Source organism: Burkholderia sp. BE17 (assembly GCF_009362305.1).
GTDB classification, from domain to species: Bacteria; Pseudomonadota; Gammaproteobacteria; order Burkholderiales; family Burkholderiaceae; genus Burkholderia; species Burkholderia pyrrocinia_C.
The window spans coordinates 57,487-169,161 of record NZ_WHNU01000003.1; the positions used below are offsets into that span (position 1 = coordinate 57,487).

At 64.9% G+C, this 111,675-nt stretch carries 109 protein-coding genes and 3 pseudogenes (1 of these 112 only partly in view); 64 read left to right on the forward strand and 48 right to left on the reverse strand.

Translation table 11 applies throughout. The features are described from left to right. Positions 1 to 36: 36 nt before the first annotated feature. The gene (locus GD429_RS04170; protein WP_152855809.1) at positions 37 to 978 is read left to right on the forward strand and encodes a LysR substrate-binding domain-containing protein; all 942 of its coding nucleotides are present in this window, start codon (positions 37 to 39) and stop codon (positions 976 to 978) included. A gap of 180 nt (positions 979 to 1,158) precedes the next feature. Here the strand turns inward: GD429_RS04170 and GD429_RS04175 are convergent, their stop codons facing one another. The 4 genes and pseudogenes from GD429_RS04175 to glcC all read right to left on the reverse strand — a co-directional run bounded on the left by GD429_RS04175 (position 1,159) and on the right by glcC (position 3,560). Further along, complete coding sequence (locus GD429_RS04175; protein ID WP_152855810.1) at positions 1,159 to 1,542, reverse strand: ATP-dependent protease; 384 nt, start codon at positions 1,540 to 1,542, stop codon at positions 1,159 to 1,161. A 172-nt stretch (positions 1,543 to 1,714) separates the two neighbouring features. Then, positions 1,715 to 1,986: pseudogene (locus tag GD429_RS41980) on the reverse strand (ATP-dependent helicase); the annotation flags it as partial. A gap of 116 nt (positions 1,987 to 2,102) precedes the next feature. Further along, positions 2,103 to 2,663 (reverse strand): annotated as a pseudogene (locus GD429_RS04190) (DUF6306 domain-containing protein); the annotation flags it as partial. Positions 2,664 to 2,789: 126 nt separating this feature from the next. After that, complete coding sequence (gene glcC / locus GD429_RS04195; RefSeq protein WP_152855812.1) at positions 2,790 to 3,560, reverse strand: transcriptional regulator GlcC; 771 nt, start codon at positions 3,558 to 3,560, stop codon at positions 2,790 to 2,792. Between the two features lie 224 nt (positions 3,561 to 3,784). On the opposite strand from glcC, the gene glcD reads away from it, so the two are divergent. The 11 genes from glcD to GD429_RS04250 all read left to right on the forward strand — a co-directional run bounded on the left by glcD (position 3,785) and on the right by GD429_RS04250 (position 16,327). Next, positions 3,785 to 5,284, forward strand: a complete 1,500-nt coding sequence (glcD, locus tag GD429_RS04200; RefSeq protein ID WP_152855813.1) for a glycolate oxidase subunit GlcD — start codon at positions 3,785 to 3,787, stop codon at positions 5,282 to 5,284. After that, entirely contained in the window at positions 5,284 to 6,360 is a 1,077-nt protein-coding gene (gene glcE, locus GD429_RS04205) for a glycolate oxidase subunit GlcE (protein ID WP_152855814.1), read from the forward strand. The genes glcD and glcE overlap by 1 nt, the downstream gene beginning before the upstream one ends. Before the next feature lie 19 nt (positions 6,361 to 6,379). After that, complete coding sequence (gene glcF / locus GD429_RS04210; RefSeq protein ID WP_152855815.1) at positions 6,380 to 7,600, forward strand: glycolate oxidase subunit GlcF; 1,221 nt, start codon at positions 6,380 to 6,382, stop codon at positions 7,598 to 7,600. 20 nt (positions 7,601 to 7,620) lie between these two features. Then, positions 7,621 to 8,025 (forward strand): GlcG/HbpS family heme-binding protein, encoded by a 405-nt coding sequence (locus GD429_RS04215; RefSeq protein WP_152855816.1) that lies wholly within the window; start codon positions 7,621 to 7,623, stop codon positions 8,023 to 8,025. A gap of 44 nt (positions 8,026 to 8,069) precedes the next feature. Beyond that, positions 8,070 to 10,244: a malate synthase G gene (locus tag GD429_RS04220; RefSeq protein ID WP_152855817.1), complete on the forward strand. Its 2,175-nt coding sequence runs from the start codon at positions 8,070 to 8,072 to the stop codon at positions 10,242 to 10,244. 609 nt (positions 10,245 to 10,853) lie between these two features. Beyond that, positions 10,854 to 12,419: a sensor domain-containing diguanylate cyclase gene (locus GD429_RS04225; RefSeq protein ID WP_152855818.1), complete on the forward strand. Its 1,566-nt coding sequence runs from the start codon at positions 10,854 to 10,856 to the stop codon at positions 12,417 to 12,419. A gap of 152 nt (positions 12,420 to 12,571) precedes the next feature. Further along, complete coding sequence (locus GD429_RS04230; protein ID WP_152855819.1) at positions 12,572 to 13,954, forward strand: cache domain-containing protein; 1,383 nt, start codon at positions 12,572 to 12,574, stop codon at positions 13,952 to 13,954. A gap of 32 nt (positions 13,955 to 13,986) precedes the next feature. After that, positions 13,987 to 14,631: a response regulator gene (locus GD429_RS04235; RefSeq protein ID WP_152855820.1), complete on the forward strand. Its 645-nt coding sequence runs from the start codon at positions 13,987 to 13,989 to the stop codon at positions 14,629 to 14,631. Positions 14,632 to 14,805: 174 nt separating this feature from the next. Then, positions 14,806 to 15,369 (forward strand): PAAR domain-containing protein, encoded by a 564-nt coding sequence (locus tag GD429_RS04240; protein WP_152855821.1) that lies wholly within the window; start codon positions 14,806 to 14,808, stop codon positions 15,367 to 15,369. A 20-nt stretch (positions 15,370 to 15,389) separates the two neighbouring features. Next, complete coding sequence (locus GD429_RS04245) at positions 15,390 to 15,995, forward strand: type VI secretion system amidase effector protein Tae4 (RefSeq protein ID WP_321574398.1); 606 nt, start codon at positions 15,390 to 15,392, stop codon at positions 15,993 to 15,995. After that, complete coding sequence (locus GD429_RS04250; protein WP_152855822.1) at positions 15,992 to 16,327, forward strand: hypothetical protein; 336 nt, start codon at positions 15,992 to 15,994, stop codon at positions 16,325 to 16,327. Before GD429_RS04245 ends, GD429_RS04250 begins: the two co-directional genes overlap by 4 nt. Before the next feature lie 485 nt (positions 16,328 to 16,812). Here the strand turns inward: GD429_RS04250 and GD429_RS04255 are convergent, their stop codons facing one another. Continuing rightward, positions 16,813 to 17,409, reverse strand: a complete 597-nt coding sequence (locus GD429_RS04255; protein ID WP_152855823.1) for a phospholipid-binding protein MlaC — start codon at positions 17,407 to 17,409, stop codon at positions 16,813 to 16,815. Positions 17,410 to 17,736: 327 nt separating this feature from the next. On the opposite strand from GD429_RS04255, the gene GD429_RS04260 reads away from it, so the two are divergent. Next, entirely contained in the window at positions 17,737 to 20,370 is a 2,634-nt protein-coding gene (locus tag GD429_RS04260; RefSeq protein ID WP_152855824.1) for an MMPL family transporter, read from the forward strand. After that, entirely contained in the window at positions 20,363 to 21,358 is a 996-nt protein-coding gene (locus GD429_RS04265; RefSeq protein ID WP_152855825.1) for a VacJ family lipoprotein, read from the forward strand. The genes GD429_RS04260 and GD429_RS04265 overlap by 8 nt, the downstream gene beginning before the upstream one ends. A 117-nt stretch (positions 21,359 to 21,475) precedes the next feature. Here GD429_RS04265 and GD429_RS04270 read toward each other — a convergent pair whose 3' ends face one another. From GD429_RS04270 to GD429_RS04295, 5 genes are all read right to left on the reverse strand, one after another. After that, positions 21,476 to 22,132 (reverse strand): phosphorylase, encoded by a 657-nt coding sequence (locus GD429_RS04270; RefSeq protein WP_152855995.1) that lies wholly within the window; start codon positions 22,130 to 22,132, stop codon positions 21,476 to 21,478. A gap of 54 nt (positions 22,133 to 22,186) precedes the next feature. After that, a complete protein-coding gene (gene shc, locus GD429_RS04275) occupies positions 22,187 to 24,160 on the reverse strand; it encodes a squalene--hopene cyclase (RefSeq protein ID WP_152855826.1) in 1,974 nt (657 codons plus the stop codon). Positions 24,161 to 24,170: 10 nt separating this feature from the next. Next, the gene (gene hpnE, locus GD429_RS04280; protein ID WP_152855827.1) at positions 24,171 to 25,424 is read right to left on the reverse strand and encodes a hydroxysqualene dehydroxylase HpnE; all 1,254 of its coding nucleotides are present in this window, start codon (positions 25,422 to 25,424) and stop codon (positions 24,171 to 24,173) included. 13 nt (positions 25,425 to 25,437) lie between these two features. After that, positions 25,438 to 26,286, reverse strand: a complete 849-nt coding sequence (hpnD, locus tag GD429_RS04285) for a presqualene diphosphate synthase HpnD (protein ID WP_152855828.1) — start codon at positions 26,284 to 26,286, stop codon at positions 25,438 to 25,440. Positions 26,287 to 26,564: 278 nt separating this feature from the next. Then, the gene (locus GD429_RS04295; protein ID WP_034181517.1) at positions 26,565 to 26,897 is read right to left on the reverse strand and encodes a hypothetical protein; all 333 of its coding nucleotides are present in this window, start codon (positions 26,895 to 26,897) and stop codon (positions 26,565 to 26,567) included. A gap of 191 nt (positions 26,898 to 27,088) precedes the next feature. On the opposite strand from GD429_RS04295, the gene GD429_RS04300 reads away from it, so the two are divergent. Beyond that, positions 27,089 to 27,973, forward strand: a complete 885-nt coding sequence (locus GD429_RS04300; RefSeq protein WP_152855829.1) for an alpha/beta fold hydrolase — start codon at positions 27,089 to 27,091, stop codon at positions 27,971 to 27,973. A gap of 51 nt (positions 27,974 to 28,024) precedes the next feature. On the opposite strand, the gene GD429_RS04305 is transcribed toward GD429_RS04300, so the two are convergent. The 3 genes from GD429_RS04305 to GD429_RS04315 are packed head-to-tail and all read right to left on the reverse strand — an operon-like array spanning position 28,025 to position 29,947. Beyond that, on the reverse strand, positions 28,025 to 28,963 hold the full coding sequence (locus GD429_RS04305) for a diguanylate cyclase (RefSeq protein WP_152855830.1): 939 nt from the start codon (positions 28,961 to 28,963) through the stop codon (positions 28,025 to 28,027). Further along, positions 28,960 to 29,586, reverse strand: a complete 627-nt coding sequence (locus GD429_RS04310; protein WP_034181514.1) for a chemotaxis protein CheC — start codon at positions 29,584 to 29,586, stop codon at positions 28,960 to 28,962. Before GD429_RS04310 ends, GD429_RS04305 begins: the two co-directional genes overlap by 4 nt. Beyond that, positions 29,579 to 29,947, reverse strand: coding sequence for a response regulator (locus GD429_RS04315; RefSeq protein ID WP_011548759.1), 369 nt, complete (start codon positions 29,945 to 29,947; stop codon positions 29,579 to 29,581). Before GD429_RS04315 ends, GD429_RS04310 begins: the two co-directional genes overlap by 8 nt. Before the next feature lie 68 nt (positions 29,948 to 30,015). Between GD429_RS04315 and GD429_RS04320 the strand changes: the two genes are divergently transcribed. Together GD429_RS04320 and GD429_RS04325 are read left to right on the forward strand one after the other, a co-directional pair. Continuing rightward, the gene (locus GD429_RS04320) at positions 30,016 to 30,309 is read left to right on the forward strand and encodes a hypothetical protein (protein WP_152855831.1); all 294 of its coding nucleotides are present in this window, start codon (positions 30,016 to 30,018) and stop codon (positions 30,307 to 30,309) included. A 107-nt stretch (positions 30,310 to 30,416) separates the two neighbouring features. Beyond that, positions 30,417 to 32,657 carry a hybrid sensor histidine kinase/response regulator gene (locus GD429_RS04325; protein ID WP_152855832.1) on the forward strand — a complete coding sequence of 747 codons (2,241 nt, stop codon included), beginning with the start codon at positions 30,417 to 30,419 and terminating at the stop codon, positions 32,655 to 32,657. Between the two features lie 63 nt (positions 32,658 to 32,720). On the opposite strand, the gene GD429_RS04330 is transcribed toward GD429_RS04325, so the two are convergent. Further along, complete coding sequence (locus GD429_RS04330) at positions 32,721 to 33,275, reverse strand: NADPH-dependent FMN reductase (RefSeq protein WP_152855833.1); 555 nt, start codon at positions 33,273 to 33,275, stop codon at positions 32,721 to 32,723. Positions 33,276 to 33,642: 367 nt separating this feature from the next. On the opposite strand from GD429_RS04330, the gene GD429_RS04335 reads away from it, so the two are divergent. Beyond that, the gene (locus GD429_RS04335) at positions 33,643 to 34,242 is read left to right on the forward strand and encodes an RNA polymerase factor sigma-70 (protein WP_152855834.1); all 600 of its coding nucleotides are present in this window, start codon (positions 33,643 to 33,645) and stop codon (positions 34,240 to 34,242) included. Continuing rightward, entirely contained in the window at positions 34,220 to 34,435 is a 216-nt protein-coding gene (locus GD429_RS04340) for a zf-HC2 domain-containing protein (RefSeq protein ID WP_152855835.1), read from the forward strand. The genes GD429_RS04335 and GD429_RS04340 overlap by 23 nt, the downstream gene beginning before the upstream one ends. A 123-nt stretch (positions 34,436 to 34,558) precedes the next feature. Here GD429_RS04340 and arsC read toward each other — a convergent pair whose 3' ends face one another. Beyond that, positions 34,559 to 34,918, reverse strand: a complete 360-nt coding sequence (arsC, locus tag GD429_RS04345) for an arsenate reductase (glutaredoxin) (protein ID WP_152855836.1) — start codon at positions 34,916 to 34,918, stop codon at positions 34,559 to 34,561. Between the two features lie 203 nt (positions 34,919 to 35,121). On the opposite strand from arsC, the gene GD429_RS04350 reads away from it, so the two are divergent. The 3 genes from GD429_RS04350 to GD429_RS04360 all read left to right on the forward strand — a co-directional run bounded on the left by GD429_RS04350 (position 35,122) and on the right by GD429_RS04360 (position 37,643). Further along, a complete protein-coding gene (locus tag GD429_RS04350; protein WP_152855837.1) occupies positions 35,122 to 35,427 on the forward strand; it encodes a hypothetical protein in 306 nt (101 codons plus the stop codon). Positions 35,428 to 35,895: 468 nt separating this feature from the next. Further along, positions 35,896 to 36,558, forward strand: coding sequence for a ParA family partition ATPase (gene parA / locus GD429_RS04355; RefSeq protein ID WP_034181507.1), 663 nt, complete (start codon positions 35,896 to 35,898; stop codon positions 36,556 to 36,558). Between the two features lie 23 nt (positions 36,559 to 36,581). Beyond that, complete coding sequence (locus GD429_RS04360) at positions 36,582 to 37,643, forward strand: ParB/RepB/Spo0J family partition protein (RefSeq protein ID WP_152855838.1); 1,062 nt, start codon at positions 36,582 to 36,584, stop codon at positions 37,641 to 37,643. A gap of 91 nt (positions 37,644 to 37,734) precedes the next feature. On the opposite strand, the gene GD429_RS04365 is transcribed toward GD429_RS04360, so the two are convergent. Then, on the reverse strand, positions 37,735 to 39,102 hold the full coding sequence (locus tag GD429_RS04365; RefSeq protein ID WP_072444964.1) for a replication initiation protein: 1,368 nt from the start codon (positions 39,100 to 39,102) through the stop codon (positions 37,735 to 37,737). Positions 39,103 to 40,924: 1,822 nt separating this feature from the next. Between GD429_RS04365 and GD429_RS04370 the strand changes: the two genes are divergently transcribed. Next, positions 40,925 to 42,106 carry a DNA-binding protein gene (locus tag GD429_RS04370; protein WP_152855839.1) on the forward strand — a complete coding sequence of 394 codons (1,182 nt, stop codon included), beginning with the start codon at positions 40,925 to 40,927 and terminating at the stop codon, positions 42,104 to 42,106. A 137-nt stretch (positions 42,107 to 42,243) separates the two neighbouring features. On the opposite strand, the gene GD429_RS04375 is transcribed toward GD429_RS04370, so the two are convergent. The 3 genes from GD429_RS04375 to GD429_RS04385 form a co-directional block, all read right to left on the reverse strand. Further along, entirely contained in the window at positions 42,244 to 43,263 is a 1,020-nt protein-coding gene (locus GD429_RS04375; RefSeq protein WP_152855840.1) for a tyrosine-type recombinase/integrase, read from the reverse strand. A 101-nt stretch (positions 43,264 to 43,364) separates the two neighbouring features. Then, a complete protein-coding gene (locus GD429_RS04380) occupies positions 43,365 to 43,742 on the reverse strand; it encodes a DUF2471 family protein (protein ID WP_152855841.1) in 378 nt (125 codons plus the stop codon). A 130-nt stretch (positions 43,743 to 43,872) separates the two neighbouring features. Further along, on the reverse strand, positions 43,873 to 44,484 hold the full coding sequence (locus GD429_RS04385) for a helix-turn-helix domain-containing protein (RefSeq protein WP_047902095.1): 612 nt from the start codon (positions 44,482 to 44,484) through the stop codon (positions 43,873 to 43,875). 161 nt (positions 44,485 to 44,645) lie between these two features. Here GD429_RS04385 and GD429_RS04390 point away from each other — a divergent pair, with 161 nt between their 5' ends. Together GD429_RS04390 and tdh are read left to right on the forward strand one after the other, a co-directional pair. Then, positions 44,646 to 45,845 carry a glycine C-acetyltransferase gene (locus tag GD429_RS04390; RefSeq protein ID WP_152855842.1) on the forward strand — a complete coding sequence of 400 codons (1,200 nt, stop codon included), beginning with the start codon at positions 44,646 to 44,648 and terminating at the stop codon, positions 45,843 to 45,845. A 13-nt stretch (positions 45,846 to 45,858) separates the two neighbouring features. Next, positions 45,859 to 46,887, forward strand: coding sequence for an L-threonine 3-dehydrogenase (tdh, locus tag GD429_RS04395; protein WP_096475501.1), 1,029 nt, complete (start codon positions 45,859 to 45,861; stop codon positions 46,885 to 46,887). A 388-nt stretch (positions 46,888 to 47,275) separates the two neighbouring features. Here the strand turns inward: tdh and GD429_RS04400 are convergent, their stop codons facing one another. Both GD429_RS04400 and GD429_RS04405 read right to left on the reverse strand, forming a co-directional pair. Next, positions 47,276 to 47,692 (reverse strand): hypothetical protein, encoded by a 417-nt coding sequence (locus GD429_RS04400; RefSeq protein WP_152855843.1) that lies wholly within the window; start codon positions 47,690 to 47,692, stop codon positions 47,276 to 47,278. Then, positions 47,689 to 48,327 carry a GNAT family N-acetyltransferase gene (locus GD429_RS04405; RefSeq protein WP_152855844.1) on the reverse strand — a complete coding sequence of 213 codons (639 nt, stop codon included), beginning with the start codon at positions 48,325 to 48,327 and terminating at the stop codon, positions 47,689 to 47,691. The genes GD429_RS04400 and GD429_RS04405 overlap by 4 nt, the downstream gene beginning before the upstream one ends. Positions 48,328 to 48,491: 164 nt before the next feature. Between GD429_RS04405 and GD429_RS04410 the strand changes: the two genes are divergently transcribed. Together GD429_RS04410 and GD429_RS04415 are read left to right on the forward strand one after the other, a co-directional pair. Next, entirely contained in the window at positions 48,492 to 49,097 is a 606-nt protein-coding gene (locus tag GD429_RS04410) for a TetR/AcrR family transcriptional regulator (protein ID WP_152855845.1), read from the forward strand. A gap of 63 nt (positions 49,098 to 49,160) precedes the next feature. Next, the gene (locus GD429_RS04415) at positions 49,161 to 49,640 is read left to right on the forward strand and encodes a DUF1348 family protein (RefSeq protein ID WP_152855846.1); all 480 of its coding nucleotides are present in this window, start codon (positions 49,161 to 49,163) and stop codon (positions 49,638 to 49,640) included. A gap of 493 nt (positions 49,641 to 50,133) precedes the next feature. Here the strand turns inward: GD429_RS04415 and GD429_RS04425 are convergent, their stop codons facing one another. Further along, positions 50,134 to 51,219 carry a tartrate dehydrogenase gene (locus GD429_RS04425; RefSeq protein ID WP_152855847.1) on the reverse strand — a complete coding sequence of 362 codons (1,086 nt, stop codon included), beginning with the start codon at positions 51,217 to 51,219 and terminating at the stop codon, positions 50,134 to 50,136. A gap of 116 nt (positions 51,220 to 51,335) precedes the next feature. Between GD429_RS04425 and GD429_RS04430 the strand changes: the two genes are divergently transcribed. Beyond that, on the forward strand, positions 51,336 to 52,259 hold the full coding sequence (locus GD429_RS04430) for a LysR substrate-binding domain-containing protein (protein ID WP_321574400.1): 924 nt from the start codon (positions 51,336 to 51,338) through the stop codon (positions 52,257 to 52,259). Between the two features lie 149 nt (positions 52,260 to 52,408). On the opposite strand, the gene GD429_RS04435 is transcribed toward GD429_RS04430, so the two are convergent. Together GD429_RS04435 and GD429_RS04440 are read right to left on the reverse strand one after the other, a co-directional pair. Further along, a complete protein-coding gene (locus GD429_RS04435; RefSeq protein WP_152855849.1) occupies positions 52,409 to 52,873 on the reverse strand; it encodes a hypothetical protein in 465 nt (154 codons plus the stop codon). A gap of 67 nt (positions 52,874 to 52,940) precedes the next feature. Further along, complete coding sequence (locus tag GD429_RS04440; protein ID WP_193727052.1) at positions 52,941 to 54,155, reverse strand: patatin-like phospholipase family protein; 1,215 nt, start codon at positions 54,153 to 54,155, stop codon at positions 52,941 to 52,943. An 86-nt stretch (positions 54,156 to 54,241) separates the two neighbouring features. Here GD429_RS04440 and GD429_RS40905 point away from each other — a divergent pair. Beyond that, a pseudogene (locus tag GD429_RS40905) lies at positions 54,242 to 54,382 on the forward strand (RNA-guided endonuclease TnpB family protein); the annotation flags it as partial. Between the two features lie 49 nt (positions 54,383 to 54,431). Here the strand turns inward: GD429_RS40905 and GD429_RS04450 are convergent. After that, a complete protein-coding gene (locus tag GD429_RS04450) occupies positions 54,432 to 55,217 on the reverse strand; it encodes a 3-hydroxybutyrate dehydrogenase (RefSeq protein WP_152855850.1) in 786 nt (261 codons plus the stop codon). Positions 55,218 to 55,268: 51 nt separating this feature from the next. Then, complete coding sequence (locus tag GD429_RS04455; RefSeq protein ID WP_152855851.1) at positions 55,269 to 56,009, reverse strand: acetoacetate decarboxylase; 741 nt, start codon at positions 56,007 to 56,009, stop codon at positions 55,269 to 55,271. Positions 56,010 to 56,448: 439 nt separating this feature from the next. Between GD429_RS04455 and GD429_RS04465 the strand changes: the two genes are divergently transcribed. Beyond that, positions 56,449 to 57,030: an undecaprenyl-diphosphatase gene (locus tag GD429_RS04465; protein WP_152855852.1), complete on the forward strand. Its 582-nt coding sequence runs from the start codon at positions 56,449 to 56,451 to the stop codon at positions 57,028 to 57,030. Positions 57,031 to 57,056: 26 nt separating this feature from the next. Here GD429_RS04465 and GD429_RS04470 read toward each other — a convergent pair whose 3' ends face one another. The 3 genes from GD429_RS04470 to GD429_RS04480 form a co-directional block, all read right to left on the reverse strand. Beyond that, on the reverse strand, positions 57,057 to 57,290 hold the full coding sequence (locus GD429_RS04470) for a hypothetical protein (RefSeq protein WP_034181811.1): 234 nt from the start codon (positions 57,288 to 57,290) through the stop codon (positions 57,057 to 57,059). 167 nt (positions 57,291 to 57,457) lie between these two features. After that, positions 57,458 to 58,279, reverse strand: coding sequence for a siderophore-interacting protein (locus GD429_RS04475; protein WP_152855853.1), 822 nt, complete (start codon positions 58,277 to 58,279; stop codon positions 57,458 to 57,460). A gap of 38 nt (positions 58,280 to 58,317) precedes the next feature. Beyond that, positions 58,318 to 59,028, reverse strand: coding sequence for a PadR family transcriptional regulator (locus tag GD429_RS04480; RefSeq protein ID WP_152855854.1), 711 nt, complete (start codon positions 59,026 to 59,028; stop codon positions 58,318 to 58,320). A gap of 808 nt (positions 59,029 to 59,836) precedes the next feature. On the opposite strand from GD429_RS04480, the gene GD429_RS04485 reads away from it, so the two are divergent. The 5 genes from GD429_RS04485 (at position 59,837) to GD429_RS04505 (ending at position 67,973) form a co-directional block, all read left to right on the forward strand. Next, positions 59,837 to 60,838: an FHA domain-containing protein gene (locus tag GD429_RS04485; RefSeq protein WP_152855855.1), complete on the forward strand. Its 1,002-nt coding sequence runs from the start codon at positions 59,837 to 59,839 to the stop codon at positions 60,836 to 60,838. Further along, positions 60,835 to 64,887, forward strand: coding sequence for a TOMM system kinase/cyclase fusion protein (locus GD429_RS04490; RefSeq protein WP_321574401.1), 4,053 nt, complete (start codon positions 60,835 to 60,837; stop codon positions 64,885 to 64,887). Before GD429_RS04485 ends, GD429_RS04490 begins: the two co-directional genes overlap by 4 nt. A gap of 33 nt (positions 64,888 to 64,920) precedes the next feature. Further along, entirely contained in the window at positions 64,921 to 65,265 is a 345-nt protein-coding gene (locus GD429_RS04495; protein ID WP_152855857.1) for a BMA_0021/BMA_0022 family TOMM bacteriocin, read from the forward strand. A gap of 16 nt (positions 65,266 to 65,281) precedes the next feature. After that, the gene (locus GD429_RS04500; protein ID WP_152855858.1) at positions 65,282 to 65,644 is read left to right on the forward strand and encodes a BMA_0021/BMA_0022 family TOMM bacteriocin; all 363 of its coding nucleotides are present in this window, start codon (positions 65,282 to 65,284) and stop codon (positions 65,642 to 65,644) included. A 91-nt stretch (positions 65,645 to 65,735) separates the two neighbouring features. Continuing rightward, positions 65,736 to 67,973: a TOMM precursor leader peptide-binding protein gene (locus tag GD429_RS04505; protein ID WP_152855859.1), complete on the forward strand. Its 2,238-nt coding sequence runs from the start codon at positions 65,736 to 65,738 to the stop codon at positions 67,971 to 67,973. A gap of 137 nt (positions 67,974 to 68,110) precedes the next feature. Here GD429_RS04505 and GD429_RS04510 read toward each other — a convergent pair whose 3' ends face one another. The 4 genes from GD429_RS04510 to GD429_RS04520 all read right to left on the reverse strand — a co-directional run bounded on the left by GD429_RS04510 (position 68,111) and on the right by GD429_RS04520 (position 71,441). Beyond that, positions 68,111 to 68,683 carry an AidA/PixA family protein gene (locus GD429_RS04510; protein WP_152855860.1) on the reverse strand — a complete coding sequence of 191 codons (573 nt, stop codon included), beginning with the start codon at positions 68,681 to 68,683 and terminating at the stop codon, positions 68,111 to 68,113. Between the two features lie 546 nt (positions 68,684 to 69,229). Further along, positions 69,230 to 69,367 carry a hypothetical protein gene (locus tag GD429_RS40275; RefSeq protein WP_193727058.1) on the reverse strand — a complete coding sequence of 46 codons (138 nt, stop codon included), beginning with the start codon at positions 69,365 to 69,367 and terminating at the stop codon, positions 69,230 to 69,232. A 125-nt stretch (positions 69,368 to 69,492) separates the two neighbouring features. Next, positions 69,493 to 70,440 carry an aldo/keto reductase gene (locus GD429_RS04515; protein WP_152855861.1) on the reverse strand — a complete coding sequence of 316 codons (948 nt, stop codon included), beginning with the start codon at positions 70,438 to 70,440 and terminating at the stop codon, positions 69,493 to 69,495. A gap of 380 nt (positions 70,441 to 70,820) precedes the next feature. Then, entirely contained in the window at positions 70,821 to 71,441 is a 621-nt protein-coding gene (locus GD429_RS04520; protein WP_152855862.1) for a LysE/ArgO family amino acid transporter, read from the reverse strand. 109 nt (positions 71,442 to 71,550) lie between these two features. Between GD429_RS04520 and GD429_RS04525 the strand changes: the two genes are divergently transcribed. Next, entirely contained in the window at positions 71,551 to 72,444 is an 894-nt protein-coding gene (locus GD429_RS04525; protein WP_105391326.1) for a LysR family transcriptional regulator ArgP, read from the forward strand. A gap of 48 nt (positions 72,445 to 72,492) precedes the next feature. Here GD429_RS04525 and fnr read toward each other — a convergent pair whose 3' ends face one another. From fnr to GD429_RS04540, 3 genes are all read right to left on the reverse strand, one after another. Next, complete coding sequence (fnr, locus tag GD429_RS04530; protein ID WP_152855863.1) at positions 72,493 to 73,239, reverse strand: fumarate/nitrate reduction transcriptional regulator Fnr; 747 nt, start codon at positions 73,237 to 73,239, stop codon at positions 72,493 to 72,495. A 103-nt stretch (positions 73,240 to 73,342) separates the two neighbouring features. Next, positions 73,343 to 73,810 (reverse strand): universal stress protein, encoded by a 468-nt coding sequence (locus GD429_RS04535; RefSeq protein WP_152855864.1) that lies wholly within the window; start codon positions 73,808 to 73,810, stop codon positions 73,343 to 73,345. A gap of 598 nt (positions 73,811 to 74,408) precedes the next feature. Beyond that, positions 74,409 to 74,819, reverse strand: a complete 411-nt coding sequence (locus GD429_RS04540) for a DUF3005 domain-containing protein (protein ID WP_152855865.1) — start codon at positions 74,817 to 74,819, stop codon at positions 74,409 to 74,411. A gap of 279 nt (positions 74,820 to 75,098) precedes the next feature. Between GD429_RS04540 and GD429_RS04545 the strand changes: the two genes are divergently transcribed. Continuing rightward, a complete protein-coding gene (locus tag GD429_RS04545) occupies positions 75,099 to 75,332 on the forward strand; it encodes a hypothetical protein (RefSeq protein WP_034181465.1) in 234 nt (77 codons plus the stop codon). A gap of 138 nt (positions 75,333 to 75,470) precedes the next feature. After that, on the forward strand, positions 75,471 to 76,391 hold the full coding sequence (gene epsC / locus GD429_RS04550; RefSeq protein WP_152855866.1) for a serine O-acetyltransferase EpsC: 921 nt from the start codon (positions 75,471 to 75,473) through the stop codon (positions 76,389 to 76,391). A 36-nt stretch (positions 76,392 to 76,427) separates the two neighbouring features. Here epsC and GD429_RS04555 read toward each other — a convergent pair whose 3' ends face one another. The 3 genes from GD429_RS04555 to GD429_RS04565 form a co-directional block, all read right to left on the reverse strand. Continuing rightward, positions 76,428 to 77,231 (reverse strand): SDR family oxidoreductase, encoded by an 804-nt coding sequence (locus tag GD429_RS04555; RefSeq protein WP_152855867.1) that lies wholly within the window; start codon positions 77,229 to 77,231, stop codon positions 76,428 to 76,430. Then, on the reverse strand, positions 77,231 to 77,860 hold the full coding sequence (folE, locus tag GD429_RS04560) for a GTP cyclohydrolase I FolE (RefSeq protein ID WP_152855868.1): 630 nt from the start codon (positions 77,858 to 77,860) through the stop codon (positions 77,231 to 77,233). The genes GD429_RS04555 and folE overlap by 1 nt, the downstream gene beginning before the upstream one ends. Positions 77,861 to 77,938: 78 nt before the next feature. After that, positions 77,939 to 78,865, reverse strand: coding sequence for a LysR family transcriptional regulator (locus GD429_RS04565; protein ID WP_152855869.1), 927 nt, complete (start codon positions 78,863 to 78,865; stop codon positions 77,939 to 77,941). Positions 78,866 to 78,982: 117 nt separating this feature from the next. Here GD429_RS04565 and pobA point away from each other — a divergent pair, with 117 nt between their 5' ends. The 7 genes from pobA (at position 78,983) to GD429_RS04600 (ending at position 85,998) form a co-directional block, all read left to right on the forward strand. Then, positions 78,983 to 80,215, forward strand: coding sequence for a 4-hydroxybenzoate 3-monooxygenase (pobA, locus tag GD429_RS04570; RefSeq protein ID WP_152855870.1), 1,233 nt, complete (start codon positions 78,983 to 78,985; stop codon positions 80,213 to 80,215). A 142-nt stretch (positions 80,216 to 80,357) separates the two neighbouring features. Beyond that, positions 80,358 to 81,077, forward strand: a complete 720-nt coding sequence (locus tag GD429_RS04575) for a 3-oxoacid CoA-transferase subunit A (RefSeq protein ID WP_152855871.1) — start codon at positions 80,358 to 80,360, stop codon at positions 81,075 to 81,077. Between the two features lie 10 nt (positions 81,078 to 81,087). Further along, positions 81,088 to 81,744 (forward strand): 3-oxoacid CoA-transferase subunit B, encoded by a 657-nt coding sequence (locus tag GD429_RS04580; protein WP_034181806.1) that lies wholly within the window; start codon positions 81,088 to 81,090, stop codon positions 81,742 to 81,744. 88 nt (positions 81,745 to 81,832) lie between these two features. Beyond that, positions 81,833 to 83,206, forward strand: a complete 1,374-nt coding sequence (locus GD429_RS04585; RefSeq protein WP_152855872.1) for a 3-carboxy-cis,cis-muconate cycloisomerase — start codon at positions 81,833 to 81,835, stop codon at positions 83,204 to 83,206. Then, positions 83,206 to 83,991 carry a 3-oxoadipate enol-lactonase gene (gene pcaD, locus GD429_RS04590; RefSeq protein ID WP_152855873.1) on the forward strand — a complete coding sequence of 262 codons (786 nt, stop codon included), beginning with the start codon at positions 83,206 to 83,208 and terminating at the stop codon, positions 83,989 to 83,991. Before GD429_RS04585 ends, pcaD begins: the two co-directional genes overlap by 1 nt. A 10-nt stretch (positions 83,992 to 84,001) precedes the next feature. Further along, entirely contained in the window at positions 84,002 to 84,388 is a 387-nt protein-coding gene (pcaC, locus tag GD429_RS04595) for a 4-carboxymuconolactone decarboxylase (RefSeq protein WP_059523513.1), read from the forward strand. Positions 84,389 to 84,639: 251 nt separating this feature from the next. Beyond that, entirely contained in the window at positions 84,640 to 85,998 is a 1,359-nt protein-coding gene (locus GD429_RS04600) for an MFS transporter (protein ID WP_152855874.1), read from the forward strand. Positions 85,999 to 86,055: 57 nt separating this feature from the next. Here the strand turns inward: GD429_RS04600 and GD429_RS04605 are convergent, their stop codons facing one another. From GD429_RS04605 to GD429_RS04615, 3 genes are all read right to left on the reverse strand, one after another. Further along, positions 86,056 to 86,304, reverse strand: coding sequence for a hypothetical protein (locus GD429_RS04605; RefSeq protein ID WP_034181454.1), 249 nt, complete (start codon positions 86,302 to 86,304; stop codon positions 86,056 to 86,058). Between the two features lie 106 nt (positions 86,305 to 86,410). Further along, positions 86,411 to 87,028, reverse strand: coding sequence for a LysE family translocator (locus tag GD429_RS04610; RefSeq protein ID WP_152855875.1), 618 nt, complete (start codon positions 87,026 to 87,028; stop codon positions 86,411 to 86,413). Positions 87,029 to 87,224: 196 nt separating this feature from the next. After that, entirely contained in the window at positions 87,225 to 87,551 is a 327-nt protein-coding gene (locus tag GD429_RS04615) for a hypothetical protein (RefSeq protein ID WP_152855876.1), read from the reverse strand. 616 nt (positions 87,552 to 88,167) lie between these two features. Here GD429_RS04615 and GD429_RS04620 point away from each other — a divergent pair. Next, positions 88,168 to 88,650, forward strand: coding sequence for a molybdopterin-dependent oxidoreductase (locus GD429_RS04620; protein ID WP_152855877.1), 483 nt, complete (start codon positions 88,168 to 88,170; stop codon positions 88,648 to 88,650). Next, on the forward strand, positions 88,647 to 90,485 hold the full coding sequence (locus GD429_RS04625) for a hybrid sensor histidine kinase/response regulator (RefSeq protein WP_152855878.1): 1,839 nt from the start codon (positions 88,647 to 88,649) through the stop codon (positions 90,483 to 90,485). The genes GD429_RS04620 and GD429_RS04625 overlap by 4 nt, the downstream gene beginning before the upstream one ends. Here the strand turns inward: GD429_RS04625 and GD429_RS04630 are convergent. Next, positions 90,475 to 91,326 carry a helix-turn-helix domain-containing protein gene (locus GD429_RS04630; RefSeq protein WP_152855879.1) on the reverse strand — a complete coding sequence of 284 codons (852 nt, stop codon included), beginning with the start codon at positions 91,324 to 91,326 and terminating at the stop codon, positions 90,475 to 90,477. The two genes, GD429_RS04625 and GD429_RS04630, sit on opposite strands and share 11 nt — an antisense overlap. A 503-nt stretch (positions 91,327 to 91,829) precedes the next feature. On the opposite strand from GD429_RS04630, the gene GD429_RS04635 reads away from it, so the two are divergent. From GD429_RS04635 to GD429_RS04660, 6 genes are all read left to right on the forward strand, one after another. After that, positions 91,830 to 92,423, forward strand: a complete 594-nt coding sequence (locus GD429_RS04635; protein ID WP_152855880.1) for a TIGR00730 family Rossman fold protein — start codon at positions 91,830 to 91,832, stop codon at positions 92,421 to 92,423. A 62-nt stretch (positions 92,424 to 92,485) separates the two neighbouring features. After that, positions 92,486 to 93,352, forward strand: coding sequence for a thymidylate synthase (locus GD429_RS04640; protein WP_152855881.1), 867 nt, complete (start codon positions 92,486 to 92,488; stop codon positions 93,350 to 93,352). Then, positions 93,342 to 93,905: an inosine/xanthosine triphosphatase gene (locus tag GD429_RS04645; protein WP_152855882.1), complete on the forward strand. Its 564-nt coding sequence runs from the start codon at positions 93,342 to 93,344 to the stop codon at positions 93,903 to 93,905. Before GD429_RS04640 ends, GD429_RS04645 begins: the two co-directional genes overlap by 11 nt. Then, positions 93,902 to 95,194 (forward strand): amidohydrolase family protein, encoded by a 1,293-nt coding sequence (locus GD429_RS04650; RefSeq protein WP_152855883.1) that lies wholly within the window; start codon positions 93,902 to 93,904, stop codon positions 95,192 to 95,194. Before GD429_RS04645 ends, GD429_RS04650 begins: the two co-directional genes overlap by 4 nt. Next, positions 95,191 to 95,796 carry a phosphoribosylglycinamide formyltransferase gene (gene purN / locus GD429_RS04655; protein WP_152855884.1) on the forward strand — a complete coding sequence of 202 codons (606 nt, stop codon included), beginning with the start codon at positions 95,191 to 95,193 and terminating at the stop codon, positions 95,794 to 95,796. The genes GD429_RS04650 and purN overlap by 4 nt, the downstream gene beginning before the upstream one ends. After that, positions 95,793 to 96,989, forward strand: a complete 1,197-nt coding sequence (locus GD429_RS04660; RefSeq protein ID WP_152855885.1) for an MFS transporter — start codon at positions 95,793 to 95,795, stop codon at positions 96,987 to 96,989. Before purN ends, GD429_RS04660 begins: the two co-directional genes overlap by 4 nt. A gap of 186 nt (positions 96,990 to 97,175) precedes the next feature. On the opposite strand, the gene GD429_RS41985 is transcribed toward GD429_RS04660, so the two are convergent. After that, entirely contained in the window at positions 97,176 to 97,418 is a 243-nt protein-coding gene (locus GD429_RS41985) for a hypothetical protein (protein WP_415748925.1), read from the reverse strand. A 355-nt stretch (positions 97,419 to 97,773) separates the two neighbouring features. Further along, positions 97,774 to 98,163 (reverse strand): hypothetical protein, encoded by a 390-nt coding sequence (locus tag GD429_RS04670; RefSeq protein ID WP_152855886.1) that lies wholly within the window; start codon positions 98,161 to 98,163, stop codon positions 97,774 to 97,776. 315 nt (positions 98,164 to 98,478) lie between these two features. Here GD429_RS04670 and GD429_RS04680 point away from each other — a divergent pair, with 315 nt between their 5' ends. Then, positions 98,479 to 99,435, forward strand: coding sequence for a cation diffusion facilitator family transporter (locus GD429_RS04680; protein ID WP_415748926.1), 957 nt, complete (start codon positions 98,479 to 98,481; stop codon positions 99,433 to 99,435). 108 nt (positions 99,436 to 99,543) lie between these two features. On the opposite strand, the gene GD429_RS04685 is transcribed toward GD429_RS04680, so the two are convergent. Beyond that, positions 99,544 to 100,161: a hypothetical protein gene (locus GD429_RS04685; RefSeq protein WP_321574404.1), complete on the reverse strand. Its 618-nt coding sequence runs from the start codon at positions 100,159 to 100,161 to the stop codon at positions 99,544 to 99,546. Positions 100,162 to 100,389: 228 nt separating this feature from the next. Between GD429_RS04685 and GD429_RS04690 the strand changes: the two genes are divergently transcribed. Then, entirely contained in the window at positions 100,390 to 102,681 is a 2,292-nt protein-coding gene (locus GD429_RS04690) for a heavy metal translocating P-type ATPase (RefSeq protein ID WP_152855888.1), read from the forward strand. An 11-nt stretch (positions 102,682 to 102,692) separates the two neighbouring features. On the opposite strand, the gene GD429_RS04695 is transcribed toward GD429_RS04690, so the two are convergent. After that, the gene (locus tag GD429_RS04695; protein ID WP_152855889.1) at positions 102,693 to 103,643 is read right to left on the reverse strand and encodes a universal stress protein; all 951 of its coding nucleotides are present in this window, start codon (positions 103,641 to 103,643) and stop codon (positions 102,693 to 102,695) included. Between the two features lie 123 nt (positions 103,644 to 103,766). Further along, positions 103,767 to 104,378 carry a TetR/AcrR family transcriptional regulator gene (locus GD429_RS04700; RefSeq protein ID WP_321574405.1) on the reverse strand — a complete coding sequence of 204 codons (612 nt, stop codon included), beginning with the start codon at positions 104,376 to 104,378 and terminating at the stop codon, positions 103,767 to 103,769. A gap of 177 nt (positions 104,379 to 104,555) precedes the next feature. Between GD429_RS04700 and GD429_RS40280 the strand changes: the two genes are divergently transcribed. From GD429_RS40280 to GD429_RS04740, 9 genes are all read left to right on the forward strand, one after another. Further along, a complete protein-coding gene (locus GD429_RS40280) occupies positions 104,556 to 104,729 on the forward strand; it encodes a hypothetical protein (protein ID WP_193727053.1) in 174 nt (57 codons plus the stop codon). Between the two features lie 126 nt (positions 104,730 to 104,855). Further along, on the forward strand, positions 104,856 to 105,443 hold the full coding sequence (locus GD429_RS04705) for a tetratricopeptide repeat protein (RefSeq protein ID WP_152855890.1): 588 nt from the start codon (positions 104,856 to 104,858) through the stop codon (positions 105,441 to 105,443). A gap of 120 nt (positions 105,444 to 105,563) precedes the next feature. Further along, positions 105,564 to 106,391, forward strand: coding sequence for a hypothetical protein (locus GD429_RS04710; protein ID WP_152855891.1), 828 nt, complete (start codon positions 105,564 to 105,566; stop codon positions 106,389 to 106,391). Between the two features lie 114 nt (positions 106,392 to 106,505). After that, entirely contained in the window at positions 106,506 to 107,504 is a 999-nt protein-coding gene (locus GD429_RS04715) for a hypothetical protein (RefSeq protein WP_152855892.1), read from the forward strand. A gap of 361 nt (positions 107,505 to 107,865) precedes the next feature. Next, on the forward strand, positions 107,866 to 108,021 hold the full coding sequence (locus GD429_RS40285; RefSeq protein WP_193727054.1) for a hypothetical protein: 156 nt from the start codon (positions 107,866 to 107,868) through the stop codon (positions 108,019 to 108,021). Positions 108,022 to 108,551: 530 nt separating this feature from the next. Next, positions 108,552 to 108,737 carry a hypothetical protein gene (locus tag GD429_RS04720; protein WP_152855893.1) on the forward strand — a complete coding sequence of 62 codons (186 nt, stop codon included), beginning with the start codon at positions 108,552 to 108,554 and terminating at the stop codon, positions 108,735 to 108,737. Further along, positions 108,738 to 109,004: a DUF1488 domain-containing protein gene (locus tag GD429_RS04725; RefSeq protein WP_152855894.1), complete on the forward strand. Its 267-nt coding sequence runs from the start codon at positions 108,738 to 108,740 to the stop codon at positions 109,002 to 109,004. Positions 109,005 to 109,320: 316 nt separating this feature from the next. Beyond that, positions 109,321 to 110,919 carry a SagB/ThcOx family dehydrogenase gene (locus GD429_RS04730; protein WP_152855895.1) on the forward strand — a complete coding sequence of 533 codons (1,599 nt, stop codon included), beginning with the start codon at positions 109,321 to 109,323 and terminating at the stop codon, positions 110,917 to 110,919. A 430-nt stretch (positions 110,920 to 111,349) separates the two neighbouring features. Continuing rightward, positions 111,350 to 111,675 carry the 5' portion of a Crp/Fnr family transcriptional regulator gene (locus GD429_RS04740; RefSeq protein WP_152855896.1) on the forward strand. It continues 394 nt past the right edge of the window, so 326 of the gene's 720 nt are visible here — the first part of the coding sequence; the start codon lies at positions 111,350 to 111,352; its stop codon lies beyond the right edge, outside the window.

Genomic DNA, 111,675 nt, shown 5'->3' on the forward strand with positions numbered 1-111,675 from the left:
CGGGGCATCCGGTAGACGCACGATAGCGACGCACCGATGACCGAACAATCGAAAAATTTGCAATCCGGGTATGCGGCGCATGCATATCCGCTGGCTGACCTGACGCGGCCTCTCCCGCCGTTGGCGGCGATTCAGTCATTCGTCGCTGCGGCGCAGCTCGGCAGCGTCAGCAAGGCCGCGGATCATCTATGCCGGACGCAAGGTGCAGTGAGCCGCCAGATACAGCAGTTGGAAACGCATTATCGATGCGCGCTCTTTGTGCGCCATGTATCGGGCCTGACGTTGACGGCAGAAGGAAATGCACTGCTGACGGTCGCGGTCAACGTGCTCACGCAATTGGCTCAGCACGCGGACTTCCATGCACGGGCGACCTCGGTTCTCACGTTGAAGTTGCCGTCCACGTTCGCCATTCGCTGGTTACTCCCGCGGCTGCCGGACATTCATCGCGCCATGAGCGGGACGGAGCTTCGTATTTCGACGTCCGCGGACGATACGCCGGATTTCACTACGTCCGACGTCGATGCCATCATTGTGCGAGGCACGGGACAGTGGACCGGTATGGAAGCGGTACAGCTGTTTGCCGAGATGCTCACGCCGATGTGCGCGCCCGCATTGGCGACATCGCTGCGATCCGTGGCCGACCTTGCGCATGTCGATTTGCTCCATCCCGGGCCCGGCCATGCAGAGTGGAGATGCTGGCTCGATCACGTTGGGGCACTCCAGATCGATGCGGGACGCGGACTCGTATTCGATACCCTCGAATTGACGCTCGCGGCATCGATGGAAGGTCACGGAATTGCAATCGGCGACCCACGAATGGCGAGAGACCGACTCCGTGCCGGAACTCTGGTGACACCGTTTGAGGATGTGGTTCAAGACGGCCTTTCCTACTTCCTCGTCTATCCGCCCCAACGTGCGGCACAACCGAAAATTCGAGCACTCGCCGACATCTTGCTACGACTTGCGCGAGAAGACTGATTGATAGGCGAGAGTCCGATACCTGGGTGGAGCCGACATTCAAATGCCCCCCAAAGTACAGGCGAATGACAGGATTTGGCCGGATGCCGCCCGACGCGTTCGGCTGTAGCCGACCCATTGCTGCCGGTCGAGCCGTTGTACCTCCGAGGGCGAGTGTCGGAGCACAACGGGCACCAATGGTCAGAGATCTCCGCGCACTTCACCGGTTCCCAGCACGCTCCGCTGCCGGTTGACTTCCGCCCAAAGCTCATCGCTGTCGTCGTCGCGCAGCACGACCATCCAGTCCAGTTGATCGTCGGTCACGCCGAAGTACTCCAGAATTTCCCGCCGAACCGCACCGACGAACTGCGCGTATTCCGGGGTCGCCTGCGCCTGCGCGTGCAGGGCGTCGTATGCTGCATCGTCCGCGCCGCCGCCGTGCTCGTCGATATAGCGCGAGATCCACTGGTCGCGTTCGTGGTCGTAATCGGCCTCGGCGCGCATCGCTTGCACAGCCGTGTAGAAATCCAGTTGGGCAAACCCGGCGATCGCCGCCGTTGTCGCCTCGTCGAATGTCGTCGTCATTCCATCTCTCACTTCAGTCATGGCACATCATCGGTAACGCCGGGAAGCCCCTATCGCGGGCGGTTTCAGGTCGTTAGCGAGAAAACCGGCAGTCCTGTTCCGAACCACCCGTATTCGTTCACTGCATCGGACGGGTCATCGTATCAGGCACTTTGAACGGGAAGGATTCAGGCTACCTGGACGGTTTACCAGGTTTGCCACGACCACCAGCCGATTTGCCTGCCGGCTTCCCCGCCTGCGGCTTGCCGGCCGGTTTGCTGCGCGGCTTCTGCACGCTGAACGGGCTACCGATGGTGTAGTCCGTTCCCGTGCCGACGACTGGCTTCACAGCGCCGCAGACTTGCGCTTGCCTTCACCACCTTGCGTATGCGGCTTCTTGCCCGGCGCTTGCTTGGCGACCGGCGCAGCTTGCGGCACCTTGGGCTTCTTCGGTTTCCTTGGCCTGCACCGGCGTGGCTGTCTGGTAATTGCGGCCCGCAGATTACACAGCAACGGCTCGATCAGGCCAAGCGAGGCAAAAGACATGGACGTGTACCGGGCCAAAACCGCAATTCTAGCGGTTACCGCGCCGGCCAGGCCCCGCCCGTGCCGCCGCGCAAGCGCACATCCACCGCGCCGATATTCTTCTCGTGTGCGACCAGCATCAGCGACAGCGCGTGATGCATATCCCGATCGGCGAGCGTCGGCAGCAACGTCTGCAGCTTGCGCACGACCCAGCGCTGGCCGCGATTCAGGAACGCCATGCGCTCCGCCAGATCGTCGATCGCCATCGCTTTCTCGTAGAACGCGCCGGTGGCGCGCGTTGGAACCGCGTCGAGCGACCGGATCGCGTCGACGAGCACGCCGCACCAGTGTGCTTCGTCCTGACGGATATGTGCGATCAGCCGATGCAGTTCGGGGGCGTCCGTCACCTCGGCCGCCGTCTCGGAAGCGACACGCGCGCCCGCGCGCTCGGCCTCCAGCAGTTCGTCGAGCGCCGCCAGCAGCGCGGTGCGGCGTTCATGCGGAATCTGGACGGCGCGGGCGTCGGGCCCGTCACCACGCGTCGGAATCGACATGCGGCATCCTCCTTTCAGTATCGGCGGCGCGTCACGCTCGACGGCTCGAAACGCGTGTCGCGCGGATGTGCGCAGGTCATGACGAGGCGCACATCCAATAGATCACACTGTGACATATTAGATTGTGGCGCCGCATCGTCAACGCACTTTGCTTGACTCTCATCATCGCGCGAACGATCCGGCGCCCGCTCACGTCCACCCTTCGAGCCGCAACGTCGAACGCACGAGCCGCTGCTCCTCCTGCTCGATCTCGCGCAGATACTCGACGCACTGGCGGATATGTTCGCTCGCGGCCTTGCGCGCCTGCTCGGGCAGCCGCCCCGTGACCGCGTTGTAGAGCCGCGCATGCTGCCGGTCGATCTGCTTCTTCAGCGGCTCGCGGTGATAGAGGTTGTTCACCGACGCGAACACCGAACTGAGCAGCAGGTCGGTCAGCGACTGCAGCGTGTTGACGAGCACGGGGTTGTGCGACGCCTCGCAGATCGCGAGATGGAACGCATGGTCGAGCTTCGCACGCGCGGCGGGATCGAGATCCTGCGCGTCGGCCGCCGTCATTTCGTCGTAGCGGCGCTTGATCAGGATGAAATCGGCCGGCGTGCCGCGCAACGCGGCGAGCCGCGCGGCCTCGGCCTCGAGCATCCCGCGCACCTCGAACAGGTCGTACAGCGTGCGCGGCTGCGAGCCGAGCAGATGCATCATCGGCGTGATTTCGCGCTGCGGGGTCAGGCTCGCGACGAACGAACCCTTGCCGTGCATCGTGTCGATGATCCCGCGCGCGTGCAGCAGCTTCATTCCTTCGCGCACGGCCGTGCGCGACACGCCGAGCTTCTCGGTCAGCCGCCGTTCGGACGGCAGCGCCTGCCCGGCCTTCAGCACGCCGTCGACGATCAGCTTCTCGATCCGCTCGGCGACGACGTCGGCCACGCGCCGCGCCGGCCCTTCTCGATCCTGCATTTCCATACTGGTACGACCACTTTTGACGGATATCGGAGATTTTCGCACGAAGCCTTGTCGTGATTGGGTTTTCTGGTTCTATCCATAGCAGCTTCCAGGTGGCCGCCCAAAAACTGGTATGACCACGCAGAAGACGTCTGGACAGGCGCGCCTGGCCCGCCAAGAATCCCGTCCATCCGGCGTGTCGCGCGTCGCGCGGCCGCCCGCATGGTGGAGACGGAGACAGACCGATGAGTTTCATCTACGACGAACGGATCGACGGCCCGCTGGCGACCGTCGGCCGCGACACGCTCGTCGCCGCGCTGCACGCGGCGGCGCCCGGCCTCGACGTGCTGCACGAACGCGAGGCGCTCAAGCCGTTCGAATGCGACGGCCTCGCCGCCTACCGCACGGTGCCGCTCGCGGTCGTGCTGCCCGACACGGTCGAGCAGGTGCGCGCGGTGCTGCGCGTCGCGGCCGCGCACCGCGTGCCGGTGGTGGCGCGCGGCGCGGGCACAGGGCTGTCGGGCGGCGCGATGCCGCTCGAAAAAGGCATCCTGCTCGTGATGGCGAAGTTCAACCGGATTCTCGACATCGACCCCGACGCCGGCACCGCGCGCGTGCAACCCGGCGTGCGCAACCTCGCGATCTCGCAGGCGGCCGCGCCGCACGGCCTCTACTACGCGCCCGATCCGTCGTCGCAGATCGCATGCTCGATCGGCGGCAACGTCGCCGAAAACGCGGGCGGCGTGCACTGCCTGAAATACGGGCTCACGGTGCACAACATCCTGAAGGTCGAGATCCTGACGATCGACGGCGACACGCTCACGCTCGGCGCCGATTCACTCGATGCGCCCGGCTTCGACCTGCTCGCGCTGTTCACCGGCTCCGAAGGGATGCTCGGCATCGTCACCGAAGTCACCGTGAAGCTGCTGCCGAAACCGCCGTGCGTGAAGGTGCTGATGGCAAGCTTCGACGACGTCGCCGAGGCCGGCGCGGCGGTCGCGCGAATCATCGGCGCGGGCGTGATTCCGGGCGGCCTCGAGATGATGGACAACCTCGCGATCCGCGCGGCCGAGGATTTCATTCACGCGGGCTACCCGGTCGATGCGCAGGCGATCCTGCTGTGCGAACTCGACGGCGCGGCAAGCGACGTCGACGAGGACGCCGAACGCGTCGCCGCGCTGCTGCGCGACGCGGGCGCAACCGAGATCCGCGTCGCACGCGACGAGGCCGAGCGCCAGCGCTTCTGGGCCGGCCGCAAGAATGCGTTCCCCGCGGTCGGCCGCATGTCGCCCGACTACTACTGCATGGACGGCACGATCCCGCGCCGCGAGCTGCCGCGCGTGCTCGAAGGGATCGCCGCGCTGTCCGCCGAATACGGGCTGCCGGTCGCGAACGTGTTCCATGCGGGCGACGGCAACATGCACCCGCTGATCCTGTTCGACGCGAACCGGCCCGGCGAGCTCGACCGCGCGGAAGCGCTCGGCGGCCGGATCCTCGAGCTGTGCGTCGCCGCGGGCGGCAGCATCACCGGCGAGCACGGTGTCGGGCGCGAGAAGATCAACCAGATGTGCGTGCAGTTCAACGCCGACGAAATCACGTTCTTCCACGCGGTGAAGGCCGCGTTCGATCCGCAGGGGCTGCTCAATCCCGGCAAGAACATCCCGACGCTGCACCGCTGCGCCGAATTCGGCGCGATGCACGTCCATCACGGCAAGCTGCCGTTTCCCGAACTGGAGCGCTTCTGATGCGACGCGAAATCGAATCGATCGACGACAGCGCGGCGCTCGTCGCACAGGTCGACGCCGCACTCCGCGACCGCCAGCCGCTGCACGTCCGCGGCGCCGGCACCAAGGCTTTCCTCGGCCGCCCCGTCGAAGGCCGCACGCTCGACGTGCGCACGCATCGCGGCGTCGTCGCGTACGACCCGACCGAGCTCGTCGTCACCGCACGCGCGGGCACGCCGCTCGCCGATCTCGAAGCGATGCTCGACTCGGCCGGCCAGATGCTGCCGTGCGAGCCGCCCGCGTTCGGCGGCGCGGCGACGGTCGGCGGTATGTTCGCGGCGGCGCTGTCGGGGCCGCGCCGCCCCTGGGCCGGCGCGGTGCGCGACTTCGTGCTCGGCTGCCGCGTGATCACCGGCCACGCGAAGCACCTGCGCTTCGGCGGCGAGGTGATGAAGAACGTCGCGGGCTACGACGTATCGCGGCTGCTCGCCGGCAGCTTCGGCTGCCTCGGCGTCGTGACCGAGGTGTCGCTGAAGGTGCTGCCGAAGCCGCGCGCGACGGGCGATCTGGCGTTGCCGCTCGCTGCCGGCGAAGCCGTGCAGCGCGTCGCCGCGTGGCGGCGCGCGGGGCTGCCGCTCGCGGGCGCATGCCACGCCGACGGTGTGCTGCGCGTGCGGATCGAAGGCGGCGAGGGCTCGGTGAAGGCCGCGCGCGACACGATCGGCGGCGACCGGATGGACGACGCCGGCGACGCGTTCTGGGCACGGCTGCGCGATCTCGCGCTGCCGTTCTTCGACGATCCGCGCCCGCTGTGGCGCGTGTCGGTGCCGGCCGCCGCACCGCTCGACGCGTTGCCCAGCGCGCTGCTCGCCGACTGGGGCGGTGCACAGCGCTGGCTGAAGAGCGATGCCGCGCCGGCCGACGTGCAGCGGCTCGCCGCGCAATGGGGCGGCCACGCGACCTGCTTCACGCCGGGCACGACACACGAGCCGTTCCAGCCGCTGCCGAGCGCACTGCTGCGCGTGCACCGGCAGCTCAAGGCGCAGCTCGACCCGCACGCGATTTTCAATCCCGGGCGCCTGTACGCCGACCTCTGACCTTCGAAGCGACCCGCCGATGCAAACCAATCTCAGTGAAGCAAGCAAGGCCCTCGCCCGGGCCGACGAAGCGGAAGCGATCCTGCGCGCGTGCGTGCACTGCGGCTTCTGCAATGCGACCTGCCCGACCTACCAGGTGCTCGGCAACGAGCTCGACGGGCCGCGCGGCCGCATCTACCTGATCAAGCAACTGCTCGAAGGCGAGCCGTGCGGCGAGCGCACGCAGCAGCATCTCGACCGCTGCCTGACCTGCCGCAACTGCGAGACGACCTGCCCGTCCGGCGTGCGCTACCACACGCTGCTCGACATCGGCCGCGCGGAAGCCGAGAAGCGCGCGCAGCGTCCCGCGCGCGAGCGCCTGCTGCGCGCGGGGCTGCGGCACGTCGTGCCGCGCCCGGCGACGTTCGCCGCATTGCTGAAGGCGGGCCGCGCGCTGCGCCCGCTGCTGCCCGGCGCGCTGCAGGACAAGATCCCGGCCGCCGTGCCCGCGGCCGCACCGCGCCCGGCCGTGCGTCACGCGCGGCGCGTGCTGATGCTCGAGGGCTGCGTGCAGCCCGCGCTGTCGCCGAACACCAATGCGGCCGCCGCGCGCGTGCTCGACCGGCTCGGCATCAGCGTGAGCCCGGCGCGCGAGGCCGGCTGCTGCGGTGCGACCGAATATCACCTGAACGCACAGGACGCGGGCCTCGCCCGCGCACGCCGCAACATCGACGCATGGTGGCCCGCGATCGAAGCCGGCGCGGAAGCGATCGTGCTGACGGCGAGCGGCTGCGGCGCATTCGTCAAGGAATACGGCGACCTGCTGCGCTCCGACCCCGTCTATGCGGAGAAGGCGCGGCGCGTCAGCGCACTCGCGCGCGATCTCGCCGAGGTGATCGCGGCCGAGCCGCTCGATGCGCTGGCCGATGCGACGCCACGCCGCGTCGCGGTCCACTGCCCGTGCACGCTGCAACACGCGCAGCGTCTCGGCGGCGCGGTCGAAAGCATCCTGACGCGGCTCGGCTTCGATCTGACGAATGTCGCCGACGGCCATCTGTGCTGCGGCTCGGCCGGCACGTATTCGCTGACGCAGCCCGAACTCGCGACGAAACTGCGCGACAACAAGCTCGACGCGCTGGAAGCCGCGCGGCCGGACCTGATTGTCACGGCCAACGTCGGCTGCCAGACTCACCTGAACGGCGCGGGCCGCACGCCCGTGCGCCACTGGATCGAGCTCGTCGACAACCGGCTCGTCAACTGATCTGGTTCCGGAGGACATCCATGCAGACGAAACCCGAACTCGAACTCGCCGATGCCGACCGCATGCTCGCCGCCGCCCGCACGGAAGCGGAACGCCACGGCTGGGCCGTGTCGATCGCCGTCGTCGACGACGGCGGCCACCTGCTCGCGTTCGCGCGGCTGGACGGCGCATCGCCGGCCAGCGCGACCATCGCGCAGGACAAGGCGCGCGCGGCGGCGCTCGGCCGTCGCGAGACGAAGGCGTATGAGGATATGATCAACGGTGGCCGCACCGCGTTTCTGAGCGCGCCGCTGACGGGGTTGCTCGAAGGCGGCGTGCCGATCACGGTCGACGGCCGGATCGCAGGCGCGATCGGTGTGTCTGGCGTAAAGTCCGAACAGGACGCGCAGATCGCCCGCGCCGGTACACAAAGCGTCGTGGCATAGCCAGCCAACGCGCGCGCGTTTTTCATTCCCCGGGAGGAATCACGATGATCGACCAAGCAGGACTGCAAGTCGCGCCAGCGCTGAGCCAGTTCATTGAAAACGAAGCGCTGCCGGGCACCGGCATCGACAAGGCCGCGTTCTGGAGCGGTTTCTCGGCCCTGGTGCACGATCTGGCGCCGCGCAACCGCGAACTGCTCGCGGAACGCGACCGCCTGCAGCAGGAACTCGACGCGTGGCATCGCGCGCACCCCGGCCCGGTACGCGACCATGCCGCTTATCGCGCGTTCCTCGAAAAAATCGGCTACCTCGTGCCGGTCCCGTCGAACGTCGCGGCAGCCACCGCGAACGTCGACAGCGAGATCGCCACGCAGGCCGGCCCGCAACTCGTCGTGCCGCTGTCGAACGCGCGCTACGCGCTGAACGCCGCGAACGCCCGCTGGGGCAGCCTGTACGACGCGCTGTACGGCACCGACGCGCTGCCCGAGGACGGCGGCGCCGAACGCACCGCGACCTACAACCCGACGCGCGGTCAGCGCGTGATCGACTATGCGCGCGACGTGCTCGACAACGCGGCGCCGCTCGCGAGCGGCTCGCACCGCGATGCGCTGCGCTACCGCGTGCAGGACGGCCAGCTCGCCGTCGAAACCGGGAAGGGTGTCGTGCATCTCGCGCAGCCGACGCAGTTCGTCGGCTACCAGGGCACGGCCGACGCACCGTCAGCGATCCTGCTGAAGCACAACGGCCTGCACATCGAGATCCAGATCGACGCATCGACGCCGATCGGCCGCGCCGATCTCGCGAACGTGAAGGACGTCGTGCTCGAAGCCGCGGTCAGCACGATCATCGACTGCGAGGATTCGGTCGCGGCGGTCGACGCCGACGACAAGGTCCAGCTCTACCGCAACTGGCTCGGCCTGATGCAGGGCACGCTGGTCGAGGAAGTCGCGAAGGGCGGCAAGCGTTTCACGCGCCGCCTGAACGCCGACCGCGAGTACACGACGCCGGCCGGCGGCACGCTGTCGCTGCACGGCCGCTCGCTGCTGTTCGTGCGCAACGTCGGCCACCTGATGACCAACGGCGCGGTGCTCGACCGCGACGGCAACGAGATTCCGGAAGGGATCCTCGACGGCGTCGTCACGACGCTGTGCGCGCTGCACGACCTGAAGGCGAAGCGTAACTCGCGCACGGGCTCGATCTACATCGTGAAGCCGAAGATGCACGGCCCGGTCGAAGTCGCGTTCGCCGATACGCTGTTCGCGCGCATCGAGGATCTGTACGGCCTGCCGCGCAACACGCTGAAGATGGGCATCATGGACGAGGAGCGCCGCACCAGCGTGAACCTCGCCGCGTGCATCGCGGCGGCCGCCGCGCGGGTCGCGTTCATCAACACCGGCTTCCTCGACCGCACCGGCGACGAGATGCACACCGCGATGGAAGCGGGCCCGATGATCCGCAAGGGCGACATGAAGTCGTCGGCCTGGATCACGTCGTACGAGCGTAACAACGTGCTCGCGGGCCTGTCGGCCGGCCTGCGCGGCCGCGCGCAGATCGGCAAGGGCATGTGGGCGATGCCGGACCTGATGCACGCGATGCTCGAGCAGAAGATCGCGCATCCGCGCGCGGGTGCGAACACCGCGTGGGTGCCGTCGCCGACCGCCGCGACGCTGCACGCGCTGCACTACCACCTCGTCGACGTGCAGGCCGTCCAGCAGGCGCTCGAAAAGACGCCGTACGCGAGCGAGCGCGACACGCTGCTCGAAGGCCTGCTGACCGTGCCGGTCGTCGAGCGCGCCGAATGGAGCGAAGACGAGATCCTGCACGAGGTCGAGAACAACGCGCAGGGCATCCTCGGCTACGTCGTGCGCTGGGTCGAACAGGGTGTCGGCTGCTCGAAGGTGCCGGACATCCACGACGTCGGCCTGATGGAAGACCGCGCGACGCTGCGCATTTCGAGCCAGCACATCGCGAACTGGCTGCGCCACGGCGTGATCACCGAGGCCTTCGTGCTCGACGTGTTCAAGCGGATGGCGCGCGTCGTCGACCAGCAGAACGCCGGCGACCCGAACTATCGCCCGATGGCGCCCGGCTACGACCAGTCGACCGCGTTCAAGGCCGCGTGCGCGCTCGCGCTGCAGGGCACGTCGCAGCCGAGCGGCTATACCGAGCCGCTGCTGCACCGGTTCCGGCTCGCGTTCAAGGCGCAACAGCACGGCGCCTGAGCATGCGCATGCGGGGCCCGCCCCGCATGCAGGGGGCCCGTACGCCGGGAATCCGTACACCGGGAGCCCGTATGCCGGCTTCACGAAACGGGCGGCCTTCATGGCCGCCCGTTTTCATTTTTACGGTCGCACGACCGTTGAAACGGTATGTTGAAACCGATAATCGGCGCATATCGCGCGCTTTCACGTTTCGCATGCGCCGGCCGTTAAACTGCCGGAATCGGCGGCCGTGCGCCGCGCACCCGCACCCGCCTCGAAGCAAAGCCTTGCACAGCAACGATCTTCCCGATATTGGCAAGCCCGGGATTTCACCGTAATTTGACCCGGATCAACGGGTCGCAACATTTTCCGCGCACACGAATGCGCGCGTTATACTCCGTTGAATCCGCTCCGCCCGATTCGTCGGATCGTAGAATCGCGGCAGATGCCACCAATGAATTCAGGATTTACCGGTATATCTGGCTGCGATTACCGATAATCGGTGTCCATTTTCTCCGCCGGGAGAGAAAGAGGCGCCGGAAGGGCCGCGCATCGGATCGCTGCCGACACGTCATACGAACAATCGCATCGGCCCGCCGCCTGGCGACGATGCCCATCGATCCACGGACCATGGCAGAAACCGACTACGCAATGCCCAGCGAACCCGGCCGGACAAGCCGTGTCGCCGCTCATTTGCGCCGGTTCCTGCTGCCGCACCTGATCTTCTATACGGGGCTGCTGATCGCGCTGGTCCTGCTGCTCCTGTGCGGGGTCCTGCTGTATGAAGGCCGCATCGACGCGCGCGACCGCTCGCGCACGATGCAGCAAAACCTCGCGCTGATGGCGTCGTGGGACATCGAGCGCAACATCGAAATCTATTCGCTGTCGCTGCAGGCCGTCGTCGAAGGCGCGAACGACCCCGCGGTCATTGCGCTGCCGATGCCGCTGCGCCGCCAGGTGCTGTTCGACCGCGCGACGACGGCCAAGTACCTCGGCGGCATCTACGTGCTCGACGCAAAGGGCGACATCGCGGTCGACGGCATGAGCGACGTGCCGCGCAAGGCCAACTTCGGCGACGAGCCGTATTTCACCATCCACCGCGACCACCCCGACGTCGGCCTGTACGTGAGCAACCCGTACCATTCGCGGCTGCGCGGCGGCTCGCCGAGCATCGCGCTCAGCCGGCGGATCACGAAGCCCGACGGGTCGTTCGGCGGCGTCGCGGTGATGTCGATCCGGCTCGAATATTTCCAGAACCTGTTCTCGCGCCTGTCGCTCGGCGACCGCGGCTCGGTCGCGCTGATCAACACGCGCGGCCTGATGCTCGCGCGCGAACCGTACGACCCGAAGATCGTCGGCCGCGACATCAGCCGCGCCAGCACGTTCCGGCATTTCATGACCGCCAGCGAAGGCAGCTTCGCCGACACCGCGACGATCGACGGCGTACGACGCCTGTACGTGTTCCGGCACCTCGATCACCTGCCGCTCATCGTCATGGTCGCGCGCTCGGAAGCGGACACCTACGCCGCGTGGTACGACCGTGCGATTCCGATCGGCTCCGCGATGGTCGCGCTCGCGATCGGCTTCGTCGGCCTGTCTCTGCTGCTCGACGTGCAGCTGCGCAAGCGCCATCGCGCGGAAACCGAGCTGCAGGCGCTCGCGCGCACCGACGGCCTCACGGGCCTCGACAACCGCCGGATGCTCGACGTCACGCTCGCGCGCGAATGGCGCCGCGCCGCGCGCTCGCAGCATGCGCTGTCGCTGCTGTTCATCGACGTCGATTACTTCAAGCGCTACAACGACACGCAGGGCCACCAGGCCGGCGACGACGCGCTCGCCGCGGTCGGCCATTGCATCAGCGGCTGCCTGCGCCGCCCGGCCGACTATGCGGCGCGCTACGGCGGCGAGGAGTTCGTCGTGGTGCTGCCCGACGTCGACACGGACGGCGCGGTGACGATCGCCGAGACGATCCGCACGGGCGTCCTCGATCTCGGCATCCGGCACGACGCCGGCGCGGCCGGCCGCCTGACGGTCAGCATCGGCGTGACGACGAGCTATCCCGAACTCGACGACGACATGCAGGCCGCGCTGAAGCTCGCCGACGATGCGCTGTATCGCGCGAAGGAAGGCGGCCGCGACCGCATCGTCGTACTGACGCCCGCGTCTCCCGACCATCTCGAGTCGCGGCGGGCCTGAGCGCCCGGCCACCTGAGCCGCGGCGGGGCGGCCGCCCGGTCGCAGCCGCCCGCGTGCAAAATCGCCGACAATGTCGGCTCGATACGCCACCGTGCCGCCGCGCGGCTGACGCGCCCGGCTGGCCGCACCGGCCCGCGCTGCCTCGCACCACCATGAGACTCAAGGCAAAGATCTTCCTTCTGGCCATCGTGCCGTTCCTGCTCGCGATCGCCGGCATCGGCTTCGGCGTGCGCCAGCAGGCGACGTCGCTCGCGCGCACGCAGCACGCGACGATCCAGGCTGCGTACCTGTCGAGCAAGGAAGTCGAGCTGAAGCACTACGTCGAGCTCGCGACGAGCGCGATCATGCCGCTCTACGACGCGAGCGGCCGCAATGCGCGCGACGACGCGCTGCTGCGCACGCAGGCGCTCGCGATGCTGCAGAAGATGGATTTCGGGCCCGACGGCTACTTCTTCGTGTACGACCTACACGGCAATTCGCTGATGCATCCGCGCGAGCCCGAGCGCGTCGGTCACAACTTCTGGTCGATGCGCGATCCGCAGGGCGCGCTGACGATCCAGAAGCTGATCGGCGCGGCGTCGCACGGCGGCGGCTACGTTCGCTACGCATGGCAGCGGCCGTCGACGGGCCGCGTCGCGCCGAAGCTCGGCTACGTCGTCGCGCTCGAACGCTGGGGCTGGATGGTCGGCACGGGCATCTATCTCGACGACGTCGACACCGCGCTGCAGCGCATCGACGCACGCGCGTCCGCGAACATCGAGCGCACGATGAGCTGGCTCACCGCGATCGCGCTCACCGGCGCGGCGGCGATCGCCGTGTGCGCGCTGGTGCTGAACGTCAGCGAGTCGCGCAGCGCCGACGCGAAGCTCAAGCTGCTCGCGCAGCGCGTCGTCGAATCGCAGGAGCAGGAGCGCGCGCGGCTGTCGCGCGAACTGCACGACGGGATCAGCCAGATGATGGTGTCCGCGAAGCTGATGCTCGAATCCGCGCTCGCGCGCTTCGAACGCGGCACGTCGCGCGTGCCCGAGGCGGAGCAGGCGCTCGTGTCGGGCGTCGGGCGGCTCGGCGATACGCTGCGCGAAGTGCGACGCATCTCGCATGCGCTGCGTCCGTCGATGCTCGACGATCTCGGGCTCGCGGCCGCGCTCGAGCAGCTCGTCCGCGAGCTCGGCGCCGAAAGCGGCATCGACATCGGCTATACGCAGGTCGCGCACAGCGGCACGCGGCCGCTGCCCGCGGCCGTCAACACCGCGCTGTTCCGGATCGCGCAGGAAGCGCTCAGCAACATCGTGCATCATGCGCAGGCGACGCGCGCGGCCGTCACGCTCGACGTCGGCGCCCAATCCGTCACGCTGATCATCGCCGACAACGGCTGCGGCTTCGATGCCGAACGTTCGCAGGCCGACGTGCGCCGCGGCATCGGCCTGCGCAACATGCGCGAGCGCCTCGACGCGCTCGGCGGCATGCTGACGATCACGTCGCAGGTCGGCCACACGATCGTCGCCGCGCGCGTGCCGCTGCGCAGCGCCGCGTGAAAACACACCCCATAACAGGAGACCTGTCACGCATGAGCGCCCCCGACACCGCCCGGCCCGCCGCCCGACTGCTGCTCGTCGACGATCACCCGCTCGTGCGCGACGGCTTGCGGATGCGGCTCGAAGCGGCCGACCTGTCCGTGGTCGGCGAGGCCGGCAACGCAGACGAGGCGCTCGCGCTCGCCACGTCGCTCGAACCCGATCTCGCGCTGATGGACGTCGGCATGAACGGGATGAACGGCATCACGCTCGCGGGCGTGTTCCATGAGCGCTTTCCCGGCATCCGCGTGCTGATGCTGTCGATGCACGACAACCTCGAATACGTGACGCAGGCCGTGCGTGCCGGCGCGAGCGGCTACCTGCTGAAGGATTCGCCCGCGAGCGAGATCGTCCGCGCGATCGGCGCCGTGCTGGCCGGCCAGACGTTCTTCAGCGAAGGGCTCGCCGCGCGGATGATTCACGCAAGTGCGACCGCGTCGCCGCTCGATCGCCTGACGCCGCGCGAACGCGACATTCTCGATGCGCTGGCCGAGGGGCTGTCGAGCAAGCAGATCGCGCAGCAGACGGGGCTGTCGGTGCGCACGGTCGAAACGCACCGGCTCAATCTGAAGCGCAAGCTCGAGATCGAAGGGCAGGCCGAGCTGATCAAGTTCGCGGTCGAGCATCGGCGGCGGTAGGGCCGCGCGCCGATGGCGTCGGCGCCTCGCAATTCGTCGTCCAAATTTCATACTCGTCCAATCGACCTCTCCCCGGGTCGATGGAATCCTTTCGCTTGCCACGGCGAGCGACGTGTTCACGCGGCACGCGGTATCGCCAACATGCGTTGGCGACCGGAACCGGGGAGAGAAATCATGATGCGCCGTATCGCGGTTGTCGGTGACGCGCTGGAAACCGGGGGGAGCATTCTTGCCTACGCGGGACCGACATTCGAATTCGGGCATACCGGCCACCAGGTTGCGCTGATCGGCGGGCTCGCGTTCTGCGATGCATGTAAAAGCACCGGGCAAATTGCCAAGGCCGGCGGACCTCGGCGCCTCAATTTCATGGGTGAAACAGCCGCCGACGGAGACATCGTCTTATGCCGCTGCCCGACGCCGCCGCGCATCAAGGCAACGCTCGCTGGCGAGTCATGGTGTGACGACATGGCGGAAACAGCCGGCGTAGTTGCCTCCGGAAAAAATCGGGAAGGGGGCGTTGTGTCCGTAATCGCGAGCACTTACGACGAATCCGTTCACGCCATTGGAAGTGGCGCATCGACAGGCTATCCGTACGTTATCGAAACGTCGGACGGACGCATCCACTCCGGCCAACTCGACGATAACGGGTATTTGCCTCGCATTCATACCGCAAACGAGGATGAATACGTTGTCTACTGGGGCGACGAAGCCCTCGCACGAATGGACGGGGACGCGTAATGCCGAACTAAAAGACAGCCGTGAAGACGACTGCCGTGCCGAAATCGCACAAGGAAGTCGAGTTGAGGTCCGTGACATTTTCCGAGCTCTGGAACAACTATGCTCACGGAAACCCGTACGATGATCCAAACGGACAGTACCGGAACCAATGCGCGATCCGGATGAGCGTGACACTGCACAACGTCGGTATCGAGATGAAGTCGTTTTCGCAGAAGCGGGTTCGACCGATGCCAGGCAAACCGACGCTGGGACGCCTGCTCATCAATGGCAAATCGACAGCCACACGCGCATACGAGTTTGCGGAGTGGTTGAAACTGCGTCCGATGGCAGGACTGCCTGCTCCGGAAAACGTGACGGGTGCCGATTGGGAAAACAAGGTCAGAGGCCGAACCGGTATCATTTTCTTCTTCGGATACTGGCAACAACAGGGAGACGCTGCCAACGACTTAAGCGGCGGACATATCGATCTCTGGAATGGCGCTCGTCTCCCAGTATCCAGTACGAGAGGTCTCTTCGCCTCGATAGGCCGACGAATCGGGATATCCAGCCTACAGATTCCTCTCGCGGACGTCGGCTATTCCGATCTGGCAAAATCGAAAACCATCCTTTTCTGGGAGATCAGGTGAAGCGCACTGGATTCTCGCTCGCATACTGGATCGTAGGCCTGATCACGACTTGGTTCGCACTCTGGATTGGAAGCCGGATCGATTGGCAGATTCACACCGGTTTGCGGCTGCCGTTCGGTCAGGATGACTGCCGTGAAATCGATCTCTGCTCACCTCCGTGGCCGATTACCGTTCTGCTCATCGGGTTTCTGATCGGACCATCGCTTGCATTCGCTTTCGCAGGCTGGAGAATCGGCCGCCGCCACACTACGCCACAAAAAGTGGCGTCTTCCTTGATCACCTTGGCTATCCCAACGATGCTGATCTATATCGCATCATATGTGATTCGATGACTCGATTGCATGAGCGCTGGAAGGCATCCGACATCGCATCATGATCCTCACCCCGCGTCTCCAATTGATGATCGTTGTCGTTATCGCAAGCTCATTTTCAGGCGGCATCTTGGCGACGTTGATCTGTTGGGGGCACTCCACGCTTACGGAACATTCGTACTGCATGGCAAGGGCAATCTCTTCGATACAAGTCCCGAAATCGCGAATGCGTTCTTCGTCGGATGGGGTGGGCTGACTGCCATTCTCTCGGCAATCGCCGCGATTATCGCGATGCGCATGAGGATTGATCGACCACGGCCATTCCGGCCGCGAATGCGCCGCGCACGATCTGCTCCACCGAGTACTGTTTGCGTTTCATCGCCAACCTCCCGCTCGCATTGGGAAAATTGCTCCGAAACACTAACACTCATTTCTGTCCAGGATTTCTATAGCAGTTCAGAAGGCGCCCTTGATGCATCCGGACTGCGGACCGCGCAGCGGCCCCGTCAGTTCGTCCGCGAATTATGCTTCTGCAGATACGCGATCAGCCCGGCGATCCCGCCCGACGCGAGCTGGCTCTTGAACTGGCCCTGGTAGACCTGGATCAGCCACGCGCCCGACATGTCGATGTCGTAGATCTTCCAGTCGTTGCCGACCTTGCCGAGACGATAGCCGACCGACTGGCTGTCGCCCGGCGTCGTCACCGTCGACTGCACGAGCGCGTCGGCGCCCGACGCGCCGCCGGCCTTGAACGAGAACTTCGCGTCCTGGCTGCCCAACTGCGCGAGCGACGCGGCGTAGGTGCGCGTCATCAGCAGCCTGAACTGCTTGTACAGCTCCTGTTGCTGATCCGGCGTCGCCTGCTTCCACGCGTCGCCGACGGCGATGCGGGTCGTGCGCTCGAAGTTGGTCGCGGGCAGGAAGCGCTGCTCGACGACCTGCGTGACCTTCGCCATGTCACCGCCGCGTGCGGCCGGATCGGCCTTCATCGCGGTGACGGTGCCCTCGACCGCGTTGCGGACGATATCGACCGGCGCGCTCTGCGCAAAAGCGGAAACCGACACGGCGGCGGCCGCGACGAAAGCAAACAGATGACGTTTCATACGGATATCGCACTCAATGGGAAAAAACGACCGGCTCTTTGCATCGGCCGGTGGAGCAAAGTATACCGGGCCTGACGCCCGGTTGCCGTGCCGTGACCGACTGTTACCTTTCAGCTTCGTTTGTCACAGGTGCGGGCGGCGGCATAGCGAGGCAGTGCAGCGTCGACTATGTAAATATCCCCTTACAGAACAGCCGGCCACCGGTATCGATTCCGCCGCCGCGAACAAATCTCCTTCCCGCCCCGAAACCCGCAACGTCACGTCCTTCGCCACGCCGCGCCGGTATACTTGGCTACTTTGCCCTAGCCAGCCGCTCCCCACCGCCACATGGTGACATCTCTCATCGTCCGACTCGTTGCGTGGTCGGTGCGCCGTCCCGTCTGGGTCGTCGTCCTGTCGCTCGTCATCGCTGCCCTCAGCGGTGTCTACGTCGCGCAGCATTTCAAGATCAACACCGACATCAGCAAGCTCGTCGATGCGGAACCGCAATGGGCTGCGCTCGGCCAGGCCGTCGATAAAGCGTTCCCGCAACGCAACGGCACGATCCTCGCGGTCGTCGAAGCGCCCGCGCCCGAATTCGCGAATGCCGCCGCGCATGCGCTGACCGAAGCGCTGCAGAAGCAGGCTGAAGCAGGCCGCATCGGCCAGGTCGCCGAGCCCGGCGGCGGGCCGTTCTTCGAGCATAACGGGCTGCTGTTCCTGTCGCCGCAGGAAGTCTCCGATACGACGTCGCAGCTCGCGAGCGCCCGCCCGCTCGTCAACGAACTCGCAAAGAACCCGAGCCTCACCGGGCTCGCGACGACGCTGGCCACCACGCTCGGCCAGCCGCTCCTGACCGGCCAGGTGAAACTGCCCGCGATGGCGAAGCTGCTCGCGCGCAGCGCCGCGACGGTCGACGACGTGCTGGCCGGCAAGCCGGCCGCGTTCTCGTGGCGCGCGCTGGTCGACAGCGATTCGGCGCGGCAGCCCGCGCGCGCGTTCGTCACCGTGCAGCCCGTGGTCAACTACGGCGCGCTGAAGGCCGGCGCGGAAACCAGCCAGGTGATCCGCGACGCCGCCCGTTCGCTCGACCTCGAGAAGCGCTACGGCGCGGCCGTGCGCCTGACCGGCGAACAACCGCTCGCCGACGACGAATTCGCGTCCGTCGAGGACGGCGCGGCGCTCAACGGCGCGCTCACGCTGCTCGCCGTGCTCGTCATCCTGTGGCTTGCGCTGCGCTCGAAGCGGATGATCGGCTCGGTGCTCGTCACGCTGTTCGTCGGCCTCGTCGTGACCGCCGCGCTCGGCCTCGCGATGGTCGGCTCGCTGAACATGATCTCGGTTGCGTTCATGGTGCTGTTCGTCGGCCTCGGCGTCGACTTCTCGATCCAGTACGGCGTGAAGTACCGCGAGGAACGCTTCCGCGATCAGCGCATCGATCACGCGCTGATCGGCGCCGCGCATTCGATGGGCATGCCGCTCGCGCTGGCCACCACGGCGGTCGCGGCAAGCTTCTTCTCGTTCATTCCCACCGCCTATCGCGGCGTGTCCGAGCTCGGCCTGATCGCGGGCGTCGGGATGTTCGTCGCACTGCTGACCACGCTCACGCTGCTGCCCGCGCTGCTGCGCCTGTTCGCGCCGCCGGGCGAATCGAAGACGCCGGGTTTCCCGTGGCTCGCGCCGGTCGACGATTTCCTCGATCGCCATCGCAAGCCGATCCTGATCGGCACGCTCGTGGTCGTGATCGGCGCGCTGCCGCTGCTCGCGTTCCTGCGTTTCGACTTCAACCCGCTGCACCTGAAGGATCCGAACAGCGAATCGATGGCGACGCTGCTCGCGCTGAAGGATTCGCCCGAAGCTGCCGTCAACGACGTCACGCTGCTCGCGCCGTCGCTCGCCGCGGCCGACGCGGCCGCGAAGCGCCTCGACGCGCTGCCCGAGGTCGGACGCACGACCACCCTGTCGACCTTCATCCCCGCCGACCAGCCGGCCAAGCGCGCGGCGATCGCCGCGGCCGCGAGCGAACTGCTGCCCGCGCTGACGCAGCCGGCCGCGCCGCCCGCGACCGACGCGCAGCGCGTCGCCGCGCTCAAGCGCGTGTCGGATCTGCTCGGCTACGCGGCGGAAGATCACCCGGGCCCGGGCGCGGCCGCCGCGCAACACCTGTCCGCGTCGCTCGCGAAGCTCGCCGCCGCCGACAGCGCGACGCGCGACCGCGCCGAACGCGCGTTCTCCGATACGCTGCGCATCGCGCTGAATCAGCTCGCGGCGCTGCTGCAGCCGCAGGACATCACGCGCGAATCGCTGCCGCCGCCGCTCGTGCGCGACTGGGTCGCGCCGGACGGCCACGCGCTCGTGCAGATCTCGCCGAAAGTGCCGAAGGGCGTCGACCCGAACGACGACACGATGCTGCGCCGTTTCGCGCAGACCGTGAAGGCCGCGGAACCGGGCACGACCGGCGGGCCGATCTCGATCCTGCATTCGGCCGACACGATCATCAACGCGTTCCTGCATGCGGCGCTGTGGTCGATCATTTCGATCACGATCCTGCTGTGGATCACGCTGCGCCGCTTCGGCGACGTGCTGCGCACGCTGGTGCCGCTGCTCGTGTCGGGCATCGTGACGCTCGAGATGTGCGTCGTGCTCGGCATGCCGCTGAACTTCGCGAACATCATCGCGCTGCCGCTGATGCTCGGCGTCGGCGTCGCGTTCAAGGTGTATTTCGTGATGGCGTGGCGCGCGGGGCAGACGGGGCTGCTGCAATCGAGCCTCACGCACGCGGTGCTGTTCAGCGCCGCGACGACGGCGACCGCATTCGGCAGCCTGTGGCTGTCGCACCACCCGGGTACGTCGAGCATGGGCAAGCTGCTCGCGCTGGCACTGACCTGCACGCTGATCGGCGCCGTGGTGTTCCAGCCCGTCCTGATGGGCAAACCGCGCGTCAAACGCGCCAAGAACCAATCGCAAGGAATCAATGAATAAGGTGCGAATCATTGCGGCGACCGTCGCCGCCAGCGCGATGCTGACCGGCTGCGCGACGGGGCCGAACCGCAATCCCAACGACCCGTTCGAGCCGATGAACCGGACGATGTACAAGATCAACGACACCGTCGATTCGAACATCGCCGTGCCGATCGCGAAGGGTTACCAGAAGGTCACGCCGACGCCCGTGCGCACCGCGATCAGCAACTTCTTCTCGAACCTCGGCGATCTCGGCAACATGGCGAACAACCTGCTGCAGTTGCGCATCACCGATGCGACGCAGGATCTGATGCGCGTGGCGATGAACTCGCTGTTCGGCGTCGCCGGCCTGATCGACATCGCGACGCCGGCCGGCCTGCCGAAGCATCACCAGGATTTCGGCCTGACGCTCGCGCGCTGGGGCGTGCCGTCCGGCCCGTATCTCGTGCTGCCCGTGTTCGGGCCGAGCACGATCCGCGACGGTGTCGGCCGCGCGGTGGACGTGCGCTTCAACCTGCTCAACTACATCGAGCCGGCCGCGCGCAACCCGATGTACATCGCGCAGTTCATCAGCGCGCGTTCGGACCTGCTCGGCGCGACCGACCTGCTGAAGCAGGCTGCGCTCGATCCGTATTCGTTCGTGCGCGACGCGTACCTGCAGCAGCGCAAGTCGCTGACGTATCGCAGCCAGTCGTCGTCGGCCGCGCTGCCGAACTACAGCGAGCCGGGCGAAGCGGGCGCCGAGCCGGCCGCGACGCCGGCCTTGCCGGGACTGCCGAATTACGAGGATCCGGGCGAGTCGGGCGGTGCATCGGGCACCACGCCGAACAATGCCCCGGCCGCGCCGGGGTTGCCGCAGTATGACGATCCGGGTGCGGACAATGCGATGCCCGCGAGCGCGCCTGCCGCGGCACCGGCAGCGGCATCGTCGGGCCCGGCGACGGTGCCGGCTGCTGACGGTGCACCGGCCGCGCCGGCGATGCCCGCGAGCAGTCCGGCCGCGCAGTAACGCTGCAACGGCGACCGCCGCAAAGACAAAGAGCGCTGCAGTTCACATCTGCAGCGCTCTTTTTTTTGTCCGCGAAAAACGAAGAAAGGAGGGAAAGAGAAACGCGGCGCGTGCCGCTCAGACGATCCGCATCGCACCCGCACGCTCGAACGCGTGCCGCGCCTGGATCAGCGTCGTGCGCGCCGCGCGCGCATCGCTCGCGACCTGCAGCAGCGGGCCGAGCTGCGACGGCTGCTTCAGCAATTCGCGCAGGATCGGCAGGATCGCCGTGCTGCCGTCGTCGCACAGGCCGGCCGTCGCCGCGCGCGGCAGCGTGCGCCACGCCGGATCGACGATCGCGCGGCACGCCACGAACGGCACGCCGCGCGCGGCCGCGAAGGCCGCCGCGATATGCGACTCCATGTCGACGGCGAGCGCGCCCTTCGCGTGGTGCAGCGACGCCTTTTCCTGTGCGCTGACGACCGGCGCACCGACGGCCGCGATCGTGCCGCGCGTGACGCGCGCCCATACCGGCGTGTCGTGCAGCGCCGCGACGAGCCGCGCGCTCCAGCCCGCATCGGTCTCGACGCGGCCGAACGGCCCGTCGATCGCGTTCGCGATCACGAGCGCGCCGGGCGCCAGATCGGGCGCGAGCCCGCCCGCGGTGCCGAAGCTCACGATGCCCGCGCAACCGCGCGCGGTCGCATCGGCCAGCGCACGCTCGAGCCGGTCGGCCCGCGCGGCGAACACCGCCTCGACGCCGTCGCCGCGTGCGATGCGCGCCTCGAACGCCATCCCCGTCACCGCGATGACGGGCAATGCGCCGTTGTGCCGTGATGCGCCCACGCGTTACATCCCGACCGTGACGCGCGTCGCGTTGTCGCGCTTCAGGTTGCGGTAGCGCGCGAGCGCCCACAGCGGGAAGAACTTGCGATAGCCGTGGTAGCGCAGGTAGAACACGCGCGGGAAACCGGTCGCCGTGAAGCGCGTCTCGTCCCACAGACCCTCTTCGTTCTGCTCGGCGATCAGGTAGTCGACGCCGCGCGCAACGGCCGGGTTGTTCACCTCGCCGGCCGCCATCAGGCCGAGCAGCGCCCAGGCCGTCTGCGACGCGGTGCTCGGCGCCTGTTCGAAACCGCGGTAGTTCAGCTTGTAGCTGTCGCCGTCCTCGCCCCAGCCGCCGTCCTTGTTCTGGATCGACAGCAGCCACTGCGCGCCGCGCTTCATGCGCGGATCTTCCGGCCCGAGGCCGGCCGCGTTCAGCGAGCACAGCGCGGTCCACGTGCCGTACACGTAGTTCATCCCCCAGCGGCCGTACCAGCTGCCGTCCGGCTCCTGTTCCTTCAGCATGTAGTCGAGCGCGCGGCGGGCCGGCTCGCTGTTCGCGGCCGTCTCGCCGAGCTGCGACAGCATCGACAGGCAGCGGCCCGACACGTCGGACGTCGGCGGATCGAGCAGCGCGCCGTGATCGGAGAACGGGATGTTGTTCAGGTAGTACTGCGTGTTTTCCGGCTCGAACGCGCCCCAGCCGCCGTCGCTGCTCTGCATGCCGACGACCCATTCGCGTGCGCGCGCCATCGATTCGCGGTACGCATCCGACTGCCTGAGCTTCTGCGCGCGGTCCATCGCCATCACGACCACGGCCGTATCGTCGACGTCCGGGTAGTGCGCGTTCGCGTACTGGAACGCCCAGCCGCCGGGCCGCACGTTCGGGCGGCGCGAGATCCAGTCGCCGCGCACGTCGAGGATCTGCAGCGGGCGCAGCCAGTCGAGGCCGCGCAGCACGGCTTCCTCGGCGCGCGCATCGCCGGTTTCGAGCAGCGCGTGCGCCGCGAGCGACGTGTCCCACACCGGCGACAGGCACGGCTGGCAATATGCTTCGTCCTCCTGCACGACGAGCAGTTTATCGAGCGCCTTGCGCGCGATCGCGCGGTTCGGATGATCTTCCGCGTAGCCGAGCACGTCGTACATCATCACTGCGTTGGCCATCGCTGGATAGATCGCACCGAGGCCGTCCTCGCCGTTCAGGCGCTCGTCGACGAACGACACGGCCTGGCGGATCGCGCGTTCGCGCGTGTAGCTCGGGAACAGGCCGTCGACCGCGCGCAGCGCATGGTCGACCACGCGGAAGAACGCGAACCAGCCGGCGCTCTGGTGGCCCTGGCGCGGCAGCAGCCCGGCGTTGACGGGCGGGTCGATGAACAGCTCGTCGATGCGCACGCCGCGCGGGTTCTTCGCGAGCGGGCGCTTCGCGTTCAGCACGAGCAGCGGCACGATCACGGTGCGCGCCCAGTACGACACCTTCGACAGGTGGAACGGGAACCACTGCGGCAGCAGCATGATCTCGACCGGCATCATCGGCACCGCGCGCCACGGAATCGCACCGTACAGCGCGAGCTGGATGCGCGTGAACACGTTCGACATCTCGGCGCCGCCCATCGCGTGGATCGCACGGCGCGCGCGCTGCATGTGCTCGGCGTTCTCGTCGTCGCCGATCACCTTCAGCGCGAAATACGCCTTCACGCTCGCGCTGATGTTCGGCGCGCCGTCGGTGAACAGCGGCCAGCCGCCGTCCGCCTGCTGGATGCGGCGCAGATAGCGGCCGATCTTCTGTTCGAGCTCGAGGTTCGGCGTCTCGCCGAGATAGTGGACGAGCAGCACGTATTCGGCGGGAATCGTCGAATCGGCTTCGAGTTCGTAGACCCAGTGTCCGTCCGCGTTCTGCGCGGCCAGCAGCGCGTCGGTCGCACGCGCGACGGCCGCGTCGACGCCGGCCGGCGCGATGCCGGCGGACAGGGTAGCCATTTCGGTGAGATCGTTCATCGGTCCCTCTTTATTGTGTCTGGAGCACGTCCGCGGCCAGCTGGCCGGAACGGATCGCGCCCTCGATCGTGGCGGGCAAGCCGGTGGCAATCCAGTCACCCGCCAGCACGAGATTGGTCCAGCGCGTACGCACGGCCGGACGTTTCATTTCCTGCGACGGCACCGCCGCAAAGCCCGCGCGCGGCTCGACGACGAGCTGCCACGCGGGGATGGTTTCCGGGTTCGCGCCGGTCACGCGCGCGACGTCTTCCCAGATCCGCCGCGCGAGCGTGTCGTGCGGCATGTCGAGCCAGCGGCCCGCATCGCGGATCGTCGCCGCGAGCTGGCCGCCGCCGGCGCGCACCGCATCGACGACGCCGTTGACGACGGTCGTCTGCAGCGGGCTGCCGGCCGGCGGCTCGACCGCGAAATACGCGGTCACGACCGCGCTGAACGTATCCGGCGCGGTGAGTTCGGGCACGAGCGGCAGCGCGACCTCGGGCGGCACGGCCAGCACGACCGCGTCGCCGGGCGCGAGATCGACCCGCTCGCCGCCGATCACGGCCGCGTCGACCGCATTGCCGTGCGCGCCGAATTCGAACGCGTCGAGCCGCGAGTTCAGCCGAATCTGCGCGCCGCCGTGCTGCAGCATCCGCAGCGCCGGTTCGACGAATGCGCTGCCGAGCCCGTGGCGCGCAACGAGCGGACGGCAGCCAGGGCCGCCCGCGGCAAACGTGCCGCACAGCACCGCACGCGCGAGCTCGGCACTCGCGTGGCGCGGCTCGACGTTCAGTACCCCAAGCAAATACGGCCGCAGCCAGCGATCCCACAGCACGCCGTCGCATCGCATCGTCTGTGCGAGCGAGCGGCCCGTGCGCGCGAACGCGAGCGGCGCGAGCGCGAGGTAGTCGAGCGGTGTCGTGCCCGGCGCGCGCGATGCGGCATCGAACAGCCACGACGGCCAGCGCCCGTTGCCGAAGCGCAGCGTCCAGCGCTGCTGCGACGCGACGTCGACGACCGGAAATTCAGGCAGCGCGGGCCCGACCAGCTGATCGGCCGCGCCGATCGCACGCAGGTAGCGCTGCGTGGCCGCCTGCCCCGAGAAGACTACGTGCAGCCCGCTGTCGAGCGTCGTGTTCAGCGCCCCGTCGAACCACGAGCGGCAGCGGCCGCCCGCATGCGCGTGCGCATCGTGCAGCACGATGTGCCGCCCGCGGCGTTGCAGCTCGACCGCGGCCGACAGGCCCGCGAGTCCGGCACCGATCACGTGGACGGTTCTGGGCATCGACTCGGTCGGCTCAGAACAGCGCGTAGCGCGCGGCGATCATCAGCATGCGCGCTTTCGGCTTGCGCAGCGGGGCGCGCGGGGCGGCAAAACCGCGTGCCACCGCGGCTTCGAGAATGCAGCGATACGCGCCCGACATGATGCGCGGCGCCTTCACCTGCGCACGCGGGCAGGTATCCATCACCGCGTCGGCCTGGCGGAAGTGCTCGAGCGCGCGCTCGACGAGCGTCGCGCACACGCGCGGCAGCGCCGGATCGCGCACGATCGTCGCAGGATCGGTGATCGCGATGCGTTCGCGCGCAAGCAGCTCGCGCGGCAGGTAGCAACGGTTGATCGCCGCGTCGTCGTCGATGTCGCGCAGGATGTTCGTCAGTTGCAACGCACGGCCGAGGTGGTGCGACAGCTCGATCCCTTCGGCTTCCGGCATCCCGAATATCCTCACCGACAGCCGGCCGGCCGCGCTCGCCACGCGATCGCAAAAGAGGTCGAGCGTCGGCTCGTCGGGCGCGCAGATGTCTTCTACCGCGTCCATCGCCATTCCGTCGATCATCGCGTGGAAATCGTCGCGCTGCAGGTTGAATGCGCGGATCTCGCGATCCAGCGCGGCCAGATGGCGCGGCGGGCGGCCCGCGAAGCACGCGTCGATGTCCGCACGCCAGCGATCGAGGCCCGCGGTGCGCTCGGCGCGCGGCAGGTCGCTGTCGGCGATGTCGTCGACCGCGCGGCAGAACGCGTAGACCTGGAACATCGCATCGCGCTGCACGGCCGGCAGGATGCGCATCGCAAGATAGAAAGAACTGCCCGATGTGACGGCAGCGGCGTCGGTTTCTTGTTCGTCCACGACGGAATTTGAAACGGCCAAGACAAGCTCCACGGAGACACCCACGCGGGGCGATTGAAGAAGCCATGCCCGGCTGGGATGGTCAGGGTGTCAATGCGTGCGAGATATGCGAACGATCGACGCAGACAGGCACAAATTACCGGCCGGAAGCCGGAATTGGGCGAAAGTATAGCAATCTTTGAAGTTCGATGGCGGACACACGCCACGCCCGGCGGGGCGCCGGGAGCCGTTGGCAGGCCGGTGCGGCCGGCCTCGGCAGGAACGGGTGCCGCTCGACACCGGCGGGCGCCGGCGGCCCGTCAGCCGTAAACGATATCGCGTTGCAGGTCGAGCGCAATGAGCCCCATTTCGCGGGTGAGCTGCAGCATCGAGCGGCGTTCGAGGCGCGAGCCCATGAAGCTCGTCACGCGGCCGTCGGGCTCCACGGTGAACTGGAATACCGCGCCGCCCGTGCCGAACCACGCGCCCGGCACGTCGGGCGATTCCTGCCAGTCGATCTGCTCGAACACGCGCGCGATCCCCGCGCGCACCAGGTCGCCCGGGCCGATCGGCGGCGCGATGTCGCCCAGGTCGTCGAGCGAATAGGGGCCGGGTTTGTCCGGCTTCCGGTAGAAGAGATAGTCGACGTTCATGGGGAGCAATCGCGAGCAAAGCAACAAATTAGCGCGCTTCGATTCAAATTCATATCGGATCCGGACGAAATGTGGCCTGCGCGAGACAAGGGACGCGGATCGCGGGCGGTAACGCGATCGTACCGCCCGTTCGCGCTTGGATTCGCACGGGTTCGTCTAAGATGACAGCTTTCTCGAAAAACACGGACACCATGGAGACGAACGTAACCGCCACCCCGCAGGCCGACCATCCCGTGTTCGTGCTCGTGCATGGCGCCTGGCACGGCGCGTGGTGCTACGCGCACGTCGCGGCCGCGCTGGCCGCGCGCGGCTACCTGTCGATCGCGCGCGACCTGCCCGCGCACGGCATCAATGCCCGCTTTCCCGGGTCCTACCTCGAACGGCCGCTCGACAAGGACGCGTTCGGCGCCGAGCCGTCGCCGGTCGCGAACACGACGCTCGACGATTACGCGACGCAGGTGATGCAGGCCGTCGACGACGCGTATGCGCTCGGCCGCGGCAAGGTCGTGCTGGTCGGGCACAGCATGGGCGGCCTCGCGATCACGGCGGCCGCCGAGCGCGCGCCGGAAAAGATCGCGAAGATCGTCTATCTCGCGGCGTTCATGCCCGCGTCGGGCGAGCCGGGCCTCGACTACGTGCGCGCCCCCGAGAACAAGGGCGAGATGCTCGGCCCGCTGATGCTCGCGAGCCCGCGCGTGGCCGGTGCGCTGCGCATCGATCCGCGCAGCGGCGACGCCGCGTATCGCGACACGATGAAGCGCGCACTGTACGACGACGTACCGCAGGCCGACTTCGAGGCCGTCGCGAACCTGATGACCTGCGACGTGCCTGCCGCGCCGTTCGCGACCGCGATCCCGACGACCGCCGCGCGCTGGGGCGCGCTCGACCGTCACTACATCAAGTGCCTGCAGGATCGCGTGATCCTGCCCGCGCTGCAGCAGCGCTTCATCGACGAAGCCGACGCGTTCGCGCCCGGCAACCCGACCCACGTGCACCAGCTCGACAGCAGTCATTCGCCGTTCGTGTCGCAGCCGGCCGTGCTGGCCGGCGTGCTGGCCGACATCGCGAAAAGCTGAGCAAGGCACGCGCGGGGCGAAGCCGCTTCGCGCGATGCGGGGCGGGCGCGCCTATGCGTAGGCGACCGAACGGTCGCGCCCGAGCCGCTTCGCGCGATAGAGCGCGGCGTCGGCCTCGTTGACGAGCACGTCGCAAGTCGGCGCGCCCGTTTTCGCGCACGCGCCGCCGACGCTCGCCGTCACCGGCACGCTGACGCCCTCCGCATCGACCGGCACGCTGCCGATCGCATCGCGCACCTTGTCGGCCACCAGCATCGCCTCGTCGAGATTCGTGCACGGCAGCAGCAGCGCGAATTCCTCGCCGCCGAAACGGCCGAACGTATCCTGCGCACGCACGATCGACGCGACCCGACGCGCCGTCTCGCGCAACACGGCGTCGCCGGCCGCATGCCCGAAGCGGTCGTTGATCGTCTTGAAGTGGTCGAGGTCGAACAGCAGCACCGACATGTCGCCGCCATAGCGCTGCCAGCGAGCGAATTCGTCGCCGAGCCGCGCCTCGAAGAAGCGCCGGTTCGCGATACCGGTCAGGCCGTCGCGATTCGCGTGTTCGCGCAGCTTCGCGACCGCTTCCTCGCGCTCGCGCTGCATCACGCTCACATGCGTGACGTCGGAGATCGTCACGCACACGGCCTCGACCTCGCGGCCGCGCGTGAGCGGCATGAACGTGCAGTCCTGCTGCATGTAGTCGACGCCGCCGGTAATCGGCCGGTCGTGCTCGAAGCGGAACAGGTAGGGCCGCTGCTCCCACGAGCTGAACGCGAAGCTGCCGAGCTGGAACACGCTCTCGAGCTTGCGCGTCAGCCACGCGCGCGGCAGGTCCGGAAAGCAGTCGAACAGGTTGCGGCCGATCACGTCGTCGGCCGGGATGCCGCTGTGGTCCTGCATGAAGCGGTTCCACATCCGCACGGTCATCGCACGGTCGAGCACGAACAGGCCGAAGCCCACCCGCTCGATCACGAGGTCGCTCAGCGACGGCGCGGCGGCCGTCATAGCGCGGACAACAACGCGTCGAGCGCGTCGCCCATCAGCCGGATCGAATCCTCGGCCATCAGCATCACGAAGTGGGCGCGGAACGCGTGATCCTCGAGCCCGAAGTTCACCTCGAGCAGCAGCGCGACGCTCCACGCGAGCTCGGGCGGCTGGAATACGTCGTCGAACGACACGTTCGAACCGAGCAGCCCCGGCGGAAAGAACACGGGCTTGCGGCCGAGCTCGTCGAGGATCGACGCGACGCATGCGCCCATCAGCACGTTCGCGACGTCGAACATGAGCTCGTCCGGCGTCGCCATCCCGCCGTACACGCCGTCGCCGAACGTACGGTCGACGATCGTCATGAGCCGCGCGACGCCCGCGCTGCGGCACAGCACGATCGCCTCGCCCTTGATGTCGGAACGGAAGCCCTGGCGCACGGCGGTCACGTTGTCGTGAATGCCCGTCATCTCGCGCAGCGCGTCGCCCGCGTCGGCCGCTTTCACGACGCGCACGCGCGGCACCGACAGCTCGATGAAGCGCCCGAGCAGCAACGCAAGCCGCGCGGCGGCGCGGCCCATTGCAAGGTTGGCGATCTCCTGCAACGCGTCGCGTTGCTCCGCCGTGAACACCGATTCAGGCATACAACCCATACTCCTTGAGAATGGGCAGCAATGCCTCCGACGTCACGGGCTTGGCAACGAATGCGATCGCGCCCAATTCGCGCACGCGTGCTTGCGCCTGCGGCTGGATATCGGCGGATACCACGATCACGAACGTGTTCAGGTCTTCGTGGCGCAGTGTCTCCAGTACCTGATATCCGCTCATGTCGGGCATCGTCAGGTCCAGAAACATCACGGAAGCTTTGCCGTCACGATAGAGCGCCAAGGCCTCGCGACCATTCGCTGCATACGCGACGTCAACGTCCCAGTCTCCCGGCAGCGCCTTTGTCAGAAGTTTGCGAGCGAGCAGTGAATCGTCGGCAATTACAATCGGCAAAGGCATGGAGCGAAGCGGTATACGGAATGGTCTCTCTCGCGTTAACGACCGCGTGGCGCGCTTCTTGAGGCGCCATGCGTTCGGGCGCGGGCAACCGCCTTGCGGCCGTGCACGGGCGCCGCGACGCAGGTGCGCGCGACGCACCGCGCGGCGAACGCCGGCGGGCGCATATATCTGTCATAGGGAAAGCAAGGCGCGATTCTCTGAGTAAACCGAAGGCGGTGCAACTCGCCATTTTCACCATTTCGAACAGAATCGATCCGATCTCGCGTCATTCCGAAAACAGCCGCGACCATTTTCGAGATAAGTACGCAAAATTTTTCCTTGTGTACGTTTGCGCTGCCGGATTCGTCGCGTTTTCAATCTGACGGTTTCCCCCTGTCTGAATCGACAGGATCGCGCGCGTACGGGCGGCGCGGCGGGCCGTCGCAACTCGTTTATGATGGCAGGCACTCCCGCCTCACCCGCAGCTTCGATGACGTCCGACCGGCCTGCCGACTCCCAAGATCCCGCCTCCACTCCCGCCGACGACTGGCAGGATGACGGCACCTATGCGTCCGGTGCGCCCGAGCACGATTTCGCGGTCCGCCGCGTGACGCTGATCGTGCTGCTCGTCGCGGCGATCGTGCTGCCGTGCATCTACGTGGTCGTGATGGCGTACAACGACCTGAAGGCGCGCGAGGCCGCCGCGAGCGACGTGACGATGCGCACCGTGCGGGTCGCCGAAGAGCACGCGCTCAAGGTGTTCGACCTGAGCGAAACGCTCGATGCGCGCATCGTCGACCTCGTGCAGGACATGGACGACGCGACCGTGCGCAACCGGGAATCCGACATCCACGAAGCACTGAACACGATCGGCGGCGGCTACCCGCAGGTGGCCGCCGTGTCGATCTTCGGCGCGAGCGGGATGCTGCTCGCCAACAGCCTCTATTATCCGGCGCCCTATGCGTCGATCGCGAACCGCGACGACTTCGCCGGCATCCGCGACGGCAAGGTCATCGAACACATCTCGCGACTGATGATGGGGCCGCTCAAGCTCGAGAACATTCCCGTGTTCAACACGGGCGTCGCGCGGCGCCATAGCGACGGTTCGTTCGCCGGGATGGTGTCGATCGCGCTGAAGTCGTCGTATTTCAACGCGTTCTACCGCGACCTGCTCGGCGGCGCGGCCACGCCGATGACGATGGCGCTCGCGCGCTCGGACGGCGCGGTGATCGCGTCGTATCCGCCGCCGCCGTCGCTCGCGCATACCGATCGCACGGCCACGTTCGGCGACGCGCGCAACGATCCGCGCGCGGGCGTCGTGCGCGTTCGCCACGACGGCGCGAGCGAGATCGTCGCGTACCGCCAGGTCGGCAGCTATCCCGTCTACGTGACCTGCGCTTACCGCACGTCGGCGATCTGGCGCGAATGGTACGAACACCTGAGCGTGCTGTTCATCTCGATGTTCGCGCCGTCGATCGCGCTGTGGTCCGTGATCTGGCTGTCGCTCAAGCGGCTGAAGGCGGAAGAGGAGGCGTGGGACCGCTGGCAGGCGGAAGCATCGATGCGGCGCTCGATCGAATCCGCGTACCGGCAGTCGCGCAAGATGCAGGCGCTCGGCAACCTCGTCGGCAGCGTCGCGCACGACTTCAACAACCTGCTGATGATCATCTCGAGCAACGTGCAGATCGCACGGCGGCGCGGCGTCCAGCATCTCGACAAGGAACTCGGCGCGATCGAACGCGCGCTGAAGAACGGGCAGTCGCTCACGCGCCAGCTCCTCGGCGTCGCGCGCAAGCAGCCGCTGCACAACGAGACGATCGACGTCGGGCAATGGGTCGGCACGTGCCGCGAACTGCTGAAGACGTCGCTCGGTTCGAAATCGTCGCTGGTCGTCGCGATCGAGCCCGGCGTCTGGCCGATCCGCGTCGACGTCGCGGAGCTCGAGCTCGCGGTGATCAACCTCGCGGTCAACGCGCGCGACGCGATGGCGACGGGCGGCCGCTTCACGGTCGGCGCGCGCAACGTGACGCTGCGCCGCGAGGACGGTTTTCCGCTGACCGGCGATTTCGTGCAGATCTCGCTCGACGACACGGGCTCGGGCATGGCGCCCGACGTGCTCGCGCGCGCGTTCGAACCGCTGTTCACGACGAAGGCGCAGGGGATGGGGACGGGGCTCGGGCTGCCGCAGGTGTTCGCGTTCTGCGAACGCTCGGGCGGCCTCGCGACGATCGACAGCGCCGTCGGCGCAGGCACGTCGGTGCGCCTCTACCTGCCGCGCGCGCGTGCCGAGGACGTCGTCGCTCGGCCGCAGGCCGTCGTGCACGACACAGGCGCGCTCGCCGGGCTGCACGTGCTGCTCGTCGAGGACAACAGCGAAGTCGCGGCCGGCACCGAAGCGCTGCTTTCGCTGCTCGGGCACCGCGTGACCTATGCGCCCACCGCCGACGACGCGTTGCGCCTGATCGAAGGCGCGGCCGCGAACGACGCGTTCGACCTCGTGATTTCGGATATCCACATGCCGGGCCGCCTGAACGGCATCGACCTCGCCGAAGCGGTCGAGAAGCGGCCGGGGAAGCTGCCCGTGATTCTCGTCACGGGTTACGCGGAGGAGCTCGACCGCACGCGCACCGTCAACGTCCGCGTGCTGTCGAAGCCGTTCGACATCGCGCTGCTCGACGAGATCCTGCTGGGCATCCGCGAAGCGCGCGACGCGCGGCACACCGGCACATGACCCGCTGCGTGCGGGCCGGCGGCGTCGGCGGCATGAACGGCCGCGGCGATCGGGCCGAAGTCGTCAGGCCGACTTCAGCAGGCGCACCCAGCCCGCGTAGCGATCGACGAAGCCCTGCAGGAACTTGCGGGTGTCCTCGCTGACGATCTGGCCCTGCTCGTCGATGCGCGCCGGGTCGTGCTTGATGAACATCTCGGGCTGCCCGAGCGTCTTCACGTCGAGGTACGCGAGCACGTTGCGCAGGTGCTGCTGCGCGAGCGCCGTGCCCGTCGCACCCGGCGACGTGCCGAGCACCGCACCCGGCTTGCCCGACCACGAGTTGGCACCCCACGGGCGCGAGCCCCAGTCGAGCGCATTCTTCAGCACGCCCGGAATCGACCGGTTGTATTCGGGCGTGACGAACAGCAGCGCATCGGCGGCTTCGATCGTCTGCTTGAAGCGCTTCGCGACTTCCGGGAAATCCGCGTCGTAGTCCTGGCTGTACAGCGGCAGTTCGCCGATCTCGACGAACTCGAACGAAAAATCGGCGGGGGCGAGCGAGATCAACGCGTGCGCGAGTGCGCGGTTCGACGAAGCGCGGCGCAGGCTGCCGACGACGACCGCAATACGATAGGACATGACGTTCTCCTTCCGGTGAGTGAGGAATCGGATCGATTGCTTCCGAACAGGCGACAAAGGTCTGTTTATAGGCAAGCCAGCCCGCGAACCGCCCCACGGGGCCGTCCGGCCGACTTTCCACAAGGTTTTCCACAGAAATTGTGGATAACTCGACCGTTATGTTCTGACGTTACAAACTGCCCGCCGCGCGGCGCCTTCGACGCGCGATACGGGTTTCGGCAAGCATAGCGCAGCGCGCCGGGCGGTTTCGTGAATTCGTGACGGAACATACGTTGCGGGCCGGCGCCGCGCCCAGTAAGCTGCTCGCACCGCGATGCGCCCGCCCTGTGGCGCAAGCGCGATCGCCTCGAGACACTGCTACCCAGACATGCCGTCCGCGTACGACGACCCCGTTTATCTCGCGCAACTGCGGCGCGACCTGTTGCGCTTCGCGCGACTCCAGCTCCGCGATGCCGACGCGGCCGAAGACGCCGTGCAGGAAGCGCTGACCGCCGCTTGGTCGCACGCGGGCGATTTTGCGGGGCTGTCGGCCCACAAGACCTGGGTGTTCGGCATCCTGCGCAACAAGCTGATCGACGTGCTGCGTGCGCGGCAGCGGACGGTGAGCCTGTCCGCGCTCGACGCCGAGCTCGACGGCGAATCCGTGCTCGATCGCGAGCTGTTCAAGGAAAATGGGCACTGGGCCCCGCATGCGAAGCCGCGCCCCTGGCCGCGCCCCGAAACGCTGTTGCAGCAGCAGCAGTTCTGGACGCTGTTCCAGGCCTGCCTCGATCACCTTCCGGAGCAGATCGGGCGCGTGTTCATGATGCGCGAATTCCTCGACGTCGAGATTACGGACATCTGCAGCGAATTGACGCTGACGACGAATCATTGCAGCGTGCTGCTGTATCGGGCGCGCACGCGCCTGCGAACCTGCCTGAGCGAAAAAGGACTGACGACCGAAGATGCTGCCGGGGAAATGTACTGACGTGACGCGACTGCTGTCGGATGCGCTGGACCGGCATCTGACCCTGCATGAGCGCCTGCAGGTGCGCTTGCACCTGCCGACCTGCAGCGGCTGCAGAGCCTATCGCGGGCAGATTGCACTGCTGCGGACGGCCGCGAAAGCGGCGGCGGGGCGGGAACCGGGCGATGACGACACGTCGTCCGGGGCAGGCTAGCTCCGGCCCGCGTTGCCGCTATCGTCCGGGCGGTGGGTGGGGTGCTGCCCGGCGATCGCACTGGCTTCGATTGCTGGTGTGTGCGCCGGGCTGACGCAATAAGAAAAATACGCCGAACAAGAATTATTCGAACAGCACTTGCACCGATTCGGGCGGCCGACCGATGGCCGCCTTCCCGCGATAGATGACGATCGGACGCTGCAGCAAAACCGGATGAGCGGCGATCGCCTCGTAGGCTTGCGCATCGGTCAGATCCGCACGTGCCAGATCCAGCGTCTTGAATGGCTCCTCTCCGTCGCGCAGCATGTCGCGAACCGGGCGGCCGAGCTGCCGATGCAGCGCTTCCAGTTCCTCGACCGTCGGCGGCGTCTTCAGGTATTCGACGACGTTCACCTGCGTGCCGGTCGTGTTCAGCGTTTCGACCAACGCAAGCGTCTCGCGCGACTTCGAGCACCGGGGGTTGTGATAGATCGTGATCATCATTCAGGTCTGGATGGGAGAGGGCTGTATTGTAGCCAGTCTGCATCGAGTGTTTCGACGCGAGCGGCAGCGGGGTAGCGGTATGCCGATTCGATGCTTTGGAGAGGCTGGTTGGAGGGAAGGTGCCGCCAGCGACACGGGTCTCGCGAGAGGCGCTGCATCGCGGATGGGCTTCAAAGGACCGATGTGTTTGTGCGCATAAAGTCGTGTGGCACGCTATCTCACGGCAAGGGTACGGATTCGCAAGCCAGCGCATCGTGATGGGTGTTTCGGGTGGCAAAGTGCGCAGCTACAGCGCGGTACGTCGATTGGTTTATGCGCATAAAGCTGCGATCGCGCGACAGGGTACCGGGCGATTCATCGCGCCGATGAGCGTCGACAATCGCGGCACCGAAGCGATCGTCGCATCGATGTGCTGCACTGTCAGGGCATCCTGGCTTGCCGAATTGATGCAGGGTCGGCACGTGATCGCTCGACACTCGCCATCCATCGACCGCGGTTTATGCGCATAAACGTAGCGGCTCGACGTGGCGTGATGCCGATGCCCATAGGCTCAATGGCACCCCTCCCGATCTGCATATCTGACCAGGGTGGATACGATCACACCCTCGCTCGCGAATGTCCCGCTGTCCTGCCGTACGCTCGGCCTCCCCGGTCGCCGCAGAGTTTATGCGCACAAACTCACCCGCTGCCAGCTACGACCAGCCACCGCCATCAAGTGAAAGGGCAGCGCACTGCGATATCGCCAGCACCCCGCTGCGCGTGCCGACGGCTAGCGTCGTGATGACGCATCCATCGCGCGGTTCGTCGCCGCCCGCCGACATCAACCACGCCATCCGTTCACGCCACCGATCATCGCCGTGTCGTTTATGCGCATAAACCGATAGCCCGAATGGCTAACGCGTAGTTGTCGAACGACAATTTCATTGAAATATAAATATCGTCCTGTAGAATTCCAACGACCAAAATAGGAGTGAAAATTGGCCGCGGAAATCATTGCAGTCACTCAACAAAAAGGTGGTGTCGGCAAAAGCACGATTGCCATGCACCTCGGCGCCGCGTTCCATGAAAAAGGGAAGCGCATCCTCGTCATCGACGCAGACCGTCAAAACACACTGGTTCACTGGTCGAGTGCATCCGGCGACAGCGACACCGGCATTCCGTTTCCGGTCGTCAATCTCGCCGAAGCCGACGGCCAGATCCATCGCGAGATCAAGAAGTTCATCAACGACTACGACATCATCGTCGTGGACTGCCCGCCGTCGATCACCGAGAAGGTATCCGGCGTTGTCCTGCTGGCCGCATCGATTGCCGTGATCCCGACTTCGTCGTCGCCGGCCGATTACTGGTCGAGCGTCGGGCTGGTCAAACTGATCCAGCAGGCGCAGGTCATGAACGAAGACCTCCGCGCGGTATTCCTGCTGAACAAGACCGAAGAGAAGCGCATGCTGACCCGCGAGCTCAAGCGCGCGCTCGAGGAGCTCGGCTTCCCGTTGCTGAAGACGCAGATCCCGACGCGGGAAGCGTACAAGCAGGCGATGGCGCTCGGTCAGACCGTGCTGCAGATGAACGATCGCGGCGGCAAGCTGGCCGCCGCTGAAATTCGCGCATGTGCCGACGAAATCGTCGCCATGCTGCCCTGACTTTATGCGCATAAAGGAGTCACATGAAACCTTCCCAATTTGCAAAAGGATTCCAAGCGCGCCCGGATATCACGACGAGCGAGAAGCGCACGGCGCTCGACCGGCTCAATGCGATTGACGGCATCGTCAAGTCCGAGACGCCCGCTGCGGCGCCGACCAAATCCGCGAAGAAAGACATCGCACCGCTGCCCGTTCCGGAGCTCACGCTCGATCCGTCGATCGACGAATCGACGCAATATCGCGCGTGGCGTCTCGAGAACCGCTATGCCCCCGGGCAGGTAATCGAGCTGTCGCTGAAGGCGATCAAACATAGCCCGTTCAATCCGCGGCACTTCTATCTGAAGTCGTCGATTGCCGAACTCGCGGTCAACCTCGCGAAGCAGGGGCAGCAGCAGGCGATCCACGTGATTCCGGATTACGACAATCCGGGCACGTATTTCGTCAGCGACGGCGGCCGTCGCGTGCGCGCGCTGAAGGAAGCGAACAAGGAATCGGTGAAGGCGATCGTGATCGACGTGCCGATCGGTATCCAGAGCTACAAGCTCGGCTACGACCTGAACGTCCAGCGCGATTCGCAGACGGTGTTCGACAACGCCGTCGTGTGGCGCCGCTTCCTCGACGACAAGCATTTCCAGAGCCAGAAGGAACTCTCCGAGCATCTCGGCCTCGACGAGTCGACGGTGGCCGTCGCGCTGTCGATCGGCAAGTTGCCGGAAGCCATCATGCAGGAAATGGTCGCGCGTCCCGATCGCTTCGGTTCGAACATGGCGTATCAGGTCGGTCGCTATCACAATGCGCGCGGCACCGAGGCCACGCTGCGGCTGATCAACAAGATCGTGTCGGACGATCTCAGCACGCGCCAGGTGTCGGACATCGTCAAGGGCCGCGTGGCTGCGCAGGAGACACCGAAGGCCGCGGGCCGTCAGCGCTATGCGCAGCGTCTCGAGATCAAGCTCGGCGGCAAATCGGTCGGCGACCTGAAGTCGTATGGCGAAGACCGCATCGAATTGCGCCTGCGCGGCCTCCCGAAGGACAAGCGCGACGCGATCCTCGAGCAACTCGAGCGGATGCTGTTGTCGGAGTGATGGAAGCGGCCGGCAGGGCCCGGTGAGGACGCCGGGCTCGCCCGGCTGAGCGGGCGGCCGGCGGCGGCCCGTCAGCGGGCCTGAGCGGGCCTCAGGCGGCCCGCGACTGGTTCAGCGTGAACGACAGCAGGTCGCCGTCCGTCGGCTCGCCCCAGGTCTTCTGGGCCAGCCAGTCGAAAAAGGCCGTCTCGGCCAGCTTGGAATCGAGGCCGCGCTTGCGCCAGTCGTCGCGCAAATGCGTGCCCATCGTCGGCAGCGCCTCCGACTCGAACGACTCGCGCGCCACTTCGCGCTCGGCGTCGCCCTGCTCCTCGTACAGCACCTTCGCTTCCTTGCGGCGGAACGCCGAGAATTCACTCAGCAGGCGTGCCTTCAGATCGTCCGGCTGCGCCGCGGCAACCTTCGCGGACGGCGTGCCGGCAGGCAGCGCGTCGACCGACTCGACCGGCGGCGCATAACCCTTCTTCAGCGCATCCTTGAACAGCGCCGGCGCGCTGCGCACCGGCGGCAGCGTCGTGCTGCGCATCCGCTGCTCGGTCATTTGCAGTGCGGCGCGAATCCGGTTCTCTTCGCTGTCCGCGTAGAGCGTCTGCGCTTCCTTCAGCGGGATCCCGAGTTTCACCATCCGGTCGACCAGCGTGCTGTCGAACACGTTCGGGTGTTCGTCGAGCGCCAGCATCGGCTGCTTGCGCTCGGTCACGCGGAACTGGATCTCAGCGACCCGGCGCCCTTCACGGTGCTCGATCAGCTCGACGAAGATGTTGGTGACCGCGTTGACTTCCGCGATCGCCGGACGCAGATAGTCGCGCTTGAAGTACTTGTACTCGCGCTTCGCCTCGTCGCCGGCTTCGGTGTCGGGCGTGCCCGACAGGATCGGCCGCCACCATTCCCACGGCTCGCGCATCGTCAGGTGGCTCGGGTTCGTCAGATAGCGCACGCAGATCTCGTACAGTGCGAGACCGGCGCTGCTGCGCAGCTGGCTCTGGAACTGCAGGCTCAGGCGTGCATACTGGACCGGGTCGAGCAGCTTCTTCTTGATCTTCGGCGCGAACGAGAATTCGACCCACACGCGGCGGGTCGCCGGATCCTCGAGAATTTCCGCGTCGGCGATCAGCGTCGAGATCCCCCACTTGCGGCCCGGCTTCTGGCTCGACGTCCCCGTGCTCCATTCGACCTGCACCGACACCATGCGGCGCAGGTGTTCCTTCACCAGTGCGGTGTCGTTCGAATCGAAGGCGGAGTTGGCGACGATATCCGACAGCAGTGCGCGATACGTATCGCCCGAGTCGTCGGCCTGCTGCGCCACGGCCAGCAGGACGTTGAACAGCTTGCGGGTCAGGAGCGTGATCTTGCCGCTCTTCGGCTGAATTGCGATCGCCTCGACGGCCTTGCGCAATTCGGCCGAACTGGCACTCACCACATCCACATCGGTTTTCTTGGCGCGCTTCGTCGTGGCCATACGTCGGGTCGGAGGAGAAGTTTTCCGGAAGGATAGCGCCTGCGGTGATGTGCGTCCAGAACGACATGCTCACCATAGCCGGTGAAGTGCGCGTGCAAGACGGCACTCACCCCAACTGCTCCCGAAAACGCTCACCGGTCCGGAATTGCGGCGTTCCGGACTCGTCCAGACGTGCTGCGGGATGCGCCGATTCACAGAATTTCCCCTGTGCATGACACGTGCGAAACTCGCTCCCGTATCGGCTCACCTTTCGATTTGTCGTAATTTTGCGACTGCACGACCGTGAGTTCGCCACAGCGTCGCGACCGCACCTCACGGTGCGCCTCCGATCGCGCCGCATCGGGCTGTATGCATGTACAGGCGCGGCTCACCGGGACATCGCAATCGGGTCCGGCATCCGGAAAGATGCCTTCGAAACCGGCCCGCGCCGCCCGATCGGGCCTGCTTTGCCGGCCCGGGCGCGCATTGTACAGCGCACAAACCGCGTCGGGTCCCGAAAATGCTCACCTTGAGCACAGTTCGTTCTTTCGGTCGGATCCCACCGAATCCCCGGCACGCGCGGGATTGACCACCAAGGCCTCCCGAAAACGCTCACCTCGGTGGAAAAATGCGGCACGGCAATGGGCACGGGAATGGCTCCCGAAAAACCTCACCGTAACTGTCGCGGTATCAAAATTCCCAATGCCTTCCGATACTTATGCACAGTAGGGATTTGGCTGTGCCCGTTGGGCATCCCCCGAAAAACCTCACCTTTCGGCGGAAATCCTTCATACGACAACCGTATGTCGGCTCCCGAAAAATCTCACCTGTGCCAAAAAGGGGCACAGCAAAAACGACGTTTCTTCCAGTCCTGGCGCGGATTTCGGCGAATCTGACCGCTCGCAGGTCCTGAAAAGCCTCACCTTTGCCCATTTTTCGAGCAAAAACCGTTCCCGAAAATACTCACCTGTGACCGCGATCTCCGCCTGTGATCCATGCCCCGAAAAAGCTCACCTTAGCGTGATCGGGGCAGGAAAACCCGGATTCCCCTCCCGAAAAGCCTCACCTTTAGTGCATCACCGGCCCCGGAGAGCACTTTTGCTGTGCAAAATGGCGTTCGTTTCCCGGAAATCCTCACACCAAATTCCCGTGGAGTCCCGTGAAACCTCACCTTTCGCCAAAACTGCCTAAAAGATGGGCAGAATCGGGGCGCGAAGAAGGTCCCGCAAATTCTCACCTATGTCTGCACAGGCAGAAAACTGTGCAGCCCGGCACAGCGCGGGTTCTGCGGCTGTGAGGCCCCGAAAACCCTCACCTTTGGGAAATCTCGTGTTTCACTGTGATCCCGAATCCGCTCACGACCTTTCCTGCAACGGCTCACGCAGCTCCCTGAACCCCATCACGTCAGCTCCCGCAGAAGATCACCTTGGCTCCCGTAAAACTTCACCTTGTCGGCCGGAAAGCCTTGCTACATAAGGATGTGCCGTGGCGTTAACGTTTTTAACTAAGGGTTCAAGGGTGTTTACTTCTAATACTCTCAAGACATCCGCTGACGAGTTTTCCACAGAGACCCCAAACCCTGAACACCCACAGGGAATCGGATCGGCCGTCATGTGAAACAAATGCCGATTTTCGGGGTCTGCCGGAAAATGCTTGCATTACAAAGACTTGGCTGACTTTCTTCGCTTTGTTTCACGGAATTCCGGACCACATTCGTCCGGATAAGCTCACAGACCCGATTTCTGTGCAAAGCGACGTAAATTCGCAACGTCGACCTGGAAAAGGTATCGATAGATACGTATTTCGTTATGATTGCCACATCTCAATGTCTGTGAGCTCTGCCATGACCCTGGACGAAATGCGCCGAGTCATTCGGGACGAACTGGAATCGCTGCGTGCAAACGGTGCGCGGCGCCAGGAATTGTCATTGCATGCGTGCAAGCGCCTGTTCTTCGATCTCGGTATCCGGCCGTCGGCGGCCAACGTCCGCGATCTCACCCAAACCGGCAGCGCCAGCGACATCCCGAAAGACATCGATCATTTCTGGGAGCGCATCCGCTCTGCGTCCAAGATCAGGCTCGACGGTGCGGCAATTCCGAAGGCCGTCGAGGAAAAGGCCGGTGCGCTGCTCGGCGCACTCTATGAAGAAGCGTTGAAAGCGGCACGCGACAGTCTCGATGGCGACCGCGAACAGGTTCGCGCCGGCATTGCCGACGCCGAACAACGGTTGCGCGATGCAACCGTCCGCCATGAGACGCTCGAAAGCGCGCTCGCGCGCGGCGAAGCCCGGAACGAGCAATTGCAGGCGCGCGTGACCGAACTCGAGGTTCAGCTCGTATCACAGACGACGCACGGTTCGGCAAGTGAAGCGACGTTGCTCACCACAGTTGCCCGACTGGAAAAGGATCTGGCCGCCGCAGCCGGCCGCGTCGACGCCGAACAGGCGCAAAACGCCACGCTGCGCGACCGCATCGATGCGCTGCAAGCCGAACTGCAGCAGCGTACCGAGCACTACGCTCAGCAAATCAAGGACGCGGTGGCCGAAGCGGAACGCCGCGTCAAGCCGATGCTGGTCGAGCTCGACTCGCTGCGCAGCATGGCGTCGACCTACCAGAGCGGTTTGCGCGACGTCCAGCGCAAGGAATTCGATTTCCTTCAGCAACTGAGCTCGGCCAAGGCACGCGCGGATCGGCTCGAAGAACAGTTGCGCAGCCAGAGCGATGAACTGGAACGTGCGACGCGCGACGTGAGTTCGTTGCGCGCGAGCCGCGGGATGAATCCCGAAATTGCCGCGCTGATTCGGCGCCTGGCCGATGCCGGGCAACTGGACGCGGACGCGTTTGCAGCGATCGGGACCTCGCTGGATGAGGAGATTCCGGTGCCGGCTCAGTGCCCGCGTTGCGACGGGGAACCGGAGCTGTCGCACGGCGAAGAGGGTTTTGAAGTGGCGTGCCCGGAATGTGAGCACGCGTCGGGCGCGTGGCCGTCCCGGTTCGAAGCCATCGCGCGTTTTGCGCACACCTGACCAGAAGATCGGCCGCGCCTGCACAGGTGAGACGATCCGGGACGCTTGAGGTGAGGTTTTTCGGGAGCTGTGAAACGGTGAGACTGCGCCGCGCAAGGCTGCTCACGGATCGTGTCGCGTGAGCAGCCGTTTCCGGATCAGTGAGTATCGTCGCTGTCGGATGCGTCACCGTTGCTGTCGGTCAGGCCATCGCGCCAGTTTTTCCATGCACGATGCAGGCGGTTCGACGAGATCGGCCGCATGAAGCCCAGCCATTTGCCGACCCGTTCGGGAGGCACGTCGTTTTCGAACAGTTCGGCCGCGTAGGTATTGCGCAGCGTCTGCGGGCTCGCGCGCGCGGTGCGCGACGACGTAAGCCCGGCCGATTCGACGATCGCATCGATGGCGCGCAGCATCGTTGCCTTGTGCATCGGCCGCCCGGCATGCGACGCAGGGAACACGAGCTCGCCCGGAATTTCCTGGCGCTTGCGCTCCGTGAGCCACGCTTCGAGCAGCGCGATCGCAAACGACGCCAGATGGGTTTCGCGCGCGTAAGCCGGGTGCGCCGACTGGATCTGCAGCGACGTTCCGCTCGTATTGACGCAACTAATCGTAAGCGCACGCGCTTCGCCGGTTTTAATGCCGGCGCCGAGAAACGCGGCGACGAGCGCACGGTCGCGCCGCTCTTTCCAGTACGCGGAACCGGATACGCCGATCGGCGAAAACAGATACGCGAGCAACGTTGCGCGTTCGGCCGGCGTCAGGAAACCGGTCGGCTCGTTGTCGCGTGCCTTGCGCCAGTTCGCTTCGCCATCCTGAGCAATGAAACGGGCCGGGTTGGTCGACGCGTACTCGGTGCGCCGGATGTGGTCGAGCACACGCTCGATCAGCCTCAGATAGCGTAATCGCTGGGTTTTCCGGATCGGTAATTCGCTGACGAAGTTCGCGATCGTCGCCGTATCGACCGTTGCCAGATTCTTCTGATGCGCGCGCATCCACGTGAGAAATGCGCCCCATTGCGTGCGATAGACATCGGCCGACGAGCGGCGATAGTCCTGCATGGCCAGCCACGCATCGAATGCGGCTTCGGGCGATACGATCCAGTCGGATGCACCGCGGTCGAACAGATCCTTCTCTTCCGGGCGTGCCGGAGTGTCGGGAGAGGCGGGAAGGGACATGTTATTTATTCCGTTAGTTGCGTATATGCTAGCCCTTTTCGCAACGTCTCGGGCAGTTGGAGGCTGGACAGGCCGCCATGCGCGGCGGCCCGGTTTGGCAGTCAGTCGCCCCACGCCTTGGACAGACGGTGAGCGCGCGCGCGGGGTGCCGTGTCGTGCGACGTTGCCGCCGCTTCGTACGCGAGAACCGCGAACGAAAAGACGGCGGGCAGCGCATTCGAGCGACCGAAGTCGATCGGATCGTCCGTTTCGGGAAACGTCATGTCCGACGGCCGTTCGAACAGTTGACGCATGCCGGCGTCGTGCCGGCTGGCAAAGCCGAGATCGGCAAGCGCCTCGGCTTCGATCGCGTGCAGCAGGCGCCACGTCAGCGGGACGCGCTGGCGGATGTAGCGCCCGGCAATATGGCGAACGATCAGTTCGAGATCGTGCGCGGCGGCCTTGAAGCTGAGTGCGGCCAAATCTTGTTCTTCTGTCATCGCAGGCTCCTGTCGACCGGGGCGGGCGCCTCCGTGCGCCGGCTCCGGCCCATGCATGGCGGAATGTCCGTATACTGTACAAACATACAGTATTTTCCGCAACAGGCCCTTTGGTCAGCTATACGCGCCGTCAGCGATGTATCACGATCAGCAGCGCCCGCGCTTCGGCCTTGCCGGGATTGCGGATCGCGTGCGGCTCGTCGGCCGGGTAGCGTGCGGTGTCGCCGGCCTTCAGGCGCCGGCTGGCCGCCGCGGCTTCGATTTCCATCGCGCCCTGCAGCACGGTGAGGTGTTCGCGCGTGCCGGGTTCGTGCGCGTTCGATACGAGTGCGCCGCCGCCCGGCAGCGTCAGCTCGTACCACTCGAACTTGCCGGCGAGGTCAATCGGGCCCCACACACGCAACTGGTACCGGCCGTCGTGCCCGGCGAGCGTCGGAATATCGTGCGGGCCGTCTACACGGATCGTCTCCGGCGCCTTCGGCTGCGAGAACAGCTCGTCGAGCGTGATGCCGAGCGCGTTCGTCAGGCGCCAGGCGACGGCGATCGTCGGGTTGGCCTTGTCGCGCTCGATCTCGGAGAGCATCGATTTCGATACGCCGGCCGCGCGCGACAGGTCGTCGAGCGTCAGCTTGCGCTCGTTGCGCAGCCGCTGGATCTGCTCGCCGACCCGCGGCGGCGTGGCGGCCGGCGGCTGCGGTGCGGCGCCGGCAGGCGTGCGCCGCGATCCGGAGGAACTTGCCATTTGAATTCCGTTCGCTTAGAGTTGTTCGGTATTTCGAATTCTAGTTCGGAATATCGGATAAATGCGGTCAACCGAACGACCGACTATAACAGTAGCAGGCCGTTGCGCCGCCGCCACGAGCGGCGCGCCGCGGAATGCGAATCCCTGTCAGGAGCTTTGCGATGCGTGATGCCTTTCTCGCCCAGGTGCGCGGGACGCTCGACCAGATCCGCGCGGACGGTTTTTACAAGACCGAGCGCGAGATCGCGAGCCCCCAGGCGGCGGCCGTGCGGCTCGCCGGCGGTGCCGGCGTGCTCAATTTCTGCGCGAACAACTATCTGGGTCTGGCGAACGATCCGCGCCTGATCGACGCGGCGAAAGCCGGCCTCGACCAGGACGGTTTCGGCATGGCATCGGTGCGCTTCATCTGCGGCACGCAAACCGTGCACAAGCAACTGGAAAGCGCGCTGGCTGCGTTTCTCGGCACCGAGGACAGCATCCTCTATTCGAGCTGCTTCGATGCGAACGGCGGGCTGTTCGAGACGCTGCTCGACGAGAACGACGCGGTGATCAGCGACGAGCTGAACCACGCGAGCATCATCGACGGCATCCGCCTGTGCAAGGCGAAGCGCTTCCGCTACCGGAACAACGACCTGTCCGATCTCGAGGCGAAGCTCAAGGAGGCCGATGCGGCGGGCGCGCGCCGCAAGCTGATCGCGACCGACGGCGTGTTCTCGATGGACGGCATCATCGCCGACCTGAAAGGCATCTGCGATCTCGCCGATCGCTACGGCGCGCTCGTGATGGTCGACGATTCCCACGCGGTCGGCTTCATCGGCGCGCACGGCCGCGGCACGCCCGAGCATTGCGGCGTCGAAGGCCGGGTCGACATCATCACGGGCACGCTCGGCAAGGCGCTCGGCGGCGCATCGGGCGGCTACGTCGCCGCGCGCCGCGAGGTCGTCGAACTGCTGCGCCAGCGCTCGCGCCCGTATCTCTTCTCGAACACGCTCACGCCGAGCATCGCCGCGGCATCGCTGAAGGTGCTGGAGCTGCTCGGCAGCGACGAAGGCGCGAAGCTGCGCGAGCGCGTGCGCGAGAACGGCGCGCGTTTTCGCGAGCAGATGACCGAAGCGGGCTTCACGCTCGTGCCCGGTGCGCATCCGATCATCCCGGTGATGCTCGGCGACGCGCAGCTCGCGACGAACATGGCCGACAAGCTGCTCGGCGAAGGCGTCTACGTGATCGGCTTCTCGTTCCCCGTCGTGCCGCGCGGTCGCGCGCGCATCCGCACGCAGATGAGCGCCGCGCACACGCCCGAACAGATCGACCAGGCGGTCGCCGCGTTCGTGCGCGTCGGCAAGTCGCTCGGCATCGTATGACGGAGGCGCGACCATGAAAGCACTGGCAAAGCTCGAGCGCGGCCCCGGACTCACGCTCACGCGCGTGAAGCGTCCCGAAGTCGGCCACAACGACGTGCTGATCAAGATTCGCCGCACGGCGATCTGCGGCACCGACATCCATATCTGGAAGTGGGACGACTGGGCGCAGAAGACGATTCCCGTGCCGATGCACGTCGGTCACGAATATGTCGGCGAGATCGTCGAGATGGGGCAGGAAGTGCGCGGCTTCGCGATCGGCGATCGCGTGTCCGGCGAAGGCCACATCACGTGCGGTTTCTGCCGCAACTGTCGCGCGGGGCGCCGGCATCTGTGCCGCAACACGGTCGGCGTCGGCGTGAACCGCGAAGGCGCGTTCGCCGAGTATCTGGCGATTCCGGCGTTCAACGCGTTCAAGATCCCGCCCGAGATCTCCGACGATCTCGCGTCGATCTTCGATCCGTTCGGCAACGCGACGCACACGGCGCTGTCGTTCAATCTCGTCGGCGAGGACGTGCTGATCACCGGCGCGGGCCCGATCGGCATCATGGCCGTTGCGATCGCGAAGCACGTCGGCGCGCGCAACGTCGTCATCACCGACATCAACGACTACCGGCTGGAGCTCGCGCGCAAGATGGGCGCGACGCGCGCGGTCAACGTCGCTCGCGAGTCGCTGCGCGACGTGATGGCCGACCTGCACATGACCGAAGGCTTCGACGTCGGTCTCGAGATGTCGGGCGTGCCGAGCGCGTTCACGAGCATGCTCGAGGCGATGAACCACGGCGGCAAGGTCGCGCTGCTCGGCATCCCGCCCGCGCAGACGGCGATCGACTGGAACCAGGTGATCTTCAAGGGGCTCGAGATCAAGGGCATCTACGGCCGCGAGATGTTCGAGACCTGGTACAAGATGGTCGCGATGCTGCAGAGCGGCCTCGACCTGTCGCCGATCATCACGCATCGCTTTAAGGCCGACGATTACGAGCAAGGCTTCGCCGCGATGTTGTCCGGCGAAAGCGGCAAGGTGATTCTCGACTGGACGGCCTGAGTGCCGAAGGGGCTGCGCGACAAACAAGTCGCGCAGCCCCGCTCGTTTACACGTGCGTCGTCGAGATCGGAATGCGCGAATCCGGGCTTGAGGTGAGATTATTCGGGAGCTGTGTTTGCGCGCGGAATCGCGACGCGATCACACATCATCGGTGACTCGCAATCGCACGTTCGCTTCACCTGTCAGCCCTCTCCTCGCTTTCCCCCATCACGCCATTCGGCGCCTGTTCTTCCTCTTCCGCACGCTTCCCTGCTTCGCTCGTCGGGCAATCGCCCGCTACACATCGCATGTAATGCCGTGCGGAACCGGGACGTCAACCGTGAGTCGGTGAACCTCGTTACGACTCACTCATACACACGGCAATCTGCATCGACCGGTGCGCCGCCCGCTACTTGCCCTGTTCACCCTTCAACCCGTGCGGTTCGAGCTGGAGATTCAACACGACGAGCCAGCGCTTCGGGCACTGCGGGGCAACGTCGATCGGATCGCCGTGCGTGCCGGAAACCGTGACGAACCCGTGCTGCACCGCGTGCCGACAGGCGCGCAGCGCATCGGCTTGCAGCCAGAAGCTGACGAGCGCGCAAGTCACGAAGCGGAACAGCAGCAACGTCGCGGCTTCGGGCGCGAAACCGGCCGCGACGAGCAGGCCTTCGAACGCGAACGTCAGCACATGCGCGGCCGCGATCGTGACGATCGTCAGTTTCATCACACCGCGCAGCCGCAGCGCGGCACGCACGCGTGCTTGCCGGACGGCGCGCTGCGCGCGATCGTCGTCGCTATCGTGCTTCGGCAGATTGTGTTTCATGACGCCGCACCGGCTTGCCGCGCAACGTCGATCTGCGCCGTGTCGCAGGCACGCATGCGGTCGTCCGCGACGCCGACGGATTTGCACAGGATCGCGCTGTCGTAGTTGTGTCCCGGGAAGCGCATCACGTCGACCGGTTGGAATCCTTCGCGACGATAGAAATCGATGAGCCGGACCGCCGCATACGGCGCGTCGAGCGCGAGGTGCGTCGCGCCGCGCGCGGCCGCCCGCCGTTGCGCGAACGCGAGCAGCGAGCGGCCGATGCCGCGTTCCTGCCAGACGGGATCGACGGCCAGTTGGCCGAGTGTCGCGACGCGCCGGCTGCGATACGGATCGCAGCGTGAATCGGGGTCATGCGAACACATCGTCATCGTCGCGACCAGATGCGCGTTGCCGAGTGCGACGAAGCACTCGTCGGTGAGCACACGTTCGCGTGTCGCCGATGCCGTCTGATCGACGCACGGGTAGTTGAAGCCCAGCGCGCCGAGCGGCGCGAACGCGCGATGCAGCAGCGCGGTCAGCGCGTCGTACGAATCGCTGCACGGATCGAAGCGCCGCACGGCGACGCGGCCGTCGAGCCGCTTGGCATAAGCCGCATAGGCGCGCGCGGGGCGCGCGGATTCCGGTCGCTGCATGATGTCCTTTCGCCCAGACAGGGTGACCGAAGTGTAGTGAGCGTCACGCATCCGCTTCAAGAAAAAATGTCGTAAACGCGCCAGGCCGCGATTCAGCCCTTTCGCCGATATGGCCATTTCACACAGGAGTTGACGTGGGAGAACGATCGTTCTACCGTAAACGCATGAACACACGACACGACACTTCCGGCGAACCGGGCGTTCGCGACCGGCTGCTCGACGCGGCCGAAGCGCTGATTTATTCGGGCGGCATCCACGCAACAGGTGTCGACGCGATCGTGAAGCGGTCCGGCGCGGCACGAAAGAGCTTTTATTCGCAGTTCGAATCGAAAGAGGCGCTGGTGGTCGCCGCGCTCGAACGACGCGACGAGCGCTGGATGCGCTGGTTCGTCGACGCAACCTATGCGCGCGGCAAGGCGCCGCGCGCGCAGTTGCTCGGCATGTTCGACGTGCTGCGCGACTGGTTCGGGCAGCCCGACTTTCATGGCTGCGCTTTCCTGAACGCGTCGGGCGAGATTCCCGACGCCGACGATCCCGTGCGCGTCGTCGCGCGTATGCACAAGGCGCGTTTGCTGGCATTCGTGCGCGAGCGGTTCGATGCGTATGCCGACGAAACGGGAATCGAGCGCCGCGGGCTCGCGCGCATTGCGCGCCAGTGGCTCGTGCTGATCGACGGCGCGATCGGCGTGGCGCTCGTCAGCGGCGATGCAAACGCCGCGCGCGATGCGCGCGCGACGGCCGAACTGCTGCTCGACACCGTTTCGCGGTAGTCGATGCAGCGAATCCGACCGGCCGCGGGCGTCCGCGGCCAGAACCCTGAACAGGAGCAACTCATGTCAGCTTCCCCCGAAGTCCGTCCCCCCGTTCCGCCCTTTACGCTCGAATCGGCGCGCCAGAAGGTGCGCGCCGCCGAGGATGGGTGGAATACGCGCGACCCGCAGCGCGTGTCGCTCGCCTATACGCCGCAAAGCCAATGGCGCAATCGCGCGGAATTCGTGACCGGCCGCGACGAGATCGTCGGGCTGCTGCAGCGGAAATGGACGCGCGAACTCGACTACCGGTTGATCAAGGAGCTGTGGGCGTTCGGCGGCAATCGCATCGCAGTGCGCTTTGCGTACGAATGGCATGACGATGCAGGCAACTGGTTCCGTTCATACGGCAACGAGAACTGGGAGTTCGATGAAAACGGCCTGATGGCGCATCGTCACGCGTGCATCAACGACCTGCCGATTCGCGAGGCGGACCGTCTCTATCACTGGCCGCTCGGCCGCCGTCCCGACGATCATCCGGGGCTGTCCGATCTCGGGCTGTGACGTTCTCGCCGCGCCTGTTCAGCGGATCGGCGAACGCATCGGCTGTGCGCAATGGTGAGGAAGTTCGGGAGCCGGTGCGCTGAAGGTGAGATTTTTCGGGACTTGGTGAAATGTCGCGTCAAGCTGTGTGCTTCGCGCAGATCGACGCGGCATCGCGCCGGGTGAGGCGGCCATGTCACGTCGATATCGCGTCATGCACGTATCGACGCGCAACGGTGTGCTTCACCATGAGATGCATCTCACCGATCGAGTCGGTTCGGCAGTGCGTTGGCGATCGGTGTGCGTGAACATGATGTGCAACTCACCGATCGGATCGATTTCAACGAAAGACACTGCAAGCAGTGCGCGTTGCAGTGTGTCGTTGCTCACCGCTCGACGTCAGCGATGCACGCATCGGAACCCGCACGGGTGCGCAACCGCATCGCGTGTCGCTCACCGCCGGCTGATTCGTGAAGCCGCTGCCCGGCGCGATCGCTCGCGCCGGGCCTGACCGTCAGCCTGCAATCCGTGCGGCGATCGCCTCGCCTACTTCCTGCGTGCCCGCGGTGCCGCCGAGATCGCGCGTATGCGGCCCTGCGCGCAGCACGTCCTCGATCGCGGCGACGATCGCATCGTGCGCTTCGCGTTCGCGGCCCGCACCGTTGCCGAGGAAGTCGAGCATCATCGCCGCCGACCAGATCATCGCGACCGGATTCGCGATGTACTGCCCCGCGATGTCGGGCGCGGAGCCGTGCACGGGTTCGAACAGCGACGGAAACGTGCGGTCGGGGTTCAGGTTCGCCGACGGCGCGATGCCGATCGTGCCCGTACAGGCCGGCCCGAGATCCGACAGGATGTCGCCGAACAGGTTCGACGCGACGACGACGTCGAAGCGGTCCGGCTGCAGCACGAAGCGCGCGCACAGGATGTCGATGTGCTGCTTGTCGACGGCGATCTCGGGATAGCGTTCGGCCATCTCGGCCGCGCGCGCGTCCCACCACGGCATGCTGATCGCGATGCCGTTGCTCTTCGTCGCGACGGTGAGACGCTTCGCGCGCCGCTGCGCGAGCTCGAACGCGAACTTCAGCACGCGCTCGGTGCCGTGACGCGTGAAGATCGACTGCTGCATCACGACTTCTCGGTCGGTGCCTTCGAACATCGTGCCGCCGACCGACGAATATTCGCCCTCGGTGTTCTCGCGCACGATCATGAAATCGATGTCGCCCGGGCGGCGGCCGGCGAGCGGCGACGGCACGCCGTCGAACAGGCGCGCGGGCCGCAGGTTGATGTACTGGTCGAACTCGCGGCGGAATTTCAGCAGCGAGCCCCACAGCGAGATGTGATCGGGCACCGTTGCGGGCCAGCCGACCGCGCCGAACAGGATCGCGTCCATGCCCGACAATTGCGCCTTCCAGTCGTCCGGCATCATCTGGCCGTGCTGTGCGTAGTAGTCGCAGCTCGCCCAGTCGATCTGCACGAAATCGAAGCGGATGCCGAAGCGCGCGGTCACGGCGTCGAGCGCGCGCAGGCCCTCGGGCATCACTTCACGGCCGATGCCGTCGCCGGGGATCACGGCAATTCTGTAAGTCCTGTCGGTCATGCAAAGCTCCTTGGCTGGTCGGCCTGCTGCCGGGGATGCAGTGGCACGTCACGCCATTTTATTTATTTCCATTCGGATTAAAATCGCACGAAAGGTTAATCGACTTTCCACGAATCGTGAATAAATCACCGAACCTCGACGACCTGCGCGTGTTCAGCCTGGTCGTCCGTCTGACGAGCTTCAGTGCGGCCGCCGAGCAGCTCGCGGTGTCGCCCGCCTATGTCAGCAAGCGCATTGCGCTGCTCGAGGCGCAACTCGGCACGCGCCTGCTGCATCGATCGACGCGCCGCGTGACGGTTACGGAAGCCGGCGAACGCGTGTTCGCGCGCGCCGAGAAGATTCTCGACGACGTCGATCATCTCGTCGAGGACGTGTCGACGACGCGCACGGTGCCGCGCGGCACGCTGCGCATTTCGAGCAGCTTCGGCTTCGGCCGGCACGTCGTCGCGCCGGCGCTGCTCGACTTCTCCGCACGCTATCCGCAGCTGAACGTGCGGCTCGATCTGTTCGACCGGCTCGTCGACGTCGCGGGCGAAGGCTACGACCTCGACGTGCGCATCGGCGACGAGATATCCGATCACCTGATCGCGCGCCGCCTCGCCGCGAACTACCGCGTGCTGTGCGCGTCGCCCGACTATCTCGCACGACGCGGCACGCCGCGTTCGCTCGCGGATCTCGCGTCGCACGACTGTCTCGCGATCAAGGAGCGCGATCACCCGCTCGGCGTCTGGCGGCTGAACGTGCGTGGAGAAACGGCCACGGTGAAGGTCGGCGGCGCACTGTCGACGAACCACGGCGAGGTGGCCGTGCAATGGGCGCTGGCCGGGCGCGGGATCGTGTTGCGCTCGATCTGGGAAGCCGGGCCGCTGATCGAACGCGGCGCGTTGTGCCGCGTGCTGCCGGACGCGATCCAGCCCGCGAACATCTGGGCGGTTTATCCGGAACGCGTCGCGGCGTCGGCGAAAGTGCGCGTATGCGTGGATTTTCTGGCGGAGACGCTGGCCGGCCTGAATGCCGCAGCGGGCGACGATATGGCCTGAGGCCGGCCAAAGGTGAGCTTTTACGGGAAGATGAACCGCGCATGACCGGTTGGGCGCGCAAAGTCGAAACGTGAGCGGCGCGACGTCGTGCAAATCACCATTGAACTCGCGCGACGACGGCGCCGATCCGTTCGCCGGTTTCAGCCGGTTTACAGCCGGTTGTCCTTCGCGAGCGTCAGCACGCGCGCCCAGCGCTGCGCATCGCGCTTGTCCGTCATCGGCAGCTTCCATTCGCTGCGGACCGCGTCGCGCACGCGCACGACGAGATGCCAGCGGCCGCCGATCGGCGCGGTCTGGCAGCCGTCGAGCTGCGACAGCGTATAACGGCCGTCCGCGCCGTCGTGCGACAGCCACAGCAGCCCTTGCGTCGCAGACACACGTAACTCGCCCCACGCGCGATGCACGATGTGTGTCCAGCCTTGTTCCTTCGTATTCGGTGCGATGTCGCGGCGGCGCTTGATCCACCACGCGACCAGTGCGACCAGGATCGCGGCGGCGAGCACGGCGGCCGCGATCGCGACCGGCTGGCCGAACTGTGCGGCGATGACGTGAAACAGGTGAACCGCGCCCCATCCAATGGCGATGAGCGCGAACAGTGCGATGAAAATCGGCATGTCGAATCGGAGATCGGAGAAGAGGACGGACCGGCGCATGCATCGCGCCGATCCGTCGCACACGGCATCACCGGCGGCGGTGAATGTCGTGCGTCACGAAGCCCGCGTCGTTGTTGGGCAGCGCGAGGCCGTCCTTGACCGCGAGCGTCTTGCGGATGTCGTCGAGACCCGCGGACCAGTGGTCGCGCATCGTCGACAGACCGAACTGATAGTCCTTGTAGTGATGCTCGTACGCCTTCTGCTGATAGATCAGGTGCTGGATGTTGTATTTCTTCCCGCTCGACATCGCGTCGGCCTCGACGCACCACGGGTCGTTCTTGCGCTGCTCTTCCGGCACCTGCTCGAGCACGTGGCGCAGCACGTTGCGGTAGCGCTGTTCGCGCTGCAGCGTATCGGTGACGAAACGCGTGCGGCTCGAATACTGCACGTCCTTCGTGCGTTCCGCGACGTCGGCCATCGTGCGCGGCAGCGGCCCGCGCGCGCTCCACAGATCGACCTGGAACGCGAGCGTGTCGCTGCGCGGCCGTGCGCGGAGCACTTCCATCAGCGGCGTGTTCGACACGACACCGCCGTCCCAGTAATACTCGCCGTCGATCTCGACCGGCGGGAACGCGGGCGGCAGCGCGCCGGACGCCATGAAATGCTCGGGCGCGAGGCGGATGCGCGAGTTGTCGAAGTACACGAAGTTGCCGGTGCCGACGTTGACCGCGCCAACCGATATGCGCGTCTCGCCCGAATTGATCCGGTCGAAGTCGCACAGCTTCAGCAGCGTCGTGCGCAGCGCCGACGTGTCGTACCAGCTGATCTTTTCCGGATGATCGGACACGCCCGGCAGCGGCGGCGGGAAGCGCGGCGAGAAGAAGCCCTGCTGGCCCTGCATCATCGCGCTCGCAGCCTGCGACGCGGTGAAGAACGTGCGGATCTGGTCGATGCTGTTGAACAGCGCGAATTCGAACGCGGCCGGAATCGCCGGAAAGAACGCCGGCTGGCAGATCGTTTCCCAGAACTCGCGCAGCCGCTCGACGCGATGCTCGGGCGCGTTGCCGGCGATCAGCGCGGTGTTGAGCGCGCCGATCGAGATGCCCGCGATCCAGTCGAGCGGAATGCCCGCCTCGTGCAGCCCTTCGAACACGCCGGCCTGATACGCGCCGAGCGCGCCGCCGCCCTGCAGGACGAGCGCGATCGTTTCGTACGGCAATGACCGCGCAGCGGTCGGCGCGCCGGCTTCGTGCAGGTCCGTCTCATCGACGGCCTGCTTTTCGGTACGGGCATGCGGTTTCATCAGTTGCTCCGAGAAATCCCGCCATCGATGGCGGAGAGGAAAGGAGTGACGTCGACAGACGGCATTCCATCGTTAGAATGACCAGCATGATCCTTGTCTACCGCTATCGCGTGAAGTCGCTCAACGGACTCCTGAACAAACGGATCCGTGCGGTGGAGTACGTCTGGAACTTCTGCAACGACACGCGGAAGCACACGCTCGAGCGGAACAGGAAGTTCCGGTGCGGACGTGCATCGCCAGGTGTGGGAATCGCCTCCCGTCAGGGAGGCGAGGACGTTACTGCATGAACCAGCCGTGGCTGACGATGAACGACTGGCCGGTGAGCGCGGCGCTCGGGAACGCCGACAGGAACAGCACCGTCTGCGCGACGTCCTGCACCGTCGTGAACACGCCGTCGACCGTGTTGCCGAGCATCAGCTTCTTCACCACTTCCTCTTCGCTGATCCCGAGCTCCTTCGCCTGCTCCGGAATCTGCTTGTCGACCAGCGGCGTGCGCACGAAGCCCGGACACACGACGTGCGAGCGCACGTTGTGCTTCGCGCCTTCCTTCGCGAGCACGCGTGCGAGGCCGAGCAGCCCGTGCTTGGCCGTCACGTACGCCGATTTCAGCGGCGACGCTTCGTGCGAGTGCACCGAACCCATGTAGATCACGACGCCGCCGCGATCGTCCTTGTACATGTGCTTGAGCGCGGCCTTCGTCGTCAGGAACGCGCCGTCGACGTGGATCGCCTGCATCTTCTTCCAGTCGGAGAACGAGTAGTTCTCGATCGGGTTGACGATCTGGATGCCCGCGTTCGACACGAGGATATCGACCGAGCCGAACGTTTCGGCGACCTTGTCGATGCCGCTGTTCACGGCTTCCTCGTTCGTCACGTCCATCGCGACGCCGATTGCCTTGCCGCCTGCCTTGTTGATCTCGTCGGCGACCGCATTCGCGCCGTCCTGGTTCAGGTCGGCGATCGCGACGGCCGCGCCCGCTTTCGCGAGCTCGAGTGCGATTTCCTTGCCGATGCCGCTCGCGGCGCCCGTGACGACTGCGGTCTTGCCATTCAGGTTGCTCATTTCGAATTCCCGTGGTGAAAGGATTGACAGGGAGAAAGGACTGCGGACGTGTTACTGAGCCAGATAATCGTAGACGACTTCGCCGAGACCGAGTGTCAAATCTGCGACGAGGTGCCGGGCTTCGACGATCTCGAGCACGGGCAGGTCGGCTACCGGCGCGAGCGCGTGCGGCGCCAGCTCGAGCGATGCGGGGCCCGTCCACGCGCCCTTCATCTTGATGTCCTGCATGTAGTAGCGCACCAGTTCGCACACACGCGCGGTGCCGTCGACGTGCGGAATGATCTTCAGCAGGAAATTGGGGCCGGCGAGGCGCTTCGTCTGCTCGGCGATGTCGAGTTCCTTGTGCTTGTAGCCCATCGTGCCGGTCGCGACGCGCACCTTGCCGTAGTCGAGCGTGCCGAGGAGGTGATCGGTATTCACGTGCAGGGTGGGCGACGCGAGCTTCTTCGGGAAACCCCACAGCTCGCGGCCGCCGGCGATCGGCGGGTGATCGTCGAGATACATCGCGAGCGTGTAGCCGCCCGCCTGGCCGTTGTATTCGACCGGAATCACCTGGCCGCTTTCGGTGTAGTCGCCGAAGCCGGTCGAATCGGCCATGCGGATGAATTCGTAATGCACGAGCGGCTCGGTGATCTGCAGCGGCTCGGGAACAATTTCGCGGAGACGGTCCGGATCGGTACGATACGTGATGATCAGAAACTCACGGTCGACGAAACGGTATGGGCCCATCGGGAAGGCAGGGCTGGTCAACGGCATCGCAAACGCTTTCGATCGGACATCGCTGGGTTTCATGCGGACTCCTTGTTGTTGATCGCTTCGTGGATGAGTGCTCGTAATCGTATGCCTGTGCGTTGCCGTTGTGCGATGCCGCATTTGGAATTAATTGTTGCCGATTTCGACGGATTTACGGCGCAAATATTGAGACAAACGACGCAAACGGCCTGGATGGCGCCCGGCGGCCCGATGTTCGCACGCGTCGATGACGCCACGATGTGAAAAAGGTGAGTCTTTACGGGATGCCAGGTGAGCCTTTCCGGGAGACGGTCGCGCGCAAATATGACAATTGCGTGAACTTGTGTTGCACTGCAGGTTCTAAGTGCGTTCGCCGCGGCGGTCGCGCCCTGTCTCGCGGGCCTGCCGCATTAAGCATCGCTTAAGCGGGCGCACCCTAGCATCGTTCGTGTCCGACCGGGCAACCGGTCGAATCTTTACGTCTCACGCCACCGGATTCATGCAGAACCTCAATCTCGCCCTCTTTTCCGCCATCAACGCCGGGCATGCGCCGCAGCCGGGCGTGGCCCGCCTGGCCATCTTCGCCGCCGACTGGCTCGTCTATGCGCTGCCCGCGATGCTGCTGCTGACCTGGATCTTCGGCGCGCGCCCGACGCGGCGTCAGGCGATCGAAGCCGGCGTCGGCGTATGCGTGGCGCTCGTGCTCGCACAGGTAATCGGGCATTTCTGGTTCTCGCCGCGGCCGTTCATGGCCGGCGTCGGCACGCAACTGATTCCTCACGCGCCGGACAGCTCGTTTCCGAGCGATCACATGACGTTCGCGTGGAGCGTGGCGGTCGGCCTGATGCTCGGCGGCACGACCCGGCTCACCGGTTACGTGATGGCCGCGATGGCCGTGGCGATCGCGTGGGGGCGCATCTATGCGGGCGTGCACTGGCCGTTCGACATGGCCGGCGGCGTGCTGGTCGGTACGGCTGGGGCATTGACCGCGCACCTGTATGGACAACGCGCGACCGCGCTGCTCGAACGGCTCGGCGATTCGGTGCACGCAGTCGTGATGGGGCGTCGGCACGCGCCGTAAGCGGAAGGAAGCCGGGCAGGACGCCGTCAGCCGGGCGAGCCGGGCGTGTGGGCCGATTCGGCCGACGCGGACGGGCCGCCGCCCGCATCGTGCAGTTCGGGCGTATCGGCCGGGTGTTGCGCGGCGTCGCGCTCAAGGGCGCTTTCCTTCAGGATCGCGCACATCGCGACGAACAGCGCGAGTACGACCGCGGCGAGGCCGCAATAGCCGGCGATCTTCAGGTTGCGAAGGAAAGGCGAAGCGTGGCTTTCTTTTGTCATGACCGGGCGCTCCTGGGCGGGCTGCGGCGGCTGTCGCGCGACAGCGGCGACGCAGACATACATATATACCAGCCGCGATGCCGATGCCAAGCCCGCCGGTGCGCTGGCGCCACGGTCGCATCACCCGTTCGCCGGCCGGGCGCCCGCAAGCCGGGTACCAGTCAGCGTCAGTCTTCCAGCGTTTCGTGCACGGCCGCCGCGCCGCGCTTCCAGTAGGCCGCCGCGCGGATGCGCGACTTGTCGACGCCACGCTCGCCGGTCAGGTGCTGACGCACCGCGCGCATTGACAGCGCTTCGCCGGCCGCCCACACGTAGCCGTCGCCGGACGGCGGCAGCGGCAGGTCGCGAACCGCATTCAGCAGCACGTCACCGTCCTCTGCGTCGGCTTCGGCGCGGAAGCGCCAGATTTCATGCACGTCGGCGCGCGTATCGAACGAGATCTGCGCGGTGCGATCTGCGACTTCCAGCACGACCGCCGCGCGCGCACCGGCCGGCAGTTCCTCGAGGCGCCGTGCGACAGCCGGCAGCGCCGTGTCGTCGCCGATCAGCAGGTGCCAGTCGAAGCCGGTCGGGACGACGAACGAACCGCGCGGCCCGCCGATACCCAGCCATTGACCGACGCGTGCCTGCGCAGCCCACTGTGACGCGGGGCCCGGATGGTTCAGCACGAATTCCAGATCCAGTTCGCACGCGGCGCGGTCGAAGCGGCGCGGCGTGAAGTCGCGCGCGACCGGCTTCGGTTCGCCTTCCGGAAACTCGGGGCCGTTCGCGCCGAGCGTCGGCATCGCGGGCCGTTCGGCGCCGGGCGGCGGGAAAAACACCTTCACGTGATCGTCGAACGATGCGGATTCGAAATCCGCGAGATCGGGGCCGCCGAGCGTGACGCGCAGCAGATGCGGCGTCACGGCATGCACGCGCAGGACCTGCAGCAGGCGAAACTTGAGGGTATGGCGCACACGGGTTACGGTGCGCTCGGATGTGTTCTGCATCGATCCGTTCTCCTTAGGTTCTGACGGGGCGGCGCGGATTACGCGCCGGTGCCGCCTTCGATTTCGGCCGTCGCGCGGCGCATGATTGCCGCGATGCGGCGCTGTTCGTCGGGGCCGGCTGCGCTCTTGTGCAGCAGCGCCCGCTTGAGCGCGACGCGCGCGTCGACGAACTCCGGCAGCCAGCCGGCCTGCGATTCGTCCTGCGCGTCGTTGCCGGCCGATTCCCCGGCGAACGCGCGGCGCATGAATTCCATCTTGCGGGCGAGGTGCGTGAGGCGTGCGAACAGCGTGTCGACGCGTTCGCGCTGCGCGTCGAGATGCGCGCGGCCGGCGTCGGTCAGCGCATAACGCTTGCGATTGCCTTCCGCCTGCGATGCGACGAAGCCGACTTCCTCGAGATACGTGAGCGCCGGATACACCATGCCGGGGCTCGGGCTGTAGAAACCGTTCGAACGCGTGTCGAGCGCCTTGATCAGCTCGTAGCCGTGGCTCGGTTGCTCGGCGACCAGCGCGAGCAGCAGCAGCTGGAGATCGTCGGAGCTGAACTGGCGGCCGCGCGGCATGCCGTCGTCGCCGAAATCGCCAAAGCCGCCGCGCCCGCCACGGCCGCCGAACGGGCCGCCACCGAACGGATCGTGGCCGCGACGGTGGCGGCCGATCGCGTACCAGAGACCGGCGAACCAGTCAGGGCGGGCATGCGCACCATGACCGTCGCATCGGGCATGGCCGCGGGAGGGGTTGTGTCGCATGATCGTGTCCTATATGTCGTAAAACATATCTAAAGATATATATCGAAAGATAGGTCGTCAAGGGGATTTATTGGGGTGGGATGGAGGGGCGACCGTGTCCGTCTGCTTGCGATGAGGGTTCCCGTCGAAGCGTTCCCTCAACCTCTTTTGCGAGTCGACAGGACGATCGCCGTAAGGTCTGATTTCGCCGTTGCCGCGAGCCATTGATCGTGAGGCACAACCATGCCGCCTCGCATTCGCCTGCCGCTGACGCAGCGAGAAACTCGCCGTGGTGCAACGGCCTGTCGGAATAAATGAAGTAATGCTGATTTTAAAAACGTCGGCGGTAATTATTTGAATTACCGAAATGGTTTAATTTATTTCCGATTCATCAAACAAAATTTCCGCGGCAGCAAAGGTGTTTGAATCAACCCCGTCATTCAATGTGATCTCGTCCCGGCAACGCACGTCGGTCATGGCTTGCGCGGCGATGAATATTTTCGACCCTTAATTTGCAACCCGAAAATTCGTCGAAAATGTAAAGCATTGCAATATAAAACGCCGAATTGAGTATTCCGGTTGCGGCGCGTGATTTTATTTGGCAGGATTTTCAACAGGTTGCTCGCTTTTAAAACAACAAAACGGTCGACAATTCAATTGATCGAAATGACAGGTGCCGGATGAGCAACGATTCGAAAGGAAGCTGACGAGAAAACAGGTAACGAAGCGGCGAACGGTCGACATTGTTCGCGATCATCGAATCAATCGCTTGCCCGGCAGCGCCGATGCGTCACTCGAGCGATCCGGGCGAATCCGACGCGGGGCTGCCATGGCGATACTCAAGAACGATTCATCCGGAGAAGCATGCCTGCTCCGCGCGTATCACGTGTTCGGCCGCGATGCCGCGCGCTGCGACACGGTCATCCGGGATGCGTCGGTCTCCCGTGTTCATGCCCATATCCGCTGGATCGGCGGGCGGTGGGAGCTCCACGATCACAGCAGCAACGGCACGTCGGTGTCGGGCGTGCCGTTGCGCGACGGCGAGCACGCGGTGCTGCAACAGGGCGACGTGATCCGGTTCGGCAGGGCAGGCATTGCGCCGTGGCGCGTCGATGCGCTCGACGATCCGGCCGATACGTTGTGGCCGATACGAGGCGCCGCGCATCCGATCGTGCTCGCGCCGCGTCAGATCCTGGCCGCACGCGCCGCGCCGCCGGTCACGATCGTCCGGTCGCCGGCCGGCGAATGGCTGTGCGACGACACGTTGCCGCCGCGCGCGCTCCATGACGGCGATGAAGTATCGACCGGCGACGCCACGTGGCGCCTGGCGGTCGTGCGCAACGGCTCGACGATGATGCTCGCCGCGCCCGCCGATCCGGCCGTGCCGGCGCAACTGCTCGAGTTCTTCGTCAGCCGGGACGAAGAGCACGTGCGCATGCTGCTGCATGTCCGCGGCGGCGTGGTCGACCTCGGCGAGCGCGCCCATCACTACAGTCTCGTCACGCTCGCCCGGGCGCGCTCGGCCGACATGCAGGCTGGCTACGACGCCGCCACGCAAGGCTGGATCGAACTCGATCGGCTGGCGCGCATGCTCGGCATCGATACGTCCCATGTCAACGTGCAGATCCACCGCGCCCGGAGCCAGTTCGCGGCCCTGCCGGGGCTGGACGCGAGCCAGCTCGTCGAGCGCCGGCGCGGCAGCGTCCGGTTCGGCGATTTTCCGTTCCGCGTCATGCGCGGCGAGCATCTCGAATGCCAGTCGGTGCCGGGCGCCCAGCCGCGTATCGGCGTGCATCGTCCGGCGCCGGACCCGGTCGTCCACTACTCGTGAGCACGGGAGAACCGGCCGTGTTGTCGATAGCGCCCCGCGCGCCCGTCGCGCCGGAAGCACTTGAACCCCGGCAATCGCGCCAGCCCGCCGCGCCTTTCGCGGAACTTGCCGGCAAGCGGCATTACCGGCTCGGCTCGCTGCTCGGCGAAGGCGGCAATGGCGTGGTGTTTCGCGCGACCTGCGGCGAGACGGGACAAGACGTCGCGATCAAGCTGATGCGGGATGACGCCGCGCGGACCGCGACGGAGCGCGTGCGCCGGCGTGCGCGCTTTCAGCGCGAGACGAGCCTGTGCGAGGCGCTGCGGCACCCGAACATCGTGGCGTTGCTGGACCAGGGGGAAGCGCCCGACGGCCGGCTGTTCGCCGTATTCGAGCTGGTGCACGGCCGGACCCTGCGCGACCGGCTCGCGGCTCAGGGGCCGCTGTCGGCCGTCGACACGGGCCGGCTGATGACGGAGGTGCTCGACGCGCTCGCGGCCGCGCATCGGCGCGGCATCGTGCATCGGGACCTGAAGCCGCAGAACATCGCGATCACGATGGCCGACGACGGGCCGCACGCGAAGCTCCTCGATTTCGGCATCGGCGCGTTGTTGCCCGGCACGGAAGACATCGCGCGCCAGACCTCGACGCTGGCGACCGAGGTGCTCGGCTCGCCGCCCTATTGCGCGCCCGAGCAATTGCGCAACGAGCCGCCGACGCCCAGGAGCGATCTGTATGCGTGGGGCCTGGTCGTGATCGAATGCCTGACGGGCGAAGTCGTCATGCGCGGCGCGAGCGTGGCCGACATTCTCTATCAGCAGCTCAGCCCGGTGGATGTCGCGCTGCCGCCATCGATCGCGTCGCATCCGCTCGGCTCGGTATTGCGGCGCGCGCTGAGCAAGAATCCGGAACAGCGCGCCGCGTCGGCCGACGAACTCGCGGAGCCGTTTCGCGCGCTCAACTTCGCCGCCCTCGTCGGCCAGTTCGATGCCGGCCGCGCAAGCGGGCAGACGCATCCGCGCCCGTTCGCGCCGCGCAGCGACACGGTCGCAACGGCTGGCGAGTACCGGCAGATCACCACGCTGTGCTGTTGCGTGACGATTACCGGAGAGGGCCGGCAACGCCACGCCGGAACCGATCACGGCGACTTGCTCGACGGCTACGAGGAGCAATGGCTGACGAAGTGCGCCGACATCGCCGTCGGTTATGGCGCGCAGGTCGACGGACGGCTCGGCGACACGCTGCTGTTCCATTTCGGCCTGCGAGGCGACATCGACCGGCCGGCGCGCCGCGCGGCGCGCGCGGCGCTCGACATGGTGCGGATGGCCGAGCGCGCACGGCTGCCGGCGCCGGTGGCGGCCGGCGGCCCCGCCGGTGGCGAAAGCTGGCGTGTCGACGTGGCCGCCGCGATTCACGTCGGGCAAGTTCTCACACATGCGTCGCGCATGTCGGGCGTATCGGCGCCCGCGGCGGCGGCGCGGCTGCTGCGGCTTGCCGGGCCCGGGCAGATCCTGATCAGCGACGATGCGCGGCTCGCGCTCGAGCGACATGCCGACTATCGGCCGACCGCGTTGCGGCTGGCGCGGGCGGGCCTCGTGCCGCAGCCGGTTCATGAATTGCTCGGTGAGCGTCGTGCCGATACGCCGTTCGATTCGCTCGACGCCGGCATGCGGGCGCCGATGGTCGGCCGCGCGCGCGAACTCGACGCGCTGATGCGCGCGTGGCAGGAGACGCTCGCACGACATCGTCGCGTGACGCGCGGCGAGCCTGCGCCGCACGGTGTGCCGCGGCTTGTCGTCGGCGACGCGGGAATCGGCAAGTCGCGCCTCGTGCACGAGCTGTGCGAGGCCGTCCGGATCCAGGGCCACGCCTTCGCGCATTGCGGGTGCCTGCCCGAGCGTGAGAATCATGCGCTGTTTCCGATCCTGCGATTCATCGGCGCGCATTGGCATATCGACGCCGACAGCCCGGCCGGTTTCGCGCTCGCGGCGATCGACGCCATGATCGCGCCGCTCGAATGCGATCACGCGGCGGCCCGTGTCGCGCTCGCGACCTGGCTGGGGCTGCCCTGCGATGCGAAGGGCCTTCTGTGGTCGAGTGCGCGCGAACAACACGCGCTGTTCGACGTCCTCGAGCAACTGATCGTGTCGCTCGGCAACGGCGCTCCGGTGCTGCTCGTGGTCGAGGACGTCCAGTGGATCGATCGCTCGACCGAGGACTTTCTTGCGTACCTGCAGCGCTCGCCGCGCGCAGCGGCCCTCGGCATCGTGTTCACGTCGCGCCCCGACAAGCTCGGGCGCTGGCGCGGCGCGACCGAACGCCTGGTGCTGCGCCGCTTGCCGCGCGACGACGCGCAGCGCCTGATATCGGCGTGCCTGGGCCAGGGCGCGCTCGATCCGGCCTGGCTCGACCAGCTCGCGCATCGCACGGCGGGCATCCCGCTGTTCATCGAAGCCGTCGCGCGCGAGCTGACGATGAGCGGTGCGGACGGCTCGCTCGCGGGGCTGCGGGCAACGGACCCTTATCCGCTGCCGCTCAGCCTCGGCGACATGCTCGGACTCGCGTTCGACCGGATCGACGACGCGCGCGACACCGCGCAGCTCGCCGCGACCATCGGGCTCGAGGTCGATGCGCAATTGCTTGCCGACGCATCGCCGCATGATCGGGCCACGCTCGACGCGCATCTGCGGCTGCTGCTCGAGGAGCGGATCGTGTACGCGCAACATCGGCGCGATCGCGTGTTCTATTCGTTCCGCCACGCGTTGATTCGCGACGCGGCGTATGAATCGATGCCGCCCGCCGTGCGGCGCGGCAACCACGCACGCGTCGGCCGCGCGCTGGTCGCGCAAGCCGATCGAGGCGCCGGTGCGCATGCGTTCGGCGTCGCCGGGCACTTCGCGCGCGCGGGCGCCTTCGCCGATGCGATCGCCCACGGTATCGACGCGGCGCGCCGCGCACTCGAACGTTCCCGGTACGACGACGCGATCCGCTACGGGCAGTCCGTGTTCGACTGGCTCGGCAACGCCGACCACGCGCAACGCGAGCACGACAGCGCGCGCATCCGCGCCACGTTGACGCACGCGACGATGGCACGGTTCGGCTGGGCGGATCCGCAGGTGCGCGAGCATGCGGAGCAGCTGTTGCGGCAGATGCAGACGCTCGACGACCCGGAGCTCGAGATCAGCGCGCTATGGACGCTGTCGACCTACTACCACGTCGCCGGCGATCGCCCCACCGTGCGCGGGATCAGCATGCGGCTCGACGCGCTCGCGACCGAGCGCGGCGATGCCGGTGTCCAGGTCGCTGCGGACGCGATGCGCGGCATGAGCCTGTGGGTCGACGGCGACTATACCCGCGCCCGCGCCGCGTTCGACGCGGTGCTGGCCGGCTACGACGTGCGGCGCGACGTGGACCATCGGCGCATCCTGGGGCTCGATACGCGCGCGTGGACGATGGCATCGCTCGCGAGCGTGCGCTGGTGCACGGACGACGATCCGCAGGCGTCGCTCGCGTTGGCGCGCGACGCGGTGTATTGCGCGACCTGCCTCGACCATTTGCCGACGCTCGGCGTCACGATGATGTACCTCGCACGCATGCACCAGCTGGCGGGCGATCGCGACGCGGCCCGCACGCTGTCGGAAGCGATTCTGCGTCTGTCGGACGTGCATCGGCTGCGCGCGGTCGGGCACTACGCCGCGATCATTCATGCGTGGGCGCAAGGCGATCGCGCGGGTGTCGTCGCGCATCTCGATGCGCAGCGGCAGTCGGGCGGCCTGCTCGGCCTGACCTACTACGCGTCGCTGCTGGCCGAGCTGGATGCCGGGCACGGCGACTACCGCGCCGCGCTCGCGCAGATCGAGCAGTGCCTCGCATGGTGCGAGTCGACCGGAGAACGGTATTACGAAGCACAGCTGCTGCTGAAGAAGTGCGAGTACTTGCGCCAGGCCGACCCGCGATGCGGCGGCGTGGCCGCGCTGGCCGCGTGCCGGCGCGCATGCGAAATCGCAACAACGGCGGGCATGGGCCGCATTGCCGGGCTCGCCGGAGCGATGTTGCAGTCGTTGCCGTAAGTCGTTCCATTCGTCAATCAGGAGAACATACCGATGAGCAAGGATCTTCGATTACCGACGTACGAACAGTTTCTCGAATACCGGGCAACCGTCATCCGGGCGATCGCCCTCGCGTGGCATTCCCCGGCGTTTGTCGACGAACTCGAGGCCGATGCGGTCCAGGCATTGCGCGAGCATTTCGGCTATCACTTTCCGTTCAAGCTCGACCTGAAGGTGCAGACCAAGTCGTCGGCCTGGACGCCGAGCGTCAACGGCGACTGGACGGCCGGCCAGAGAAACAAGCTCACCCTGTTCCTGCCGCCCGCGCCGGCGGACGACGCGCAGTTCGCGCAGGCACTGGCCGCGTACAACGCGAATCACATCACCATCATGGAATGACCTTGGGGAAACCGACATGGCAAAGGACAACGCTAATCCGACGCTCGAATCGATGCTGGAGTTTCAGAAGGTCTATCTGCGTGCGATCGCGCTTTCATGGCGGAACCCGGAGTTCAAGGGCGAGTTGCTGAAGAAGCCGCTGGAGACGCTCGCGAAATACTTCGGTTACCAGTGCCCGTGGATCATCGACATCGAGGTCGTCAAAACGGACGGCGATCATGGCTGGACGAGCGACGGAAAGGGTGGCGGGAGCTGGAACCTGCCGCGCAACGTGATGACGGTCGGCATACCGGAGCAACCGACGGCCCCGGACGAAGAGGCCGTCGCGCTCGCGGCCTACTGCGACGCCGGGGCGAGCTATCTGTTCACCTGCTGCTGAGCTGACGCGGCCGAGCCGCGCACCGTCGCGCGACCCGGGCCGGCTGCCCGGGTCGCGCGATGTCCGTTGACCCGCCGCACGGAACCCGACGATGCTTGATGACCTTTCGCGCGTGTTGCGCTTCAAACCGCATCTGCTCGTGCTCGATGCGGGCCCCGAGACGCTGTTCGTCGTCGACGAATTCAAACGCGCGATGCTGACGGGCGCGATCTTCGTGCGGATCGCCGCCTGCCTGCGGGCGCGGATGACGATCGCCGAGATCGTGACATCGCTTGCCGGCACGTTTGGAGAATGGGACGTGCTCGCGCGGCTCGATCACCTCGTGCGTCGCGGGTACGTGCGCGCCGACACGCCGCACGACGACGATGCGGCGCGCGGCTTCTTCGAGCGCGCCGGACTCGACGGCGACGCGGCCTGCGCGCGCGTCGTGCAACTGCGCGTCGCGGTCGAGGCGTTCGGCGCCGACGATGCGGCGCTCAGGCACGCGCTCGACACGGCCGGCATCGATGTCGTGCCGGACGCCGAATTGACCGTCGCGATCGCCGATACGCACGACCGCGACGATCTCGCCGCGTGCGCCGCCCGCGTGGCGGCGCGCGGCGGGGCATTGCTCGTCGTGGCGGCCGGTGGCGTGCAGACGCTGATCGGGCCGCTGCTGGCCGGCCGCGGCGCGCTGGCCGACGCGCCGTGCATCGAATGCGTGCGCTACTGGATTCGCATCAACCGGCCTGTCGAGGCGCTGCTTGCGCGCCATCACGGCAGCGACGCGACGCGTCTGCCGCCGGCCGCCTCGCGTGCCGGGGCAGCCGCAGCGGCGGCGCTCGTGGCAGCGACGGTCGAGCAGATCGCGGTCAACCGCACGGCATCGGAACGGTCGCAAACGCATGTCGTGGCGCAGCGCATCGACACGTTGGCCACCGAGCGGCACCGCGTGCTGAAGCGTCCGCAATGCCCGTGCTGCGGCAATCCCGCGTGGATGCGCGAGCAGGCGGCGCGGGCGCCGCGGCTCGCCGATCATGCGCCGTTGGCGCGTGCCGACGGCGGCTACCGTACCGCCGATCCGCAACAGGTGTTCGAGCGTTATGCCCATCTGATATCGCCGGTAAGCGGTGCGATCGCGTATCTGCACCCGATGCCGAAGCGACACGCGGGCCTGCGCAAGGTTTATGCGTCCGGTTTTCTCGTGTGCCCGGCCGCCGTGCCGGGCAGCAACCGGTTCGACAGGATCTGCTCCGGCAAAGGCCGCACCGACGATCAAGCCCGCGTGAGCGCGCTATGCGAGGCGCTCGAACGGTTCAGCAGCGTGTATCAAGGCGACGAGGCGACGCTGACAGGAAGCATGGAAAGCCTGCTCGCCGATCCGGCATGCGACGCCGCACCGATTCACGTGAACGATCTTCAGCAGTTCAGCGAACGGCAATTCGACGCGCGCGACGCGATCAACGCATTGACCCGCGATGTTCGAAAGCAGGTGCCGCCGCGTTTCACTGCGCGCGACGTCATCGACTGGACGCCGGCCTGGTCGCTCGTGACCGGCAGGCGCCACCTCGTACCGCTGAGCTACTGCTATGCGGAAACGCCCGACAGCGCGCGGGCGCCCGCTGCATGCGTGCACAATCCGAACGGCTGCGCGGCGGGATCGAGCGTCGACGAGGCGATCTTGCAGGGCATGCTCGAATTGATCGAGCGCGATGCGGTCGCGATCTGGTGGTACAACCGGATCCCGCGCCCCGGCATCGATCTCGCGAGTTTCGACGATCCGTATTTCGATGCGCTCGCGCGTGAATATGCGACGTTCGGTTGGCGTTTGTGGGCGCTCGACATCACCGCCGATCTCGGGGTGCCGACCGTGGCCGCGCTCGCGGAAAATCCGCAGGACGGACGCTTCTCGATCGGTTTCGGCTGCCATCCGGACGGCCGAATCGCGGTGCAGCGGGCGCTGACCGAAGTCAACCAGTTGCTCGATGTCGCGGCGGATGCCCCGCACCCGTGGGATCGCGACAAACTGTCGGCAACCGGATTCCTGTATCCGGCGAACGGCGTGCGCTGCACGACGCGCTCGACGTGGCAGCCGATCGACGCCGCGTCGTTGCCGGCGGCGCTCGCGTATTGCGTCGGGCGCATCGCGGCGGCCGGCATCGACGTGCTCGTCGTCGACAAGACGCGGCCCGACATCGGCTTGTCCGTGGTGCAGGTCATCGCGCCGGGGCTGTGCCATTTCTGGCCGCGTTTTGGCGCGCGACGGCTTTATTCGGTTCCGGTGGAACTGGGATGGCGCGCGCAGCCGTGCGACGAACAGGAGCTGAATCCGGCACTGCTGTTTCTATGACTTGGCCGTTTGTCCTTTCATGGCGGCGGGATGGATTCGCCGGCGGAAAGCGGCGGGCGGGCCGATTCCGCCCGCCCGGTGCTGCCGGGCGCTTCGCGCCGATCACGTCGCGGTCTTGTCGAGGCGCCGGTTCGAGATCACCCGTGGCTGATGGTCAGGTAAGCATCCCAGGTGACGTAGCCCTTCAGTTGCGCGTGCCGGTCGTAAATGGCGACGACGAACGCATAGGTCTCTTGGCCGGGAGCGAGCACGGTGGCTTGCGCCCAGTAGTCCGCGCGCTGCTCTGTTTTCACACCGTTGCTTTCGGGCCAGCCCAGTACCGGGTAAGGCTCGGCGACGTTCTCGGTGCGGTACGCAACCTCGCCCAGAAGGTTGCGGGTGATCGCTTTGAAGCTATACAGGAAGCACTTGTAGTTTTCCGTGCCCGTCAGAGACACGGTGCGCCAGTAAATCACGTCGTTGACATTGGCCTTGAGCAGCAAGTTGCTGCCGGCCTCGCCCTGGTACACACCTTGCACCGAGCCTTGGCCATAGCCATACGCCGCATCCGCCAGCGGGGTGATCATGTAGACGGAATCGGGGTCGTTCCCGAGCGAGGTCGCCTTATCCGGCTCCCTGCCGAGCGAGTTGTTGTTCTTTTTCAGGATCTCATCGACATCGAACGCAATCAGGACATCGATGAATTTGAAGGTATCCAAGCTATGAGACATGGCAGTTCCTTTCACGTTTTATCGTTGAAGAACACGCTGCTGAGTGACGACGCCCGTGGCGCCGGCATCTCTCCCATCCTGCGAAGCAGCGCCAGCGGAGAAATCGGGCGGGCGGAAGAGTATCGACAGCGTACGGAGGATTGATCCGAGAATCGATTACACGTGGTTACAGGGCGCGCGTGACGAGGTGTGCGGCGCAGGCGTGTGAATCCTGCATTCGGTGTATGGATGTGCCAGCGTCGCCGGAACGGGCGCCCTACAGTTGGCCAGATAGGCCGATCCGGCGTTCATGCGCCGAATCGGCCGTTAAAGTGCTTTCGTAGACCCGGGCCGACGCGGCGAGCATCACGCGTCTCGCGCTTCAGTCGGGGTGTTCCGATCCCGCGTAGTTCGCGCACTTGTTTGGTCCGCGCTTCGGTGTCACGCCGCCGTCGCGATCGATGTCCGTCTGAGTCAACGGAAGTGGCCGTGCGAGTCAAAACGCGAGTGCGATTTTCGGCTAGGCGACGCGCGTATCGATACGCGCTGCTGACGGGCGCCGCCGGCTCACTTCGACGAAGACGACGGCAGCCCGAGCGAAATGCCTTCGTCGTATCCGATCTTGCCGTCGCGGAATTCGACGGTCACGTGGCCCGCCCGCTGCGCGTCGGTAACGTTCGCGTAGATTCCCGATTTTTCCTGCATCCGCATCCGCATCCGCATCCGCATCCGCATCCGCGACTGCGGCGATAGCGGAGCGCAGATGACGCAGGCCGATTGCGGAACCGCAAGACCGCGCGATTCGATCGACTGGCCTGCCGCCCACGACTTCAGGTCGTGCTGGCCTCGTCGATCTGGCGGATGTCGTCCCGATCGAGTTGAATGCGGATCGCTTCGCCGAGCAATTCGAGCTGCGCGAGCGACGTCGCGCTCGCGATCGGCGCGGTGATCGTCGGCCGCGCGATCTGCCACGCGAGCGCGATCGCCGCCGGCTGCGTGCCGTGCTTCGCCGACACGGCATCGAGCGCGGCGAGAATGCGCAGGCCGCGTTCGTCGAGATAACCGGCGACGCGATCGCCGCGCACGCTCTTCTTCAGGTCGGCCTCGCTGCGGTACTTGCCCGACAGGAAACCGCTCGCGAGCGCGTAATAGTTGACGACGCCGAGCTTCAGGTCGCGCACGACCGGCTCGAGATCGCGTTCGTAGTCGGCGCGGTCGATCAGGTTGTACTCGGGCTGGATGACCTGGTACGCGGGCAGGCCGTCGCGCTTGCTGATGTCGGCGGCTTCGCGCAGGCGCGCGCCGCTGTAGTTCGATGCGCCAATGATGCGCACCTTGCCAGCGTCGATCAGCGTCTGGTACGCGCCGAGCGTTTCCTCGAGCGGGGCCGTATCGGCGAGGTCGCGGTGCGAGAAATACAGGTCGATGTAGTCGGTCTGCAGGCGGCGCAGCGAATCGTCGGCGGCCTTCAGGATGTTGTCTTTCGTCAGGCCCGCGCGTGTAGAAAGCAGGCCGACCTTGGTCGCGATCACGACCTGCTCGCGCTTGCCGGAACGCTTGAGCCACTTGCCGATGATCGTTTCCGATTCGCCGCCGCTGTTGCCGGGCGCCCAGGCCGAATAGACGTCGGCCGTGTCGATGAAGTTGATGCCGGTGTCGGCGAGCGCGTCGAGCAGCGAAAACGATGCGTTCTCGTCGACGGTCCAGCCGAAGACGTTGCCGCCGAAGGCGAGCGGCGAAACCTGGATGCTCGACGTGCCGAGAGTGCGTAGTGCCATGTTCTGCTCCGATATCGGTGGGGTGACGGGATTGAACTGCGCGATTGGCCAGGTCGAGCGCGACGAGACGGCGGGGTGCGCGAAGCGGTTGCGCCGTTGTCGCAGGACACCGGACATTCTCGCCGATCGATCGGATTCGTGCAGGCGGCGTGTCGCCGCGATGATGGACGGCTTGGGACAGATGACGGACGCATCGTCCGTCAAGTTGGTGGTCCGTACGACTGCGTTGGATCTGGAGCTGAATTTCGCGGCGGCGATGTGCTGCGGGAAGCGGGATGCCGTGTCGGCGGAAGCGGGTGGGAGGGACGGATGCCCCGACGCTGCGCCGGAGCAGATCGGCAGACGGGCGGCAAGCAGCCGCCCGTGCGTCGGCGAGTCGGTCAGCGCAACTGCACCGCCGCGAGAAACAGCACCATGCTGCCGATCGCGCCATCCAGCACGCGCCACGCAACGGCCTTGCGGAACCACGGCGCGAGCAATCGCGCACCGTAGCCGAGCCCGAGAAACCACACGACGCTGACCGCCATCGCGCCGATCGCGAACGCGAGCCGCGCGCCTTCCGGCTCGCGCGCGCCGGCCGTGCCGATCAGCAGGAACGTGTCGAGATATACGTGCGGGTTGAGCCACGTGAACGCGAGCGTCATCATCACGATCGCGAGCCCGCTCTGCGGCGGCGGCGCGACCGCGTCTCCGCGCACGTCGAGCGTTGCGTGGCCCGGCTTGAACGCGCGGCGCAGCGCGTTGATGCCGAACCATGCGAGATACGCGAGGCCGACATACAGCACCGCGTGGACGAAAGTCGGATACCGCTCGACGAGCACCGATGCGCCGCCGACGCCGGCGCCGATCAGGATCATGTCGGACAGCGCGCACAGCAGCACGATCTTGCCGACATGCGAGCGCATGATGCCTTGGCGGAGCACGAACGCGTTCTGCGCGCCGATGGTGACGATGAGCGACGCGCACAGTGCGGCGCCGTGGGAAAAAGCGAGCCAGTTCATGGTGGTGACAGCAGTGGAAGCAGTAGACGGATGAATCGGGTAGCGCTAGTCTGCGGTCAGCATGAAAATAAGAGAAGCTAATTCACCTAATGCGGATTAAGGAATTCTAATGCTCGACTACGCCCTGCTCGATGCCCTCGCGGCCGTGATCCGGTACGGCTCGTTCGAGCGCGCGGCCAAGGAGCTGAACGTCACGCCGTCGGCGGTGTCGCAGCGCGTGAAGCTGCTGGAGGAGCGCGTCGGCAGCGTGCTCGTCAAGCGCGGGCAGCCGTGCGTCGCGACGACGTCGGGCGCGCTGCTGTGCCGGCATACCGAGCGCGTGCAACTGCTCGAGGCCGAACTGGGCGGCCGGATGCCGGCATTGCCGGGCCAGATCGCGAGCGCATGGCCGATGTTGCGCGTGGCCGTCAACGACGACAGCGTCGCGACGTGGTTCATCGACGCGGTCGGGCCGTTCTGCACGGAGCGCGAGACGTTGCTCGACCTCGTGATCGACGACCAGGACTACACGGCGGCGCGCATCCGAGACGGCAGCGTGCAGGGCGCCGTGACCGCGCAGGCCGAGCCTATCCAGGGATGCCGGTCGGAGCGGCTCGGGCGTATCCGCTATCGCGCGGTGTGCTCGCCGGCGTTTTACGAACGCTATTTCGGCGCGGGCATCACGCGCGATGCGTTGCGCCGTGCGCCGTGCGTGATGTTCAATCCGAAGGACGGGCTGCAGGCGCGTTTCATCCGGCGCGTGACGCGCGCGGATCTCGATCCGCCGCAGCACTGGATACCGCACGTCGCGGGCTATCTGCGCGCATGCGAAACGGGATTGGGATGGGGGATGTGCCCGGACCGGATGGTCGACCGCCAGCTGGCGGCGGGCGAACTGGTCGACATGTCGCGCGGGCGCACCGTCGACATCGATCTTTACTGGCAGAGCTGGCGTCTGTCGATCGGCTGGCTCGACGATTTCAGCGCGGCGCTGAAGGCGCGCGCCGCGCTGTTTCTCGATTGATCGGTAACGTAAAGCAGGCGGCGCGCGAGATGCGCGCGCCGTGCGCGATCAGACGTGATGCAGGCCGTCGAAGTCGATGATCTGCACGTGGCGGCCCTGCATTTCGATCAGGCCGCGCTTCTGGAACTTGGACAGCGTGCGGCTGACCGTTTCGAGCGTCATGCCGAGGTAGCTGCCGATGTCTTCGCGCGTCATCCGCAGGTTGAATTCCGACGGCGAGTAACCGCGCTTCAGGTAGCGCGACGATACGTCGAGCAGGAAAGCGGCGACACGTTCTTCGGCATTCAGCGAACCGAGCAGCATCGTCTGCGACGTTTCGCGCACGATCTGTTCGCTCATCAGCTTGTGCATGCGCAACTGCATCGAGCCGGCTTCCGAGCACAGCGCCTTCAGCGCGCTGTACGGAATCACGCAGACGGAGCTGTCTTCGAGCGCGACCGCGGTGCGCGGATGCGTGTCGTCGCAGATGCCGTCGAGGCCGAGCGCTTCGCCCGCGAGATGCAGGCCCGTGACCTGTTCGCGGCCGTCATGGCGCGTGGCGACGGTTTTCAGCGAACCCGAGCGCACCGCGTACAGGTTGTCGAATGCGTCGCCTTCGCGGAACAGCGCTTCGCCGCGCTTGACGGGGCGCGCCGCGCAGATGACCGACTCGAGGCGGCTGAGCGCTTCGGGCGCCAGGCCCTGCGGCATGCACAGGTGCCGCATTGCGCACGTCGAGCAGTGCGCGGCCTGGCGAGGAGCCCAGCTGCCGGCGTGAGACGTGGCGGCGGTACGTGTGGCGACGGGCGTCAGCATGATCGTTTACTCCGGCGTTGAATCGACTGAATCATTGTCCCACCGCAAGTTGTCGCTGTCGGGTGACAAAACGTCGCGACCGGCCGCGGATGTCGAACACCGTTCACGCGGCTTGCTCGTCCGTGTTGGCGGCGGCCGGAATCAGCAGCACGGGCAGCGTCGCGTGCCGCACGCATTGTTCGGCGATGCTGCCGAGCACGAGACGGCGGAACCCGCGGCGGCCGTGCGTGCCGAGCACGAGCAGATCGGCGCCGAACGCCTTCGCGCCCTCGAGGATCAGCTGCGATACATCGTTGAGCGACGTCGCTTCGGTCAGCCGCGTGTCGCCTTTCACGCCCGCTGCCTGCATCTGCTTCGTGAAATCCTTCGCGAGCTCGTTGCCTTGCGCGACGAGCTGATCGCGCAGCACGGACGGATCGTAGCCCGGCACGTTGTAGTAGATCGCGGCGTTCTCGACGACGTAGAACGGTTGCAGCTCGGCGCCGTGCGCTTTCGCGAGCGCCAGCGCGGCATCGAACGCATGGCGGGACGTGTCGCTGCCGTCGACGGCAACCAGAATACGCTTGTACATAGTGTCTCCGAGTGGCGGGTTGAAACGAACTCGGCCGGATGGCCGATCTGTCTGAGCAATGCTGCGAGGCAGAGTAAACCAACGGCGGGGACTTTGCAGTGCGGTGCCTGTCCTGCCGCGCTACAGCAGCGCCTCCGGCGCCACGGCGCACGGCCATGCACGCGATGCATGCCGCATCGCGCGACGCGTATCGCATGGCTGCGTCGCATCCGTCGTTCGCGTGGCCGCCGCGCGGCGCGCGACAGCCGGCTCCGGAGCGATGGTGGATGAAGACCGCATCGTCGCGGGGAACGGATACGCGGGCATCGGAATCGCGCGTTGCACAGGTGCACGCATTGCGGCGCGAGCATGCCGCACCGGCACGGTGCAACAGCCGCGCCGATGAATTGCGCGCATCGTCATTCAATCGCAATCGCGCCGTTTCGACATGACTTCGATCAACGCATGTGCTCGGTGCGATTCGCGGCATGCATGAAACCGCCGATGCCGATGCGCGGAATCGTTCACGCGAGCACCTGTCGCGTGCGCCAATCCGCCGGCATCGATCGTCGACCGACGTCGATTCGCAAACGAACGATCGATTCAAACGCCGCGCCGGCTACCTCGGCACGGCCGTCAGCTCGATCACGCGTTCCGGCCGCCGTCCGTGGCCGGGCCAGTACGCGCTGCCGTACATCCGGTGGACGGGGCCGAACTGCGAATCGTCCGCGGGCGACGGTGCGGCGAAGCCCTTCTCGATCACCGCATAGCCTGCGCGCAGCGCGAACGCCGGATGGTTGCCGCCGGTGCGGCTGTCGAAACCGGCGAGGCCGTCGCCGGCTTCGGGCATCGCATTGACGAGCGACGCGTTGCTGCCGGTGACCTGGTCGGGCGAGATCGGCCCGCCGCCGGCGAGAAGCCACGCCTCGCGGTTCTTGCCGTCGGTGTCGACGGTGCTGTCGTGGGTGTCGTCGTTGTCGAGCTCGACGCTGTGCGGATGCAAATGACCTGTTTGACCGGATGATTCCATCACGGCTCTCCTGGCGGCGAAGCGTTCCGGATCGAAGCAAGTCCCGTTCCGGGTAAGACGGGAAAGAGGCGCGCGGGCGATCGCCGCGGTCGTGCGACGCGCACTGATTTGTCGTGATTTATTTCAGCTAGAAGACGCGTTTTCTACAGAGTATGATTCTTTTCCTGCGAAGCGGCGACAGGGGATGCAATCTCGCCGCCTCTGCCCGCGCCGGGGCGCCGCAGCACCCTTAAAGATGGGTAGTGAACAACAAAGCAAGGGACTAGAGGTGGCGGATTCATGCAAGCGACTACTGCCTTCACGCACCGCGGTTATCTGTTGAATTGCGCGCCCGCGCGCGCCAGTGACGGTTCGTTCAAGCCCTACGTCGTGATCTCCCGATCGAGCGACGGGGAGTTGGTTGCGAACCGTTTTTTTCCGACCGAGCTCCAATTCAACGACGAAGGCGCCGCGATTGCGCACGCGCGCGACTGGGCCGTGCGCTGGATCGACGCGAGCAGCATCGTGATCTGACGCCATCGCGTTTCCGGCATCGTCGGCCGTCCGGTCGATCCCCGGTGTGCCGCTCCCGGACAAAAAACGCGGTAATCTTGCGGAACCCGTCACTTTATTAGCGGCCGTGCGACCGAGCGCGGCCGCGTGCATTTGCATATGTCGACATCACCCGTCCGTCAGTGGGGCCTCGAAGAAATCGTCGCCGGCTTGCGCGAGTCGCGCGAGGAACTCCATCGCACGCGCCATCCGCGCGGCATCCGCGAACTGCCGTCCCGCGATGCGATCTGCAAGATTGTTACGGGCCTGCGCGCGTCGATGTTTCCGACGCATTACGGCGCGCCGGATCTCACCGACGAAAGCGTCGACTACTACGTCGGCCACACGCTCGAAAGCACGCTGCGCGTGCTGTGCGAGCAGATTCGCCGCGCGCTGCCGTTCCTGCCCGAGCATGCGGACACGCCGTTCGCGGAACTCGACGAGCGCGCGTTCGAGATCGCGCGCGAGTTCGGCCGGCAGTTGCCGGCGGTCCGCGCGCTGCTCGTCAGCGACATCCAGGCCGCGTACGCGGGCGATCCGGCCGCGCAGCACATCACCGAGATCCTGCTGTGCTATCCGGGCGTGCTGGCGATGATGCACCACCGGCTCGCACACGCGCTGCATCAGCTCGGCGTGCCGCTGCTCGCGCGCTTCATCAATGAAATCGCGCACTCGGCCACCGGCATCGACATCCACCCCGGCGCGCGGATCGGCCCGAGCTTCTTCATCGACCACGGCACCGGTGTCGTGATCGGCGAGACGGCGATCATCGGCGAGCGCGTGCGCCTGTACCAGGCCGTCACGCTCGGCGCGAAGAGCTTCCCTGCCGATGGCGAAGGCGCGCTGGTCAAGGGCAACGCACGGCACCCGATCGTCGAGGACGACGTGGTGATCTATGCGGGTGCGACGATTCTCGGCCGTGTGACGATCGGGCGCGGCTCGGTGATCGGCGGCAACGTGTGGCTTACGCACAGCGTGCCGCCCGGCACGAGCGTCGCACAGACCAGGGCCCGCGAAGGCGGCAGCGCCGAGAAGCCGTAACGCGGCGCGCGGCCGCCGGCCGCCGCCGCGCGTGCGTCAGTGCTTGCCGGCGGGCGAGCGGTGCTTGTACAGCACGTCCTGGTCTACACGGATCAGGTTCTGCCCCGCATCTACGACGAAATCCACGCCGTTGTAGGCGTTGCCCGTCAGCAGCAGGATCGCGCTCGCGACGTCGTCGGGGCCCGCGATGCGCGCGAGCGGCGTCGATGCGCGGCTCGCGTGTTCGAAGTCGGCCTGCGTCTGGTCGTCGCTCGGCAGCATCAGCCCCGGGAATACCGCGTTCACGCGCAGCACGGGCGCGCACGACAGCGCGAGCATCTGCGTGAGGTTGCCGAGCGCGGCCTTCGCGACCGTGTAGCTGAAATGGTCGCGGTGAAAGTTTTCCTTGATCTTCTGGTCGACCACGTTCACGACGACACCCTGCGTGCCGGCGGCGCGCGCCCGTTCGTAGAACGCGCGCGTGAGCAGGATCGGCGCGCGGCAGTTGACGGCCCACGCCTGGTCGAATGCCGCGAGGTCGAAGCTCGGGAAGTGGTCCTGCCAGAACACCGACGCGTTGTTGACGAGCACGTCGAGGCGCCCGAAGCGCGCATACACCTGGTCGATCAGCGCGGCGATCTGCGCGGCATCCGACAGGTCGGCCTGCAGCGCGATCGAATCGTGCCCGCGTTCGGCGATCGCACGGGCCGCCGCGTTTGCAGCATCGGCCGAACGGTCGTAGTGCACCGCGGTGCGATAGCCGTGCGCGGCGAAATACTCGGCGAACGCGCGCCCGGCCCGGCGCGCGGCGCCGGTCACGAGCACGACGGGCGCGTGCGCCGTTTGCTTCGTCGACTCCATTACGTATTCGTCAGGTTGACTGAAGAAGGATTGGCGACGATCGACAGGAATTCGCGCCGCGTCGACGGATCGGTGCGGAACGTGCCGAGCATGCGCGACGTGACCATCTCGACGCCCGGCTTGTGCACGCCGCGCGTCGAGATGCACTGGTGCGCGGCTTCGAGGATCACGCCGACGCCCTTCGGCTGCAGCACGTCGAACAGCGTATCGGCGATCTGCACTGTCATCTTTTCCTGGATCTGCAGGCGCTTCGCGAACGCGTCGACGAGGCGCGCGAGCTTCGAGATGCCGACTACGCGATGGTTCGGCAGATATGCGACGTGCGCGCGGCCGATGATCGGCACCATGTGGTGCTCGCAGTAGCTCTCGAAGCGGATGTCCTTCAGCACGATCATCTCGTCGTAGCCGTCGACTTCGCTGAACGTGCGCGCGAGGATGTCGCGCGGCTCCACCGCATAGCCGGCGAAGAACTGCTCGTACGCGCGCACGACGCGCGCGGGCGTGTCGACCAGGCCTTCGCGTGCGGGATCGTCGCCGGCCCAGCGCAACAGCACGCGGACGGCGGCCTCGGCTTCTTCACGGCTCGGCCGGGATGCGGCCGGCTCGGGCCGCGCGGATTTTTTACCCATGTAGTGGCTCCATCGAAGGCCGCCTGCGGCGGCCGATATCCGCCAATTGTTTCATGCTTTCGCGGGTCGTGCGTGCGCTCACTTCGGCCATTCGTCCTGCTCGTCGTTGAACAGCGACGCGACCACGCTGCGCAGCCACGCGGTGCGTGGATCGTTGTGGTACTTGCGGTGCCAGTGCTGCTTCAGGTCGAAGCGCGGCAGCGCGAGCGGCGGCTCGACGGGCACGATGAACGCATGCTCGGCCGCATACGCATAGCCGATCGCATGCGGCACCGTCGCGATCAGGTCGGTGCGGCTCAGGATGAACGGCAGGCTCATGAAGTGCGGCGTCTCGAGCACCGCGCGGCGCTGCATGCGCTGCTTCGCCAGGTATTTCTCGAGCACTTCCTGGCTGCGCCCTTCGGCGCGCACCACCGCGTGCCCGCACGCGAGGAACTGCTCGACCGTGAACGGCGGCGCCTGTTCGAGCGGATGGCCGCGCCGCATCAGGCAGACGAACCGGTGCGTGAACAACCGTTGCTGGAAGAAGTTGTTGCCGTCCAGGTCGGGGAAGTAGCCGACCGCGAGATCGATCGACCCGGCTTCCAGGCCGCGGCCGACTTCGTCGTGCGCGAGCGAGACCGAACGCAGGTTCGCGTGCGGCGCGCGTGTCGCGAACGCCTGCAGCAGCTTCGGCAGGAACACGATCTCGCCGACGTCCGACAGCGCGATCGAGAACGTATGCGTGCTCGCGGCCGGGTCGAAGTCGTGCGGCGCGACGAGGCCGCGCTCGATCTGCGCGAGCGCGTCGCGTGCGGCCGGCAGCAGCGCGAGCGCGCGCGGCGTCGGCTCCATGCCGCGCGACGTGCGTACGAACAGCGGATCGCCGAAGTATTCGCGCAGCCGGCCGAGCGCCGTGCTCACGCGCGGCTGGCTCACGCCGAGCAGGTCGCCCGCGCGACTCACGTTGCGCGTGTCGTCGAGCGCGACGAGGTAGGGAATCAGGTTCAGATCGAGCGTTTCCATCGCCGGGGCCGGTATCTCCAAAACGTATACAACATATCTCCTGAATCGCGTTGCCGCATAGTCGGGAAAGCGCTCAAATGTGTTCCACGATTCGAATTAATGTTCTGGAGACGAACAATGCGCACCCAAGTCGCGATCATCGGCGCCGGTCCGTCCGGCCTTCTGCTGTCCCATCTGCTGCGCCTGCAAGGCGTCGATTCCATCCTCGTCGAAGCGCGTTCGCGCGAATACTGCGAGAACCGCATCCGTGCCGGCGTGCTGGAGCAGGGCACGGTCGATACGCTGAACGACGCCGGCCTCGGCGACCGGATGCGCCGCGAAGGGCTCGAGCATCACGGCATCGAGCTGCTGTTCTCCGGGCAGCGCCATCGCATCGACCTGTCCGAGCTGACCGGCGGGCGCGCGATCACCGTCTACAGCCAGCATGAAGTCGTGCGCGACCTGATCGCGGCCGGCGTCGAGCATGGCCACCAGATGCATTTCGAAGTCAGCGACGTCGCGCTGCACGACGTCGAAGGCGAGCACCCGTTCGTCACGTTCAAGCATGCGGACGGCCGCGCGGACCGCATCGACTGCGACTACATCGCCGGCTGCGACGGCTTCCACGGCATCGCGCGCCAGACGATCCCGGCCGAGCGGCTGAACACGTTCGAGCGCGTCTACCCGTTCGCGTGGCTCGGCATCCTCGCCGACGCGGCGCCGTCGCTGGACGAACTCGTGTACGCGCATCACGACAACGGCTTCGCGCTGTTCTCGATGCGCTCGCCGACGGTCACGCGCCTGTACCTGCAGTGCAAGCCCGACGAAAACCTCGCCGAATGGTCCGACGCGCGGATCTGGGACGAACTGCACACGCGCTTCTCGAACGACACGGGCTGGACGCCGACCGAGGGCCGGATCACGCAGAAGAGCGTGACGCCGATGCGCAGCTTCGTGTCGGAGACGATGCAGCACGGCCGGCTGTTCCTCGCCGGCGACGCCGCGCACATCGTGCCGCCGACCGGCGCGAAGGGGATGAACCTCGCGGTGGCCGACGTCCGCGCGCTGTCCCGTGCGCTCGGCGCACGTTACCGGACGGGCGACGCGACGCCGCTCGACACGTATACCGCGACCTGCCTCGAGCGCGTGTGGCGCGCCGAGCACTTCTCGTACTTCATGACGAACATGCTGCATTCGTCGCCGGAGGATTCGCCGTTCGTCAATCGCCTGAAGTTTGCCGAGCTGAAATACGTGACGCGCTCGCGGGCCGCCGCGCAGTCGCTCGCCGAAAACTACGTCGGGCTGCCGTTCGACGACGCAGCGACCCCCGAGGCAACCCGCCTTGACAATGCGCTGTGCACGACTCTATGATCGGCCATCGTTCGCTAATCGAATCTAGGTTCGAATAGCGAACAAATGCCGGGATCGAGATCGGCCCCGGCGCGGCACGCGGCACGCGCGTGTCCCCTCGACAGGCCGCGCATCGTGCCGCGGGTTCGTATCAGGAAGAGACATGGTCAACAAGATTTTCGAATCGCTTCAGTCGGCGGTGGCCGACATCCACGATGGCGCGACAATCATGATCGGCGGCTTCGGCACGGCCGGCATGCCGTCCGAGCTGATCGACGCGCTGATCGAACAGGGTGCGCGCGACCTGACGATCGTCAACAACAACGCGGGCAACGGCGAGACGGGCCTGGCGGCGCTGCTCAAGGCGAAACAGGTGCGCAAGATCATCTGCTCGTTCCCGCGCCAGAGCGACTCGCAGGTGTTCGACGCGCTGTACCGCGCGGGCGAGATCGAGCTGGAGCTCGTGCCGCAGGGCAACCTCGCGGAGCGCATCCGCGCGGCGGGCGCCGGCATCGGCGGCTTCTTCACGCCGACGGGTTATGGCACCAAGCTCGCGGAAGGCAAGGAAACGCGCGTGATCGACGGCAAGCCGTATGTGTTCGAGACGCCGATCCACGCCGATTTCGCGCTCGTGAAGGCGTACAAGGGCGATCGCTGGGGCAATCTCGTGTATCGCAAGACCGCGCGCAACTTCGGGCCGATCATGGCCAGCGCCGCGAAGGTCGCGATCGTGCAGGTGTCGGAAGTCGTGCCGCTCGGCGCGTTGAACCCGGAACACATCGTGACGCCGGGCATTTTCGTTCAGCGCATCGTCGAGGTGCCGCAGGCCGCTCATGCGGCCGAGCTGGCCGCCGAACACGCTGCATCGCAAGCCGCCGCCTAAGGAGATCCAGATGAAACGACTGACCCGCGATGAAATGGCCAAGCGCGTCGCGCAGGACATCCCCGAAGGCGCATACGTGAACCTCGGCATCGGCGTGCCGACGCTGGTGGCGAACCACCTCGACCCGAGCAAGGAAATCTTCCTGCACAGCGAGAACGGCCTGCTCGGCATGGGCCCCGCGCCCGCGGCCGGCGCAGAAGACGACGAACTGATCAACGCCGGCAAGCAGCACGTGACGCTGCTCACCGGCGGCGCGTATTTCCACCACGCCGATTCGTTCGCCATGATGCGCGGCGGCCACCTCGACTACTGCGTGCTCGGCGCGTTCCAGGTGTCCGCGAACGGCGATCTCGCGAACTGGCATACGGGCGCGCCCGATGCGATTCCGGCCGTCGGCGGCGCGATGGACCTCGCGATCGGCGCGAAGCAGGTGTTCGTGATGATGGAGCACCTGACGAAGCAGGGCGAGAGCAAGATCGTCGCGCAATGCTCGTATCCGGTCACCGGCGTGCAATGCGTGAGCCGCATCTACACGGATCTCGCCGTGCTCGACGTGACGGCCGACGGCCTCGCGGTGAGCGAGATCTTCACCGACCTGTCGTTCGACGAACTGCAGAAGCTGACCGGCGTGCCGCTGATCGACGCGACGCAAAAGGCCGCCGCCTGAACCGCAGGCGTGCCGGCGCGCGCGATCGAGCGCACGCCGGCACGCTTGGGTGGACAATAGGCGCACGCCGTTTACCCAATCTGATGCCATGCTCGAAGACAGCGCCCGCCTGACCTCCCTCATCTGCGGCACCGAGCCGCTCAACCGGATCTGGTCGCCGCGCGCGACGATCCAGCGGATGCTCGACGTCGAGGCCGCGCTCGCGCGCGCGCTCGCCGCGCGGCAGGTGATTCCCGCCGCCGCGGTCGCGCCGATCGAACGCGCATGCGACGCAAGCCGACTCGACGCCAACGCGCTCGCGCACGGCGCGGCGCTCGGCGGCAATCTCGCGATTCCGCTCGTCAAGCAGCTCACCGCGCAAGTGAAGGCCGACGACCCCGAGGCCGCGAAATTCGTGCACTGGGGCGCGACGAGCCAGGACATCATCGATACCGCTACCGTGCTGCAGTTGCGCGACACGCTCGACGTGATCGAGCCGATGCTCGATGAAGCATGCGCATCGCTCGCGGCGCTCACGCACGCGCATCGCGCGACGCCGATGATCGGCCGCACCTGGCTGCAGCAGGCGCTGCCGATCACGCTCGGCCTGAAATTCGCCCAATGGCTCGATGCGCTGCTGCGCCATCGCGCGCGCTTCGCCGAATTGCGCGAACGCGTGCTGGTGCTGCAATTCGGCGGCGCGGCCGGCACGCTCGCGAGCCTGCGCGAGCACGCGCGTGGCGTTACGGCCGCACTCGCGGCCGACCTGAAGCTCGCCGTGCCGGCCGTGCCGTGGCATACGCAGCGCGACCGCATCGCGGAAGCCGCATCATGCTTCGGGATGCTGACCGGTACGCTCGGCAAGATCGCGCGCGACGTGTCGCTGCAGATGCAGACCGAAGTCGGCGAACTCGGCGAGCCGGCCGCCGCCGGCAAGGGCGGCTCGTCGACGATGCCGCACAAGCGCAACCCGGTCGGCTGCGCGGCCGTGCTGACCGCCGCCGTACGCGCGCCGAACCTCGTCGCGACCGTGTTCGCGGGGATGGTCCAGGAGCACGAGCGCGCGCTCGGCGGCTGGCAGGCCGAATGGGATGCGTTGCCCGACCTCGCGCGCCTGACGGGCGGCGCGCTCGCGCAGATCGCGCAGATCGTCGCGGGCCTCGACGTCAACACCGAACGCCTTGCCGCGAATCTCGACCTGACGCACGGGCTGATCCTCGGCGAAGCCGTGATGCTCGCGCTCGGCGACCGGATCGGCCGGCTCGATGCGCACCACGTCGTCGAGCATGCGTCGAAGGAAGCCGTGCGCACCGGCGCGACGCTGTTCGACGTGCTCGCCGCCGATGCGACCGTGTCGGCCCACCTGTCGCGCGACGCGCTCGCGCGGCTGCTCGATCCCGCACATTACGTCGGCGAGGCGCAGGCCTATGTCGACGCCGTGCTCGCGCTGCATGCGGGCACGACCCAACCAGGAGAACATTGATGCCTTTCGCCACTGTCAACGGCGTGAAACTGCATTACCGGATCGACCGTGCCGCGCGCGACGACGCGCCGTGGCTCGTCTTCTCGAACTCGCTCGGCGCCGACCTGCAGATGTGGGCGCCGCAGATCCGTCCGCTCACGCAGCACTTCAACATCCTGCGCTACGACACGCGCGGCCACGGCCATTCCGACGCGCCGGCCGGCTCGTACACGATCGACCAGCTTGCCGGCGACGTGATCGGCCTGCTCGACCACGTCGGCATCGCGCGCGCGCATTTCTGCGGGATCTCGATGGGCGGGCTGACGGGCGCCGCGCTGGCCGCGCGCTACCCTTCGCGCATCGTTCGCGCGGTGCTGTCGAACACGGCTGCAAAGATCGGCTCGCCGGAAGTGTGGGCGCCGCGCGCGCAGAAGGCGCGCGCCGAAGGGATGGCCGCGCTTGCCGACGCCGTGCTGCCGCGCTGGTTCACCGATGCGTTCGTCGAACGCGAGCCGCGCCTGTTCGACGCGATCCGCGACACCTTCGTGCATATCGACAAGGACGGCTACGCGGCGAACTGCGACGCGCTGAACGCGGCCGACCTGCGCGAAGAGGTGAAAGGCATTACGCTGCCGGTGCTCGTCGTGACCGGCGCGAAAGACATGTCGACGCCGCCCGACCAGGGCCGCGCGCTGGCTGCCGCGATTCCCGGTGCGCTTCACGTCGAATTCGACGCCGCGCACATTTCGAACATCGAGTGCACCGGCGGTTTCAACCGCGCGCTGCTCGATTTCCTGACTGCGTGAGGCACCGACGATGGACGACCAGGAACGTTACGAAGCAGGGATGAAGGTGCGCCGCGCGGTGCTCGGCGATGCGCACGTCGACCGTTCGCTCGAGAACCGCACCGAGGTGACCGACGAATTCCAGAACCTGATCACGCGCTATGCATGGGGCGAGATCTGGACGCGCGACGGCCTGCCGCGCCATACGCGCAGCCTGCTGACCATCGCGATGATGGTTGCGCTGAACCGCGGCGAGGAATTGGCGCTGCATCTGCGCGCCGCGCGCAACAACGGCGTGACGCGCGACGAGATCAAGGAAGTGCTGCTGCAGACCGCGATCTATTGCGGCGTGCCGGCCGCGAATTCCGCGTTCCATCTCGCGGACAAGATCTTCAAGGAGCAGGACGCGGCCGCGTAAGACGGCCGGTCAGGAGCGGTCGGCTGAGTGCGACCGCAACCGATCGCGTGGCCCGCCGTCGCAAGCGGGCCGTCGACGACGGGAGCGATGAACGCGCCGGCAGAGTATCGGCGCGCGGCACACCGGATGGCCGGTGGGCGAACAAAGGAAGGGCGCGGCAGCCATGCCGTATTGCTCATACATATATTAGCGTTGCATGGGACCGGAGTAAGCGCTGAAGCGCCAACTCCGGTCGACACAGGAGACTCGCGATGAATCGCGCAACCACGGTCGATGTCCAGACCTTCATCAACGAGCAGCCGTTCGGCGGCTTTCAATGGCTCGTGTTCCTCATGTGTTTCGTGATCGTGCTGCTCGACGGCTTCGATACGGCCGCGATCGGCTTCATCGCGCCGTCGCTGCTCGGCGAATGGAACCTGACCAAGCCCGATCTCGCACCCGTGCTGAGCGCCGCGCTGTTCGGCCTCGCGTGCGGCGCGCTCGTGTCGGGCCCGTTGTCCGACCGGCTCGGGCGTCGTTCGCTGCTGCTCGGCTCGGTATTCTTGTTCGGCGTCGCGTGTTTCGTGTCCGCGTTCTCGACGACCATCGGACACCTGACGATCCTGCGCTTCGTCACCGGCGTCGGGCTCGGCGCGGCGATGCCGAACGCGGTCACGATGATGGGCGAATTCTGTCCGGACAAGCGCCGCGCGACCGTGATCAACCTGATGTTCTGCGGCTTCCCGCTCGGTGCCGCGTTCGGCGGTTTCCTGGCCGCGTGGATGATTCCGCATTTCGGCTGGCGCAGCGTGCTGATGCTCGGCGGCGTGACGCCGCTGCTGCTCGGCGTGCTGTTGCTGCTGAAGATGCCTGAATCGGTGCGTTTCATGGTCGCGAGCGGCCAGGCCGTCGACAAGATCCGCGCAACGCTCGCGCGCATCTCGCGCGACGCGCTGAATGCCGGCTCGTTCGCGATGACCGAGGCCGCGCCGCAGACGGGCGGCAAGGGGCTCGGCGTCGTGCTGTCGCGCTCGTACATCGTCGGCTCCGTGATGCTGTGGATCGCGTACTTCATGGGCCTCGTGATCTTCTACGCGTCGATCAACTGGATGCCGATCCTGCTGAAGGATGCCGGCCTGACGCCGAAGAGCGCGACGCTGATCTCGGCGCTGTTCCCGCTCGGCGGCGTGGGCGCCGTGCTGTGCGGCGTGCTGATGGATCGCTTCAACGCGAACCGCGTGATTGCCGTGTGCTATGCACTGACGGCGGTGAGCGTGTATGCGATCGGGCAGGCGGCCGGCAATGTCGGGCTGCTCGTGCTGGTCGTGTTCGTGGCCGGCGTGCTGATGAACACCGCGCAATCGTCGATGCCGGCGCTTGCCGCCGCGTTCTATCCGACCGAGGGGCGCGGCACCGGTGTCGCGTGGATGCTCGGCGTTGGCCGCTTCGGCGGGATCGCCGGGTCGTTCCTCGTCGCCGAACTGACGCGCCGGCACTTCACGTTCGCGGGTGTGTTCGCGACGATCGCCGTCGCGGGCGTGCTCGCGTGCATCGCGCTGCTGATCAAGCAGATGGCGCGGCCGCATGGCGTCGCGCAGCCGGCAGGCAAGATCGAATCGCTCGGGCATTGAGCGAAGCGCGGGCCGGTGCGATGCGCTGGCCCTTTGCGAACGGCGCCTATCGCGCCGCTATTCCTCCGCGTCGTGTTCCTTGACGAAGTTGCGCAGATACGCGCGCAGCGCGGCCTCCCGGCCGCGATGATCGGCGAGGTTCGCGGCGCCCATCTCTTCCTCTTCGCCGAACAGCGTGGGCGGCGCGCAGTAAGTGCCGACTTCGATGTTCTCGCGCAGCACGCGGATGTCGTGCGTGAGCGGGCGATACTCGGCGATCCAGTGCATCCCCTCGATGTGCTCGCCCGTCCTCAGCATGGGTTTCATCGGCTTTCTCCCGGCAGCAGCGGCGCGACCGCGAAGCGGCTGCGCGCGCCCGTACCGAAAGGGTACGCCTGCATCACATGAATCTCAACGGGCGCGCTGTGAGCGCTCACTGCGGCAGCAGGTGCGCGATGAGCGGATACAGCGACAGGATCAGCAGCACGGCCATCGTCACGTTGAAGATGCGCAACGCGCGTTGGTTCGACAGGAAGCGGCGCAGGCCGAGGCCGAACGCGGCCCACAGGCAGATGCACGGAAAGCCGATCAGGATGAACACGACGGCCATCCACGCGGCGTTCATGCCGTAGTCGGCGGACAGGCGGACTGTCGTCGCGGCGGTCAGCACCATCATCCAGGCTTTCGGGTTGACCCACTGGAACGCGGCGGCTTCGATGAACGTCATCGGCCGCGGCTTGCCGCCGTGCGCCTTCACTTCGCCCGACGTGCCGATGCGCCACGTGAGGTAGAGCAGGTACGCGACGCTCGCGGCTTCGAGGATCGTGTACAGCAGCGGCATGCGCTTGAACGCTTCGCCGAGGCCGAAGCCGACGCAGAGCATCAGGATCGCGACGCCGATGCTGATGCCGATCAGGTGCGGCATCGTGCGGCGGAAACCGAAATTCACGCCGGATGCGAGCAGCATCGTGTTGTTCGGGCCGGGCGTGATCGACGTGACGAGCGCGAACAGCATGCCGGCGGGCAGCGCGCTCAGGGTGAGGAATTCCATCGCGGATTCTCCATTCGGTTCGAGACTGGGATGGAGGTCAGTTTAGCGACGGTTGTCGGTACAGTACCGATACAGTTTGATTGACGATTGCCGGTACGGGGAGGGTTAGGGCCGGCGACAGTGCGTGTGTTTGTGTTGTCTCTCGGAAAAGATGTCCGCAGTCTCAATATGTTGTCTTTGAATAAAAGGCGACATTTTACGAACCAAGGATGCGATCTGCGTCGCCTTGTAATGAATCGCGGGTCGATATTTCTCGGAAGATGTTTTCGACACAATGTTCGATCGGCGACGTCATATCTTTGTTGCCGCGTTGAGAGCGCTCGACCACCACTTCACTTCGGATACGTGCGCAAGACTCGGACGTATAGCCGAGATTGGTCTTGCTTGGAGATTCGATGTACTCGTCGTTCCAAAGCGTCGACGTATGGCGGGATCCTATTCGAAACGGCTGTCCGAGGTCCCGATATGTTGCTTTTGAAGAAAAAAGTAACATCATACGGGCTGATGGCTGGATCTGCGTCATTCTTCAAAAAATCTTCAAAAAAAGTGAGTCCGACTTCGAGGTAAGACGGTTGCCCTGGCACTTGGACTCAGCGATGCAGATGCGACGTCATTGCTCGACGCCGCCCGAGATTCTCAGAAGAAGTTGCACCTGCCGGAGGATTTGCATTCGGACGTACTGTCTATCTTCTCCCCGAATGGACTGACATTCTCACTTCTTGGTGACGTAAATTTTGTGAGATTCGTTACTTTGCTACTTCTTGCTATCGAGACGATCAAGATAGAGCGGTGTTGGATGTCAGTCCCTTCGAGCTAATAAAGCGTCGCTCTGAGACTTATGTGCGAGAAACACGGACTCATCGGTGTTACCTGCTGCAATAACGCACCGCAACGCTCTCGCCTCGACATGGCGATCAACCGCATCACCCGTGCTATCGTTGGCTACGGTATGCTTCATACGTTCGCTTCACTCGTGCTGGCTCACCGCTGACATTGATCTCGCGACTCCGGGTGTGACAGTTCCTAGTCACAATCGAGTTCGGTATGACGGGCGTCTCATGTTTTTGCAGGTTTGACTAAATAAAAAGAATTGCATTTCACCAAACAAACGTCATTTTTTGGAGATGGCAGGTGATAAAATGAAAAGCGCTTTTGTGGTAATGGCAATGTGGTCGATGGCTTGGTGTAACAGTGGGTATTGCTACAACTTAACAATATCGGGGGATATCAGTAATTTTACCGACCCCGAGGCCAAGGAATATGTATTTACGGAAGCCGATCTGATGCGACTTCCTGTCAGGACGATCCGAACGTCCACGGCTTGGACGCCAGTCAGTCTGTTTGAAGGTGTTTCGGTACTGGATATCTTGAAGAAAGTCGGCGGCAAGGGGAAATATATCACTGCATACACGCTGGATGACTACTATGGAGATATTCCAATATCGGATTTTGAAAAATATGGCGCCATTCTTGCCTACAAAATGAACGGCAAATATCTTTCCATAGAGAATTTCGGGCCATTCTTTATTGTTTATCCTAGAGACACGGGTGGGGGGGAGTTGAGTGGCCCGCTGTACAGTACACGATTCATCTGGCAAATATACAAAATCATCGTGAAATGAAATTGGACAAATTGCCGCGTGCGAGCGGCGTGTACGGCTACTTTCTGGTGCTGACGCTCCTGATGTTGGCGGCAATGTCGTCTGCCGTCTATTGCTACAACAACCTGTTCTCCGAGCGAAATTTCCTCTCGCTCGTCGGGACGCAGGAAAATTACGCATCATCCACAGCACAGTTCGAATCCCGTCTTGCCGACTTTGAATTGCTTCTCGACAGGAAGGATTGGGGTTGCCTGAGCCAGTGCAAGGATGTGACGACGGAATTCAAGATCCTTGAGTCAAAGTTCTTTGTTCTATCGAATCACTCGGAATCTACCCGGTTACTTTATGTGGAACCGGGCTACGCGGAACAGGTGGACCGGATCCGAGCGTTGTTCTCGGACGTGGAGCAAATTCTGGCTCGGCCCAAGGTCCCTTCGGTGCAACTGGAGGCGGCGGCACTGAAGATACGGCGGGTGCGGCTCGAGGCACGGAACCTGTCGACGCTCGCCGCGCATGCCGAGGCGAAGCAACGCGATCGCACCTACCAGATGTTCCTGTTGAATCGTCAGATTATCCTGATCGGTGTATCGATCATTATCATGTCGGCCGCGATTATCGGACTCGTCACGATCTTCAACATCAGGCAGCAAATGAAGACGATCCGGCAACAAGCGCGTGCGCTGGACGCGGAGCGCCGGGCGACTGCTGCTGCGGGCGAGGCGATTCGGGCCAAGAACGCCTTCCTGGGCGCGATTGGCCACGAACTCAGAACACCGCTGCAGAGCATCATGTCCGCGATCGATGTGATCGCCGGATCGAGGATCGGACTCGAGCATACCGACACCATCAAGCGCCTGGAGCTTGCCGTAGATCAGATCGAATCGCAGATGCGCGATCTTGCGGACTATGCCCGGCTCGACAGCGGAAAGCTCGAATTGCGAAACAGCGATTTCGAACTTGAACCGATCCTTCGTGCAACGGGTTCCGAGGCGGTCGCGCTGATTGGCAAGAAGCCAGTCAGGCTGATCTGCGAAAGTCAGGGGCTGGACGGCGTCTATCTGTATTCGGATGCGGTCAGGATCCGGCAGATCATGACGAACCTGCTGTCGAACGCGATCAAGAACACCAGGGATGGGGACGTCAAGCTGTCGTGCGAGCTACAGTCTGCCGGAAGCGCCGGACGTCTGATTCTGAAGGTTGAGGATACGGGCGCCGGCATCCCTGCGGACAAGCTTGAATTTATTTTTCAGCCATTTACACAGATCGGTCAGCGACAGTCGAACATTCATGACGGCGCGGGCATGGGACTGTCCGTCGTGAAGGGGTTGGTCGACCTGTTCGGTGGCGAGATTCGCGTGAAGAGTGAAGTTGGCCGAGGCAGTGCATTCACAGTGAACCTGCCCGTGAAAGTGTCCCGTGGCGACAATGCGTTGCTACCGGTGCCGGGCCGACAGGAATCGCCCGAACCGTCTACGTTCGCGTCGCCTCCTCACGTGCTGGTTGTCGACGACAATCCTTCAGCACTCAGGGCATTCGCGTCGCTACTGGATCAGATCGGCTGTACGCACGAGCCATGCGAGTCGGCGGAACGGGCGATACAGAAGCTCATGAGGCGCCCGTACGACGCGCTCATGCTCGACTTGAACATGCCCGAGCGCGATGGCATCTCGGTCGTACGTGAATTACGTCTGACACGCGGCCCGAACCACCGGATTCCGGTAATCGGCGTCAGTGCGCACGCGCCCGAGTTGCTGACGAAGGAACAGACGGCATTGTTCGATGACTATCTGATGAAGCCGGTCCGCCGGGAGGTACTGTTGCGCACGCTGGTGCGCCTGACATCCGTCAGCGATTGAAGTAACGATCGAATGCAGCCTTGATTACCGATAGCCTGATCGGTTTCTCATAGGGCCCGAGGATGTCGAAGGTCCGCATTGCGCGAGCGATTTGCGACTCGCGCTCCGAGGTGTTGAGTTGTCCGGTCAGCACAAGAATAGGAGCATCGGGATTCTCGGATTGCCTTATCTTCGTCATGCAGCTCTCCGAGGTGTCCTGACCGATGATCCAGTCCACGACGAAACCGTCGAACATCTGATCGCGGACCGCATCGTTGAAGGACTGGATATCGTAATAGGCCTGCGTGTTGAAACCCTGATTGCGCAAGTACTTGGATAACTCGTCGGCCGCCTCGGCCGAGTCGTCGAGAATCGCGATGCTTAAGCGGCGGATCTCCTCGACAGTTGGCCTGATCGTGACCAGGCGCACGCTGTGCAGTTGACCGTCAGGTGCATTGTCTGCTGTATGGATGAACCAACGACCGTCGGTTTCCAGTGCGACCAGATCGCCGCGCTGGTCCGCAGACAAGGCCAGGCCGATATGCGCTTGGCACGGAATCGCTGTGTTACCGATAACGAGCGACGCGGCGGTTGGGTCTCCCTCCACGGGGGCAGAGTCTGCTTGAGACTCGCCAAACAGTTGGCCGACGTCCTCGCCGAACTCCGCGGTAATCTGATTGACCTGGTGAATCGCCCAGGGGCTCTGGCCTTTCAGCTTTCGATGAGCCTGCGAGAAACTCAGGTTCAGGATCCGACTGATGGTGCCAGCGTGTTGACGTCTGCCGATGCCGTTCTTTGTCAGAATTTCCCTGATCCGTTGGGCGATCAGAGCCGCGCTGACGTCGTGTTCAGAACTTTCCATTTTCAATAGTGGATGATGAGTCGAGGCGTGCCGGTGTTACGGGCCGCCCGGCAGAGGGGCGCCGCAGGCTGGCAGTGTGAACGTTGCGATCCACGCTAAGTATTACACGCATGACCGGCCTCCGGGGACGCTATCACGAGCACAAAACATCGCGTTTCATACCATAAACGCCATGCTGGCACCTCTTCCCTCGCTAATATTGCATAACATGTGAGGTTGTTTTCTATAAAAACCCTTGACACGCGATTCTCGCCGTCTAAAATGCCTTTCCATGCGATGTTTGTGTTGCGCGAGATGCCATGTTTTTTGGCGACCCGCACCCTCTTCGCTTTCGATGTGTGTCAAGTAACAGTCGTGTCGCCCCAAATCGTGCTTTGCATCCGTGCGATCGAAGGTATCCAACACGACCTGCGTCCTGTTTCACCAAGCGTCTCGTAGTCCCCAGAAAAAAGCATCGGCCAACCATGCAGATGCTCGACACAAGCAGCTAATCAGGATAGCTAATGACAATCGATCGGTATCCCACCGGTTTCAGAGTAACCGTCTACGCAGGATCGTCGTTTGGCGCCAGTCCGGCGTTCTCCCGCGAGGCGGAGCGGTTCATTACGGACGTGGTGTCGTCAGGCGCGGAGATTGTGTATGGCGGCGGAAAGGTCGGCTTGATGGGCGTGGTGGCCAAGGCGGCACTGACCGCCGGGGGCAAGGTCACGGGTGTCATCCCGCGAGCGCTGACCAGCGCGGAGATTTCCCATACATCATTGAGCACCCTGCACATTGTCGATTCGATGGCAACACGCAAGAAGCTGATGGAGGATCTGGGCAACTGCTTCGTCGCGCTGCCCGGTGGCATCGGAACGATCGAAGAAACCATCGAGGTTCTGTCGAACCTGATCCTTGGAAATCACAAGAAGCCGATCTTCCTGCTGAACGTCAACCACTATTGGGATCGTCTGCTGGATCTGGTCGCCCATGTCGTAGACGCAGGATTTGCCAATGCGCTTGAAGGAAAGCTCTTGATGCGGATCAACAGCAACGCAGAGCTGTTGGTCGGGCTGAAGCAATGGAGTCCACCGCTTCCCCGTTGGGGTGAGAGCTGATTGCTGTTGTAGTTCCGTTTGTAGAAGTCGGGAAGTCGAAATTTAACCATTCAAAAATAATCATGGAAAATTTACTTCTGAAAACCAATCCGAGGGCCGACGTCCATCATGGATTCACCAACATCTACGGCGACACTGTCGATGATCTGGTGAGGCAAGGCATTCGCAACATCGTCCAGGAAGGGCGGCCCATCAAGTCGCGGGCCGGAGACGCGACCCAGGCTTACGGCGTCAACTATGTCCTGAACAATCCGCGCAATCGCGTCCATTCGCTTCGCAACGGGGCAAAGAAGTACTTTTGTCGCGAGCTGATCGCATACTTCAGCGGCAGTCTCAAGGCAGAGAGCGGACTAGCCAATGCATCGAAATTCTGGATGACCTTGATGGACAAGGATGGCAACGTCAACTCGAACTACGGCTATTACGTATTCTACGAGCCCGTCGAGAAATACGGTAACCAGTACAACTGGATCGTCAGCATGCTCACTGCGAACCAGGATTCCCGCCGCGCAATCATCAACATCAACCAGAACTATCACAAATCGGACACAAAGGACTTTCCTTGCACGATCGGGATGCAGTTTTTCATTCGAGAAAATCATCTGTATTGCGAAACGATTTCACGCAGCACGGACGTCATTACCGGTTTGCCGTATGACATGGGCTTCTTCTCGTTCATACATGAGCTGATCTACAGCGATCTCGTGTCGCGCGGGTGCAATCAGCTCAAACTGGGATCGACGATCATGAAGACCACGTTTACCCAGATCTACGACCATACGATGTCGAAAGCCAAAGACGCGATCGACGGGCGCGGCGAATCGGAGGTAATGCCGCTGATCCTTTCTGCCAGCGAAACGCTTGACGACATCTACAAGGGATCGGCGAAGACGGACATCATGAAATGGATCTACGACAATGCCGAATGAAACAACAGTGATCGCGATTGCATCGGAGAACGCGGCGAAGATCAACGCACTTCGCGGCGTGGCGGACGCGGTTTTCGGATCGTACCGAATTGTCGCCATCGCAGCTGAATCGGGCGTGTCCGAAACGCCAGCCAGCGACGTCGAGGCAATCCGGGGATGTGCGAACCGACTCGCCGCAATGCAGTCGTCGTGCAAAGAAGCCGTCGACTATTGGGTTGCGCTCGAAGGGCTGGTCGAACGGACCGCATTCGGTGACTTCGTCTACGGTTGGGCGGCGGTTCTCAAGACGGGGCGGACGCGACCAACCTATGGATGCAGCGGAAAAGTCATGCTTCCGACCGGGCTGATCGACGCCATGCCTGCCGGTGCTCGATTGTCGACGTACGTGAAGGATACGCTGGACGCGGACGGCGATAGCTGGATCGATGTGCTCGGAACAAATGGATTCCTCACTCGCGGACTCTATGATCGGACCATGGAGTTCGAGACTGCCATACGCTGTGCGCTCGGTTCGTCTCTGCATGTCGACAACGCGGAGCGTGTGTTGCCATGAGCGATGATGTTCTGTACGCAAACATCGAATACTTCGAACCCGAAACCTGCGGGCGCGTGAAGGCCGACATCCTCATCGGCGAAGGCGTGATTCGTGACATCTATCCCCCAGGGGAAGGACCGCGCACCGGAAACCAGGTGATCGACGGCGCGGGCTGCCTGATGTTTCCCGGGTTGGTCAACGCACATCTGCATCCGAGCAAGGAACTCTACGGCGACCTGCACGATTTTTCGCCGATCCAGCTCGTGCTGGACACCGTACATAAAAACAACGCGCTCGAGAGCGAGCAAACTCAACGGACGTCGGCACTGTACAGCATCCTGCGTAATGTGCGGGCGGGGGTGACGAGCTTTGGGATCTTTACGAGCCGCTTCGAGACCGATGCGCACGCTTGCGAGGCAGTGGGGGTACGCGCGTCGATTCAGTTCTGCCAGAGTGACCAGTGGCTGGGCACCGGTAGCAAGCCGGCCGCATATGGAATCGACGAAATCCTGAGCAGATACGAGCGGTCCGTTGCAGGGTACGAATCTTCACGGACCCACTTATCGCCTGCGACCGCCTCCGAGTTGTCTGCAAGCGATGACCTTGTGCGACAGTTGCATGCGGTCGCGAAGCGCTCTGGCAAGAAGTTCGCAATGCACATCCACGAAGGACCCACACAGGTCGCATCGTTCAGGGAGGTGCGCGGCACCCGTGCGCTTCACCATCTCGAATCGCTGGGTGTGCTGGACGAACACGCCACACTGGTACATGCCAGTAGTGTGGACGACTCCGACATCGAGATCTTGCAACGGACGAGAGCGAACCTGATTCATTGCCCGATCAGCAACAGCTTTGTCGGTGCGGGCCGGATGCCGGTCAGGAAATTTCTCGATGGCCAGCACGTCGGTCTCGGGACCGACGCTGCGATGGTGAATCCGGAAAACCGCCTGACGAATGACGCGATGTTCTGCCTGTACCACCATGGCGTACACGACTTGACGGAAAAGCCGGGCGCGCGGGACGTGTTCCGAATGTTGACGGTATCGGGTGCAGAAGCGATCGGCCTGCGGCGCCTTGGCGCAATCCGCGCTGGCTGGCTGGCCGATTTCCTGATCTACCGGCGCGCGCGGCTGAGCGAAGCGTATAGCGACACGCCGATCGGCAATCTCCGATTGCTGCGGAACGAAAGTCCGGATGAAGTTTTCGTTGGCGGAACGAAGATTTTCGCCGATGGCACTTTCTTGTGCTGCGACGGCGACGCATGGCAGGCACGGTTCGCGACACTCAAAGAAGGAATCACGGCATGAAGAAGATCGCATTTTTGTTTTCCGGTCGGGGTTCCCTGATCCGGTCGGTCATGAAAGGCGTCGATCGTGCATCCGTGCCGGCGGAAATCGCACTGGTGATCACCAATAACAAGGATTTTCCGGCCACCGGCGGGACGCTGATCGATCGCTTCGACGTTACGCGAATCCTGCACTCCGAATTTGCCGACCGCGATCTGTTCGAAGCGGCTATCGCGCGTCAACTCGACGCGCACGGTGTCGACCTGATCGTCCTCGGAGGATTCCGCCGGATATTCTCGCCGGCTTTCGTCAACAAGTACGGGACCCGGACGATCAATACGCATCCCTCGATTCTTCCCGCGTTTCCAGGTGACAAGGCGCAGCGGCGCGCACTCGATGCCGGCGTGAAGGTGACAGGCGCGACGGTGCATTTCATCAACGACGAGGTCGACGCGGGGCCGATCATCGATCAGGGCGTCGTGCGTATCTCGGCGGGTATGACCGAGCCGGAGCTGAAGGACGAAATAATCAAGGTCGAGGAAATCATCATTGCGGACGCGGTGAGAAATATTCTCGACGAGCGGATTGCTGTCGAGAACGGAATCGTGAGGGTTATTCAATGAAAGATAACGAAAAATCCGGAAACTTCGCGGCGGCGGTGGTCGTTGCGTTGATTCTATTCGTGGCGATTGTCAGCTTGGGTACGTCGCTTGCAATCTTGCCCATTTACGTGAACAAAGTGCTGGGCCTGTCGCCGTACTTCGTCGGAGCAGTCGTCGCAGCGGAGTCCGTGTCGACTCTGCTGTCGCGCGCCTATGCCGGTCGCTTCTCCGATACGCGCGGTCCGAAGACCGGGATGATCCGCGGTCTGCTGCTGATGTTCGTTGCCGGAGTGCTGTGCATCGCAGTGATCGGGGCAGGCGAGCCCGGTCGCTACCTCGCATTCGCCGTCGTGTTCGCCAGCCGGATTCTGATGGGTATCGGCGAGAGTCTGATCTTCACTTGCAGCGGAACTTGGCCCATCGGATTGGTGGGACGTGAGCACGCCGGCAAGATCATGTCCTGGGTCGGTATTGCGATGTTCCTGGGTCTAGCAATCGGCAATTACCTGGGCGTGTGGTCATATCAGGCCGCTGGATTGCTGGTCGGCGCCGCCGTGATGACGGCGCTACCGCTACTCGGAACCTTCGTCGTATGGTTCATCAAGGAAGTCAGCGTACACGACGATCACAGCCACCTTCCGCTCAGCTATGCGATAAAGCGCATCTGGAAGGCAGGGGCGGGTTTTGCACTGGCCAACGTTGGATATGCGTCGGTCACGTCGTTCCTGGCGTTGCTTTTTCTTGGAAACGGATGGAATGCCTATGCGGCTATCGCGCTCGCCCTGTTCGGAATCGGCTACGTTTCCGCCCGGTTGTTGTTGGGATGGCGGGCGGATTCATCCGGATTGAACACGGTGATCGTTTCGTTGATTGTCGAGGCGATCGGACTGCTGTTGCTTGCCTATGCAAAGACCCCGGTTCAGGCCTCCGTCGGCTCTTTCCTCGCGGGCTTCGGGTTGTCGATGGTCTACCCGCTGCTGGCATTGCCGGCCATCAAGAGCCTCCCGGAAAAAAACATCGGACTGGCACTGAGTACTTACGAATCCTGCTTCGATATCGGTATCCTGATGGCCGGCGCTGCAGGCGGTGTGATTGCCTCGCATCTGGGTTATCCGTCGATCTTTCTCTTTGCATTCGTCTGCGCGCTGCTGTCGATCGTGTGCGCGTACCTTGCCTATCTACAGTTGTTCAGCGAAGTCAGGGCGACAGCATGATGACGCGCTGACTTCGAAGGCCGGAGGTGAATGGCATCTCCGGCTAAAGAGGCGATGTAGTGCAGCAGGTCTTCGGTGCGTCCTTCTGATACGTTGTTCGGCAGTCTTGTAGTCGAATGTGGGCAAAGGCTCATTGCGATACCAGAAGCGCGCGCTCTGCAGGTCGTCGGAGATATCGGTTGCAGTTCAGACGACCCGAAGTGCCACTCGAAGGAATTTCTGCACGCTTTCGAAGCCGGCCAAGCGGCCCGTCGTATTGCGATGTACATGGGCGAGCCTTGCGAGTGTCTGCATATCGATGTGCAAGACGGCAGCGAACCATCGCGCCGGGATGACAGGCGCGATGTTTTCGGGGTCTCGCAAGGACGCCATGAACTGATCAAAGCTGCCGGGCGGCGCTGAGTCGCCGATGGGGTCAGAATCCTTCATGGCCTGCGATGTGCACACTATTTGCACATTCAGAGCACGTATGGATTCGAGGCTCTTCAGATTCTTGGTCGAGTTTCTGTGACGGTGTTCATTACCACGTTCTGTTCGGAGATGCTGACGGAACGGGCTGCATCCCAAAGACGACTTCTTTGAGAATTTCCGTGCCCAAGGACATCTTTTCTGAGACGAGCAGCATGCAGTCGTCTCAGAAAAGATGTCCAAGTCCTTGATTTGTCTAGGGGGCCAAAGACACCATTTCTGAGAGCCCACAGTTTGTACGCGTTGTCGGAGGTCTTGGGAGCGGCCAGAGCAGCGGTACCGGCGCGTTCGGCACCGGACGCGCCGAACCATGTGATCATTGGCTGGCCGCGCCGTTTCCGGGACCGCCAGGTTGGCCGTGCATGTAGCCCATGCCCATACCCATGCCTTGTCCCCGATGCATGCCCTTCATATGGGGGGGAACGTCCGGGAGCTTGATGCCACGTGCTTTTGCTCGCTTCTGCATTTCGGCGTGGTGTTCGTCACGTATTTTTTCGCGCTCGGCGTCCGACGCCGCGGCGAGCATACGAGCACGGTATTCATTCCGCTCGGCCGGCGTCATCAACTGGCTGCCGTAAATCATGCCTCCTGCCTCACTTGCCATACTGCGAGCGGGCTGACGTGGCTGGGCGTTGGCCAAACTGACCGTCATCGCGATTGCGACGCCGAGCAGGCAAGCAACGGTGAACGTATTCGTTCTGGACATGGAAGTCTCCAAACCATTTTCGTGTATTCAACCGTATAGAGAAGGGCGGGAGATCCTTTGTTTCAGATCAAGTGCCGGCGAGTGACCGTCAATACTATCGAACGCATACCGGGGATCGCGTTCTGGTCAAATGTGCGCCGAACCGTCGATGATGCATGCTGCTCGTGCGCTAATGGCGTTCGACGAAGTTACGCTGTGAACGTTTGCACCAGGACAGCATGCGTCCTTGCCCCGTGTTCTCGACTTGCTGACATGCCATGACCGGTAAGCACGTGCCGATCCGGTTCGCTCAATCCTTGGAATGTGACACGGATCGTGACATCAAAAAACAGCGATGAATTCCCGGAGATCGTTGCGGAAGCGACGCCAGCGGCGGCCGTGGCAGCCACTCGAAGCACCTGGGTGAGCGTCGCGGTGAATCTCGTGCTAAGCATCGGACAGGTGGCGATAGGTGTCCTGTCTCGATCGCAAGGTCTCGTTGCAGACGGTATTCATTCCTTGTCCGATTTGCTCGCGGATTGCGTCGTCCTGGTGGCCAGTCACCATAGCAGGAAGCCCGTTGACGCAAAGCATCCGTACGGACATCAGCGCTTCGAGACCGGCGCATCGCTTGCACTTGCATTGATCCTGCTACTGGTCGGTGGCGGGATGCTCTGGTCCGCGATACAGAAACTGGAACATCCGGAAGCAATCCAGCGCGTCCACGCGGTTGCTCTATGGGTCGCGGTTATTGCGCTTTTCGCGAAGGAAAGCTTGTTCCGTTACATGCTTGCGGTTGCAACGCGGGTGAAATCGAGCATGTTGGTCGCCAACGCATGGCATGCGCGCTCGGATGCCGCGTCCTCTCTGGTGGTCGGGTTCGGCATCGTCGGCAATTTGCTCGGTTACCCGCTCCTTGATCCCATTGCCGCGCTGATCGTCGGCGGGATGATCGTGAAAATGGGCGCTACTTTCGGTTGGGACGCATTGCACGACCTGATGGATCGATCGGCCGACGCCAAAGATGTGCAGGCGATCCTCGCGACGCTACGTACGACACCGGGCGTGCTTGACGCGCACGACCTGCGCACGCGAAAGACGGGCGATCTGATCCTCGTCGACGTGCATCTCGACATCGATGCCGATCTCACCGTTGCTCAAGGGCATGACATCGCTGTCGACGCGCGTGCTCGCGTGATGAGACATCATCGTGTTCTGAACGTGATGACGCACGTCGATCCCCGCAAGCGGGAAAGCGTCACCGAAATCGCGTCGGAAATTCGGGGTGCATAGACAAGAAGGGGCTGCCGGCACGCTCGTTCAGAATGCTGCCTCGGCGGTGGATCGGTGCAGCTTGGTTGCGCGTTTGCCCGCCACACTCTCCCGGAGCGCCCGCTCATATCACCCCGAGTTACCCGGACGATGACCGCGTCGAAACGTCAATCGACGTTCGTTGACGAGTGCACGCCAATTGAGCTTCATCAACGCGAAGACTAAGCCGAGCAATACCAGTTGCGTGACGACGAAGTATCCGCCGAGGTAAGTGCCTTCGAGCTGAGATTCCACATCCAGCCGGGTCGACGCAAAGCGGCCGAGGAGCGCCCAGATCGCATAGGTCATCGTGCGGCCGATGAAGAACGCCGCAGCAATGATTTTGAGCGGCAACCCCGAGAGCCCATACGCGATGAACAGATAGTTCGATGGAAGCGGGCTCAATGCATAGAAAAAGAATGCGCTCGCGGTCAGCGTCTTGTGTTTCCGCAGCCAGTGTGTGGCGATGTCGATATTCTCGCGATCCGATTCCCGTATCCAGCGGGACCGGACGAGCGACCTCGCGAAGGTAGCCAGAATGACGCGCCCCGTTGTCGATGCGCCAGCCGCGACGACGGCAAAGATCAACGGATTTCCGGCAGGCAGATTGAACCCCACCCACGACATCGCCATCCAGGTCGGAGGGGCGAACGCCGGTATGAGATTCAGCAGAAGAATCACCAGGAACAGCACGGCCAGCGTTAGCACGATATCGACTCCAGGCCATCCGGCATCACGATCCCATTTTGCTGACGAAAGGCGTCGACGGCTTGACTCACGTCAAGCAAGGCGGCGGGCCCGCATTTCGCCGGAGGCACGTCGTCCTGACCCAGGTCAAGCGTCGGACGGAGGCATTTCCTAGACTGATGCAACGCCATCCGCGACCGGATTCGGGTTCACCGAACACGTCCATGCACGGGGATCTGAAATATCGTCATGCCTCGAATTCCCAGGTCTATCGATTTCATGTTGCTGGTCTTCGCGGCCGTTACGCTCGCCGGTGGAGGCATGTGCGTTGCGTTCGGCTTGCCTTCACTCGCGCGAGTCGTCTGGCTGCTGGGCACGATGCCGGTCTTGCTCGCGTTGACCGTATCCATTGCAAAGGCCGTCTTGAAGCGGCAGGCCGGCATCGATGTTCTCGCGTGGCTGGCGATCGGGCTGGCGATGGCGCTCGACGAGACGCTGACTGCCGCCGTCATTGCATTGATGCTGGCCAGCGGACGTACCCTCGAACAGTATGCGCAAGATCGCGCGCAACGCGAGATGACCGCGCTGCTCAGCCGTGCGCCCCGGCAGGCAATCCGATTCGAGAACGGTGAATGGCGTTCTGTCGCGCTGGAAACCATCCGCCCCGGCGATCGGCTGCTTGTGCGAAGCGGCGAATTCGTGCCGGTCGACGGCACGCTGGCCAACGACGCGGAACTGGACGAATCCATGCTGACGGGCGAGTCGTCGACCCAGCGGCGAAGCTCCGGGGAGCTCGCATGCAGCGGCGTGGTAAACGCCGGCGCTCCGTTTGAAATGGTCGCCCGTGCGACGGTCGGCGACAGCACATTTGCCGGCATCGTCCGGATGGTCGAGAGTGCGCAACGCGAGCGCAGTCCGGCCGTCCGTCTTGCGGATCGCTATGCGGCATTCTTCGTGCTGGTTTCGCTGCTGATCGCGGGTATCTCCTGGCTGGTGACAGGCGACGTTGCACGCGCGCTTGCCGTGCTCGTTGTAGCCACTCCATGTCCGTTGATCCTCGCAGTGCCGGTGGCAATCGTTTCCGGGATGTCGCGCTGTTCGAAGCGAGGCGTTCTGGTCAAGGGCGGCGGCGCGCTGGAACGTCTTGCGCAAGCGACGATTCTCTTCTTCGACAAGACAGGGACGCTGACGGGAGGCCGGGCGCGCATCGTTTCGATCGAGTGCGGCCCGGATGCCGAAACGCACGATGTGCTGCGTTTTGCGGCATCGTTGGCGCAAGCTTCGGGGCATGTCATCTCGGATGCGTTGACGGTCGCGGCGCGGGAACGCCACGTCGACCTTTCTCCGCCGTCGGCCGTCAAGGAAACGGCCGGTGAAGGCGTGACGGGCCAGGTCGACAACCGGACCGTCGCAATCGGCAAGTTCGAGTACGTGTCCGCCCGTTCGACCGTTGTGCCCTGGAGCGACGCCTTCCTTCGGCGAGTCGGCAGCCAGGGCGGGGCCGCTGTATTCGTCGGGGTGGATGGCGCGATGATCGGCGCAATTCAAATGGCCGACCAGGTGCGGCTGGAAACGCCGAGGGCATTGCGGCTGCTGAAGCGCGAGGGCGTCAAGCGTCTCATCATGCTGACCGGCGACCGGCGGGACATTGCGGAAACCGTTGGCGAACTGTTGGGCGTAACCGATGTGCGCGCCGAGCAAACGCCAACGGACAAGCTTGCTGCAATTCGGGCAGCTCGCAAGGAGGGCGTAGTGATCATGGTGGGCGACGGCGTGAATGACGCGCCAGCGCTGGTGGCGGCCGACGTCGGTATTGCGATGGGTGCGCGCGGGGCGGCGGCGTCGTCGGAAGCGGCCGACGTGGTACTGCTGGTGGATCGGCTGGATCGACTCGTGGACGCGATGCGTATCGCCCGGCGGTCGCGCCGGATTGCGCTGCAGAGCGTGGTGATTGGCATGTCGTTGTCTGTCGCCGCCATGACGATTGCTGCGTTGGGATTCCTGCAGCCGATCGCCGGTGCGGTGATTCAGGAGGTCATCGACGTCGTCGTCATCATCAATGCGTTACGGGCGTCACTTGCGCGCCCGATGTCGACGGAGGCTCGCCTCGCCGACATCGACGTCGAAAAACTCAAGAGCGAGCATTCGGCATTGGCGCCGCTGATGGACCAGATCAGGGATCTGGCAGATCGCATACCGAAGCTATCCGGTGCAATCATGGCGAACGAACTCGCTCATGTAATCGACTCGCTGGACGAACGGCTTCTGCCTCACGAACAGTCCGACGACCTCGACGTCTACCCGCGTCTCGCGCCGCTTCTCGGTGGCGAGGACCCGCTCGCGGCGATGAGCAGCGCGCACAGGGAAATTTTCAAGATGGTCCGGTCGCTCAGGCAGATGGTCGCGGACATGCCGGATGACGGACCGGACGCGATGCAGATGCAGGCAGTACAACGCTTGCTGTACGGGCTGGAAGCAATCGTGCGCCTGCATTGTGCTCAAGAGGAGGAACTGTTCCACGCGGTCGGAACGGATGCGTGACAAAAAACGCGTCACGCACGAGGCGCATTCACGAGAAGGACAGGCGTCTTCGTGATCCGCGCGACGCGGCCGGCAACGCTACCGACAACCCAGCCCGCGACGCCTCGCCGCCCATGGGTGCCCATGACGATCATGTCCGCATTCCATTCGATGGCGTCGCGCACGATGACCTGGGAAACGTCCGCGCCGGTTCGATCCGTTTGAAGCAGTTGTGACTGTGAGTGCACGGTTACGCCATCGAGCGTGGCCGTGGCTTCTTGCAGCGCCTGATTTCCTTCGTTGATCAATGCGCCTTCTATCGTCTCGACAGGTACGAAGTCGCCCAGCGATACGGCGCGATCCTGTACGTAGATCGCGCGCAACTCGGTGTCAGGTCTCGAGAACTGCAATCCGGCTCGCAATGCGTGGAGCGCCAGGGGACTTCCGTCAACGGCAAACAGGATCCGCTGCGGCAGATGCTCGGCAGTCGAGACGAAACTTTCCGGAACGATAAGCAGCGGGCAACGAACCAGTCTGGCAAGCGGACCCGAAACCGTTCCTTCAATCCATCTGCGCAAGCCATGGTGCTGATGTGCACCGACGATCAGAAGGTCGGCCTGGCGAACTTCCGTACTCTCGACCAGCGCTCGCACGATATCGCCGCCATGCTTGGACAGGTCGATTACTTCCGTGTCGATGTCGATATCGTCGCGCTGCATTTCGATTTTGGCGCGTGACACGGAGTCGGATGCGTCTTTAAGCAACTCGTTGCGCGCGGCCTCGAGAAATGACGTGGCCTGTGATCCGAGCGGAACGAGCGTTCGCGGATTTTCCGCAATACTCACGATGTGTACCGACGCATTCGATGGAACGATGTGTCGTGCAAAGGCGACCGCCCGGTCGGATGCAACGGAGCCGTCGATTGCGATCAGTACCCTTTGGAGAGGAGCCCCTGCCTGGAAGGTTGAAGTGCTGGTGCCCATGAGTGTCTCCCGGTGGCAAACCAAGGTATTGCACGCGGTAATTTTTTGCGCGCGCGGCTTGTGGCAGCTTGATCGCCATCAAGTTTTCGGGAATTAGCCGGCGACGTTCCGGCCCCACTCGGATCACGCGCGTTGCGTATGGGCGTCCGCATGTTTCGCGTGCTCGGTGTCGGCACGCAGTTCCTGTTCCAGAAGCGCTTTTGCAGCTTGCCACGCCCGCCCTGCAGACGCCGAATCGTTGAACGCTCTCGCTTCGACTGTCGCACCGTCCAGCAGCATCATATAGACGGCCGCCAGCCGTTGTGCCGTTTCGGGCGAAACGAGATCCGCGAGCAGTTCGGCGATCCATTCCACCATCTTGCGGCGATAGCGGATCGCGACATCCGAGATGGGCGCATACGCCGTTCCGAATTCGGCCAACGCGCGCTCGAACAGGCAGCCGGCGAATGCCGGCGTATTGAACCATGCTTCGTACCAGTCGAAAATCGTCTTGACCCGCTCGACCGGATTGGTGACGTGCTGCAGTTGGGCGTCGATACTGCCTACGATCAGGTCGTAACGCTGGACCAGCACTTCCCGGATCAGTTCGTCCTTGCTCGGAAAATGCCGATACAGCGTCATTCGGGCGACGCGAGAATCGTCGATGATCCAGTCGACGCCGACCGGATGAAAACCGTGCATCGAGAACAGTTCGGTAGCTTTGTCTACCACCAACTGGCGTTTGCTGGCTCGCACGAACGGTTCCCTCCTTGATTCTTCCGACTGCGCAGATCGAACATTCTAGCATCGTACCGCTCGGTCACATCCGGTCTCGCCACCGACCTCCCGGACTTGGCGGGCCTGGCCTTGATACGCGTTCGCAAGTTGTCTTGACTATGATATAGACCGATATGTATCATTTGAAACTGGAAAATGACGGTCGATGATGCGTGCTTTGAAAAAACAGGAACGCCGGCCGTCGATTTACCGCTCGACGGTGCGGTAGCGGGCACCGTGGCGGAATTGAAAGAATGCCGGAGCGGCGCCCTGTGCACCTCGCCGGCTTCTGACGGTGCAGTGGTAATGCAAGACGAAAAGAGAACCTGAGAGAGCCTAGGGCTATGTGCCGGCACTGGCGGATGGTATTCGCCGCGCCGCGCGCAAACCGGTGCACGCTCGCGGGGCGGGATCGCGCGAAGCAGTCGGCGCAAATAAAACTCGAGGAAAGTACCCATGTACCGCCGTTTACTCGCACCGGGGCTGCTGTTGCTGCTGGCCGCGTGCGCGCAGGATCCGTCAGTGACGAGCAACACGGTGCGGATCTGCGACGACACCGGTTGTTCCTATCGACCTAAAGATCAGGTCTCCTACCAAAATAGGGGCGACGCGGAAGATCGCGAAGACCCGCGAATCGTCACGCTGAAGCAGGCCGCGAAAACCCAGCCGAAAGCCGCCTACGACCTCGGCCTGCGTTATTTCCGCGGCGACGGTGTGCGCCAGGACAGCTACCAGGCACTCAAATGGATGCGCGACGCAGCCGAGCGCGGCGACCTGCAGGCGCAGAAGGCGCTCGGCGGCTTCTACCTGTTCGGCCTCGAGGAAATGGGCTCGGATCCGCGCGAAGCGGACAAGTGGCTGTCGATCGCGGCCGGCCGCGGCGACAAGGAATCGAAGAAGCTGCTCGAGCTCGCGCGGAAAGCGAAGAAGGACGACGAAGAAGACTGGAAATGGCGCACGCAATGGCGTGACGTCTATTACGGCTACTGGAACTCGGGCTATCCGTACTACGGCGTCTGGAATCAGACGTACTGGTACTACTGACCGGGCCGGAAGCAACGGGGGCGGCAGCGGGGAGACCACCATCGCGCGCCACGCCGGGGGGCTTATCGACGTTCGTACGGACACGTAAGCCGAATAACGACTCTATCGAACGATAACGACATGAAGACCATCCTTTCCCATCGCCTCACCCAAGGTGCGCTGGTTGCAGCGCTTTGCACGTCCGTCGCGGGTTGCGGCGGCGTGGTGACGCCCGGCGGCCAGAACGCCGGCGTGACAGGCGCCGCGGCAGGCGGCACGAGCGCGGGCGCCGATTCGGGGCTGCAGCGCTGCACGTCGCCGCTCGGCACGATCGCCGTCGACGACGGCCGCAACGCCGACTGGTGGGGCCCGTTCGGCAGCGCGACCAAGATGACGACGATCGACCCGCTGCTGCGCCTGGCGGTCCAGCAGTCGAACTGCTTCGTGATCACGTCGATCGGCAACCAGAAGAGCGATGCGCGCCTGTCGCGCATCACGCAGCTGCAGCGCAGCTCCGGCGAATACCGCGCGGGCTCGAAGCAGCAGAAGGGCCAGCGTGTCGCGGCCGATTACTACATGGAACCGCAGATCGTCATCAACGATTCGCCGATCGGCGGCATCGGCAGCATGATCGGCGGGCTGATCGGCAACGGCGCGGTCGCGGCGGTGGCCGGCCACCTGCAGGCGAAGGCATCGGTCGTCACCCTGACGCTGTTCGACGTGCGCTCGGCCGTGCAGATCGCGGCGTCGGAAGGCAGCTCGACGGCGACCAACTACGGCGCGGCGCTGGGCGGTTTCGGCGGCGGCGTGGGCGGCGCGCTGGCCGGTTTCTCGTCGACGCCGGAAGGCAAGGCGACGGTCGTCGCGTTCATCGATGCGTACAACAAGATGGTCGTCGCACTGCGCAGCTACAAGGCGCAGGACGTCAAGGGCGGCCTCGGCCGCGGCGGCCAGCTCCAGGTCAACTGACGTCCCCGGGCCGGCGGTGCGCCGCCGGCCGATTTCCGTACATGACTGTCCATGCGCGCGGTGCTGTCCGCGCGTACCGGATTCGTTCGTCCTTTCCGTTTCGAGGTGACTCCGATGAAAGCCGTTGCATTGATCGCATTGACCTGCCTGGCGCTGACCGCTTGCGGCGGCGACGACAATTCGTCACCCGCATCGTCCGGCGCCGGATCGGGCACGAGCAATAACGGCGGAAGCGGCGGCACGGGTTCCGGCGGCAGCGGCGGTTCGGGTGGCTCGGGCGGCAGCACGCTGACGCTGCGCTACGACGCCCAGCCGACCGCGGCGGATCAGGCGAGCTTCCTGACGCTGCTCAACAGCGAAGGCGCGAAGGGCTATCGTTATCTGGGCGACTACTTCTACAACGCGTCCAACGGCGGGTCGCGCTCGATCTTCGTGAGCGACGGCACCGTGCAGACGTACACGTACCAGTTGCAATCGACACCGGCCGACATGACGGGCTTCGTCAGCCAGGCCAACACGCAAGGCGCGAGCGGATACCGCTTCGAAGGGCCGCTCACGTACGGCTATCTCTATCGCAAGGACGGCGGCTCGTCCGCTACCTATACGTACGCGACAACGGGCCTGCCGGCCGACACGAACGCGTTCCTCACGCAGGCGAACGGCCAGGGCCAGTCGGGCTACTGGTTCGTGGGCCCGATGATGGTCGGATCGGTGCAGGCGAACGTGTACATGAAGAACAACGCGTCGAACGCAACCTACACGTACGATGCGCTGGTGCCGACGTCGAGCGTCAGCGACTTCGTCGCGCAGGCCAACAGCGAAGGCGCGAAGGGTTATCGTGCGAAAGGCGGGATGCTGTTCGGCAGCACGATTTCGTGGGTCTACGTGAAGGACCAGACGCAGTCGCCGACCTTCACGTACCAGTCGGCTGCGGTCCAGGCGACCGGCGCCGGCTTCGTCCAGCAGTCGAACGATTTCGGCGCGCAGGGTTCCGCGTATCTGGGCGATCTCGCGCTCGGCACGACGACTCCGGTGATGGCGTCGTTCTATTTCAAGCCGACGAACTGCACGGGTTTCCTGTGCACGACGCTGAATCCGCTCACGCAGAACTGAGCGGGCGCCTCCGGCGCAGCAGCGTCTCGCGGGTCATCGACTGCCGAATGACCGTCGCTCGCGGAATCGAGTGCCTCAGGTGCGCCACGTCATCCGATCCGTGGACGCATCTTTTGCCGCCGGCTTGCCGGCGGTATTTCGTTTTCGCGTACGGCAGATGCCAGCCAAACGCAGGCCCCTTTTTGTCCGGCGGACCGGAAAATCGCCCGGAACCGAAGCGAAGCGGCCGGCCTCCATCGACCGCCGGCCCGGGGAGACGCTGATTCGTTTTCCTGAGGGACAGAAGCCGTGCCGGACGCTGGTTTCCGCGAGGGCATCACCTACAATGTAAAGATGGTCGCGACCTGTCAAGGAGGCTGCCATGACTCAGTCGATGATTAGCTTTGTAGTTGGCCTGGCGGTCGTGCTCGCCATCGTGGTCATGCTGGCGCTACGTTACCTGCGCGACCACAAGGGCGAAGGGATGATTCAGTGGCTTGATGCACATCACATGAGCTGGATGCACCACAAGCACTGACGGCGTGGTCGACGATGCGGTTCCGATCCCGCTCTCCACGACAGTGACGACGGTCGTGCGCGACGCCGAACACGTCGCCGCGCACGCTGCGCGTTTCTTGAGCCGTGGGGCCGGGAAAAGCGCCGGCCAGCCGCCGCCGAGTCCGGTTTGATGACAGTAGTGTGGCCTGGAGGAAATCGCGCCGTTCATGGCCCTGGCGCGAGATAGCGCTTGCATGGCCGTGATATAGGGCGCATTCTCATGAGGTTCGATGTGCGCGACCGGCGGTTTTGTTTCGACTCCTTACGCTTTCCCCTGTCCGCACGGCTCCGCAGAACGCTCACCACAACGACCCCGCGCGCGAACGTCGTCGCTGCGAACGTCGCGCGTCAACCTGGCCTCCCCGCGAGGCTCGATCCGGCAGTTCAGTGCGCAAGAGAGGCCGTCGGCGGCAAGCCCGCGGGTAGTCGTTCGTGCCTCCGGTGGGCAGACGACGACATTCGGTCACCGCGATGGTCCTGACATGTGATATTCATTTTTCGGGAACCGGCATGCCCAAGCAAACCGAAGGAAAGTCCGCCACGTCCGTCAGGCAAAACGATTACGTCGACGCGCAGAAGTCTCGCGCCCTGGCACTGAAGCGTGCGGACATCGAGCGCGCCGAGAAGCGGCGCGAAAATGACGCCCGCCTCGATGTCAACGCGAGCAAGTGGCGATATATCTGCCAGGAGAGTTAGATGGGAAAAATCGACGCGGCACTCCACTTTCCCAACCCCAGCCGCACCTACGACATGTCCAGACACTGTGTGTGCTTCTGGGGCTACGACAATGCTCGCGAGATTACCTTCCTGGTCGACGATGCGATGCTGGCGAAACTGAACTCCGACATGGATTCGAGCGAGCCCGCGTTGCTTGCGGCCTTCGACCGCAACCGCGACCGGATTCTGGGGCTCGCCAGAGACCTTTACAAGGGCGGTCCCCAGAACAGGTACATGATCTCGTGAGAGGGGCCGGTTTGCGCATGCACCCGGCGGGCGCGTTCCTTTTGACCCGCACGGGCCGTGAGTAGCCGACTGCGAGCGTCGGGGCCGCCAATCGTTCGGGCGGCGAGCCCGGGCGGCTCGCTCAGGCGAGGCCGCGGCTATTTCCTGGCGCTCGCATACTGAAGCCCTCGCGGAAAACAAGCATTCGCACCTCGGCGAATTCGACGTTGAAGGAAGGCGCGCACCGAATTCCGCGACGTGATGATGGCCGCGCTCAAGCGTCCAGCCATCCGGTTTTGTACAGTGCGCGTGCTGGTATTCCGGGTCTGAGATGGACATGGATCGGTTAAGGCATGCGCTGCTGGATTATCACGAACGCAGCAAGCACCGTCTCGACCTCTACGCTCCCGGCCCCGGGAGGCTCGACTGGACCACCCAGCCGGACCCGTTCCGGGTGTTTCACGGCGCCCCGCGCGTTGATCTGCCGTTAGCCGCGGACACGCTGGCCACACGCTACAACGCGTTGCGTTGCGGCAACCTGCCGCCTGCGCGCCGATTCGATCTGTCCAGCCTGGCAATCCTGTTCGAACTCTCGCTCGGCTTGTCGGGGTGGAAATCCTATGGCGCCGAGCGGTGGGCGCTGCGCTGCAACCCTTCAAGCGGAAATCTGCATCCGACCGAGGGCTATCTTCTGTGTCCGGCCCTGCCCGGCTTGTCCGCAGGCGTCTACCACTACCTGAGCCGGGATCATGCACTCGAACATCGTGCCGCGGTGGACGCGCCGCAATGGACCGACTCGTTTTCGGGAAGTGGTGTGCTGGTCGGCATAAGCTCGATCCATTGGCGCGAAGCATGGAAATATGGCATGCGCGCCTGGCGCTACTGCCAACAGGATTGCGGCCATGTCATCGCGGCGATGAGTTACGCAGCCGCCGCGCTCGGCTGGCAGACACGGTTGATGGAGGCGGCTGCGGATGATGCAGTGGCCGGCTTGCTTGGCGTGGACCGCCGCGAAGATTTCACGGAAGCCGAAACGGAGGCGCCGGACCTTTTGCTCTGGATCGGCAACCCCGACACGCGACCCGATCTCGAGCGCATGCGGATCGCGCTGGACAGCGCACAGTGGCACGGACGCGCCAATCGGCTGAGTTCGGGACATGTGACCTGGCCGGACATCGATTCGATTCATCGCGCCACGCACAAGACCCGTACTCGCGAACCGCCGTCGCCGAACCCGGAGCCGTGCTCGGCGCCGGCGACGCCAGCCCTCGATCTCGGCTTCGCCCGGATCGCCAGGCAGCGTCGCAGCGCCGTGGATTTCGATGGCACGACGCGCATCGGCGACGCGGCTTTTTTCGGCATGCTGACATGCCTGCTGGCACATCCCGGCACGCCGCCGTGGAATGCGCTGACGTCTCCTGCCGCGGTGCATGCGGCGCTGATGGTGCATCGTGTCGACGGCCTGGAGCCGGGCCTCTATATGCTCGCAAGAAACCCGGGCGCACTGCCGGACCTGAAGCGATCCCTGCGTCCGGAGTGGCTGTGGCACAAGACCGGGCCGGCCGACCTGCCGCTCTATCTTCTACTGCCTTACGACTTGCGCGCGGCGGCAAGGCTGATCTGCTGCCACCAGGATATCGGCGCCGATTCCTGCTTCGCGCTCGGGATGATCGCGAGATTCGAAATCGCATTGAAGCAGCCATGGCGTTATCGCCATCTGTTCTGGGAATGCGGCATGCTGGGCCAGGCGCTCTATCTCGAAGCAGAAGCCGCCGGCGTGCGCGCAACGGGGATCGGCTGCTTTTTCGACGATGAAATGCACGCATTGCTCGGCGCGAAGGATCATGTCTGGCAATCCCTGTATCACTTCACCGTCGGCGGCGCGGTGGACGATCCACGTCTGTCGGCATTTCCGCCGTACGAGGTTCAGCCGTGACTGACAGCCCGCGCGTCGACCCCGGCGAGGGGATCTCCGCAAGGATCGTCCTTGCCGGCTTCCACGTGAGCTGCGCGGCTTCGACCGCATCCGTTCGATTTCACCCGGAGTGCTAGGATGATTGAACACGCGCGGAAGTCATCATGGACGATTTCACATTCACTACCGAAACACACTTCGCACGCATTCGTGTGATGGAATCCGCGCGTGGTGTGTAGCGAGGCCATGTGTATCTGCGCCGCACCAATGAGGGGCCGAACGATGATCCCCCCTACCAGACCGATTCCGATCGGGATCAGTGCGCTCTCGCGCTCGAAGACGCCAAGATTCTCGCGCAACGTCTGCTTCGCGAGTTCGAGTCTTGAGTCGATGACGTTTCGTGGCGTCGATTCGCGTTGGGTAGGGGCCGCAATCACTGCAGGAGCGACCTATGCCGGCGCAGCCCTCTCCGATTGACAATCATCTGCTCGCAGCCTTGCCGCCAGAAGGTCTCGCGCATATTTCGCCGCAGCTCGTGCTGGTCGACATGCCGTTGGGAAAGGTGCTGTACGAGTCGGGTGGTGCGCTCAGTCATGTCTATTTTCCGACCACGTCCATCGTTTCGCTGTTGTACGTGATGGAGGACGGCTCGTCAGCCGAAATTGCCATCGTCGGCAACGACGGGTTGATCGGCATCGCGCTGTTCATGGGGGGCGAAACGACCCCGAGCCGCGCGATCGTCCAAAGCGCCGGACACGCTTACCGACTCGATGCACG

Excerpts from the sequence above, each read along its gene's own strand:
- GD429_RS04170 (WP_152855809.1), top strand. The coding sequence starts at position 37 with ATGACCGAACAATCGAAAAATTTGCAATCCGGGTATGCGGCGCATGCA.
- GD429_RS04175 (WP_152855810.1), bottom strand. The coding sequence starts at position 1,542 with ATGACGACGACATTCGACGAGGCGACAACGGCGGCGATCGCCGGGTTT.
- glcC (WP_152855812.1), bottom strand. The coding sequence starts at position 3,560 with ATGGAAATGCAGGATCGAGAAGGGCCGGCGCGGCGCGTGGCCGACGTC.
- glcD (WP_152855813.1), top strand. The coding sequence starts at position 3,785 with ATGAGTTTCATCTACGACGAACGGATCGACGGCCCGCTGGCGACCGTC.
- glcE (WP_152855814.1), top strand. The coding sequence starts at position 5,284 with ATGCGACGCGAAATCGAATCGATCGACGACAGCGCGGCGCTCGTCGCA.
- glcF (WP_152855815.1), top strand. The coding sequence starts at position 6,380 with ATGCAAACCAATCTCAGTGAAGCAAGCAAGGCCCTCGCCCGGGCCGAC.
- GD429_RS04215 (WP_152855816.1), top strand. The coding sequence starts at position 7,621 with ATGCAGACGAAACCCGAACTCGAACTCGCCGATGCCGACCGCATGCTC.
- GD429_RS04220 (WP_152855817.1), top strand. The coding sequence starts at position 8,070 with ATGATCGACCAAGCAGGACTGCAAGTCGCGCCAGCGCTGAGCCAGTTC.
- GD429_RS04225 (WP_152855818.1), top strand. The coding sequence starts at position 10,854 with ATGGCAGAAACCGACTACGCAATGCCCAGCGAACCCGGCCGGACAAGC.
- GD429_RS04230 (WP_152855819.1), top strand. The coding sequence starts at position 12,572 with ATGAGACTCAAGGCAAAGATCTTCCTTCTGGCCATCGTGCCGTTCCTG.
- GD429_RS04235 (WP_152855820.1), top strand. The coding sequence starts at position 13,987 with ATGAGCGCCCCCGACACCGCCCGGCCCGCCGCCCGACTGCTGCTCGTC.
- GD429_RS04240 (WP_152855821.1), top strand. The coding sequence starts at position 14,806 with ATGATGCGCCGTATCGCGGTTGTCGGTGACGCGCTGGAAACCGGGGGG.
- GD429_RS04255 (WP_152855823.1), bottom strand. The coding sequence starts at position 17,409 with ATGAAACGTCATCTGTTTGCTTTCGTCGCGGCCGCCGCCGTGTCGGTT.
- GD429_RS04260 (WP_152855824.1), top strand. The coding sequence starts at position 17,737 with ATGGTGACATCTCTCATCGTCCGACTCGTTGCGTGGTCGGTGCGCCGT.
- GD429_RS04265 (WP_152855825.1), top strand. The coding sequence starts at position 20,363 with ATGAATAAGGTGCGAATCATTGCGGCGACCGTCGCCGCCAGCGCGATG.
- GD429_RS04270 (WP_152855995.1), bottom strand. The coding sequence starts at position 22,132 with ATGGCGTTCGAGGCGCGCATCGCACGCGGCGACGGCGTCGAGGCGGTG.
- shc (WP_152855826.1), bottom strand. The coding sequence starts at position 24,160 with ATGAACGATCTCACCGAAATGGCTACCCTGTCCGCCGGCATCGCGCCG.
- hpnE (WP_152855827.1), bottom strand. The coding sequence starts at position 25,424 with ATGCCCAGAACCGTCCACGTGATCGGTGCCGGACTCGCGGGCCTGTCG.
- GD429_RS04295 (WP_034181517.1), bottom strand. The coding sequence starts at position 26,897 with ATGAACGTCGACTATCTCTTCTACCGGAAGCCGGACAAACCCGGCCCC.
- GD429_RS04300 (WP_152855829.1), top strand. The coding sequence starts at position 27,089 with ATGGAGACGAACGTAACCGCCACCCCGCAGGCCGACCATCCCGTGTTC.
- GD429_RS04305 (WP_152855830.1), bottom strand. The coding sequence starts at position 28,963 with ATGACGGCCGCCGCGCCGTCGCTGAGCGACCTCGTGATCGAGCGGGTG.
- GD429_RS04310 (WP_034181514.1), bottom strand. The coding sequence starts at position 29,586 with ATGCCTGAATCGGTGTTCACGGCGGAGCAACGCGACGCGTTGCAGGAG.
- GD429_RS04315 (WP_011548759.1), bottom strand. The coding sequence starts at position 29,947 with ATGCCTTTGCCGATTGTAATTGCCGACGATTCACTGCTCGCTCGCAAA.
- GD429_RS04320 (WP_152855831.1), top strand. The coding sequence starts at position 30,016 with ATGCGTTCGGGCGCGGGCAACCGCCTTGCGGCCGTGCACGGGCGCCGC.
- GD429_RS04325 (WP_152855832.1), top strand. The coding sequence starts at position 30,417 with ATGACGTCCGACCGGCCTGCCGACTCCCAAGATCCCGCCTCCACTCCC.
- GD429_RS04330 (WP_152855833.1), bottom strand. The coding sequence starts at position 33,275 with ATGTCCTATCGTATTGCGGTCGTCGTCGGCAGCCTGCGCCGCGCTTCG.
- GD429_RS04335 (WP_152855834.1), top strand. The coding sequence starts at position 33,643 with ATGCCGTCCGCGTACGACGACCCCGTTTATCTCGCGCAACTGCGGCGC.
- GD429_RS04340 (WP_152855835.1), top strand. The coding sequence starts at position 34,220 with ATGCTGCCGGGGAAATGTACTGACGTGACGCGACTGCTGTCGGATGCG.
- arsC (WP_152855836.1), bottom strand. The coding sequence starts at position 34,918 with ATGATGATCACGATCTATCACAACCCCCGGTGCTCGAAGTCGCGCGAG.
- GD429_RS04360 (WP_152855838.1), top strand. The coding sequence starts at position 36,582 with ATGAAACCTTCCCAATTTGCAAAAGGATTCCAAGCGCGCCCGGATATC.
- GD429_RS04365 (WP_072444964.1), bottom strand. The coding sequence starts at position 39,102 with ATGGCCACGACGAAGCGCGCCAAGAAAACCGATGTGGATGTGGTGAGT.
- GD429_RS04370 (WP_152855839.1), top strand. The coding sequence starts at position 40,925 with ATGACCCTGGACGAAATGCGCCGAGTCATTCGGGACGAACTGGAATCG.
- GD429_RS04375 (WP_152855840.1), bottom strand. The coding sequence starts at position 43,263 with ATGTCCCTTCCCGCCTCTCCCGACACTCCGGCACGCCCGGAAGAGAAG.
- GD429_RS04380 (WP_152855841.1), bottom strand. The coding sequence starts at position 43,742 with ATGACAGAAGAACAAGATTTGGCCGCACTCAGCTTCAAGGCCGCCGCG.
- GD429_RS04385 (WP_047902095.1), bottom strand. The coding sequence starts at position 44,484 with ATGGCAAGTTCCTCCGGATCGCGGCGCACGCCTGCCGGCGCCGCACCG.
- GD429_RS04390 (WP_152855842.1), top strand. The coding sequence starts at position 44,646 with ATGCGTGATGCCTTTCTCGCCCAGGTGCGCGGGACGCTCGACCAGATC.
- tdh (WP_096475501.1), top strand. The coding sequence starts at position 45,859 with ATGAAAGCACTGGCAAAGCTCGAGCGCGGCCCCGGACTCACGCTCACG.
- GD429_RS04400 (WP_152855843.1), bottom strand. The coding sequence starts at position 47,692 with ATGAAACACAATCTGCCGAAGCACGATAGCGACGACGATCGCGCGCAG.
- GD429_RS04405 (WP_152855844.1), bottom strand. The coding sequence starts at position 48,327 with ATGCAGCGACCGGAATCCGCGCGCCCCGCGCGCGCCTATGCGGCTTAT.
- GD429_RS04410 (WP_152855845.1), top strand. The coding sequence starts at position 48,492 with ATGAACACACGACACGACACTTCCGGCGAACCGGGCGTTCGCGACCGG.
- GD429_RS04415 (WP_152855846.1), top strand. The coding sequence starts at position 49,161 with ATGTCAGCTTCCCCCGAAGTCCGTCCCCCCGTTCCGCCCTTTACGCTC.
- GD429_RS04425 (WP_152855847.1), bottom strand. The coding sequence starts at position 51,219 with ATGACCGACAGGACTTACAGAATTGCCGTGATCCCCGGCGACGGCATC.
- GD429_RS04435 (WP_152855849.1), bottom strand. The coding sequence starts at position 52,873 with ATGCCGATTTTCATCGCACTGTTCGCGCTCATCGCCATTGGATGGGGC.
- GD429_RS04440 (WP_193727052.1), bottom strand. The coding sequence starts at position 54,155 with ATGAAACCGCATGCCCGTACCGAAAAGCAGGCCGTCGATGAGACGGAC.
- GD429_RS04450 (WP_152855850.1), bottom strand. The coding sequence starts at position 55,217 with ATGAGCAACCTGAATGGCAAGACCGCAGTCGTCACGGGCGCCGCGAGC.
- GD429_RS04455 (WP_152855851.1), bottom strand. The coding sequence starts at position 56,009 with ATGAAACCCAGCGATGTCCGATCGAAAGCGTTTGCGATGCCGTTGACC.
- GD429_RS04465 (WP_152855852.1), top strand. The coding sequence starts at position 56,449 with ATGCAGAACCTCAATCTCGCCCTCTTTTCCGCCATCAACGCCGGGCAT.
- GD429_RS04470 (WP_034181811.1), bottom strand. The coding sequence starts at position 57,290 with ATGACAAAAGAAAGCCACGCTTCGCCTTTCCTTCGCAACCTGAAGATC.
- GD429_RS04475 (WP_152855853.1), bottom strand. The coding sequence starts at position 58,279 with ATGCAGAACACATCCGAGCGCACCGTAACCCGTGTGCGCCATACCCTC.
- GD429_RS04480 (WP_152855854.1), bottom strand. The coding sequence starts at position 59,028 with ATGCGACACAACCCCTCCCGCGGCCATGCCCGATGCGACGGTCATGGT.
- GD429_RS04485 (WP_152855855.1), top strand. The coding sequence starts at position 59,837 with ATGGCGATACTCAAGAACGATTCATCCGGAGAAGCATGCCTGCTCCGC.
- GD429_RS04495 (WP_152855857.1), top strand. The coding sequence starts at position 64,921 with ATGAGCAAGGATCTTCGATTACCGACGTACGAACAGTTTCTCGAATAC.
- GD429_RS04500 (WP_152855858.1), top strand. The coding sequence starts at position 65,282 with ATGGCAAAGGACAACGCTAATCCGACGCTCGAATCGATGCTGGAGTTT.
- GD429_RS04505 (WP_152855859.1), top strand. The coding sequence starts at position 65,736 with ATGCTTGATGACCTTTCGCGCGTGTTGCGCTTCAAACCGCATCTGCTC.
- GD429_RS04510 (WP_152855860.1), bottom strand. The coding sequence starts at position 68,683 with ATGTCTCATAGCTTGGATACCTTCAAATTCATCGATGTCCTGATTGCG.
- GD429_RS40275 (WP_193727058.1), bottom strand. The coding sequence starts at position 69,367 with ATGCAGGAAAAATCGGGAATCTACGCGAACGTTACCGACGCGCAGCGG.
- GD429_RS04515 (WP_152855861.1), bottom strand. The coding sequence starts at position 70,440 with ATGGCACTACGCACTCTCGGCACGTCGAGCATCCAGGTTTCGCCGCTC.
- GD429_RS04520 (WP_152855862.1), bottom strand. The coding sequence starts at position 71,441 with ATGAACTGGCTCGCTTTTTCCCACGGCGCCGCACTGTGCGCGTCGCTC.
- GD429_RS04525 (WP_105391326.1), top strand. The coding sequence starts at position 71,551 with ATGCTCGACTACGCCCTGCTCGATGCCCTCGCGGCCGTGATCCGGTAC.
- fnr (WP_152855863.1), bottom strand. The coding sequence starts at position 73,239 with ATGCTGACGCCCGTCGCCACACGTACCGCCGCCACGTCTCACGCCGGC.
- GD429_RS04535 (WP_152855864.1), bottom strand. The coding sequence starts at position 73,810 with ATGTACAAGCGTATTCTGGTTGCCGTCGACGGCAGCGACACGTCCCGC.
- GD429_RS04540 (WP_152855865.1), bottom strand. The coding sequence starts at position 74,819 with ATGGAATCATCCGGTCAAACAGGTCATTTGCATCCGCACAGCGTCGAG.
- GD429_RS04545 (WP_034181465.1), top strand. The coding sequence starts at position 75,099 with ATGCAAGCGACTACTGCCTTCACGCACCGCGGTTATCTGTTGAATTGC.
- epsC (WP_152855866.1), top strand. The coding sequence starts at position 75,471 with ATGTCGACATCACCCGTCCGTCAGTGGGGCCTCGAAGAAATCGTCGCC.
- GD429_RS04555 (WP_152855867.1), bottom strand. The coding sequence starts at position 77,231 with ATGGAGTCGACGAAGCAAACGGCGCACGCGCCCGTCGTGCTCGTGACC.
- folE (WP_152855868.1), bottom strand. The coding sequence starts at position 77,860 with ATGGGTAAAAAATCCGCGCGGCCCGAGCCGGCCGCATCCCGGCCGAGC.
- GD429_RS04565 (WP_152855869.1), bottom strand. The coding sequence starts at position 78,865 with ATGGAAACGCTCGATCTGAACCTGATTCCCTACCTCGTCGCGCTCGAC.
- pobA (WP_152855870.1), top strand. The coding sequence starts at position 78,983 with ATGCGCACCCAAGTCGCGATCATCGGCGCCGGTCCGTCCGGCCTTCTG.
- GD429_RS04575 (WP_152855871.1), top strand. The coding sequence starts at position 80,358 with ATGGTCAACAAGATTTTCGAATCGCTTCAGTCGGCGGTGGCCGACATC.
- GD429_RS04580 (WP_034181806.1), top strand. The coding sequence starts at position 81,088 with ATGAAACGACTGACCCGCGATGAAATGGCCAAGCGCGTCGCGCAGGAC.
- GD429_RS04585 (WP_152855872.1), top strand. The coding sequence starts at position 81,833 with ATGCTCGAAGACAGCGCCCGCCTGACCTCCCTCATCTGCGGCACCGAG.
- pcaD (WP_152855873.1), top strand. The coding sequence starts at position 83,206 with ATGCCTTTCGCCACTGTCAACGGCGTGAAACTGCATTACCGGATCGAC.
- pcaC (WP_059523513.1), top strand. The coding sequence starts at position 84,002 with ATGGACGACCAGGAACGTTACGAAGCAGGGATGAAGGTGCGCCGCGCG.
- GD429_RS04600 (WP_152855874.1), top strand. The coding sequence starts at position 84,640 with ATGAATCGCGCAACCACGGTCGATGTCCAGACCTTCATCAACGAGCAG.
- GD429_RS04605 (WP_034181454.1), bottom strand. The coding sequence starts at position 86,304 with ATGAAACCCATGCTGAGGACGGGCGAGCACATCGAGGGGATGCACTGG.
- GD429_RS04610 (WP_152855875.1), bottom strand. The coding sequence starts at position 87,028 with ATGGAATTCCTCACCCTGAGCGCGCTGCCCGCCGGCATGCTGTTCGCG.
- GD429_RS04615 (WP_152855876.1), bottom strand. The coding sequence starts at position 87,551 with ATGACGCAGATCCAGCCATCAGCCCGTATGATGTTACTTTTTTCTTCA.
- GD429_RS04620 (WP_152855877.1), top strand. The coding sequence starts at position 88,168 with ATGAAAAGCGCTTTTGTGGTAATGGCAATGTGGTCGATGGCTTGGTGT.
- GD429_RS04625 (WP_152855878.1), top strand. The coding sequence starts at position 88,647 with ATGAAATTGGACAAATTGCCGCGTGCGAGCGGCGTGTACGGCTACTTT.
- GD429_RS04630 (WP_152855879.1), bottom strand. The coding sequence starts at position 91,326 with ATGGAAAGTTCTGAACACGACGTCAGCGCGGCTCTGATCGCCCAACGG.
- GD429_RS04635 (WP_152855880.1), top strand. The coding sequence starts at position 91,830 with ATGACAATCGATCGGTATCCCACCGGTTTCAGAGTAACCGTCTACGCA.
- GD429_RS04640 (WP_152855881.1), top strand. The coding sequence starts at position 92,486 with ATGGAAAATTTACTTCTGAAAACCAATCCGAGGGCCGACGTCCATCAT.
- GD429_RS04645 (WP_152855882.1), top strand. The coding sequence starts at position 93,342 with ATGCCGAATGAAACAACAGTGATCGCGATTGCATCGGAGAACGCGGCG.
- GD429_RS04650 (WP_152855883.1), top strand. The coding sequence starts at position 93,902 with ATGAGCGATGATGTTCTGTACGCAAACATCGAATACTTCGAACCCGAA.
- purN (WP_152855884.1), top strand. The coding sequence starts at position 95,191 with ATGAAGAAGATCGCATTTTTGTTTTCCGGTCGGGGTTCCCTGATCCGG.
- GD429_RS04660 (WP_152855885.1), top strand. The coding sequence starts at position 95,793 with ATGAAAGATAACGAAAAATCCGGAAACTTCGCGGCGGCGGTGGTCGTT.
- GD429_RS41985 (WP_415748925.1), bottom strand. The coding sequence starts at position 97,418 with ATGAAGGATTCTGACCCCATCGGCGACTCAGCGCCGCCCGGCAGCTTT.
- GD429_RS04670 (WP_152855886.1), bottom strand. The coding sequence starts at position 98,163 with ATGTCCAGAACGAATACGTTCACCGTTGCTTGCCTGCTCGGCGTCGCA.
- GD429_RS04690 (WP_152855888.1), top strand. The coding sequence starts at position 100,390 with ATGCCTCGAATTCCCAGGTCTATCGATTTCATGTTGCTGGTCTTCGCG.
- GD429_RS04695 (WP_152855889.1), bottom strand. The coding sequence starts at position 103,643 with ATGGGCACCAGCACTTCAACCTTCCAGGCAGGGGCTCCTCTCCAAAGG.
- GD429_RS40280 (WP_193727053.1), top strand. The coding sequence starts at position 104,556 with ATGACGGTCGATGATGCGTGCTTTGAAAAAACAGGAACGCCGGCCGTC.
- GD429_RS04705 (WP_152855890.1), top strand. The coding sequence starts at position 104,856 with ATGTACCGCCGTTTACTCGCACCGGGGCTGCTGTTGCTGCTGGCCGCG.
- GD429_RS04710 (WP_152855891.1), top strand. The coding sequence starts at position 105,564 with ATGAAGACCATCCTTTCCCATCGCCTCACCCAAGGTGCGCTGGTTGCA.
- GD429_RS04715 (WP_152855892.1), top strand. The coding sequence starts at position 106,506 with ATGAAAGCCGTTGCATTGATCGCATTGACCTGCCTGGCGCTGACCGCT.
- GD429_RS40285 (WP_193727054.1), top strand. The coding sequence starts at position 107,866 with ATGACTCAGTCGATGATTAGCTTTGTAGTTGGCCTGGCGGTCGTGCTC.
- GD429_RS04720 (WP_152855893.1), top strand. The coding sequence starts at position 108,552 with ATGCCCAAGCAAACCGAAGGAAAGTCCGCCACGTCCGTCAGGCAAAAC.
- GD429_RS04725 (WP_152855894.1), top strand. The coding sequence starts at position 108,738 with ATGGGAAAAATCGACGCGGCACTCCACTTTCCCAACCCCAGCCGCACC.
- GD429_RS04730 (WP_152855895.1), top strand. The coding sequence starts at position 109,321 with ATGGATCGGTTAAGGCATGCGCTGCTGGATTATCACGAACGCAGCAAG.